The sequence below is a fragment of the Lysinibacillus sp. RU7 genome, assembly GCF_057837305.1.
This window is the reverse complement of the sequence record NZ_JBYQFK010000019.1, coordinates 1-81,789: the sequence shown is the minus strand read 5'-3', so window position 1 is coordinate 81,789 and position 81,789 is coordinate 1. Positions and strand designations below refer to the sequence as shown.

82 protein-coding genes, 5 tRNA genes, 2 rRNA genes and 2 pseudogenes are annotated in these 81,789 nt (G+C 36.5%); 25 read left to right on the top strand and 66 right to left on the bottom strand.

All coding sequences use genetic code 11. The features are described 5' to 3' along the window. The 8 genes from AC3II9_RS14510 to AC3II9_RS14475 all read right to left on the bottom strand — a co-directional run. A 16S ribosomal RNA gene (locus AC3II9_RS14510) occupies window positions 1-171 on the bottom strand; the annotation flags it as partial. Window positions 172-985: 814 nt separating this feature from the next. Then, complete coding sequence (locus tag AC3II9_RS14505) at window positions 986-1,720, bottom strand: hypothetical protein (RefSeq protein WP_489156530.1); 735 nt, start codon at window positions 1,718-1,720, stop codon at window positions 986-988. Continuing rightward, window positions 1,713-2,417 (bottom strand): hypothetical protein, encoded by a 705-nt coding sequence (locus AC3II9_RS14500; protein ID WP_489156529.1) that lies wholly within the window; start codon window positions 2,415-2,417, stop codon window positions 1,713-1,715. Before AC3II9_RS14500 ends, AC3II9_RS14505 begins: the two co-directional genes overlap by 8 nt. A 198-nt stretch (window positions 2,418-2,615) precedes the next feature. Next, window positions 2,616-3,413 carry a phosphonoacetaldehyde hydrolase gene (gene phnX, locus AC3II9_RS14495; protein WP_489156528.1) on the bottom strand — a complete coding sequence of 266 codons (798 nt, stop codon included), beginning with the start codon at window positions 3,411-3,413 and terminating at the stop codon, window positions 2,616-2,618. Then, window positions 3,410-4,504, bottom strand: coding sequence for a 2-aminoethylphosphonate--pyruvate transaminase (gene phnW / locus AC3II9_RS14490; RefSeq protein WP_489156526.1), 1,095 nt, complete (start codon window positions 4,502-4,504; stop codon window positions 3,410-3,412). Before phnW ends, phnX begins: the two co-directional genes overlap by 4 nt. 1 nt (window position 4,505) lies before the next feature. After that, window positions 4,506-5,507, bottom strand: coding sequence for an extracellular solute-binding protein (locus tag AC3II9_RS14485; protein ID WP_489156525.1), 1,002 nt, complete (start codon window positions 5,505-5,507; stop codon window positions 4,506-4,508). Beyond that, a complete protein-coding gene (locus tag AC3II9_RS14480) occupies window positions 5,437-7,128 on the bottom strand; it encodes an ABC transporter permease subunit (RefSeq protein WP_489156523.1) in 1,692 nt (563 codons plus the stop codon). The genes AC3II9_RS14485 and AC3II9_RS14480 overlap by 71 nt, the downstream gene beginning before the upstream one ends. Then, window positions 7,121-7,873 carry an ABC transporter ATP-binding protein gene (locus tag AC3II9_RS14475; protein WP_489156522.1) on the bottom strand — a complete coding sequence of 251 codons (753 nt, stop codon included), beginning with the start codon at window positions 7,871-7,873 and terminating at the stop codon, window positions 7,121-7,123. The genes AC3II9_RS14480 and AC3II9_RS14475 overlap by 8 nt, the downstream gene beginning before the upstream one ends. A gap of 155 nt (window positions 7,874-8,028) precedes the next feature. Here AC3II9_RS14475 and AC3II9_RS14470 point away from each other — a divergent pair, with 155 nt between their 5' ends. The 4 genes from AC3II9_RS14470 (at window position 8,029) to AC3II9_RS14455 (ending at window position 11,316) form a co-directional block, all read left to right on the top strand. Then, window positions 8,029-8,790 (top strand): DeoR/GlpR family DNA-binding transcription regulator, encoded by a 762-nt coding sequence (locus tag AC3II9_RS14470; RefSeq protein ID WP_489156521.1) that lies wholly within the window; start codon window positions 8,029-8,031, stop codon window positions 8,788-8,790. Between the two features lie 172 nt (window positions 8,791-8,962). Further along, on the top strand, window positions 8,963-10,120 hold the full coding sequence (gene bioF / locus AC3II9_RS14465) for an 8-amino-7-oxononanoate synthase (protein WP_489156519.1): 1,158 nt from the start codon (window positions 8,963-8,965) through the stop codon (window positions 10,118-10,120). Continuing rightward, window positions 10,113-10,598 (top strand): hypothetical protein, encoded by a 486-nt coding sequence (locus AC3II9_RS14460; protein WP_489156517.1) that lies wholly within the window; start codon window positions 10,113-10,115, stop codon window positions 10,596-10,598. Before bioF ends, AC3II9_RS14460 begins: the two co-directional genes overlap by 8 nt. Continuing rightward, complete coding sequence (locus tag AC3II9_RS14455) at window positions 10,591-11,316, top strand: 6-carboxyhexanoate--CoA ligase (RefSeq protein ID WP_489156516.1); 726 nt, start codon at window positions 10,591-10,593, stop codon at window positions 11,314-11,316. The genes AC3II9_RS14460 and AC3II9_RS14455 overlap by 8 nt, the downstream gene beginning before the upstream one ends. Window positions 11,317-11,422: 106 nt before the next feature. Here AC3II9_RS14455 and AC3II9_RS14450 read toward each other — a convergent pair whose 3' ends face one another. The 4 genes from AC3II9_RS14450 to AC3II9_RS14435 all read right to left on the bottom strand — a co-directional run bounded on the left by AC3II9_RS14450 (window position 11,423) and on the right by AC3II9_RS14435 (window position 15,296). Beyond that, entirely contained in the window at window positions 11,423-12,802 is a 1,380-nt protein-coding gene (locus AC3II9_RS14450; protein ID WP_489156514.1) for a sensor histidine kinase, read from the bottom strand. Further along, window positions 12,799-13,479: a response regulator transcription factor gene (locus tag AC3II9_RS14445; protein WP_489156512.1), complete on the bottom strand. Its 681-nt coding sequence runs from the start codon at window positions 13,477-13,479 to the stop codon at window positions 12,799-12,801. Before AC3II9_RS14445 ends, AC3II9_RS14450 begins: the two co-directional genes overlap by 4 nt. Window positions 13,480-13,567: 88 nt before the next feature. Next, on the bottom strand, window positions 13,568-14,260 hold the full coding sequence (locus AC3II9_RS14440) for an ABC transporter ATP-binding protein (protein ID WP_489156510.1): 693 nt from the start codon (window positions 14,258-14,260) through the stop codon (window positions 13,568-13,570). 1 nt (window position 14,261) lies between these two features. Continuing rightward, window positions 14,262-15,296 (bottom strand): ABC transporter permease, encoded by a 1,035-nt coding sequence (locus AC3II9_RS14435; protein ID WP_489156508.1) that lies wholly within the window; start codon window positions 15,294-15,296, stop codon window positions 14,262-14,264. A gap of 194 nt (window positions 15,297-15,490) precedes the next feature. On the opposite strand from AC3II9_RS14435, the gene AC3II9_RS14430 reads away from it, so the two are divergent. Continuing rightward, window positions 15,491-16,669 (top strand): FtsW/RodA/SpoVE family cell cycle protein, encoded by a 1,179-nt coding sequence (locus AC3II9_RS14430; RefSeq protein WP_489156536.1) that lies wholly within the window; start codon window positions 15,491-15,493, stop codon window positions 16,667-16,669. Between the two features lie 81 nt (window positions 16,670-16,750). Here AC3II9_RS14430 and AC3II9_RS14425 read toward each other — a convergent pair whose 3' ends face one another. After that, the gene (locus AC3II9_RS14425; RefSeq protein ID WP_489156534.1) at window positions 16,751-17,218 is read right to left on the bottom strand and encodes an AraC family transcriptional regulator; all 468 of its coding nucleotides are present in this window, start codon (window positions 17,216-17,218) and stop codon (window positions 16,751-16,753) included. An 818-nt stretch (window positions 17,219-18,036) separates the two neighbouring features. Between AC3II9_RS14425 and AC3II9_RS14420 the strand changes: the two genes are divergently transcribed. The 3 genes from AC3II9_RS14420 (at window position 18,037) to AC3II9_RS14410 (ending at window position 19,608) form a co-directional block, all read left to right on the top strand. Beyond that, on the top strand, window positions 18,037-18,516 hold the full coding sequence (locus AC3II9_RS14420) for a DUF2975 domain-containing protein (RefSeq protein ID WP_489156507.1): 480 nt from the start codon (window positions 18,037-18,039) through the stop codon (window positions 18,514-18,516). A gap of 10 nt (window positions 18,517-18,526) precedes the next feature. Further along, window positions 18,527-18,748, top strand: coding sequence for a helix-turn-helix domain-containing protein (locus tag AC3II9_RS14415; RefSeq protein WP_489156505.1), 222 nt, complete (start codon window positions 18,527-18,529; stop codon window positions 18,746-18,748). A gap of 89 nt (window positions 18,749-18,837) precedes the next feature. Beyond that, complete coding sequence (locus AC3II9_RS14410; RefSeq protein WP_489156503.1) at window positions 18,838-19,608, top strand: DUF817 domain-containing protein; 771 nt, start codon at window positions 18,838-18,840, stop codon at window positions 19,606-19,608. 339 nt (window positions 19,609-19,947) lie between these two features. Here AC3II9_RS14410 and AC3II9_RS14405 read toward each other — a convergent pair whose 3' ends face one another. From AC3II9_RS14405 to AC3II9_RS14375, 7 genes are all read right to left on the bottom strand, one after another. Continuing rightward, on the bottom strand, window positions 19,948-20,241 hold the full coding sequence (locus tag AC3II9_RS14405) for a hypothetical protein (protein WP_489156501.1): 294 nt from the start codon (window positions 20,239-20,241) through the stop codon (window positions 19,948-19,950). 26 nt (window positions 20,242-20,267) lie between these two features. Then, window positions 20,268-20,462 (bottom strand): hypothetical protein, encoded by a 195-nt coding sequence (locus AC3II9_RS14400; RefSeq protein ID WP_489156499.1) that lies wholly within the window; start codon window positions 20,460-20,462, stop codon window positions 20,268-20,270. A 70-nt stretch (window positions 20,463-20,532) separates the two neighbouring features. Then, the gene (locus AC3II9_RS14395) at window positions 20,533-21,156 is read right to left on the bottom strand and encodes a hypothetical protein (protein ID WP_489156497.1); all 624 of its coding nucleotides are present in this window, start codon (window positions 21,154-21,156) and stop codon (window positions 20,533-20,535) included. A gap of 73 nt (window positions 21,157-21,229) precedes the next feature. After that, a complete protein-coding gene (locus tag AC3II9_RS14390) occupies window positions 21,230-21,496 on the bottom strand; it encodes a CPCC family cysteine-rich protein (protein ID WP_489156495.1) in 267 nt (88 codons plus the stop codon). A gap of 31 nt (window positions 21,497-21,527) precedes the next feature. After that, complete coding sequence (locus tag AC3II9_RS14385) at window positions 21,528-22,097, bottom strand: SF0329 family protein (protein ID WP_489156493.1); 570 nt, start codon at window positions 22,095-22,097, stop codon at window positions 21,528-21,530. Between the two features lie 133 nt (window positions 22,098-22,230). Continuing rightward, window positions 22,231-23,859, bottom strand: a complete 1,629-nt coding sequence (locus AC3II9_RS14380) for a hypothetical protein (RefSeq protein ID WP_489156491.1) — start codon at window positions 23,857-23,859, stop codon at window positions 22,231-22,233. Continuing rightward, entirely contained in the window at window positions 23,859-24,644 is a 786-nt protein-coding gene (locus tag AC3II9_RS14375; protein ID WP_489156489.1) for an ABC transporter ATP-binding protein, read from the bottom strand. The genes AC3II9_RS14380 and AC3II9_RS14375 overlap by 1 nt, the downstream gene beginning before the upstream one ends. A 185-nt stretch (window positions 24,645-24,829) precedes the next feature. Between AC3II9_RS14375 and AC3II9_RS14370 the strand changes: the two genes are divergently transcribed. The 8 genes from AC3II9_RS14370 (at window position 24,830) to AC3II9_RS14335 (ending at window position 31,805) form a co-directional block, all read left to right on the top strand. After that, complete coding sequence (locus AC3II9_RS14370; RefSeq protein WP_489156487.1) at window positions 24,830-25,366, top strand: sigma-70 family RNA polymerase sigma factor; 537 nt, start codon at window positions 24,830-24,832, stop codon at window positions 25,364-25,366. Beyond that, window positions 25,347-26,312: a DUF4179 domain-containing protein gene (locus AC3II9_RS14365; protein ID WP_489156485.1), complete on the top strand. Its 966-nt coding sequence runs from the start codon at window positions 25,347-25,349 to the stop codon at window positions 26,310-26,312. The genes AC3II9_RS14370 and AC3II9_RS14365 overlap by 20 nt, the downstream gene beginning before the upstream one ends. Before the next feature lie 416 nt (window positions 26,313-26,728). Then, window positions 26,729-27,436, top strand: a complete 708-nt coding sequence (locus tag AC3II9_RS14360) for a response regulator transcription factor (protein ID WP_489156483.1) — start codon at window positions 26,729-26,731, stop codon at window positions 27,434-27,436. 1 nt (window position 27,437) lies between these two features. Beyond that, the gene (locus AC3II9_RS14355) at window positions 27,438-28,373 is read left to right on the top strand and encodes a sensor histidine kinase (protein WP_489156481.1); all 936 of its coding nucleotides are present in this window, start codon (window positions 27,438-27,440) and stop codon (window positions 28,371-28,373) included. 94 nt (window positions 28,374-28,467) lie between these two features. After that, the gene (locus tag AC3II9_RS14350; protein WP_489156479.1) at window positions 28,468-29,391 is read left to right on the top strand and encodes an ABC transporter ATP-binding protein; all 924 of its coding nucleotides are present in this window, start codon (window positions 28,468-28,470) and stop codon (window positions 29,389-29,391) included. Window positions 29,392-29,443: 52 nt separating this feature from the next. After that, on the top strand, window positions 29,444-30,082 hold the full coding sequence (locus AC3II9_RS14345; RefSeq protein WP_489156533.1) for an ABC transporter permease: 639 nt from the start codon (window positions 29,444-29,446) through the stop codon (window positions 30,080-30,082). A 45-nt stretch (window positions 30,083-30,127) separates the two neighbouring features. Next, a complete protein-coding gene (locus AC3II9_RS14340; protein ID WP_489156477.1) occupies window positions 30,128-31,021 on the top strand; it encodes a DUF4097 family beta strand repeat-containing protein in 894 nt (297 codons plus the stop codon). A gap of 139 nt (window positions 31,022-31,160) precedes the next feature. Then, on the top strand, window positions 31,161-31,805 hold the full coding sequence (locus AC3II9_RS14335) for a CPBP family intramembrane glutamic endopeptidase (protein WP_489156475.1): 645 nt from the start codon (window positions 31,161-31,163) through the stop codon (window positions 31,803-31,805). Between the two features lie 170 nt (window positions 31,806-31,975). Here AC3II9_RS14335 and pdxR read toward each other — a convergent pair whose 3' ends face one another. Next, window positions 31,976-33,379: a MocR-like pyridoxine biosynthesis transcription factor PdxR gene (pdxR, locus tag AC3II9_RS14330; RefSeq protein ID WP_489156474.1), complete on the bottom strand. Its 1,404-nt coding sequence runs from the start codon at window positions 33,377-33,379 to the stop codon at window positions 31,976-31,978. 117 nt (window positions 33,380-33,496) lie between these two features. Between pdxR and AC3II9_RS14325 the strand changes: the two genes are divergently transcribed. Next, complete coding sequence (locus AC3II9_RS14325; RefSeq protein WP_489156472.1) at window positions 33,497-34,456, top strand: proline dehydrogenase family protein; 960 nt, start codon at window positions 33,497-33,499, stop codon at window positions 34,454-34,456. A 154-nt stretch (window positions 34,457-34,610) separates the two neighbouring features. Here the strand turns inward: AC3II9_RS14325 and AC3II9_RS14320 are convergent, their stop codons facing one another. Continuing rightward, entirely contained in the window at window positions 34,611-35,393 is a 783-nt protein-coding gene (locus tag AC3II9_RS14320) for a TSUP family transporter (protein ID WP_489156469.1), read from the bottom strand. 105 nt (window positions 35,394-35,498) lie between these two features. Here AC3II9_RS14320 and AC3II9_RS14315 point away from each other — a divergent pair, with 105 nt between their 5' ends. Continuing rightward, window positions 35,499-36,284, top strand: a complete 786-nt coding sequence (locus AC3II9_RS14315) for a TrmB family transcriptional regulator (protein WP_489156467.1) — start codon at window positions 35,499-35,501, stop codon at window positions 36,282-36,284. Between the two features lie 179 nt (window positions 36,285-36,463). Here the strand turns inward: AC3II9_RS14315 and AC3II9_RS14310 are convergent, their stop codons facing one another. The 4 genes from AC3II9_RS14310 to AC3II9_RS14295 form a co-directional block, all read right to left on the bottom strand. Further along, window positions 36,464-36,790 (bottom strand): YnfA family protein, encoded by a 327-nt coding sequence (locus AC3II9_RS14310; RefSeq protein WP_489156465.1) that lies wholly within the window; start codon window positions 36,788-36,790, stop codon window positions 36,464-36,466. A gap of 178 nt (window positions 36,791-36,968) precedes the next feature. Next, the gene (locus AC3II9_RS14305) at window positions 36,969-37,937 is read right to left on the bottom strand and encodes an acyltransferase family protein (RefSeq protein WP_489156463.1); all 969 of its coding nucleotides are present in this window, start codon (window positions 37,935-37,937) and stop codon (window positions 36,969-36,971) included. Window positions 37,938-38,362: 425 nt separating this feature from the next. Then, on the bottom strand, window positions 38,363-39,631 hold the full coding sequence (locus AC3II9_RS14300) for an MFS transporter (RefSeq protein ID WP_489156461.1): 1,269 nt from the start codon (window positions 39,629-39,631) through the stop codon (window positions 38,363-38,365). Between the two features lie 90 nt (window positions 39,632-39,721). Further along, window positions 39,722-40,477 (bottom strand): SDR family NAD(P)-dependent oxidoreductase, encoded by a 756-nt coding sequence (locus AC3II9_RS14295; protein ID WP_489156459.1) that lies wholly within the window; start codon window positions 40,475-40,477, stop codon window positions 39,722-39,724. Between the two features lie 293 nt (window positions 40,478-40,770). On the opposite strand from AC3II9_RS14295, the gene AC3II9_RS14290 reads away from it, so the two are divergent. Beyond that, on the top strand, window positions 40,771-41,091 hold the full coding sequence (locus AC3II9_RS14290) for a winged helix-turn-helix transcriptional regulator (protein WP_489156457.1): 321 nt from the start codon (window positions 40,771-40,773) through the stop codon (window positions 41,089-41,091). 332 nt (window positions 41,092-41,423) lie between these two features. On the opposite strand, the gene AC3II9_RS14285 is transcribed toward AC3II9_RS14290, so the two are convergent. After that, a complete protein-coding gene (locus tag AC3II9_RS14285) occupies window positions 41,424-42,272 on the bottom strand; it encodes a pyridoxamine kinase (RefSeq protein WP_489156455.1) in 849 nt (282 codons plus the stop codon). A gap of 212 nt (window positions 42,273-42,484) precedes the next feature. On the opposite strand from AC3II9_RS14285, the gene AC3II9_RS14280 reads away from it, so the two are divergent. Beyond that, window positions 42,485-43,033, top strand: coding sequence for an ECF transporter S component (locus tag AC3II9_RS14280; protein ID WP_489156453.1), 549 nt, complete (start codon window positions 42,485-42,487; stop codon window positions 43,031-43,033). Window positions 43,034-43,082: 49 nt separating this feature from the next. On the opposite strand, the gene AC3II9_RS14275 is transcribed toward AC3II9_RS14280, so the two are convergent. From AC3II9_RS14275 to AC3II9_RS14265, 3 genes and pseudogenes are all read right to left on the bottom strand, one after another. Further along, window positions 43,083-43,622 (bottom strand): PadR family transcriptional regulator, encoded by a 540-nt coding sequence (locus tag AC3II9_RS14275; RefSeq protein ID WP_489156451.1) that lies wholly within the window; start codon window positions 43,620-43,622, stop codon window positions 43,083-43,085. 66 nt (window positions 43,623-43,688) lie between these two features. Continuing rightward, the gene (locus tag AC3II9_RS14270) at window positions 43,689-44,849 is read right to left on the bottom strand and encodes a YhgE/Pip domain-containing protein (protein WP_489156450.1); all 1,161 of its coding nucleotides are present in this window, start codon (window positions 44,847-44,849) and stop codon (window positions 43,689-43,691) included. Window positions 44,850-45,073: 224 nt separating this feature from the next. After that, window positions 45,074-45,271, bottom strand: a pseudogene (locus tag AC3II9_RS14265) (iron chaperone); the annotation flags it as partial. 553 nt (window positions 45,272-45,824) lie between these two features. Here AC3II9_RS14265 and AC3II9_RS14260 point away from each other — a divergent pair. Beyond that, entirely contained in the window at window positions 45,825-46,049 is a 225-nt protein-coding gene (locus AC3II9_RS14260) for a DUF3923 family protein (RefSeq protein WP_489156448.1), read from the top strand. 182 nt (window positions 46,050-46,231) lie between these two features. Here the strand turns inward: AC3II9_RS14260 and AC3II9_RS14255 are convergent, their stop codons facing one another. The 18 genes and pseudogenes from AC3II9_RS14255 to AC3II9_RS14170 all read right to left on the bottom strand — a co-directional run bounded on the left by AC3II9_RS14255 (window position 46,232) and on the right by AC3II9_RS14170 (window position 60,349). Further along, the gene (locus tag AC3II9_RS14255) at window positions 46,232-46,783 is read right to left on the bottom strand and encodes a hypothetical protein (protein ID WP_489156447.1); all 552 of its coding nucleotides are present in this window, start codon (window positions 46,781-46,783) and stop codon (window positions 46,232-46,234) included. A 98-nt stretch (window positions 46,784-46,881) separates the two neighbouring features. After that, window positions 46,882-47,517: a hypothetical protein gene (locus tag AC3II9_RS14250; protein ID WP_489156445.1), complete on the bottom strand. Its 636-nt coding sequence runs from the start codon at window positions 47,515-47,517 to the stop codon at window positions 46,882-46,884. 59 nt (window positions 47,518-47,576) lie between these two features. Next, window positions 47,577-48,317 carry a hypothetical protein gene (locus AC3II9_RS14245; protein WP_489156443.1) on the bottom strand — a complete coding sequence of 247 codons (741 nt, stop codon included), beginning with the start codon at window positions 48,315-48,317 and terminating at the stop codon, window positions 47,577-47,579. Next, window positions 48,317-48,808: an RNA polymerase sigma factor gene (locus tag AC3II9_RS14240; protein ID WP_489156441.1), complete on the bottom strand. Its 492-nt coding sequence runs from the start codon at window positions 48,806-48,808 to the stop codon at window positions 48,317-48,319. The genes AC3II9_RS14245 and AC3II9_RS14240 overlap by 1 nt, the downstream gene beginning before the upstream one ends. Before the next feature lie 472 nt (window positions 48,809-49,280). Next, entirely contained in the window at window positions 49,281-49,679 is a 399-nt protein-coding gene (locus AC3II9_RS14235; protein ID WP_489156439.1) for a RidA family protein, read from the bottom strand. Window positions 49,680-50,132: 453 nt separating this feature from the next. Next, a complete protein-coding gene (locus tag AC3II9_RS14230) occupies window positions 50,133-50,600 on the bottom strand; it encodes a CPBP family intramembrane glutamic endopeptidase (RefSeq protein WP_489156438.1) in 468 nt (155 codons plus the stop codon). A 323-nt stretch (window positions 50,601-50,923) separates the two neighbouring features. Then, complete coding sequence (locus AC3II9_RS14225) at window positions 50,924-51,682, bottom strand: ABC transporter permease (RefSeq protein ID WP_489156437.1); 759 nt, start codon at window positions 51,680-51,682, stop codon at window positions 50,924-50,926. Beyond that, window positions 51,679-52,398 (bottom strand): ABC transporter permease, encoded by a 720-nt coding sequence (locus tag AC3II9_RS14220; RefSeq protein WP_489156436.1) that lies wholly within the window; start codon window positions 52,396-52,398, stop codon window positions 51,679-51,681. The genes AC3II9_RS14225 and AC3II9_RS14220 overlap by 4 nt, the downstream gene beginning before the upstream one ends. 26 nt (window positions 52,399-52,424) lie before the next feature. Further along, window positions 52,425-53,147, bottom strand: coding sequence for an ABC transporter ATP-binding protein (locus AC3II9_RS14215; RefSeq protein ID WP_489156435.1), 723 nt, complete (start codon window positions 53,145-53,147; stop codon window positions 52,425-52,427). Window positions 53,148-53,230: 83 nt separating this feature from the next. After that, a complete protein-coding gene (locus AC3II9_RS14210) occupies window positions 53,231-54,241 on the bottom strand; it encodes a sensor histidine kinase (protein ID WP_489156433.1) in 1,011 nt (336 codons plus the stop codon). Then, entirely contained in the window at window positions 54,238-54,915 is a 678-nt protein-coding gene (locus AC3II9_RS14205) for a response regulator transcription factor (protein ID WP_489156431.1), read from the bottom strand. Before AC3II9_RS14205 ends, AC3II9_RS14210 begins: the two co-directional genes overlap by 4 nt. A 150-nt stretch (window positions 54,916-55,065) precedes the next feature. Next, window positions 55,066-55,209: a hypothetical protein gene (locus AC3II9_RS14200; protein ID WP_489156429.1), complete on the bottom strand. Its 144-nt coding sequence runs from the start codon at window positions 55,207-55,209 to the stop codon at window positions 55,066-55,068. 136 nt (window positions 55,210-55,345) lie between these two features. Then, window positions 55,346-55,693 (bottom strand): annotated as a pseudogene (locus AC3II9_RS14195) (PDDEXK family nuclease); the annotation flags it as partial. A 288-nt stretch (window positions 55,694-55,981) separates the two neighbouring features. After that, window positions 55,982-56,806 (bottom strand): Shedu anti-phage system protein SduA domain-containing protein, encoded by an 825-nt coding sequence (locus AC3II9_RS14190; protein WP_489156427.1) that lies wholly within the window; start codon window positions 56,804-56,806, stop codon window positions 55,982-55,984. 27 nt (window positions 56,807-56,833) lie between these two features. Then, the gene (locus AC3II9_RS14185) at window positions 56,834-57,088 is read right to left on the bottom strand and encodes a hypothetical protein (protein ID WP_489156426.1); all 255 of its coding nucleotides are present in this window, start codon (window positions 57,086-57,088) and stop codon (window positions 56,834-56,836) included. 150 nt (window positions 57,089-57,238) lie between these two features. Next, window positions 57,239-57,910 carry a phospholipase D-like domain-containing protein gene (locus tag AC3II9_RS14180; protein WP_489156424.1) on the bottom strand — a complete coding sequence of 224 codons (672 nt, stop codon included), beginning with the start codon at window positions 57,908-57,910 and terminating at the stop codon, window positions 57,239-57,241. 38 nt (window positions 57,911-57,948) lie between these two features. Then, window positions 57,949-59,571: an RES family NAD+ phosphorylase gene (locus AC3II9_RS14175; RefSeq protein WP_489156423.1), complete on the bottom strand. Its 1,623-nt coding sequence runs from the start codon at window positions 59,569-59,571 to the stop codon at window positions 57,949-57,951. An 88-nt stretch (window positions 59,572-59,659) separates the two neighbouring features. Beyond that, window positions 59,660-60,349 (bottom strand): DGQHR domain-containing protein, encoded by a 690-nt coding sequence (locus tag AC3II9_RS14170; RefSeq protein WP_489156532.1) that lies wholly within the window; start codon window positions 60,347-60,349, stop codon window positions 59,660-59,662. A gap of 437 nt (window positions 60,350-60,786) precedes the next feature. Between AC3II9_RS14170 and AC3II9_RS14165 the strand changes: the two genes are divergently transcribed. The 3 genes from AC3II9_RS14165 to AC3II9_RS14155 all read left to right on the top strand — a co-directional run bounded on the left by AC3II9_RS14165 (window position 60,787) and on the right by AC3II9_RS14155 (window position 63,209). Further along, on the top strand, window positions 60,787-61,107 hold the full coding sequence (locus tag AC3II9_RS14165; RefSeq protein ID WP_489156421.1) for a helix-turn-helix domain-containing protein: 321 nt from the start codon (window positions 60,787-60,789) through the stop codon (window positions 61,105-61,107). A 128-nt stretch (window positions 61,108-61,235) separates the two neighbouring features. Next, window positions 61,236-62,162 carry an ATP-binding protein gene (locus AC3II9_RS14160; protein ID WP_489156419.1) on the top strand — a complete coding sequence of 309 codons (927 nt, stop codon included), beginning with the start codon at window positions 61,236-61,238 and terminating at the stop codon, window positions 62,160-62,162. Between the two features lie 195 nt (window positions 62,163-62,357). After that, complete coding sequence (locus AC3II9_RS14155) at window positions 62,358-63,209, top strand: hypothetical protein (RefSeq protein ID WP_489156418.1); 852 nt, start codon at window positions 62,358-62,360, stop codon at window positions 63,207-63,209. 183 nt (window positions 63,210-63,392) lie between these two features. Here the strand turns inward: AC3II9_RS14155 and glmS are convergent, their stop codons facing one another. The 17 genes from glmS to AC3II9_RS14070 all read right to left on the bottom strand — a co-directional run bounded on the left by glmS (window position 63,393) and on the right by AC3II9_RS14070 (window position 78,957). Continuing rightward, the gene (gene glmS / locus AC3II9_RS14150; RefSeq protein WP_489156416.1) at window positions 63,393-65,192 is read right to left on the bottom strand and encodes a glutamine--fructose-6-phosphate transaminase (isomerizing); all 1,800 of its coding nucleotides are present in this window, start codon (window positions 65,190-65,192) and stop codon (window positions 63,393-63,395) included. 852 nt (window positions 65,193-66,044) lie between these two features. Beyond that, the gene (gene glmM, locus AC3II9_RS14145; RefSeq protein WP_489156414.1) at window positions 66,045-67,397 is read right to left on the bottom strand and encodes a phosphoglucosamine mutase; all 1,353 of its coding nucleotides are present in this window, start codon (window positions 67,395-67,397) and stop codon (window positions 66,045-66,047) included. Window positions 67,398-67,486: 89 nt separating this feature from the next. Then, window positions 67,487-68,494 (bottom strand): CdaR family protein, encoded by a 1,008-nt coding sequence (locus AC3II9_RS14140; protein WP_489156413.1) that lies wholly within the window; start codon window positions 68,492-68,494, stop codon window positions 67,487-67,489. Beyond that, the gene (gene cdaA / locus AC3II9_RS14135) at window positions 68,487-69,329 is read right to left on the bottom strand and encodes a diadenylate cyclase CdaA (RefSeq protein ID WP_489156411.1); all 843 of its coding nucleotides are present in this window, start codon (window positions 69,327-69,329) and stop codon (window positions 68,487-68,489) included. The genes AC3II9_RS14140 and cdaA overlap by 8 nt, the downstream gene beginning before the upstream one ends. Window positions 69,330-69,508: 179 nt before the next feature. Next, window positions 69,509-70,150, bottom strand: a complete 642-nt coding sequence (locus AC3II9_RS14130) for a zf-HC2 domain-containing protein (RefSeq protein WP_489156409.1) — start codon at window positions 70,148-70,150, stop codon at window positions 69,509-69,511. Between the two features lie 12 nt (window positions 70,151-70,162). Further along, complete coding sequence (sigW, locus tag AC3II9_RS14125; protein ID WP_489156408.1) at window positions 70,163-70,726, bottom strand: RNA polymerase sigma factor SigW; 564 nt, start codon at window positions 70,724-70,726, stop codon at window positions 70,163-70,165. Window positions 70,727-71,009: 283 nt separating this feature from the next. Next, window positions 71,010-71,084: transfer RNA gene (locus AC3II9_RS14120), tRNA-Gln, on the bottom strand. A 16-nt stretch (window positions 71,085-71,100) separates the two neighbouring features. Beyond that, a tRNA-Tyr gene (locus AC3II9_RS14115) sits at window positions 71,101-71,184 on the bottom strand. A gap of 15 nt (window positions 71,185-71,199) precedes the next feature. Then, a tRNA-Val gene (locus AC3II9_RS14110) sits at window positions 71,200-71,275 on the bottom strand. 36 nt (window positions 71,276-71,311) lie between these two features. Beyond that, a tRNA-Glu gene (locus AC3II9_RS14105) sits at window positions 71,312-71,386 on the bottom strand. A gap of 312 nt (window positions 71,387-71,698) precedes the next feature. Continuing rightward, window positions 71,699-72,490 (bottom strand): ABC transporter ATP-binding protein, encoded by a 792-nt coding sequence (locus AC3II9_RS14100; protein WP_391376551.1) that lies wholly within the window; start codon window positions 72,488-72,490, stop codon window positions 71,699-71,701. 36 nt (window positions 72,491-72,526) lie between these two features. Then, window positions 72,527-73,774: an ABC transporter substrate-binding protein gene (locus AC3II9_RS14095; protein ID WP_489156406.1), complete on the bottom strand. Its 1,248-nt coding sequence runs from the start codon at window positions 73,772-73,774 to the stop codon at window positions 72,527-72,529. A gap of 60 nt (window positions 73,775-73,834) precedes the next feature. Then, window positions 73,835-74,896, bottom strand: a complete 1,062-nt coding sequence (locus AC3II9_RS14090) for a branched-chain amino acid ABC transporter permease (RefSeq protein WP_489156404.1) — start codon at window positions 74,894-74,896, stop codon at window positions 73,835-73,837. Window positions 74,897-74,900: 4 nt separating this feature from the next. Further along, the gene (locus AC3II9_RS14085) at window positions 74,901-75,788 is read right to left on the bottom strand and encodes a branched-chain amino acid ABC transporter permease (RefSeq protein WP_489156402.1); all 888 of its coding nucleotides are present in this window, start codon (window positions 75,786-75,788) and stop codon (window positions 74,901-74,903) included. After that, entirely contained in the window at window positions 75,788-77,686 is a 1,899-nt protein-coding gene (locus AC3II9_RS14080; protein WP_489156400.1) for an AMP-dependent synthetase/ligase, read from the bottom strand. The genes AC3II9_RS14085 and AC3II9_RS14080 overlap by 1 nt, the downstream gene beginning before the upstream one ends. Before the next feature lie 14 nt (window positions 77,687-77,700). Continuing rightward, entirely contained in the window at window positions 77,701-78,474 is a 774-nt protein-coding gene (locus AC3II9_RS14075; RefSeq protein ID WP_489156398.1) for an ABC transporter ATP-binding protein, read from the bottom strand. A gap of 408 nt (window positions 78,475-78,882) precedes the next feature. Further along, a tRNA-Asn gene (locus AC3II9_RS14070) sits at window positions 78,883-78,957 on the bottom strand. A 290-nt stretch (window positions 78,958-79,247) separates the two neighbouring features. On the opposite strand from AC3II9_RS14070, the gene mbcS reads away from it, so the two are divergent. Further along, window positions 79,248-80,837 (top strand): acyl-CoA synthetase MbcS, encoded by a 1,590-nt coding sequence (gene mbcS / locus AC3II9_RS14065; RefSeq protein ID WP_489156396.1) that lies wholly within the window; start codon window positions 79,248-79,250, stop codon window positions 80,835-80,837. A gap of 875 nt (window positions 80,838-81,712) precedes the next feature. Here mbcS and rrf read toward each other — a convergent pair. Further along, a 5S ribosomal RNA gene (gene rrf, locus AC3II9_RS14060) occupies window positions 81,713-81,789 on the bottom strand; the annotation flags it as partial.

Below are 81,789 nucleotides of genomic sequence, written 5' to 3'. Positions count from 1 at the left end.
CCCCGGTTTCCCGGAGTTATCCCAAACTACAGGGCAGGTTGCCCACGTGTTACTCACCCGTCCGCCGCTAACTTTCATCTGATGCAAGCATCAGATGAAAGTCCGCTCGACTTGCATGTATTAGGCACGCCGCCAGCGTTCGTCCTGAGCCAGGATCAAACTCTCCGTAAAAGAATTTGAGTAAGCTCAAATTTGCTGGCATCATGTTTGATGTCCAAAATTGTTCGTCTCTTAAAAGAGACTACTTATTGTTAACGTTTTGCTTGTTCAGTTTTCAAAGTTCATTTCGTTAAGTTGTTTTGTTATCTCTTAACGACTTGTCTTATATTACAGGCTTATTGATAAAAGGTCAATACTTTTTTATAAAAAAATATCCGTTGCGCTACACTTTTTAAAAGCTTCCTATATTATATAGAAAAACTTTTTTACCTACTCATTAAATAACCTGTTTAAAAAACAGCTAATTATTTTTTAATTTGGTGAAAATGTTGGAGATCATACACTAACAACATTCACCGTCGCAAAAATGATTATGTAAATCGTTTAATATTTTTATAAGGTTTCTCTCACCCCAAAGATTTGATTGTACCTTCATCATATTAATAGCAGGCGCTTTGGGCAATGGCTCAGATGAACATCCACTATTTATAGACTTCCCCCGGACAAATTTACTTTTTAAAGTATATAACATCCGGGATCCTGTTTACACAATCCTCATAATCGATTGTTCATTGTTGATCTATTTGTTTAATTAATTGCGGAAGTTACTCTATCGTTTCAATTATAAAGCGCACACCAACTGCTTCAAAACCCCTGCCTGTAAGCTTGGTCTTTTCATATTTTCAAAAATCCCTTGTGCTTACTAATTGTAAAAACATCATTGTTTTTCGAATTCTTGCATTGCACTTCTCCTTATACTCAATGTTTATAATGAGTACTTATGTGAATGCATCATTATTTTAACCACAAGCCTTTCCATACACCATCACGGCTTTTCTAGCTGCTCTTCATCAATATTCATTACATAATCGACATGAAAATCTGCCCCTTCCAACCAATAAGATTGACTACCTGCCCCCTTTTCTAAATAGGCTTCCTGCCCCTGTGCATCTACTGTCTGCATCCCAAAATAATACGATGACGGTGTTCCTAATATAGATGAAAATAAAGAATCTTGCTGAATAGGGGTCATCGCTGAAATAATACTCAGCCAATTTTCTGGGATGGGCTGCACCCCGTATAGATTTTCTGTTAAGTCGATATTCATTTGCAGCTGTATACGCGGTGTGTAGAATTGATTATTGTCTCCAGAAATAGAGTAGTAGCGATCCTGTAAAAAAAGAATATTCATTTGTGTCACCTCTTCTTGTGAGGCAAAATGCCATACAAAATAATAGCTGGTCGGATCATTCGCACGTAACTTCCATATCTTTAATGACTCATTCCATTCATAGCCGACTAGCTTCCAACCCGAAAGCTTAAAAGCCCAGTAACTCATCCCACTTCGACCGTCCTCTGTTGTAAACGGGACAAAACGATAAGACGTTTCTGCTTCTAAAACGTCTAATACCTTTACCGTACTATTAATACCTTGTTCATTGAGTGCCTCAACAATCTCTTCAGTAGTTAAAAAAGGTGTTGGTTCACGGTAATAAACAGTTACAGTGCCTAATCCTATTATGACCATAACGGCTAATACGATTATCCATTTCTTATTCATCCTCATCGCCCTCCTGTAAAATGGAGTGCCCGGAACGGAAATAATATTGTGTTTTTGTTGTAGTTACAAGTATCCCCTTCCCGTCTCGTTCAATATAAATACTGGCTGCTATATCACTGCCCCATTTTGGTTCATGACCGATGACCAAATACGGGAATCGCTCTTCTACTTTTGTCCGGTCATCGTATGCATACGTTGCGTTGTACCATTCATCTACAAAAAATGCGGCTGATTCAAAGCCCGTTAATGCTTGCTGTAGATGATCGATCACATGACGTTGCTGTTTCGCAGAGGGGTGAAGATTTTCAATTTCAATATCACTTCTTGCTCCTATATAAGTCGATACATCCTCTGGCGGATAAATCCAGTGATGACTAGGCATCACAACAACCGACATTGCTAAAAATAAATAATTACTGAAAAACCCTAACCAAGCAAACTTTCGATATTTATCCCAAGACCCTTCACGCTTACGTAACAAAGCAAACAACCCCCATACGCCTAAAGGCAAAATGGCAATTTTTATAGCCGTATCTTGAAACGGAAATGTGAGGCTAAATGAGAATAAGCCTACTAGTATAGCTAAAATCAACTTCCAAATCGTTAGAGATACTTGCTGTTTTTTTACTAGTTTTGAGGCGATAAATATAATTATCCCCCAACATAAAATCGTACTAGTTAACGCTAAAATATTCATACAGCACCTACCTCCATCACAGTTTATATGATTATACAAAAATTGGATACCATTAGATAGATACTAAGGGTTTAAGAGAATAGCACCTTTTTCTTATAGAGATTCATTTTGAAGACAATAAAAAAGATGATGTGATATTTTAATTCACATCATCTCTATAAACACACTTTATTTGACTGTAGCCGTTTCCTATATGCCCTAAGCCATGCTTAATTGTTGCTCGATTTCTTCAATCAATTGCGGAAGTTGCTCCATTGTTTCAATTGTAAAATGTGCGCCAACTGCTTCAAATTTTTGACGTGTTGAGTGGATCACATGCTGTTTTTGTTCTTCATCTAACGCTTCAAACTCTTGCTGCGAAAGCCCCATTTCCGAACTACCAACGATCACACCTACCGCCCAAATGCCTGCATGTAGCGCTTCTCTTATATCCGAAGTTGTGTCGCCCACTTTCACAATTTTTCGCACGTCCTGTAAACCTAGTCTTTTCATATTTTCAAAAATCATATAAGGATAAGGGCGTCCAAAACCACCCACATCATCCGGTGTGACAACGGTATGTGGCTCGTATCCTTTTGCTTTTGCATTTGGCACCACCACATCCATCATGCCGCGCGTATAGCCTGTTGTCGAACCAATCTTTACACCAGACGCCTTTAATGCGTTCACTGTATTCAAAACGTTCGGAATCGGATCTGTATAAGTGGCTAACGACACCATTAATTGCTCTTCAAACTGTTCATACAATGTCGCCACATCGTCTTCATTGGATGCACGTCCATATTGATTTTGCCAAGCTGTTTGGATACGTGGCATTTGTAGCATCGTACGGATATGATCAATTTTTAGCATGCCCATCGGTTCACGCGCTTCCTGCAATGTCACCTCAACACCTGCATTTTTGAAAATATCAAGAAATACATTTACCGGTGCAAAACAGCCAAAGTCTACCGCTGTCCCTGCCCAATCTAAAATAACGCCTTCAATTTTTATCATTTTGTTGTCACCGCCATATAGTTTTCAATTAACGTACAAAGTTTTTCAATATCTTCTCTGTAAATTTCACCAATATTTCCAATACGGAACGTGTCTATGTCTGTTAACTTTCCTGGATATAGGACAAACCCTTGTGCTTTCATCTCTTCATAAAAGTGATGGAACTGGAATTGCGCATTTGGATATAAGAACGCTGTAATGATCGGCGATTGTTTATCGCTTTCAATATAACTGTCAAAACCTACTTTTCCTAATCGCTCACGCAGTAATTGGTTGTTTTCTGCATAGCGTTTAAATCGTGCTTGCACGCCACCTTCTGTTTTTAGTTCTTCAATCGCTTGTAAAAAGGCTGCCACTACATGTGTCGGGGATGTATAGCGCCACTTCCCGTCTACATCCATCACTTTCCATTGGTCATATAAATCTAACGAAAGGCTACGTGCTACACCTTCACACTTTTGTAATGATGCTTTTTTGGCAATGACAAAGCCAAACCCAGGAACACCTTGAATACATTTATTCGCACTACTAATTAAATAATCAATGGATAATTCCCCTACTTGAATTGGTACACCGCCAAAACTACTCATCGCATCCACAATGAATGTTTTCCCGTAACGTGTCGCTAATGCACTTACTTGCTCAATTGGATTTAAAATTCCTGTCGTCGTTTCACAATGAACAATAGCAATATGTGTAATCGATGCATCATTCATTAAATAGTCTTCTACTTTTTGCATATCTGGATATTCATTATAAGGTGTGGCATAAGTCACATGTGATAAACCGATTCTTTGCGCCATTTGTGCAAGTCGTTCACCATACGCACCATTAGTCATAATTAATACTTTATCTGTCGCACGAATCGTCGAAGTTAACACCGATTCAACAACAAAGCTACCACTTCCTTGCATTAAAACAGTTGTGTAGTCTTCTTCCTTTACGCCCGCAATCGTTAGTAATTCGTGGCGGATTGTTTGTGTTAACTGCTTGTATTCGTCATCCCACGTACAGCGATCTTCTAGCATTTGCTGGCGTACCGTCTCCGATGTTGTGAGTGGTCCTGGTGTCAATAATTTATAACGGTTCATGTTAGTTACCTCCTAGAGTTTGTGCGTTTTTAAAGAATGTTTCATGTTCTTTCAATAAATCGACTGTTAATGTGGATTCCCATTGTTTTAAATAAGCAGGCGTATCTTGTGCACTCACCGTCTCTCCCTCATAAAGTGCTACAGGGTATTGTTTGATGAGTTCTGTACGTGCCTCTTTCGCAATAAGCTCTGCCATTTCTTTTGCTTTCTTTTCTTCTTCCTCTACTTCTTGATCGATAACAGCAATCGATTCGACAAGCGCGAAGTTTCCTTCTGTTGGATCAATATATTCGATTGGTAGCCCTTGTTCATTTGCATCTACGGCTTGTGCACGCAGACCAAACCCAACTGCTACTTCGCCTGTTTGTACTTTTTTAATTGGACCAGAACCTGAACTTTCTAGATGCGGCCCCACATTTTTAATTAAATCAGCAAATACTTGCTTCCCTTCTTCTTCCCCGTACTCGCCAATAATCGCTTGTACTAATAACCAGCCTGTTGAAGAGTCTAAAATATTAGGAATCGCAATGAGGTCTTTATATTGCGGATCTGTTAAATCTTTAATGGATGTCGGCATCGCTAGTCCTTTGTCTGCAATCACTTGTGTGTTCACAAAAATCGATCCGACGTTGCCTAATACAGGTAGTTGATAGCTTGAAACTGTATCAAGTGTGCTTGCTTCAGCTGATAAATCTATAAACATATTGTGTTCTGCTTGTGCGCTATCGATATAATAAGAGGCCATTGTTACGATGTCGGCTTCAATGCTTGTACCTTCCGCCAACATTTTTCCTCCTAACTCTGATGTACCAAAGGATTGAATCACATATTGATTCTCATAACCATTGCTATCTAAAACATTTTCCATAATTTCAATTGCTTCATCGTCTGCATTCGAATAAATAATAACTTGATTGTCTGTTGTTGATTGATTATCGCCACATGCGGCCAATAATAGAGCTAAGCTTCCAGATGCGAATAGGCCTAGTACTTTGCTGTTCATTTGTTAGTAAACTCCTTTTTTTCATCGAATTTAAAATATTACAAAATGTCATCACGACAATATTCGTAAATAAAATTAAGAGTGAAAGAATAAAAATTTCATTGAATTTCGAAAAATGCTGTAGTTCTTTAATTTTCGTTGACATTAAAATCGTGTTCGTACTAACTAAGAAAATGACCCCACTGACTGTGACCATAGCGTTAATAAAGTAATACGAAAATACATTGATAATGGTCTTCCGAATATTCGGGACAATGACACGGACAACCGTTTTAAGCCAAGAATCTTTTAATAAGGCACCTGTGACTTCCCAAGTAGGATCCATTTTCTCGAGCGCATTTTTCATCATCAAATACGGTGTTGTAAAGAAATGAACGATATTACATACAATTAGGATGAGAAATGTCCCTTTCAATGAACTATCATTGAATAAAAGTAAATAAGACAAACCTAAAACCATGCCTGGCACCGTATTCGTGATAATCGAAATCCAATTGAGCGATCGTCTGCTCTTGACGTTTGTTCTGACACTAATGACTCCTGCGACGAATGCAATCAGAACCCCTATCGCTGCACTACCCATTGCCACAATGACGGAATTTTTATACACCGCTGTAACATCTTTCATCGCCAGTGCTTTTTCTAAATGTTCAAGCGTAAAGCTCATATTGTATGGATATACAGATACAAACGGTACGATGAACATGGTAGAAAAGATAATGACAATCGCAATGGCAACGAGCGAACTACTGAAGCCAAAACAGATGTTTTTGATTTTATTTGAAATCGGTGCTTGATTGGATGCTGATTGATACGACACATTGTATTTATCAATCCGCGTCAGCATAATGCCGCCAATAATAGCCGGGAATAACATCAGCACTGCAATGACAGCCCCTTGTGAAAAGTTTGGAATGGAACCGAGCATCGTTTGATAAAGTGTCGTCGCAATGACCTCATACGTTCCCCCTACCGAAGCGGGAATGCCGTAATCTGTGAAACTCAAGATGAATGATAGAATAAAAGCCCCACCAATCGTGCCAATTAATGGTCGCAACACCGTGTGGTAAAACCGACGCATCGGCTGGTCATTCATTAAAATGGAGACAAGCATAAATCGTTGATCGACATACTCCATCCCATTTGCAATGAGTAAAAAGGCAGCTGGCAATGTATACAACACATACCCAATAACTAATCCATTAAACCCGTAAATGGAAAACAAAGGTTCACCTAATAACCGTGTGATGACGCCTTGATTGCCAAAAACATAGATGAGGACAAATCCATACGTAATCGTAGGCAATAACATCGGTAGCGTAATGATAAAACGCAGACCTTTTTTAAACGTCGCGTGAATCGTTGTAAAATATAATGTGTAAGCCACAATAAACGCGAGTGTAGTTGTAACCACTGCACTTACAAGCGACACAGTTACGCTATTCCCAATCGAAGTAATAACGGACGATTGGAACACTTCTTTATAATGCTGTAGTGTAAATACACCATTTTCACTGAACGACAGCCACAACATATAGGCGAGCGGCACGATGAGAAATACCGCAAAAATTACAAGTAACGGCACATAAAATAAACGCATGGTCTGTGTTGTTTTAAGCATATTGTTCACCAAATAAGCGATAAATGTTTTGGCGCTTTATGTGCAGTTGCTTCAAAATAAAATTTTCCACAAATGCATTCGCCGGTTGATTCATGATTTCGGCAGGCTTCCCAAATTGTGCGACATGACCGTCATTAATAATAAGCACCTTGTCCGATAAAGTAAGTGCTTCCTCTGGATCATGCGTGACAATAATGGTTGTTAACCCAAAATCGCGTGCGATCGATTGAATACGCTCTTTAATCGATTCTTTAATGACGCCATCTAGTGCACTTAATGGCTCGTCTAGCAATAGAATTTTAGGCTTCATGACAAGTGTCCGCGCGATGGAAACACGCTGCTTTTGTCCACCCGATAATTGGCTAATGCGTTTATTTAAATGCGGCTCCAACTCTAAGAAATCGATATATTCTTGAATGTCTTGTTTTGACACTTGCTTTTGTTGATTTTTCAGTCCATAGATGATATTTTCATACGCAGTTAAATGCGGAAATAATGCAAAATCTTGAAAGACGATATTAAATCCACGGTTTTTCATTGGCACATGGCTAATGTCTTCATTGTTATACATAATTTGACCACCTGTTTGCTCCGTTAACCCAAGAATGATGTTTAGTAATGTTGTTTTCCCACACCCACTCGGACCAAGTAGTGATAAAATTTCGCCATTTGCAACTTCAAAATTTATATTTCCTAATACCGTTTTTTCCCCATAACTTTTACTTATATTTTTTAACTGTAACAAAATTTTCACCTCACATTTGTTACTGTTAGTATAGAAAAGCTTTGTAAATCTCGTATGTATGTATTGTAAATGATTATTAATTGTTGATGACTTCATGACAAAGTTTTGGTCAACTCTTGTATAATATGGTTATATTTCTAGAAAGGTTGATGACCATGTATCCAATCGAAAGACAACAAAAAATGATTGAATTGCTTGAAGACAAGGGGATGATGAAGCTTTCTGCCTTGAGTAAAGTATTACAAGTATCCATGGAGACGGTTCGACGAGATGTGCAAACATTGGTGGAGCAAGGTGAGGTTACAAAGTTTTACGGAGGCATTAAATTAGTAAAGCATGATAAGGCAGAATCACTCTTAGCAACAAGGCTAAGAGAAAATCTTTCTGAAAAAGAGAGAATTGCACAGCGTTGTGCTAGTTTTATTGAGGAAGGCGATTCTATTTTTTTAGATAGTGGGACAACTACATTTCATATTGCTAAATATATTAAACATTACAAACAGCTAACCGTTATTACCAACTCTCTACCCATTGTGCTTGAGTTAATAAACAGTGAACTGAACGTCATTATTATTGGCGGGAAATTGCGTCAATCCGAAAACTCCATTACAGCCTATGAGTTCTTGTTTAATTTTGAACGGTTAAATATTTCGAAAGCATTCATTTGCACAAGTGGCATTTCAGTAGAAAAAGGGCTGTCTGACTTTAATGTAGAAGAAGTCCAAACGAGAAGACAAATTATTCATCTTGCAAAAAAAGTGTTTGTAGCCGCCGACCATTCTAAATTCGAAAAAGATGTCACCGTACAAATATGTGATGTAAAGGAAATTGACTATATCGTAACAGACCATACACTGGATGTAGCTTACGCCAAAAAATATGAAAAACAAGGCGTACAAATTATTACAACTGTCTAATGGCTATTAAAGCGCAGTCCCCCAGTAAACGGGGTGATTGCGCTTTTCTTTATGTTCCATAATCCAACATTTAAAGTAATCCTCCTTGCTTTCATAGAAACAGTATATTTTACAAAAAATTTGTGTTAACCTTTATTTTAAGTTAGTTAACACAAATGAGAGGTGAATGTTTATGGAGTATAGGGAACGTTTAGCTACACTCGAAGCTAATCACTTATTACGCAATCTACTACCAGTCGATGCAACTGTAGAGCGGCCGTATATTAAAATGCACAATGAGACGCTATTATCATTTAACGCGAATGATTATCTTGGGTTTTCGACGCATCCTGCGATGATTGAAGCAGCTACTAAAGCAACGCAGCTTTGGGGTACAGGATCAACCGGCTCCCGTTTCACATCCGGTAATTTTTTATTACATACCGCACTTGAAAAACAAATTGCGACCTTTAAACAAACGGAAGCCGCCTTACTTTTTAACAGTGGCTATGACGCCAATTTAGCCGTTCCAACAACGATTGTACAAAAAGACGATGTCATTTTATCGGATGCACTTAATCATGCCAGCATTATTGATGGGATTCGTTTGAGCAAGCGTAACTATCTCGTCTATCGTCATCGTGATATTGAACATTTGCGTACATTACTAGCCAGTTTACCTACTACCCAGCGTAAGTTTATTTTCACAGATAGTGTTTTTTCGATGGATGGCACACTTGCACCGCTCGAAGCGATTGTAGGACTCAAAAAACAATTCAACAATGTCATTATCGTCGTCGATGATGCACATGCAACAGGCATACTCGGAGAAGACGGACGTGGGGCAGCGAATCATTTTGCCCTTGAACAGGATATCGACATTACGATTGGTACGTTATCAAAAGCATGCGGGGCTTCTGGGGGCTTCATTTCAACCAATCAAGTATTTGCAGACTATATCCGTAACTTTGCACGCTCGCTCATTTATACAACGGCTCTACCGCCAAGTGTTATAGCCTCCGCTTCCACAGCTCTTACACTAATGCAGGAGGAGCCTTGGCATCAACAACTTGTAATGGATTTAACAAAACAACTTGCAGACGGTCTACATTCTAAAAAAATACAGTTTGTTGGTGGCGAAGTACCGATTTTCGGGGTTTCATGTGGAACAAGTGAAAGAGCTTTAGCACTGCAAACTCATTTGCATAAAGCAGGCATTTTCGCCTCCGCTATTCGCCCTCCTACTGTACCTGAAGGAGAAGCACGAGTGCGTATTACATTGAGCGCTAAACATACTAGCGATCATATTTCATTGTTACTACAAGCGCTAGGAGGTTTTTATCATGAATAGTAATGCACGTCTTATTACAGAAATTGCTCTACTTGCAACTATTATTTCGATAACAGGTATGATTAAAATTCCACTCGGGTTTCCAGGAACAGAATTTCAATTTTCTGCGCCTGTTGCTGTCGTCATCATGTCCGTTTTCGGCTTTAAAAAATACTTTACGGCAGGCGTGATTTCCAGCACTATTTTATTTTTACTTGGCATGCATAATATTATTAATGTGGCAGTTGCTCTGATTTTCCGTTTAGTCGTTGGCGCAATTATTGCTGGCTTTGGGCGCAATATTATTGCCATTTCAATTTCGGGGCCGATTGCTGTACTTACCTCTCGTTTTATTTTAAGTAAAGTACTGGGCGTACCCTATATAACGCTTATCCTAGGGAGTCTCCCAGGCATCGTTATTACACTCCTGATTAGCTATCCGATGTATAAAGTAGTACTGAAGACGTTAGAGGGCAGAAAGGTTGTTGCAGTTGAATAATTGGTACAGTGTACGTATGCGTGCCTCGCTACACGATAAGCATATCTCTGGTGGAGAAACACTCGTGCCTGCTACACACATTCATGAAGTCGTACATTATTTACAGCAAAAAGCTTTTTCACATAGCCGTGGTGTGCCAACGAATTGCCATATTACAATCGAAGCCATTACCGAACCACTTATACCGATTGCCATGCTAAAAGTAAATGAAGCACACTGCCATACACCGCTGCATGCGCTAACGGATTTCATTACATCACATGGAATTAGTGAAGTGGCGTTACAGCAAGCGATTCAATTACTCCATGCTAACACTAATTTACGCGGGGCAGCACTGCTACACGCTACTACTGGCGAACGGCTCGATGTACTAGCAGAACGCGGTGTACGCGTGACGCGCATAGCCTATGATGCCCCATTCCTTGAGAAATGGCGCAATCAGTTTCCACAATATGCTAACGCACGTATTGAGGAAGCACTACTCCTTGCATCAGCTGTTGCAAGTTGTGATGGGATTATTGGGGAGCTTTGTATTTCTGACGATCCTACCTATACAACGGGCTATTTCGGTAGTGCCACTTCAGGCTATACACGCATTCACCATATGAAAAAACAAGGGGAAGAATGTGGTGGGCGAGTCTTTTTTGTAAAAGAGGATACGGATGTTGAGGAGGCTATTACCTATCTACAGCAAAAACCTCTGCTTGTTTGCCGATAAGATATAAAGTGTCCTCCTACTACTCACTACAATAAAAAATACGCATCAGCCGCTAAAAAGCGACGATGCGTATTCTCATAATGCTTACTGGGAACGTAATCCCTCTCTAATGAACAGGTAATTCCACACGAATGGTCGTACCTTCATTTTCTTTACTGTCTACGTGTATTTTCCCTTCATGTAACTTAACGATTGTTGACACAATGGAAAGACCTAATCCGGTGCCTTCGATAGTTCGTGTACGCGCAGTATCCGCTCGGTAAAAGCGCTCGAATATCCTATCTATTTCTGTCGTACTTAAACCAATCCCTGTATCTTCAAAGGTTACGATGATGGACTCTGCATGTTGCTCAACCGTTATATCAATCGTACCATCCGGTTGATTGTACTTAATCGCGTTTGTTAATAAATTATCCCAAACCGTATTCAATAAGGAGGGATCTCCGTTAATATCGAGGTCAGGTAAGTTGTAACTCAGCATAATGCCCTTTTCCCCTATCACCCATTGATAATTTTGCACTAATTCTTTTAGTTGCTTCCCTACATTAAAGCGCTTCTTTTTCATAATCTCTTCATTGCGATCAAATGAGGCAAGTAATAATAACTGTTTCGTTAACGTAGATAACCTTTTAATTTCACTAGTGATAATGGCAATGTATTGCTTTCTTTCTGTATGACTGAGCGATTCATTTTCCAATAAAGTTGTATAACCCTTTATATTGGATAACGGTGATTGAATATCATGGGAAATGTTCGAGATAAATTCCTTTCGCGTATCTTCTACCCGCTCTAATTTTTTCGCCATTTGTAAAAAGCTGCGTGAAAGCTCCCCTAGTTCATCTTGCCGACTATCATCCAGTTGAATATCGAAATGACCATTCGCAAGAGATGTTGTAGCAGTTGTTAACTTGGAAATTGGTTTCACTAAAAACTTTGTACTAATAATGACGAAAATAATACTTAATAAAATCGTTAGTCCAAGTAACGCTGCAAAAAGCAAATGCATTTCATTAAACAGGAGCTTTAAATTCGGTCTTAAAAATAAAGCATACTCCTGTCCGTTATGGGTTAATGGCACACCAATCGTATTATTTAATTCATTTGCAAAAAAACCGGTGACAAATGTTTCACGTGGAAAATAAAGAATGCCATGATAAACATTTCCATTCAGTACGTATTCTTGTGCTGAGCTCGCCAACTGTTCATTTCTAAATGGCGCGCCGAAAAATGATGCTTCTCCCGTCTGATCAACTAAATACATTTGATAGCCGATCGAAGCGATGTTTTCTAAATACTCCTGTAAATCAAGCGTCGGATGTTCGTCCGTATATGTGGCGATCGATTCTGCAATGACCGTTGTTTTATGGTCATTGTAAGGTTTTAATTTTTGCTGATAATATATGTTCGATAAAAAAAAGGCGAGCATGCCACTAAAAAGCATAATCCCAATCGTCATGAGCACAAACTTCGTATAGAGGGACTTCATGCTTGTTTTGCCTCCAATGCATAGCCAACCCCGCGCACCGTCTTAATTTGGAAATCGTCCGTCCATTTAGAAAAACGCTCTCTTAATCGTTTGATATGCACGTCTACCGTACGTTCATCGCCTTCATAATCGAGTCCCCAAATGTGTTCAATCAGTTGATCCCTCGAAAACACTTGTGAAGGGTTGGCCATTAACCAAAACAACAGTTCAAACTCCTTTAAAGGGAGCAATATTGTTCGCTCTCCGATTTTCACTTCATAGCTTTTTTTATTGATCTTTGTTTCACCTATACGAATAATCGACTCATCTGCCTGTTGGTCATATCTTCGTAGTAAGGCTTTAATACGAAAGCTCAGTTCTTTCGGTTCAAAAGGCTTCACTAAGTAATCATCGGTACCCGCCAAAAACCCTTGCTCCTTATCTTCAATTTGATTTTTAGCGGTCAGCAAAATGATTGGGATATGAAAGAGCTTACGAATTTCCTTTGTTAATGTAAAACCGTCCATAAAAGGCATCATCACATCGACTACTGCTAAATCACAATGCTCTTTATGAAGGACTTTTAAAGCCTCTACTCCATCCTTTGCCTCTAATACGTTATAGCCTTGTTCCGATAGGTAAATCCGAACTAGCTGTAACACATGGATATCATCATCTACAATTAAAATTGTTGTCATCACCATTTCTCCTATACTTTCACTTTCACGATATATGAAAAATAGCCCAGCCTAAGCGGAGCTATTTTAAACAGTATACTATCAAATATTAACCTAAAGCTTCATTTTGTATAATGAGACCGTCGCTCATTTTGATGATTCGGTCTGCAAAAGGTAACATTTCTTCATCATGTGTGACCATTAATGTCGTAATATTTAGTGTTTTTGTTAATTCTCGAATTAACTCCATCACATCTTTGGATCTTTTCGAATCTAAACTCGCCGTTGGTTCATCTGCAAAAAGCACTTTTGGCTTATGAATAATGGCACGAGCAATCGCTACTCGCTGCTTTTCCCCACCAGATAATGAAGATGGATAAGCCTGTTTTCGATGTTCCATACCAACTAATTTTAAAATGGCATCGATTTCTTTCTTTTGTTCCTGTTTCGTTTGTTTGGACTCAGAAACATCGAGCATCAGCTGAAGCTGCTCTTCAACCGTCAAGAATGGTACAAGATGGGCAAATTGAAACACAAAGCCGAATTGACTTGCTCGTATTTGTCGCACTTGCTCTTGATTCATCCCATTTAAATTAGTTCCTTCGAATAGGATTTTCCCATCCGTTGCAGGCTGTAATCCCGCAGCAATTGTTAGCAGTGTACTTTTTCCAGAACCTGAAGCCCCTACTAATGCTGTAATTTCCCCTTGGTGTAATGTCAGGTTCACACCTTTTAAGATGTTTTCCTCCACTTCACCATTACTAAACGTTTTTTTTACTTCATCCATTGTAAAGAATGCCATATTACACCTCTCCTTGCTGAATCGCTTGTAGTGGTTGGATTTTTTTAATCTGCCATCCTGAGATAGTTGCACCGACAAACCCGATCATTAAAAAGACGAGTGATAACAGGAGCGTTGTTTCCAGCGGTAAACTAAAAGGCATTCCTTTCGGCGCAATGACATGGAATCCTTGACTAAGCCCTACAGAAATAGTAAGGGCAATCGCCGTAATACAAAGCATCTGTGTCCACATCATTTTAAATAATGTACTTGTTTTAACACCAATCGCTTTCAAAATGCCATATAAGCCCAGCTTCTGTACATTCATCATATAGAAGAAGATGGCAAACAGCATTCCACTAATCACGACTAGGAACCAAACGATCATATTCAATGAAAGCTGTTCTGCATTGTAACTTGGAATCGTATTCAGGAACTCCTTATTTGAAAATAGTTGCAAGCCACTGACTTCCTGTACTTGCTCATTGCCTGGTACAAAAATTAATTGCATCTCTTCGACTCTGTACATTTCTTTGTAGTTTTCTATATTAATAAAAGCAACCGGTGCATGACTAAATTTCTTTTCATCTACAAAGCCTTTCACGACCAATTCACCATTCAATTGGGTATTCGTTAAAATATCCCCAACCTGTATGCCCGCCTCTTCAAGTGAGCGATCCAGAATCACTTCACCAGGTTGAACATCCTCAAACAAATCAGATGGTGTGGCAGTAAAAAACGCTACACTTTGCTGCTTATTATGTTGATCATTTAAAAAGCCCATTTGAATTGATAGCGCGGTTGCATCTGGATGATCCTTTAACACTTCCTCCTGCACATTACGATCGATTTTCGATAAATTATAAGATTTGTCTGCCTCTGCACTCATATAAAACTGCCCATTCGGTAAATCCTTTATTAATGCTGCATTGTCTTGCGATAAACCATTCGCCAAACCCGATATCATAAATGTTAATAAGCTAATTAAAAAAACAATCGAACCAAAAATCAAAAACTTGCTTTTATTTTTCTTCATTTCTTTCAAAGCAAGATTCATCTCTATTCCTCCCATCACATTCTTTCTACACTTAGAATAACTAGCGTATATGAACAGAAGATGAACAAAGCTTTACATTTTAAAGCTCAATCTCTATTCTCCCTTACTTTTATTTCATCATTCAGTAGAACTTTATTATGTATAATGCGTTTACATTGGTGAATGGTAATTTTGTTAAAAAATGGGGTGTAGAGATGAATAGTGAAAAGCTCAAACAATTTGATTGGAAACTGGCCTTTATATTAATGGCCTTTTTATGCGTTAGTATACTGGCCATTTCATCTGCTCAGACGTCAAGCTATGTCAACAGTAATTTTGCACTGAAGCAAATTGTTTATTACGGGATTGGCGCTTGTATTATTGGGTTTATTATGTTTTTTGATATAGCGCAATATAAGAAAATCGTATGGTATTTATATGGTGTTGGGGTACTTTTACTCGTAGTGTTAATTTTCATGCCCGAAGGAACAGGACAAATCGGGGAAATCGTGAACGGCGCCAAAAGCTGGTATCATACGCCAATTGGCAATATACAGCCGTCTGAATTCATGAAGACCTTTTATATACTTGCCTGTGCGAAACTCATTAGCGCACACAATGAAAAAGAGATCGTCAAAACTTTAAAGACCGATTTTGCGTTACTTGCCAAAATACTCGCAACTCTTATCGTGCCATTAGCCCTTGTTTTCGATCAACCAGACCTTGGTTCTTCACTTGTATTTTTAGCCATTACGTTAGCACTCATTATCGTCGCAGGGATTTCCTGGTCTATTATTGTACCAACATTAGCTGTCGGTGGTGGCATTGCGGTGTTACTACTATGGATGGCCGTGTATATGCCCCACTTCTTACAAGACAAGCTGGGCTTTCGAGGCTATCATTCTGAGCGAATTTATTCTTGGCTAGATCCGCACTCTTATGCAGCCAATGAAGGATTCCAACTCATTTCTTCTTTAAATGCAATCGGCTCAGGAGAAATTATAGGGAAGGGCTATCAAGACCGCGAAGTGTATGTCGTCGAAAATCATACCGATTTTATATTTACAGTCATTGGAGAAGAGTGGGGATTTGTAGGTGCGAGTTTAGTAATTTGCTTATACTTTTTACTCATTTATCATTTAATACAAACTGCTTATATGGTAAAAGATCCGTTTAGTACATATATTTGTGCAGGTATCATCGCTATGATTACATTCCATGTGCTTGAAAACATCGGCATGACCATTCAATTGCTACCGATTACCGGCATTCCGCTACCGTTTATTAGCTATGGTGGTAGCTCGCTCATGGGCAATGCACTCGCCTTAGGGCTCGTCTTTAGCATGAGGTTTCATCATAAGCAGTATATGTTTACGACAGATGAGGAACATTGACGCATATTTGGAGATAAAAGGCGAGGCCCTACAAACCGTTGTAGAGGCTCGCTCTATACATAGTACTGAAGATACGCTAGTTTAAACGCTTTTTATAGGCACAAACAAATCCACCTTTAACTTCCCTTCTGGGGCCTCCAATAGGTTGTTTCTACTAAACTCAAGATTATAATCTCCGTCATACTTACTTTCTGGCAACCATTGTTCAAACATATATTTATAAGCTAAATTTAATTTTTCAGGCGTATCATAAAATGGATACAAGGCATACAGCCCGCCACCTAACCTTTTGAATTGCATATCGATATGCTTCTCTTTATCAAAATCTTTCGGAATAGTCACGCAGGCATCATGGCGACAATGATTACTTTCAACTACATCAGGATTGTCTAACGATATGCCGATAAATGCGTGTTGAGGTGGAAAGAGTGCATACTCATTGGCCCAGTGTATTAACTTTTGCCAATGATCTTGCGGTTCAAAATAACTGCCCGTTCTTCGGATAAACGCTACTACCTGTTCCGGTAATTCCTTTACGACAACATTCATTTCATCATCTTCTAAAATAGAAATGGTTCTCTTATTAGTACATTTTGCTATCAATTAATCAAATCCCTGCTTAGCCTTGATGCATAATTATTTTAAATAACTCGTAATGAACAAAATTTCATCCTAAAAACACCAATTAGATAGTAAGAGGTATTAAAAGAAAGTAGTATCATAGCCTCCGCGCTTTGCCACAGCCTACACAGGAGCTAAAACAGGCGCGGCCTGTTTGGATCTCCTGTTCCGGCTCCTATGGCTATGGCGCGCTACGGCAAAAGTCAATGCTTCTCAATGTGCTAGAAAAATAGTTCTCTTATCTAAAAGAAATCATTTTGTCTCTATTTGCAATTATAATTACCCAGTCTCTACCGTCATGCATGAGAATCTTTCTTTATTTTTCGCCAAGTGTGTTGATTAACAAAATACTCCTTTTATAGAAGCATGTTTTTTAGCAAAACATGATCAAAAATGACTTGCCAGTTGATTGAAGCGGAATCGGCGAGACTCCTACGGGAATCGCATGAGCTGAAGACCCCGCAGGAGCGAGGTACGAGCGACGAGGAGGCTGAAGCCATGCCCGTGGAAAGCGAGCCGACTGGAGCGGAAATCAACGGTTAACACAATGGTAATATATGTTTCAGGATTTGCTCATTCTAAGTAAATAAATGTTTTTATATCATTATATTTTTTGTAATCCATAACTTTTTACCTTATTTTAATATTTAACAATAAAAATATCATTAAAATAAATAAAAATTTATTGTAAAACGATAAATTATTTGTTAAATTCAAATTGACATTAACTAAGTGAGGTGTTTTTTATGAAACGAGAAACATTCTTTTTAAAGATCGCTGTGTTTCTTATGGGCATTCCTATTCTGGCGTTGTGTATATTTGTGGTACCTAAGATAGGGGACTTTGCAGCAGAATTGTATCCACATATTGCTTATATCAAATATCTCGTTTTAATCGATTTGTATGCAACGGCGATTCCTTTTTACTTTGCTCTGTATCAAACATTTAAGCTTTTAAGCTATATTGACAAAAATAAAGCTTTCTCAGAAATATCTGTAAAAGCTTTAAAGAGTATAAAATATTGTGCAATTACCATTAGTATGTTGTATGTGGTGGGCATGCCACTTTTCTATCTCATGGCGGAGATGGATGATGCCCCAGGTATTATTGTCATCGGGATGGCCTTTATTTTTGCATCAATGGTTATCGCCATCTTTGCTGCCGTTCTTCAAAAGCTTTTACAAGATGCCATCGATATAAAATCAGAAAATGATTTAACAATCTGAGGTGAAAACAATGGCAATTATAATTAATATTGATGTGATGCTAGCTAAAAGGAAAATGAGCGTAACAGAACTTTCGGAGAGGGTTGGAATAACAATGGCTAACCTTTCTATATTGAAAAATGGCAAGGCAAAAGCAATTAGGCTTTCAACTTTAGAGGCAATTTGTAAAGCTTTGGATTGTCAACCTGGAGATATTTTAGAATACCGAATTACTGAAAACACGCAAGATTAATAAAGTAAAAACAATTAATACTTAAAGGAAAAGAATAATTTATTTTTCTATTATTCCAATGAATCAACTTCGCCAAGGAGGCGCAAATCATGAGATCACTAAAACAACTCGTTCGTTTTGGGTGGGAGCAGGCTTTATCATGTTTGTTTCCAGTCGTTATTTTTGCCTCCTTGGCTATTACACAAATCATCACCCTTCCCTTCCTACCGCGGTATGATTGGTTACTCATCATCTGCCTCTTGATGCAATGGTGGATGGTGCGTTCTGGGCTTGAAACACAGGATGAACTAAAGGTTATCACATTGTTCCACCTTATCGGACTTGCTCTTGAAATTTTTAAAGTACATATGGGCTCTTGGTCTTATCCTGAGGAAGGTTATTTCAAAATTTCAGGAGTACCTTTGTATAGTGGATTCATGTACGCAAGTGTAGCGAGTTATCTTTGCCAAGCATGGAGGAGGTTAAAGGTGGAACTCGTTAAGTGGCCACCTTTTTGGGTAGTGATACCTCTTGCAGCTGCAATTTATTTGAATTTTTTCACTCATCATTATTGGATTGATGTTCGTTGGTGGTTATCTGGCCTTGTCATTATCGTCTTTTGGCAATCGTGGGTCACATATGAAGTTGATGGAACTCGTTATCGTATGCCACTCGCATTTTCTTTTGTGCTCATTGGATTTTTCATATGGATAGCCGAAAATATCGCAACATTCTTTGGCGCTTGGGAATATCCAAACCAAACCGATGCATGGAGTTTGGTTCATCTAGGAAAGGTGAGTTCCTGGCTTTTATTAGTCATTGTGAGCTTTCTTATAGTAGCGACATTAAAGCAAGCTAAAGGAAAAATTCCACTAGGATAGATGCTATAGATTGAATCCAACTTTCAAAAAAGTATTTGCGCTAGCCGCATGAGCCCCCGCAAGAAGAGCTCATTCTTCACGCTCATGCGGTGTTATAGACGCAAAAACAAACGTTACTATATTATGTAAATAATAAATCCGATTTTTATAGTAAAATCCTTCGTAGAATATGAATCTCACCTTTATAATATCTATAGGTAACAGCCAGTAATTTCACCCAGATTAATTCCGTTAGCGGATCGTAAACCCGCCACTTTCAACGGACCATTCAAAATGATATCTATCACTGCTTTTGCTAATTTCCCTGGTGCTTACTTCATATTTTGCTTCAACCAACGTTCACTTCGGGATTAGCATCCAATGTGAATCTTGTAACGTTATTTGCTTTTCTTCTTTTGTTATAGTCATGGAATAACGAATGTACGTTTCGGTTTCCTCATCTACTATAATTTCCGCGCTTTCAATCATCGCTTTTAGTTCTAAAATTTTAATTGTATGTTCTTTATTCCCTTTATACTTATTTAATAGTTGCTCTACATTTTGAAGTATTATCGCTCGATCATGTGCTGTCGCTTTGCGTATAATTTTTCTTTCCTGTAATAATAGCTCTTCAATTTCTTTTCTACTTAGCATCTTTATCCCCCTTTCTATGCACTACTCTAACGCTTCAAACTCCGCTTTATATCGAAGAAAACGATTGTACCGCATATGCATACACCTAACCCCATTAAACCTGTCAAAAACCAATTATCTCCCCAATTCACAATGAAACTATATAAACAACCTAATGCAACCAGTATCGCTGCATATTTTGCCCGCCACTGCTCTAGCTTTGACTGCTTGCTATTGCTCATAATGACCACTCCATATCTACTTATTTGTCCTGCATTACCGCGCATTAGGATGGCCACATCTTCCTAAATCTCATTCTATTTCTCGCTTCATTCGTTCGAACATATGTATATTTGAATAATATTGAATACCTTTAGATTCATTAATCGACTGCTCCATATTACGCTCAAATGTCACACGATCTCCTCGAGCAAAGGCTAATTGTGCATTTAAACCCGACTGCATCCAAGGCGTTTGTACTGTATAAATGTTCATTTCTGTCTCATCATTTTCCAATGCCGCAACTAGCGCAAGTGTGTATTGTCCGATTTCCGTTTGTGCAACAGGGGCGATTAGACGACGTGCTGCATCAAAATCCTTTAAGAACACTGCGCGATTCGCACCATATATCGCCTGTAATTTTTGATTGTTGTATTTTTCTAACACACGATCGAGTGCTGCAGTAATTTGTGCATCTGAACCCTCGCGCAATTGATACAAATAGTTAAACATCGGATTATTTCGTTGCTGATCAATATACTTCGTAATGCCCTTTAAATTTTGTGATCGATAAAGTATATACAGCATCCACGGTATTTCAAGTGACGCTATTAAAGCAAACACTACAAGTGCCGCCCATATTGGCCAGCCTAACGCCGAAAAGCCAATCCCTAATATAAGTGCAAGCGGAATCATCCACAGCAATTTTTTTAACACGCTGATCCCTCCGATATTATTCTTTTGATATGCCTAGCCTACTATAAAAGAAGGAGAGGACTTTAAAAACTCCTTACATGACCATCTTCCAATCAGGGGCCTTCACATCAAGATTATTCACTTTTCTGACAGAAGGAATACTCGCTTCGTCACAAGCACCAAATTGTATGTAATTTTGTTGAGCTTGCTTTAATGATGGCACATTTGCCCCTCCTTCAACATCAGGATGATGAAATTGCACATTATCATCTTCCCAATAACATATTTCACAAATTTCAAATGTACCAGGTGGCTTTTCCGTCAATGTTTTATAACCACAGCAAGGACAAGTATACTTCATCACAATTCCTCTCTTTCATTTTCAGTCCATTTCAAACCTTTGTCCAACTCAAAAACACATTCTCTATTCCTTCAACAGCACATCGTATGTTATAAAATTTCATTACTAAAGGATGTGTGTCCTCCGTAAAATGCAATTTCTTTAATGTTCGTTTTCCTAGCCTTTTATCAAACATCGAAAATGCACGGATGATGATATTTTCTGATTTTAATGCTTCTTCGATAGACAAATGACTATAATTCATCAATGGGGCATACAGATGATAGCTTTCAAAAATGCTTTGCCTCATCAGGATTTCTTCTGCATGGTCTGAGGCCCCTACTAAAGCTTCTCGTTCCTTAGATTGGAACATGACTTCCCAATTTTGGTTATACGGAATCCCACTTAAATTGGCTTCTGCTTTCATCTGTTCATATAAGTGCCCATGCTTTACGGCAAATGTAAGATCCGAGGCACTCAGGATTTCTTTTTTATCAAATGTAATCCATACTCTACCCGGGCTATCCTGGATACGATAAACCGTTGCATGTAGCTGGATACGTTTTTTTAACTTCTCACATAAAAAGCCTTCCAGTATGGCTTTCGTTTTACTCCACTTCACAGTCATCACCCTTTGTTTACGTCTTCAGTTTTAGAAAAAATAGCGCTAAAATGGTGTGAAACTCAAAATCACACCATTCTATAGTTCATTAAAACCTATACTTCTTAACACCCAAAAATCATTGCCTCCTATGTCACTTCCCTCGTTTCAATAAGAACTTCCAAGCACCGACATTTATAACGATCAGTACGACTAAGTAAATGACCGCGCCATAGCTAAACTTTGATGCCATGAAGTAATGAATCCCTGCTAAAATGGCTATCGGAATAAGCAGCAAGAATGTTTTCCACCCTTGGGCATCGCCAATTTCATTGTAAGGCTTGGCAAAAGGAATGTTGCTCCCAAGTCCGATATAACAAATGACCGTGTACAAACAGCTAGCTACTAAAACAACCAATAAATCTGAAAGGATCCTTGTTCCATAAATAAAGCAAAAGACTATGCTTAACACGACATATATTGGTATATACAACTTCATCAAAAACGCTTTTAAGCTACCTTTTTTTAACTCCGTATAGTTCTCAATTGGGAACGCTTTATAGATCCAAGCAGCTTTATATGTGGCCGAATGACCAAGCATAAGCACAGCAGTCGGAATAATGAACATACTAAAATAAATCGTTAAATAACTCGTGCTGACCGCATAATCCACATTTTCTGCTCTCATCACATTAAACATAAAAACGAACGGAATAACGAAAGAAAATCCTAAAGATGGATAGACTTTCAGCTTAAATTCACGCTCTTGTTTCAGCATAAGAGAAGAAAAACGATAAAAAGCTCTTTCCTCATTTGTTTGGCAAATAACTCTTAATAACGACTCCTTTAGGCGATTGTGCTTTGCCTTTTTCGACTTGCTTGTATTTAATAATTTTTGCAGATTGCGTTCAAAGGTCGGAATTAGCTTAATATATAGCCCAATCGATACGATGGGCATAACGATTGAGAAAATGCTGAATACGATTGTAAATACAGACCGATCTCCATTTAGCAGTAACTCATACGGTGCAGCAAACCACATCGGAATAAGAAAAACACTCCACCAATGAAACTCCATAACGATATCTAAATTAACAAGTTCAAAGGACCTGACGAGGAATTGATAGCCGATCATCAGTACTAATGACAAGGCAATTTGTACATAATTAATAATATCCTTTAGCCTTTCCCCATCAAAAAATCGTAAAATCACCATATATAAGATGGCCGTAAGAACGACGATAAAAATATTGATTAACACAAGTTCAAACACCGTTAAGATAAAGAACAGAATGCCTTGTTGAAACAAGCTGACGATAAGAGGAATCCCCGTTACAGCAATCGTTAAATACGTTAAATAGATGAGGATATGCATGGATTTCGCTGCGTTCACCGTTTTTGCGGCGATAGGCTTAGTGGACAGAATACTTCTATCTCGTACGTCCAATAGGACAGAAGAGAAATCCGCAATCATGGATGTCATAATCATAAAAATAATGATGGCATACGTAATACTCATCTGAAAAAGAAAATTGTCGTCAAAAGCCATAAACGGAATCAGAACAAGACCGATCAAAGCATAAATCCATAAAGATTTAATATAACCGTACTTTCTCTCTTCGTTTTTTTTCGTTGCCGTTTGGCTAAATAAAGTAGGCACCCTGCGCTCGTCCATTGTCAGCTTAATGTGGAGGATTTGCCTCATGACCTCATAATCGATCCCCATTTTACTAAAAAGAAATCGCATGTTATCCAGCAGTTTTAATGTTTTAAAATCTCTCATCATGACACCTCTTGTACAACGGAAACAAATTGTTCACCAATTTCCTTATAGTTGTCGAAGCCCGTCAACTGATTAAAGATGCCCTCCAATGTTCCTGTAGCATTATCTGCCTGTAGCTCAGCAAATGTGCCGTCCGCAGCGACTTTTCCGTCATTCAATAAAATAATGCGGCTACTAATTTTTTCAACAACATCCATGAGGTGAGACGAATAAAAGATCGTCTTGCCTTGCGCAGCCAATTGAGACAAAATTTCTTTGAAAATCATGACACTATTTGCATCTAATCCATTAATCGGTTCATCTAAAAACAAAATATCTGGATTATGCATAAGACTAGATATAATTAACAGCTTTTGCCGCATCCCTTTCGAATAAGAAGAAATCCGTGAATGATACGCTTCACCAACACCAAATAACGTCATTAACGTTTCGGATTTAGTCGTAGCCACTTCTAAATCTAGCCCATACAGTTGGCCGATAAAGGTTAAATATTCATAACCCGTTAAATTATCATACACATCCGCTATTTCTGGTACATAGCCAATTCTTCGTTTGTATTCAATCTGACCTTGCTGGATATTCTCTCCGAACAGCTTAATTTCGCCTCCATAATCACCTTCCATCCCTAAAATGATTTTGATTGTTGTACTTTTTCCTGCACCGTTCGGACCAATGTAGCCAATAATTTCGCCTCTTGAAACATGCAAGTCAATCCCTTTTAATATTTCTTTATTGTCATAGCTCTTTGTCAAATTCGTAATCGTCAAAATTTCTTGTTCCTGCATTATGTAGCCCCCCTTCTGTCTTTCTTCATATACGAGCGAACAACCAAATAGTTCCAAAACAAATCTACAAATAATGTTCGGGATAACTATATTTAGAAGAATCCCTGCCTTTTTTGATATACTTACATAATCTTGAAACTTTTTAAAGGTTCTATTGCCTCTAATAGGTGAAAGGAGGTTGCAATATGACCGATTCAACTCAACTTGTTTATGCAGCCATTGCTGGAGATGAACAGGCATTTGAACAAATCATCATGCATGAAAGTGAAAAACTCTATAAAATGGCTTACCTACATATGCAAAACAAAGAAGATGCATTAGACGTAGTGCAAGAAGCAACATTTCAAGCATTTTTGTCCATCAAACAATTAAAGGAGCCCTCTTTTTTTAGTACGTGGCTTGTAAAAATACTGATTCATACTGCCTACAAAATGCTAGAAAAACAAAAACGGACTGTACAATTACCAGATGAAACGATTCAATTCATTTTAGAATCTAATCAGTCAGAGGAAGCAGCTATTGATTTGTCCGCAGCTTTGAGTAATTTAAATGCAGATTATCGCAACTGTATCACATTATATTATTTTTACGATTTACCGATTAAAACCATTTCGAATGTGCTTGGCAAACCACCTTCTACAATCAAAACACACTTACGGCGAGCAAAAATACAATTGAAAAGTGTATTAGAGGAGGAATACTATGCGAAACGATTTATTTGAAGAGATTGAAGTGCCAAAAGCGGAAGTACAGCACGCCATTCAACAGGGGATTTCGAAAGGTAAAAAAATACAAAAGCTTCGTAAAAACAAAACAATTAGCAAACGTATTTCGATTTTCAGTTCTGTAGCTGCCGCTGCATTGCTAGCATCCGGCCTAGTCATTGCACCCATCGGCAATGTATTAGCAGAGGTCCCCTTTATCGGAGATTACTATCAAAAGTTTCAGTTATCGATTGGCGAGGAACTGGCTTCAGAGCAGTTATTAACAGAGGTTAATGAGTCTGTGACAAACAATGGTGTAACGATGGCTATTACTTCCGCTTTCTACGATGGCTATTTTTTAGGGATTACATTTAAAGCTACCGGTGCAAATTTATCCGATGAGATTAGTGGCGGCAAAGGACCGGAGTCTGGGTATACCTATGACTTGTTTACACAAAACGATGACACGGATGGATTCGGAGGAACAAATGCCCGATTAGTCAAAGAGGGTGATGCCTACATTGGGGCAATTATTTTTCATAATGATCGAGAATTGAACAATCTTACGACTTTACCTATTACGTTTACCTATATAGCAGGAGTGTTTGGAGAATGGACCTTTAATGTTCCGATTGAAACATTACCTTCAAAAACACAATCCTTGCAACAAATATCCTCATCCGAAGACCAAGATTATATCGTTCAATTTACAGATGCAGTTATTAATAAGACAAGTCTAATTGTCCATTTTGATATTCAAAAACAAGCGGGACTTGAAGGAGAGCGCTTCCTATTTAGAGGGAAAATTAAAACCAAGAATGGCTACGCCTCTTTAAGAAGGGAAGATGACAATTCAATTATTCTCGAAAAAGGCATAGATACAGAAACCATTATCCTTGAACCTTACTTTAAAATCGGGAAGAAAGAAATCGACTTAACACCGATTGAAATTCAATTGAAATAAGATGCTTTTGCAAGTACTAAATAGACAAAACTATATTTACGTTAAGCCCCTACCCCTTTTTATACTATTGAAATAAAATAACCCATTCTTATCCTAAGTTCCCCCTAATCAATTAGTGGAGACGAAGAAATCTCCACTAATTTACATTTCGTTTTATTGTATTTGAATTTCCATAAAAATAGTAAAGAGGAAATGAATACAGGTATAATAACATTCGCTAAAACCTCTAATAGTACATGGATTCCGAGCCCAGTAAATAACTGCCGCAATGTTTATGCACCGATAAATAATTTCAGAAATAGACTGTCCCTAATTTTTACGATTTCTTTTGATACATAAAAGACATGAGTATAATGTAAAATAGCTGTTAAACTTCAATTAAATTACTTAATCAAGGTGTAAAGGGCGGGATATATTTGAATAAACGAATCTTAATCGTAGAAGATGATCATGATATAAGCACTATGATTCATGAAACTTTAGAGAAAAACGGATTTACGGTAACAGCTGTTTTTGATGGAGAGGCAGCACTAAAAATAGTAAATACACAAAACTTCGATTTGATCTTACTAGATCTTATGCTTCCTAAATTAGATGGCATAGAATGTTTAAAATTAATTAGAACTAAAAGTACGATTCCTATCCTAATCATGTCTGCCAAAGGAGAGGATGTAGATAAAGCTTTAGGACTTGGGTTTGGTGCAGATGATTATATATCCAAACCCTTTTCGATGATTGAATTAATCGCGAGAATTAAAGCCCTTATTAGAAGAACAACGGATTATATGTTACCAACCAATCAACAGGAGATTAGACAAAATGATTGTCTTGAAATTGGGGATTTAATCATTGATATAAATAGCTTTTCTGTGAAAAAACATAATGTCGATGTAAAACTCACCTCAAAAGAATTTCATATTTTAAAGCTATTTATCAGTAGGCCAAATCAAGTTTTTACAAAGTCTATGCTATATAACCTCGTATGGCAAGAGGAATATTATAAAGATGAAAATGTCATCAATGTACATATTCGACGTCTTCGAGAAAAAATCGAAGATGACCCTTCCCATCCCAAATATATAAAAACTTTATGGGGAATTGGTTATAAGCTGGGGGAATTTTAATATGACTTATTTAGCTCTTATTTTATTTATTTTCTCTCTAGGACTGAATGTATATTTCTTTCACCAGCGTAAAGTACATATAAAAGAGATTTACTATATCGAAAAGAAGCTTCAAGAAACGATTAATAATAACACGCATGAAAATTTATTATTGTACACAAATCATCAGCACATCCAAAAATTATTACTGCAAATAAACCGCCTTGTAGAACATAATCAAAAAACGGTGGCTAATTTTCATAAAATAGAAAGATCCATGCGAAAGATGTTATCTAATATTTCTCACGATCTTAGAACACCTCTTACTGTTGTGCTTGGTTATATCGAAATGCTAGTACATGAAGAACACATTACTGAAGAAAAAAGAAAATCCTTACTACATACGGTTCATTTAAAAACAGTAGAAGTCTTAGATTTAATTAAACGCTTTTTTGAACTAGTTAAGCTTGAATCTGAAGATAGTAAACTTGAAATTTCAAAAGTAAATGTGAGTGAACTATGTCGAAAAATCATTCTAGATTATTATGAGATTTTAACAAAGAAAGAATTTGAAGTATCAATTGAAATACCCGAAGGACATATGTTTGTTTTAGGAAACGAAGACGCTATCCAGCGTATAGTCCATAACTTAATTTCAAATTCAATCCAGTATGGAGCAGACGGGAAAACAATTGGGTTCAAGCTTACTTATCGAAACGACTATGTATACATAGAAGTATCGGACAATGGAAAAGGAATTACAGAAATAGACCGGGATCGTGTCTTTGAACGACTATACACAATGGAGGATTCTAGGAACAAGCTTTATCAAGGAAGTGGGCTAGGTTTAACTATTACGAAAAGATTAGTTGAACAATTAGGAGGAAATATATTTTTAGATAGTACCCCCTACCAAAAAACTACATTTACTGTTGAATTAAAGCGTGTTTCTTTTTAATCCATACTGTGGCTTAAGATTTTTGTAAGAAATGGGTAATAAAAAAGAAACATCCTATCAATAGAATAGAAAGAGTAGAAGGGAGGCGCGGCATATGACTTATATTATTCAAACAAATAATCTCACAAAAATTTACCAAGGGAACGCCGTCGTATCAAATGTAAATATGCATGTAAAAAAGGGTGAAATTTATGGATTATTAGGCCCGAACGGTTCCGGTAAAACGACGATTATGCGCATGATTATGAATTTATTGAAACCATCAAGCGGAGAAATTCTCGTCCTTGGTGAAAAAGTAACATCGACATCTTACGAAATGCTAAAAAGTATGGGTAGCGTTATTGAATATCCTGTTTTTTATGACAAATTAACGGCAAGAGAGAATTTACAGCTTCATTGTGAATATATGGGTTACTACAACACAGATGCGATCAATTCTGTTTTAAGTATGGTGCAACTAAAAAATTTTGAAGGAAAAGCCGTAAAAGATTTTTCTTTAGGGATGAAGCAACGCCTAGGTGTTGCAAGAGCTATTATAACGAAACCAGAAATTCTCATTTTAGATGAACCAATAAATGGACTAGATCCTCTAGGAATTAAAGAATTTAGAAATCTTTTCCAAATGTTAAGTAAAGATTATGGCATGACATTGTTACTATCTAGCCATATTCTTGGCGAAATAGAGCAGATTGCCGATACTATTGCGGTGATCAAAGGTGGGCAGCTTATTGAAGAAGTATTAATGGACGATATTCGTCTTCAAAATACAGAGTATATCGAATTGAAAACGGATGATGTAAAGAAAGCAGCCTATGAAATACATGATAAATTAAACATTTCTAACTTTAAGGTACTTGATGATACAACTATTCGTATATATGACCTAAACACACCACAAGGAGAAATATCGAAGACACTTGTATTAAATAATATTTTAGTTGAATCTATAAATAAAAAAGATCACACCTTAGAAGATTACTTTTTCAAGATAATCAATGGAGGTAGAATAAATGTTTAAACTTATAAAACTTGAGATAAAAAAATATAAACTGTTCAATTATTGGAAAGGCGTGCTTTTGGCGAATATCGGATTCATTGCCTGCCTACTTATGATTTATACTTTGGAAAAGTTAGACGAGAACGTCCCTTTTGAGGATTTTGAAATGGTCACACTTATCATGAGTTCTACAATACGTGCAACATTCGTTATTTTCGCATCTGTACTTATTGTTAAGTTAGTAATCGATGAATATAGAAATAAATCGATTAATATCATGTTCACCTATCCAATTAAACGTAAACAAATCATGCTGTCTAAGTTAACTATTATTGTCACTTTCACCTTCCTAACCGTTATGTTGTCTACAGTGTTTATGAATGGGCTTGTCTATGTACTCGATTTATTTTTCGACCTTATACCAGGCGAAATCAAAATAGAAGCACTTACTAAAAGTATCGTAACTGCATTCTTTCATGCTCTTGCTACTGCTGGACTGAGCCTTATTCCTTTATTATTTGGAATGCCTCGAAAATCGGCACCAGCTACAATTGTTTCTTCTATTTTCCTCGTCTCCCTAACTAGTTCTACAAGCGACAATTTTACTCTGTTTTCCATTATCGCAGTTCCTATTTCCCTTGGGTTGTTTGGTTTACTAATAGGGTATTTATCCATTAGAAATATAGAGGAAATAGATGTAACGGTACCCTAGTAATAACTCTTTAAAGGGATTAGTTGAAGAAAAGGGGAACAAGAGATGAAAAAAGGAATAGTAGGGCTGTTACTCATAGCTTTTTTAGTAGTTCTCATCGGCTTTTTGTTTAAAAAGGAGTACTTCACATTAGTGCCCCTACAGGAAGAGAAAATAATTGAACTCGATGATATAAAAATAATTAGCTTTCAAACAAACGCTACTGACATTGAAATTACTTCAGGTTCCTCCAATCACATATTAGTGAAATTAGAAGGGAAAATCGCTCAGTCATTTAAACATAAATACCATATAAATATTGAAGAGCTTAATAACCAATTAAAAATATCATTCTTGCCAAATGCCGATAGTTTAGGCATTAAATTTGGAGGTGAAAAGGACTTAACCTTACAAATTACATTACCTGAAAGAACTTATGAAGAGTTGTTAGTACAAACTACTTCTGGGGATATTAATACTGAAAATATAACCGCTAAAAATATTGAAATCATATCTGATTCTGGAGATCAAATCGTCAAAAACTTGAATACCACAGCGGTTAGTTCCATGATGTCTACTAGTGGTTCAATCAAAATTGAACATGGCGCAATGGGAAACTTCTTGATTGAGTCTATTAGTGGAGATGTAGAGATGCAGGAATTAATCTCTCAGAGAGGACAAGCTAAAACAAGCTCTGGAGACATAACTGTGGGAATGAAAAAAATCTTAAATGAATTAGATATTGTGACGACGAGCGGAGATGTTGAAGCTACTTTTGAGGAAAAACCAAAATCACTCAAAGTAGACTTCAAAGGGGATTCTGGAAAACCAAGTATTCAATTGGAGGATATAATCTCTAAAGATATAGGAGAAAATCATGCCATTGGCGTAATTGGCGAAGGTGATAAGACCTTAACCGTTACAACTACTTCTGGGGACTTCACATTAAAACAAAAATGAAGTTTGTTCTTAATCAATGTAACCAAGGATAAACTACTATTACTGATAGTTTAAAACCCAAATTAATTAGAACTAATTCAACTAAATATAGTACAAAAAGATAAGTTTAAAGACTTATAGGAAAGAGGGGGAAATAAATTTGGCTAAAAATAAAATTATATGCTTGGTTGCAATAGTAGTCATGGCTATTGTTTCTTTTTCTAATTTTTTTGGGGTTAATATTGCTGGTTTATCTGTTATTGTTGGTATTGCATTTTTCTTTATCAATAGATTTTCGAAAAGAAATGTTACTTCTGATGATAGTTTAAATGTAAAAGCTATCGGTACTAATTTAAAAGACAAATCAATTTGGTTTTGGATTTTTTCACCAACTATTATGAACGTTATCTGTTTTACTTTAGCAACACTGTTCTTGCCTGAATTCATAGAACACATTTATAACAGAACAGAATTTGTGATTTCGCTTGATAAAATATTATTACTTGTTCTTCAACTTGCCATTTTTGCAATAGGTGAAGAAATTGCATGGCGGGGTTTTTTCCAAAAACAATTAAGCGGGTTATTACCAATAATTCCAACTTTAATTTTGACTTCGATTATATTCTCATTTGGTCATTTCGCAGCCGGAAATATTGCTGTAGTCAGTTATGATATTTTCTTCATCTTCATAAATAGTGTTCTATACGGTGTTGTATTTTACAAAACAAACAATGCTTGGATAAGTGCTATTTCACATTTTATTGCTAATCTGTCCGGTGCTATCGTCATTATATTATTTTTTTAGATAGATTAATTTCGAAACTAACGTTTGGTTTAATAATAAAGGGGACTTCACCATCGTGTGATTCTTTCTATATTTGCATTAAAATTAATAATATTATTCAACCTAGCTTACAAATAAAAAGGCTAATTTTTTTCCTACCTTTAGGAGTTAATCAGCCTTTCTTTTCGTCGTTAACATCTATAGATTGCGTTATACAGCCTAGTGACACCCTCTTTTATTTCCTCATTATTTAAATGCCCATAGCCTAAAATAATTCGATTAGGATGGTTTCCTTTTTCAATTGTATGATCTTCTACCGGATATACTTTCACACCCGCCCGTTCGATTTGTTTCAGTGCTTGAATTGAAAAATGGAAGTCTGGCACTTCAAGAATAAGGTGTAACCCCGTCGAATAACCGAAAATAGTAATCTTGTTCGAAAATGTAGCTTTAATACAATCAATCAGAAAATCTCTGCGCTTTTTATAAATTTTTTTCATCTTTGTAATATGTCGTTCTAAATAGCCTTCCTCAATAAACCGAGTAAGGACAAGCTGATCGACAGAAGGGGTATGTAAATCTGAAAACCATTTTAGCCTTCTACATTTTTCAACAAGATGCAAAGGAAGAATTAAATACCCTATTCTAAGAGCTGGTGATAAGATTTTACTAAATGAACCAACATATAATACACGATCCGGCTCTAGTCCCTGCAGTGAACTGACGGGTGAACCTTCATATCGAAACTCACTGTCATAGTCATCCTCCACCACATAACAATTTATTTGTCTGGAGTACTCAATTAATTGAATGCGTCTTTGAATCGGTAACGTTCCACCTAAAGGGAACTGATGGGAAGGCGTCACAAAAACAAACTTTGGGTTTGTATGTACTGGCAACAAAGATGTCTTCATCCCATATTCATCCACAGGAATGGGGTAAAGAGCTGAACCTGTAGTTCTAAAAATCGTTTGAATGTCATCCGTGATGGGGTCTTCCATGACGACTGTATCATCAGGAGATAAGAGCAATTTAGAAACAAGCATTAATGCTTGCGTTGCCCCAGACGTAATGACAATCTGTTCTGGGTGACAATTCACTCCTCTTGTTTTCAATAAATAACGTGATAAAGCCTTTCTTAATTCTGGACGTCCTTCAGGAATATCATAGCCGAACATCGCATTTGATGTATCATTCCATACGGCATAAGACAATTTCGCCCATGTCTTACGCGGAAATAAATCTAATGCTGGAATCCCTGAACGAAAGTTGATGATGTGATCATCTTCGTTTGTATCGTCCTCCAAATTGAAAGCGTGAAATAAAGGCGGCTTTTTAGGTGGCTCTAAAAAAGTTCCTTCTCCTACAAATGTCCCTGAACCCGTTCGGGAAGTTAAAAAGCCTTCCGCCATTAGTTGATCATAAGCTTCTAATATGACATTTCTAGACACTTTTAACTCACCAGATAGTTCACGTGTTGAGGGTAATTTTTCTCCAGCTTGTAATTCCCCCTTTAAAATTCGTTCTCGTATTTGTTGATAGACTTGTCGAATTAACGGTATATCTAAAGATCGATCAATAGGTATCCACAGCATCTGTACATTTCCCCTCCACTAAAATTGGCACTATCAAAAAATGAAATAAATGGTACTAATATAGACCAGTTTATCATGATAAAGTGAACTCAAATAGGAAAAGGGAGATGTATAATAATGATGAATCCAGAAATTCAATTCACCCAAGCACTGAAATCCGTTGCACGAAATGAACAGATTAAATCCCACATTCAACAATCGAAGGAGCTCTATCCGCTATTATTAAAAGCCGCACAAAGATTTGTCACTGGCGAAAAGAGAAAAGATGGGATCGTCATAGCAAAAGAACTGATTTCAAATGGCTATTCTGTTTCATTGGAATATATAGGGGAAAATACGACGAATTTAGAAGAATGCCAACAAGCAAAACAGGAATTTTTAAATCTGATTGAAGAAATGGGCACTATGTCTATGCAGCAAACGGTTTCACTAGATCTTTCGCATATCGGGCTATCTGTGAACCCAGATACAGCCTATCTTCATTTACTGGAGATAGCTAAAAAAGCACAAGAATACGGCATAACCGTTATGATTAGTATGGAGGAATCATCGAAAACAAACGATATTCTGACTATCTATAAAAAAACAACAGAGCAGTACCCTAATGTGGGAATCACTATACAAGTACATTTATTTCGCTCAAACGATGATCTTCAAGAACTGATTCACTATCCTGGGAAAATACGACTTGTCAAAGGCGCTTATCAAGAACCTTCTACTATTGCGATGGCTAGATCAACAGATTTAAATGATCGTTACCTCCAATTTGTAGAACAATTACTCGATGCGAATCATCCAATATCCATCGCCACACATGATGAGACACTTATTCAAGAAATAGAACATCGTCAATACTTCAAACAGCCACAGGTAGAAATAGAAATGCTCTACGGGATACGTCCCGATTTGTTAAAAGAGTTAAAAAATAAAGGATACAACAGCAAAGTATATTTAACTTACGGAACAGAGTGGTACTTGTATTTATGTCACCGTATAGCTGAATATCCAGAAAACCTCTATCTTGCAATAACAGATATCATCCAACCTTCTTCGACAGACATAAGTAAATTCTATTGAAAGCACATCTAACTACTACTGTGACCATCATCTTGTTATTGTCTAAATGAAACATATTTTTATGCCTACTAGAGACTCCCTATCATAAAAGGGGCGCCCCAACCGTAACTTTGGGACGCCCTCTTCTACTTCTTTATCAATTAAATAAACATACTTATTTCGAAATATACGTTTGAACATAGTCATAAGCATTTTTAATAAGCATCGTCACTGTAACGGTAATAAATAATAATCGGACATAATTACTTCCTTTTTTGATAGCAAACTGTGAGCCACAAATGGAGCCGACTAATTGTGCAATCCCCATTGGAATACCATATGCAAAATTGACTTGTCCTAAAATGATAAACATTATAAGCGCTGCAATATTACTACCGAAATTCAGAAATTTTGCATTCCCCGCTGCTGTTAAAAAGTTAAAGCCCATCATTAAAAAAGCGAAAATTAAAAAGGAACCTGTCCCCGGTCCTAAAAACCCATCATAAAAGCCAATCACAGTAATAACACCGATAAACAAAATCCATTTTCCTCGTGACAACTGCACTTGTTCTTTTTGTTGGGTCCAATCTTTTTTTAAGATTGTGTAAACAGCCACACCCGCTAACATGATGAGCATTAACGGTTTTAATACATCTGGATTTAGTAGATGTACAATCCAGGCACCTATCATTGAGCCAATAAATACAAATGGGAAAAATTTAATAACTGATTTTAAATCCAGCTTCCCCGAGCGATAAAACATAATCGTACTTGTCAATGAGCCGACTGTTCCCGCTAATTTGTTCGTCGCCACAGCCGTAGCTGGTGGTAATCCTGTAAACATTAATGCCGGTAAGGAAATTAAGCCTCCTCCTCCAACGACCGAATCAATAAAAGCAGCTAAAAAACCAAATACAATTAAAATTATTAAAATCGTAGGATCTAATTCAAAAAACATTCTTTATCCTCTTCTCATTAGTTACTACCGAAATAGTAACTAATGAGTGCTTGCTTGTAAATAGTTTTGTTTCCGTTAATATTAAAAAGAGACGAGGTGTTTTTTATGAATGCATTAATCAATCAATTAAAAAGTATTGGCTTTAATGAATATGAATCAAAATGTTATATTTCGCTTGTAAAATTAGGGGCTACAACCGCCTATCAAGTGAGTAAAAATTCAGGTATTCCTCGCGCACGCATTTATGATGTTCTCGACAACTTAGTACAAAGAGGAATTGCTTTAAAAGAAGAATTGCCTAATAGTACAACCTATTCCCCTTTACCTGTAGATGTATTTCTAAAAAAAACGTCGATGGAATGGGAAAATACGTTCAACACATTAAGGAAAGGGCTAAAAACTTTAGAAAATAACGAAGTGAAGTTAGATAATCGTGTGATTACGTTGAAGGAGCGGGAAACGATTATCAGCTATTGCAAAGAATTAATTAGTAAAGCCCAAAAGAAAATTGTCCTTTCGATGTGGGATGATATGTACGAGTTATTAGAAGAAGCGTTACAAGCCGTGGATGAACAGATTATCATTCAAGGGATCACATTACATGTACAAAATCCAGTGAAACAACTGGATATTCACCGGATTACCCCTTTTACAGAGGCCCATACGAGCGCCCATTGGTTTATTTTATCAATTGATTCAGAAGAAATGATTTATGGTCCATCATTAGAAGACCGAGCGATTGCCTTTTATACGGATGACCCCGTTCATATTTATTTATTGGAAGATTATATATGGCATGATGTGTTAGTGAATCGTCTTATTCGACGATATGATGAAGACTTAGAAGGATGGATTACGAAAGAAAGAAAGCGTTTCTTTATGCAGGAATAAGAATTTAGGTGCTATTTATGACTATCCGATGTTGCACTGAGGTCCATTTCAATTTTCGCAAAACATTTGCGCCAGCTGCACTTTTCATATGAGCACCGTCAGCATATCGGCGGTGTTCTAGGCTAGTGTTCTCAATACAGCTTTACCAAAAGCATCTAGCCCGAACAATCACTGCTTCTTTATGATCGTGGTGCTAATAGCATGACTGCTACACCGACTAAGCATATCCCTGCACCTAGCCAATCATATAAATCTGGTGTTTTTTTATCAATGCCCCATCCCCACAGGACAGAAAGCACAATAAATACGCCTCCATAGGCCGCATAAACTCTACCGAACGATGGAAATGATTGAAATGTAGCCACTACACCGTATAAAGCTAAGGCGATTCCTCCAAATACACCCCAATAAAACGGTTTGCCTTCTCTTAACCATAACCAGATTAAATAACCGCCACCTATTTCTGCTATGCCTGCAAGTACAAACAAAACAATCGCATAAATCATGTCAAACTAACTCCTTTACACTCTTTCATTCATGTTTATTGTAACCTATCTCATATTGAACAAGCTTGCTCTGTTAGCAAAAGAAGCACCACTATGTTTGAACACCTGCTGAAAGAAGTTAAAAATATACTAAAGAAAGGAGATGTCTTCTCAGACGTCCCCTTCCCTCACATAACTATTATTTTTTATTCACCGTAATTAATGGCGCAGTTACTCTCCACACCCAATTACTCGATAGGACATATACAATGAGAAAGGCTATGGCAAACAAAGCCATATAATTCCCTGTATCTTCTATCCATACATAAATGTCTGTTTCTTTAAATGCTCTAATGATAAATAAATGTAATAAGTAAACCCCTAACGTTTTACCGCCAATATTTGTATAAAACTGATTTTCCGTAGGGACGAGCGATAAGAAAATATATGTGCTTACTATCATTAACACATATATAAATAATCTACTTAAGACACTTGATTCCAACAGCCCATAGCTAATGTCTTCATATGGTACTCTTCCAAAAAACCATTCTTTCCACCGCACATCTCCGTATAGATAAACAAATACAATCAGTGTACCAGCTAACATACTGGCAACCCGTACATTCCATTTATTTTTCATCTTTACAAAGTTTTCACGATTTAAGTAATAGCCCATTAAAAAGAAGGGGAAGAAGAAAAATGTTCTCGATAGTGATAGCCACTCGTTTACTTCACTCACATAACCTACTAATAATGATACAATTATCGATACTACAATCATCCCTTTATGACTACTAAATACCCATAGCATCATTTTCCACATAATCATGCTCACTAAAAACCATAACGCATAGCGTGGCTCAAAAAACTCAAATTGTACATGATCCCCAAAAACGTTCCTATAGTAAAGGGTATATAAAATTTGGAATATAACATAAGGTAACACTAGCGTTTTACCTAGTTTCTTTATATCATCTAGACTTTTAATCTTTCGAGAAAAGTGACCCGCTATTAAAATGAAAGCTGGCATATGAAATAAATAGATGACTAAATACAAAGTATCTACATATTGGTTTTCATTTAAATAGCCCGACATTAAATGCCCTAATACAACTAAATAAATTAATATAGCTTTTGCGTTATCAAAATATGCTGTTCTTTTCATGATGTTTTCCTTTCAGCCATACATTCTACCATAAATTCGCGAGATTCCATGCGCCAATTATTTCCTAACTAAAAAGAAAAAGATTTCATTTTTCTCTAGTATGGAGGATCGTAGAATTGAAAAATAATCCCCCATCATTTCACGTAAAATAAGTTCATTTTAATGTTCCAGCCTAATAACGATTGACTTTAAAAATTAGCCTAAATTCACTGTAGGATTTTGACTGGATAGGAGGCTAGCTTTTGCTCGTGCCGGTGGATTTTGACCGGATACAGCGACGATATACACGCTATAAATGGCCACAGTTTTAAGATACTTGTATAAATAATCAAGAAAAAATCACCCCAATGCTAAGCATGATAGCAATGGGATGATTTTAATGAAACTTATACTAACTTATCTATTTATTGTGCACGAAAGTGTAATTACTTCCACATGCCTGCTTTTTCTAATTTCTTTTTACCTTTAAATGCTACTACTACTAATAGTGCATTTAAAACTAACATGAAGGCAAGTGCATATAGCACAAATGTATAGCTACCTGTGAATTGATAAATAAATCCGTATCCAGGTAACGCAATAATACCTGCAACTGCTAAACCAATCGCTGCAGTAGAGTAAATTTGACTGTAATCTTTTTTACCAAATAAAGCAGTTGTTAAAAGTGGACCTAGTGTACCTAGTGATGCTACAACAAACCCAAAAATACCAATAGCGACAGTAAATAATGTTGGGTTTTCAGGAACTGTTAGGAAAATACCAACCGGCACTAAACCTAATAGCATGCCGAATACGGCTGTATTTTTTGCACCAATTTTATCACTTAATACACCAAACGATAAAGCACCGATTAATACACCGATCTGCATTGCACCTAGTGCGCTACCAGCAAATTTAATATCATAGCCAACGCCCATTGCGAACGGCGCAATATGTTGACTGAAGCTCGCAATCGATGTGATGATGAAGAAGAACGATAATAATGCGTAAAATGCGCTCGATTTTTTTGCGACTGCCGCTGCTACACCAGTTAATGTTTCTTGTTGTGCCGTAGCATTTTCGTTCGTATTCACTTCATCCATACCTAATGGTTGTAATCCTTTTTGTTGGGGAGCCATTCGAATGACTAATAATACGATTGGAATGATCACCGCTGCTACACCTAAACCTAAAGCAATATACGTAAATCTCCAGCCTTGCGTAGCAATTAAGTTCCCCGCAAACGGTTGAATAATGGCACCAAATACACCACCGATTGCTACCATGATCCCGATTGCTAAACCATTATGCTTCTTAAACCAGTTATTGATTAATACAGGGCCTGCCATTTGTGTAATAAAAATCGAACCAATTGCCATTGGAATCGAGAATAAATACCAGCCCCACACAGAGCTCATAAAGCCGAACATGGCGAACGAACCAGCCATTAATACAATCGAAACGATTAAAATTAATCGTATATCATATTTCGCCATTAACTTACCTGCAATCGGTAAGAAAATCATTGTAACAATAGAGGCAATACTAAAGTATAGAGTTAAGCTCCCCATACCAATACCTAAATCTTCCGTAACAGGTGTTAGGAATAATCCACCTGCAGTCGAAATACCATTTTTACCTACACCGACCATAATTGATACAGCAATTAATAACCACCAAGCGTAGTGGATTTTTTTCTTTTGTTGTTGAGTCATGATGTAATCCTTATCTTCTAATTTTTTTATGACCATGTCGTCTAAACGACACGGCATGATTTATATGATTGAAACGCAAAGCACTCATTATTAACGTAGTTTAATAGAGCCACCGTCTACCATAATTGTTTGACCTGTAATATAAGCAGAATCTTCACTTGCTAGGAATACAGCCACACGTCCGATATCTTCCTCAATTTCCCCTAATCTTCTTAGTGGAATTTTCGCTAACATACCTTGGTAGTATTCTGGGTTTTCTTCTGCCCATTGCACCATACCTGGTGATTTGGCAATTGGAGAAATGATGTTTACATTGATTCCAAATGGACCAAATTCATTTGCTGCTACACGCGTAATAGCACGAATTGCTTCTTTTGCAGCTGCATACGAACCTTGATTTACATCTCCGTTAATGCCCGCGCCAGATGCAAAATTAATAATATTTCCTTTTGTTTCTTTTAAATATGGAAGTGCCGCTTGCATTAAGTAGAATGTTGGATAGAATCCCGTATTAAACGATAAATCGAAATCGGCTTTTGTTGTTTCTGCAATAGAGCCCATTCTTGATGCATGTGCATTATTTACTAAAATATCAATCTTGCCAAATTTCTCAGCAACTTCTTTGACAATATCCCCTAATTTTTCATGCTCTGCAAGATTTGCTTGCATAAACATCGATTCAGGTTGGTATTGTTGTAATTCCTTAATTGTCTCGTTTCCAAGCTCTGCATTTAAGTCAACAATGACAACTGTTGCGCCTTCTTTCACGAAAGCAGTAGCCATCCCTTTACCAATACCACCTGCACCACCAGTGATGATTGCTACTTTCCCATTCAACTTTTTCATACTATTTTCTCCTTCACCAATACATATTTAACAACGATTATAGGCTGTAAAAATACTTGTCCTAAACCTTAATTTTATGTTGACATTATTAGGCTAACACCATAAATAGATTTATAATAACCAGGTAACTTTGCGTAACCAATAATAACTTTATAAATAGAGTGTGTCAATAATATGAACAAATTTATTTTAGTAGCTTTGAATTTACAAAATATAATGATAATATTAAAATAGTTTATTGTTATAAATAGTTAACAAAAACCTATTAATTGTATATTAAGAAGGTGTTACGATTGAACGAACTACATCAAGAGGAAGTAGTTTGCAACAAAATTGAAGTGGCTTATCAAATTATAGAAAAAAAATGGGTATGTTTAATTATCAATTCATTGATGGATATGCCAAAAAGGTTCAGTGAAATAAATTCTGTCATTCCTGACTTAAGCAAGCGAATGTTAACAGAGCGGCTGAAAGAACTCGAAGATTATGGGATTGTTATACGTAATGTTATATCTGACCGCCCGATTCGTTCTGAATATTCTTTAACTACTAAAGGACACGATTTAGGAACTGCGCTTCAAGCCGTGGAATATTGGGCTGAAAAATGGGTGTAATTTGTGGCATAAACGATAGGTAATACATTCTTCACAGATGGATTTCTCTTCATTCAAAAGACTTCTTCAAACTAATTTTTTATTGCATTTTTATTTCTTTTACCGTAATTTCCGATGATTCATTTTGTTATTTTCTCCGCGAAAACGACTAATCTCGCTCGAATTATCGGAATATTCTTTTTTTACGTTATTTTGATAAGTATTTGCTAACAACCTACATAGTAAGTGGATGAACGAGGTAAGTACCCTAGTTAAGCATAGGACAATTGTTAAATAAAAAAATAATCCCACGGAAAATTTTTTCCGTGGGATTTTATATAGATTACTTAGTTTTACAATAACATACGCAAATATTTTTCGAAGTTAATGCCTGCTTCTCTAGGACTTTGCTCCAAGGACGTGTCATGAATAGCGGCTGTCAGAAAAGTCTCTGCTAGCTGCAAACAGTCCACAAGGTCCTGCCCGCGCATCATGCTGCCCATAATGACGGATGCAAATAAGTCACCTGTGCCCGAATAGCTTTCTCCATTAAACTCCCGCTTACTATAAAAGGTTCTGTCTCCGTCCACATACATATTGCCAATAGACTGCTTCGTTGCATCGTTTGACGGTGGGTTGACACCTGTAATAATGACATGTGCCCCCGTATTGTGTTGCAATATCCGTCCAGCTTCTTCTACTGCTTGAATATAGTCCATTTCTTTTGAATAGCTATGTAATTTCTCATAGGATAATCCCGTTAATAAACAACACTCTGTAATATTGGGTGTAATGACATCTGCACGCTTCACAAGCTCTTTCATACGTTCCAGCAATTCACCCGTAAACAGTTTATACACCTCACCCATATCCCCCATGACCGGATCCACAAGTAAAGTCGTTTCTTTTGTATGAAATTGATTTAAAAACTGAAAAATATGGTCGATTTGCTCCTTACCCGTCACAAAGCCCGTATGAATGCCGTCAAAGTGGGCATTTAGTTTACTCCATTCCTCTACGAAATGGCTCATTTTAGATGTTAAATCTTCACAAAAAAAACTTGGATAACCCGTTTGTGCCGTTAATATCGCAGTTGGCAACGGACATGCTTGCACGCCCATCACCGAAAGAACTGGAAGCGCAGCTGTCAATGAGCACTTACCAAAAGATGACATATCCTGTATTACAGCGACTTTTTTCATAATATCCTCCATCCAATCGATCCAACTTACACTTTATCCATCGTACCATAAATCGAAACCGTGGAAAATCCTCGTGTCTCCAGAAGTCCTTCCGAGTGCTACGCTAACAGCCCCCAAACTGACCACATCTTTTTTTCTTAAATTGGCACTTTTATAGACATCAGTCTTTTGCTAAAGTTGTCGGTATATTCTAAATAGCAAGGAAGATAGATATGCAAAATACACAAACTTATTCGAAACCGCGTCAGAAAACGTTTGATTTAGTCATTACAGCGATGTTAGCTACACTTGTATTCGTGTCGACAGTTTATTTAAATATTAAGCTACCCATTTTATCAAAAGGTGGTTTAGTACATTTAGGCACAGCAATGCTTTTTATTGCCTCTATTTTATTTGGTCCGAAAAAAGGTGCTTTAGCTGGTGCAATTGGCATGGGATTATTTGATATCGTCGGAGGTTGGATGATCTGGGCACCGATTACGATTGTAGCGCGTGCTTTACAAGGCTTCATCGTTGGTAAAATTGCTTGGTCAAAAGGACACAAAGGTGACAATATCGCATTAAATGTGCTCGCAATGATCGTGTCCATTCCTGTGATGATTGCCGTTTATTACATCGGTGAAGGCATTCTATACAATAACTGGGTTGCCCCATTAGCTTCAATTCCTGGTGACCTTACACAAAACGTATTAGGCATTATCATTGCCATTCCTGTTTGTATCATATTGAAAAAAACACCTTATTTTAAAAAGAATTTTTAATCATAGTTAAAAAGAAAAGGCTATTTACAATGTGCAAATAGCCTTTTCCCTATATTTCCTCTTTTCGAATATGCTCAATCAATCGCTCGAAATACTGGATAGAGCTATCAATTCGATAATGGGCATAATCGCTCACAAAGTCTGCTAATACTTCTTGCCCTGGTTCCACAAAATGTTTCCCCTCAAATTGAGCCATCCTCTCCCAAGTTGTTTTGATGCCGTCTACCTTTTTTTCTAATATCCGAATGACTTTATCGCGGTCGACATATTTCATATTGGCTAAACCAATAATCATATCACCAATGGAATTGGCATTTTCAAATAGTTTATATATCTTCTTCGGTAAAGCTTCTCGACCTTTTTCAGTAATGGCAAATACTTGTTTGTCTGGTCGGTGTTCTTCTTTAATCACTTCTTTTGTCTCAATGAACCCTTGCTTCGCTAACGATTCAAAATGGTAGTATAACTTACTTTCCGTCAAACCATTGATTGTATCAAGAGGCTGTAATTCTGCGATTTGTTTTTTCAATTTATAAGGATAATTATCTTCTTCCATCAGCTTTGTTAAAATGAAAATTTGAATTGCCATTGTTTCAGCTCCTTAGGCAAATAATAGTTCTATTCTATCAAAACTACGTATTTACTTCAGCCGAAATTACACTTTTGCCAATTCTGTTGTATGTGCTACTTCCAGTGGCTTATGGAAAATCCACACAATCACACCGTTAATAAGCATCGCTACTACACCAACAATTGCTAACCCGACTATATAAGGACTAGCACTTGTACTACCAAAAATACTTGCAAAGTAAGCTTGCACAGAATAATACATCGGCGTAATATGACTTGCCCATTCATACGGCGCATACATCATCTCACGGGGAATCGTTGCACCATTCGCAAGCGTTTGCACTAATAAAATCGGGATATTGAGTAGCATCCCTGCCTCTCCCATTAAAAATACGACGATCGCTGTGAAGTTAAAGCATACCCAATAATTCAGGATTTGTTGTCCCCAAATTGGGAAGAATACATCGCCGCTTAAATCATTGATACCAAATGCGATTCCTGCTGAAGCTATACCAGCAATCACCCCAACAAAAATTGCCGTTAACTGTACATAAATAAATAAACGTGTTTTCGTCGCTTTTCCGCGATTTGCTTTAAATGCACCTACTAATTGCATCGCTGCAATCATCGCCCCTACATATAAAGACATCGTTAAGAACATTGGTAACATATTGTTGTGCATCCCGTCTGGCATATCATTGATTGTCACAACATTGCCTACATAGCTGTTTTCAATCAGCTCCGTCATTTCTTTTGCTTGCGCTTCAGGTACATTCAAGTTCATTAAAATACCTTGTGCTGTTTGCTGCGAGAATTGTGTACTTAATTGCGCATTAATTTGGGCAATCACTTGTGTCATCGAAGAGGATACGACTGTGGCACCTGCTTCATTCAGCGTAAAGTCAATACTTGATGATACATCACGATTTTGTAAATCAGCTGAAAACGTTTCTGGAATATGAATCACTAACGCTAATTCGTTATCTTCTAGCTCTTCTAACGCAGCTTTATTCGAAAGATCTGTCTTTATTTCTTCAAATGGCAGTTGTTCTTCTAAGCTCTCTACAATTTGCGCCCCGACTTCCCCTGCATCATCATTAATAATAGCAATCGGTAACTGATCGATATTCCCAGGGATAGCTGTGTACCCTGGCAAAAAGATACCTAACATACAGACTGTATAAAAAACCCCCATAAATAAAGCAGCCGTGGCACCTTTACTCTTCAAAAACTCTGTAAATCTCATTTATTTAACCCCTTCTAAGTAGTTTGTATTTTAATTTAAATAGTTTAATTAAAGTACTTTGATTTTAACATGTTAGATATTCTATTAGATTAACTTTTTAATTGCAAATCAAAGAGTTAACAAGACCTATTTTCTTTTTATTTTTTGTCCAAATTATGAAATGAGGGAGGGGGACTCATAAAATAACGCCATACCTCACTTTAGGAGATACGACGTTATTAGACTTATATACGATTGGAAAGGATAGTGAAACAGTCTGCCTTAGCAAAAATATTAAACTCAGTCATTATCTTAAGTAAGGAGAAACCAACCGTAATATCCCACTTCATCCGTACCAGCTGCTTCGTTTGATCATAACCAGCTTGCACAATTTCATCAGAAAAATGATCAATCCCTGCCTTTTCAGGGACAACCGCCAAATGTTATTCGCTCCTACATAAAATAATAAAGTAGCAAACAAATCACCCAACTTGTTTGCATTTCGGCTAAAAAATGAACGTTTTCATTCAAAATAAGGCACTCTACTAACTATTGTTCTGATAAAAAAGAGAGAAATTTACTAAAGAGAGGGCTTATGTGGAGGGCAAAAAAAGAGCCTTTTGGAACTAAAAACGAAAATAATCGAGCTTTTTTAGAAAAATACATCTTCATCTAAAGTGGTTGATACATGCCTTTATGACGTGGCCATCCATAAAAAACAATAAAAACAAATGATAACTTACGATTTTTTTATAAAAAAACCAGATGTTCCCTTTAAAAAATGACCAAACCGCCATTAATCGATTTTGAGATACAACTTAACTGAGGATAAGTGCCATTTAGGTAAATAGATGCAATTTAACACTTATTTAAAATTAAGTTGTATATCGATTTCGCTATTTGACACTATGCGCTGTTTTAAAATACCAATATTTTGAAACCATTCAAACACCTTATCGTAAATATATTTAATGATACTTTAAGGGAGGTGGAATCATGATGAAATTATGGTGGGCAACAAGTTTGTTATGGTTAGTATTGTTTGGTGCTGCGGCAATGTTTATTGCTATGAGGAAGGTAGACGGTGCTGGATTAGAGCAAACCCCTGAATTAAGGTTAGTTGCATTTATAGTATTAGGCGTGGCTTTTGTTTTTATTTTATTATGCCAATTAGTATTTCTCTATTTTGCTAGAAAAAGAAAATCGGTTTCAACTCATTAAAATAAAATGCCCTCCAGTCATTAGAAACAGTCTAACAATTGGAGGATTATTTTTTTCAAAAGTTACTGTTAATTCATAATAACGTTTGATTAAAACGTTAACTTAATAAGGAACGGAACTTACAAATTCGGTTTAATATATTCTCCTGTTGCAGCATTAAAGCCCGCAGCTTTCATTTCTATCTAGTCACTATTCCAGCCTATCACTAGTATGAGGCTCATATTTCTCTCTGTGTCTTTTATAAGCCTAAAATTATAACCTTTCGCCCAGTCTTTCCCGGGATAAATACCACCTATTTTCAGTGCTTTTTCTAGTAATTCTGGTGAATCATACGTAATATCTTCCATTTGTATAAACTCTTTTTTGGGGTAAGGAGAAGAACCATTCCTCGTTAAATCACTTGTATGGTCTATTTCCCCCTCATGAATGGTTACTAAAAAAGCCTTATTAGTATCTGGTACGCCAAATAAAATGTTCCAATATTTTCTTTTGCCGTTGCTGCCAATGGACTTCCCCGGCGGATCTAAATCTATATTTATTGCCTGCAACAATTGAGCCTTTTCATTCCATTTCAATGCAGACGGATATGCTAATTCAATCGCTTGCTTTATAGATAATTCTTGTTCATCAACCTCAAAAGTCTCTTCAGTGGATTGTGATGCATGAGCAGATATTTTCTCAATATCACCAACTCCAATTAACAAAAGCAAGATAATAACAACTATTTTTTTCATTTCCTGGCTCCCTTTTTAGGGGTATTGTTTCCAACCCTTATTCACTTATTCAGCGTCGCTAGTTGGAGAAAAGACATGAGCCGTCTAAACCAAACAGCTCAATAATCAATAGAATTTGCTAGCTGAACAAGTATTTCGGGTGTTACTTTATCAGACACATCTCTATCAATACTAAACACATATTGCCAATCATCTCTTTCGAAGACTAACAAATTAAAACCAATTCTCGGGTTTTCAATATACGTTGCATCATTTCCATTTTCCAGCTTCAAGACATTTGATATATACTTTTCAAATGTGATTTTATACCGAATCGGCCGTACATCAATTTTAAAATGGTTTTGAGGTAATTGCTCACTTATCATTTTTACTTCAAAATAATCGTTCATATCGCCATCTATATTATTGAACCTTCCGAGATGATGGGTAAAACTGATTGGTGGGACTCTAAGCGGTAGCTTAAGTTCTCGTTTAAAATGTTGCTCAACATCTTTTAATGCGGATTCTATTGTTTTGTATCCTATTTCAGGAAGAAATTCCTCTAAAGGTTGAGGAGAATTGCTTGAATTTGCATATGCTGTTTCATTATTGGTTCCAACAAGTAAGACACTTAATAATAACAATGTAAGAGGAATACTTTTGGTCAATTCCATCGCTCCTATATCATATTTACGTATATTTTCGTCAAATACATTAAAACTATCCTTGAGAAAACAAGCTTCAATAAAGATCAAGTAAAAAACTCAATCCATTTACAACGGATTGAGTTCAGTGTTTGAAATACCCTCATAATTTATTTAAGCGCTAATGAAATAGAATTTGCTTCTTGCGTTACAACAATATTTTGTTGTTCAGAGCTTCCATCTGTATATTTTACAATTGCGTTGATTATAACGTCATCCTCTACTACCCAATCATCATGAGGAAGTCCAAGTGTATATTCATATTTATCCTGTTCATGATACTTAACTGTGTAGGTATTCCCGATTTCCTTTATACCTTGATATATATCTGAATCTGGCTCACCAGAAATAATAAATATCTTTTCTGATAATAACCAATCCATATCTTCTTTCTCTTTAGCTGTAAGTGTAACCTCTTCTACAAACATCCCTTTGTTTATGGTATAAGTGATTGAGTCGATCTCTTTTCCAGTTAGCTTTAGCAAAACATTTGTAAAAATTAAATTAAGTCCGGCTCCCCCTACACCTTTTGTTCCTTCTTCAGTTGATAATTCAAAAGTAGCTTTTTCTGATGAAAGATTTGTATTAAGCTGATGATTATCATTACTGTCTGCATATGCTGTGATTGTAAAATTTGCACCTTTTGGGTCTCCATTCATATTGAAAAATGGAATGCTTATCATTATTGCTAATAACATTCCAAATGCACATGCTACAGAAATCCACTTTTTTAAATTTAATTGTCCCGATTTTTCCTTTTCTATAATACTGCAATTCTGTTTCACACGATTTTTCATCGTTTTTGACATTTCAATCGAATTAACAGCCTGCTTAACCTTATCAAAGTCCATCATTCATTCTCCTTTCGATATCTTTCTCGAATAAGCTCTCTTCCACGTTGTAATCGCTTTTTTACTGCTGACGTAGTAATGTTAAGTATTTTTGCTATTTCATCTACTTTATAGCCTTCTACATAATGAAGTAATAATACAATCTTATGTTTATTGGGCAATTTCATAAGATTATCGAGCAAACCATAGTTTTCTTCATCCTTACAATATAGTTGCAAATCATTGATATCCATATGCTTACGAATAATATTGTACCTTCTCATATTCTTGCAGCGATTAGCGGTAATAGTAATCAACCATGCTTTCTCATGTTCTACATCGTAAAAATTCGGGGATTTAGTTAAATATTTAATGAAAGTGTCTTGTACAGCATCCTCCGCATCATGCTCGTTGCATAGCATAACAAGACATAATCTAAATAGCATATTGCCATATGTATCAACAATTCTCTCTATATCTAGTTCAGTCGACCAAACTGATTGTTGCAACACCTATCAACTCCTTTCACTTATAACACACCTGAAGCGACCATTTGGTGAGTTTATATATAAAATAATTTTACGAAAGTGTCTTACACTAAGACTGATTCGTGCTTAGTTAACAAAAATGAACAGAACCCCGAATAGCAGACACTTAAAAAAGTGCCCTATTCAGGGTTCAGTTCAGAATAACTAAAGAGGCAATTTTCATCAATATTTTTTACAAAGCGACACTTTTGTTGGTTTGGAATAAAGTTTGATTAAAACGTGCTCTTCTCCATTATTTAATAACAAATAGAAAAACTCCATTTTGAAAAAAGATCGATTCTTTTCTTGTGAATCAGTATACATTTTTATGAAAAGTGTGATTATTTTCTACCCTCTTCCACAATCAAGCCTGATTGCTTAAAATAGGCTCATATTAAAAACCATGGAATCATCTGGTTTTAGATGCTCCATGGTTTTGATGAAGTGTGTTTGAACTTTATACTTTAGCTGCCCAAATTTCTATTTCAATTTTTATCTCAGGTAAGCCTAACTCAGCAATATATCCAATCGTCATTGCCGGATAATCATTACTAAATAATTGTTCCCACTCTGAATCTAAGAACTCCCAATCTATTTGCTCAGTAGCCCATATGTTCACTTTTATAATATTTTCAGCACTTAACCCTTCAGATTCCATCACTGTTTTTATATTGATAAACGTATTACTTACTTGTTCATTCATAGTTTGTGGAAATTGTCCATTTCGATCTACACCGATTTGGCCTGATGTCACATATAACTCTGCATTCCTTGGAATTTTTGTAATATGTGTGTAATTGCCAACTGGTGCAGGCATACTTGTTGGGTTTTTTCTTGTGATTTTTTCGTTTTCCATTTATTTACCTCGCTACTTAAAAGATTTTTCTGCAGTTTTGCCTAGAAAGTCAAATTTAGACACACTTCACCCTTGAAAAGACTTCTAGAAAAAAACAGCAGTGGAGTATCCATATCCGTAAGATAAAAACTTAAGTAATTTTTTCTTCATGGGTGAACACCCTTCTCTCTTAAAATGACAAGATTTTTGATAATTATCATTTTATAGGAAATATTTTCTTTATGCAATTTAAGTATTAATATAAGATTTATTCCGCTTCAGATGTTCTTCTTCTTTTGGACATAAAAACACCCCTTTAGACAAAAAAATCTAAAGGGGTAAAACGGTACAACTTTTTTATAAACAGTTAATCTTTTTTCAAAACGGTTAAACTTTATTTCAAACACACGATTTTCTGTAGATTTAAAATAAAATTTGATCATTTTCTAAAGTGTTGCTTCACAATTGCGCCCATTAGTAGAACAATGACACTAATAAATTATACAAAGAATGAATAATAATTACTGACCAAAGTGAGTTACTTTTCTTATATATAAATCCAAATAGAATACCCAATACAAAAACTGTTAATATGGAACCTAGAATATATGGGAATTCAAACAGACCTTTATAAAACCAAATAGGAAAATGAATCGATACAAAGAGTAAGGCTGTAATTATATTTGCTATCCAGAACTTATAAGAATCCATTAATTTTCTTAATAAAAAACCTCTAAAGACAATTTCCTCAGTAATTCCAACTAACAGAATTGTATTAAGCCACTCATTAAACCCTATTTGAAAATCAATATCATTTTTTAAAACAGTTAGATTAAAAATTAAATAGAATATGAAAACCAAAGACACCCAACCTACCCATTTTAATCCCTTTTTAAAGTTATGACGTAATCCTAAATAGGATAACGGAATACCTTTTTCCATAATTTAACTAAAAATATTACAGGAAAGACCCAAATGACTATTTTAATAATGGCTGATGTTATAGCTCTTGGAATAGAATCCATCATATCTAAATATTGGACTAACCATAATTCTCTGATGCACCACAGAACATGAAGTATTATGAAATATAACCAAATATCGCTTTTATTTGTTCTTAATAAGATCAGAAACTCCCCTTTCTTATGCAACAATCTGGCCCGTTAATTGAACAAGTAAATCAAAGTTTTCAAACAACTTCATTGTAAATGTTAAACAACTATATTTATAATTTCATTATTTTGTATAAATGGTGAAACCTAAACTTAGGCATCTCGTTTACGGTAAAATACAATAGCTACTGTAATAAAGATTAGTGTCCATAACATTGAAACACCTGTCCCTTGCATTGGTGTAAGGACATTTATTTCATCAGAGGAAGGCGGCATATACATATAATATCCTGCCGTATCCGGAAAATAATTTTTAATACTAGGTATGTAATCTCTCAATAATGGACTGACAATGAAATAATGACCAAGCAGTACCACTAAAGCAGGAGTGGTTCGTCTGAATAGAATACCTATAGCTGCACTGAGAAGGGTGGTTAATGTTAGATAGCCGGTTGCACCTACTAAAGTTTTTATCATAGCGTCTATTTCAATCACTAATGCTGTGTCTCTCATCATAATAAAAGCATATAGTACACCTGATGCAGCAATAATAAACGCCATAGGAATGGTTACAATTGCCAAAGCTAAATGCTTCGTGGATAGTTGAAACCCTCGCCAAGGGATCGTAGTTAAAGTAGTTCGAATCTGTCCACCCGTATACTCTGAACAAGTAGCTAAGATACCTAGAATAACGAACCCTGCTTGAAGATATCGCATAGAAGCAAGTCCTATTTCCAGTATACTTTGCGTTCCTGCTGCCCCTTGTAGACCAGCAGAAGTAAAAGCTGCTACTAAAACTAAATTTAGAATGAGTGTCCCCATAAGAGTGAGCCATACCAATGGTAATGTAACTATTTTTTCCAGTTCAGCACCAAGGATTAGTGTTATCTTTCTACTAGAAGAGACACTCATGATGCAACGTCCCTCCTAAGGAATACTATTGCTGCGACAATGAAAAGAACAGCTACCCAAGCAAACATTATTAAACCACCTGTGAATGGGGTGTGAAATCTGTCGTCAGTAAACATAAACATATTAAGGCCAGCTATATCTGGTAAGTAAAACCCTAATTTTGTAACCTTAGTAAGGAGGTAAGAGACTGTCACAACAGATGAATTTATCATGAGCACAGTAAGCGGGATAATGCCATTCTTAGTTAGAACCGTAATCCCAAATGCTAAAAGAGCAGTAAATATCCAGTAACAAACCGCGCCGATCAGTCTAGATGCTTCAAATGCAGGGGCGTATTCACCAAGAATAAGATTTGTTGCTGACACAGTTGTTAGAATAGCAACAATGGAAAGCAGTATGCTGATCACTGTCACTGCACTTGCTTTTGCCAGCAAAAAGTGGAAACGGGATGAAACAACGGTTAAACTCGTTGTAATCTGATTCCCTCCACCAGATTCACTGCTCTCTGTCAAATACTCACTGCTGACAGCAAGCACACCAAGAATAATGACACCTTGCACACCAAGACCTAAACCAATATAGCCAACTTCCGATAGACGTGTGCTAGCTCCAGCTATAATGTTCTCTTTTTGTGCTGTACTGTCCAAGGCAGCAATGACCGCTGGGGCAAATGCTCCAATAAGAAAGGCAAGCCAAATACCCGGCAGGGAGAACAATTTAGATAGTTCCGCGTTAAATACTCTCATACAACATCACCTGCATTTTCAGATGTCAGGGCAAAAAAGGCTTCCTCCAGCGTGGAATGATTACCTATTACTTCTTTCAATGTTCCATTTGCAACGATTTTTCCATGATTAATAATCACCACATCATCAACAGTCTCTTCAAGCTCTCCCATTAGATGACTGGATAGTAACACCGTGTTTCCAGACTCAGCGCGTTCACGTAAAAATGTCCGAATCCAACGAATTCCTTCTGGGTCGAGCCCGTTTACAGGTTCATCTAAAATCAATATTTTTGGATCACCAAGTAGTGCAGCTGCCATTCCAAGTCTTCTCCCCATGCCCAAGGAATAATGACCAATTCTTTTACCAGCTACATTCGTAAGACCTACTATTTCTAGAACTTCCTCGACACGTGAGCGAGATAATCCTGAGGCACGAGCAATCCAGCGCAAATGTGCACGTCCTGTTCGCATACGATGAGCTCCAAATCCATCAAGTGCGGCACCTACTGTTGCTAGAGGATTATGTAATTCTGCGAATGGCTTTCCATTAATTAGTGCACTCCCTGAGGTGGCACGATCTAATCCAAGCAGGATGCGAAGTGTAGAACTTTTACCTGCTCCATTGGGACCTAAAAAACCAGTTACTCTACCTGGTCTAGCTTTAAAACTGATACCTGATAAGATTTCTTGAGTTCCGCGATGTTTGACTAAGTTATTAATCGTAAGCAACCACAACACTCCCTTTCTGTTATGGTTCTAATTATAAAAAAGCAAAGTTAAATCTCGGTTATCTTGCTGTTTACTTCTGGGTTAACTTTAGGTTAAGCTCTACCAATAGCTACTCTTGTACCATTTTCATTTGATATAAAGTCAGCTTTCAACTTCATTTTTTTCAACATATAATTTGAAGCCGATAAACCAATACCCGCCCCACCCTCATAGGAAGAGTTATCCATACCTGGACCTCTGTCTGCAACAATGATCAGTTCTTTTTCTACATCAACCACAATGTTTGTATATTTACCCTCTGCCGCATGGCGAAGAATATTCTGAAATAAATTATCTAGAACTCGTGTCATCCATTTAGGATCTGCTTCCCAATAAAAAGTCTTCTCTGTTGGTAAATCAACATCTAACTGAATTTCTTTTTCTTCAAATGCAGGATACCACTCAGCGACAGATGCTCTTACTAATCGGACAATATCTGTTGAAGTAGGGTGAAAAGGGTGTTTCCCTGATGTAAGCACTGTATAGGAAAGTAAATCATCCATTAGATCTCCGACTCTTGTAATCGTATGGTTCATCTCTGCTAATGAGTCTTGCCCTTCAAAACTCATTGATTCTTTATTTAATCTGGTGATATGTCCTCTCAAAATGGTAAGTGGCGTTCGTAAGTCGTGAGATAAATTCGCAATGAGTCGATGGCGTAATAACTCCTCTTCATATTCTCGCTTGCGACTATCTTCAAGCTGCTGAATCATCCAATTAAAAGAACTTCCTAACTGGTCTATTTCATCCATACGATCCGTTTGAACAGATATTGGTTTTGGAAATGAATTATCATTAGCTGAAAATGACATGACTTCCTGTAAGCGGGTGAGACGTTTACGAAGTCTCAAGAAGAACAGCCAAGATATTACAACAAATGCGACAATAATAAAACCAAACAAAAGTACGGTAAAGTAAAACAGATTTAACGTATTCAGATTTTCTTCCTTGGTACCAGAAAAATCACCAACCGGAACGATGGTAGAAAGCAGAATTAGAGGTAAAAAGATAAATAGAAAATGTCCAATTAGAAAACGGCGAAATAAGGATCTATTCTGTTTCATAGTTTCACCCGATAGCCTATTCCCTTCAACGTTTCAATAATCTCCGGGGAATTTGGATATCGCTCCAATTTTTGACGAAGTCGACTGATATGCACCATTAATGTTTTATCACCAGGTATGTAAATTTCGTTCCAAATCGCTTCATAAATTTGTTCTTTTGGTAACACTTGATTAGGGTGACTTAAAAAATACATTAAAATTTGATGTTGTTTCCCTGTCAATATTATTTCTTCTCCTGTGTGCTTGTCACATACCATTTTAGATTTTGGATCTACTTCAATATGATTTCCTAATACAATTCGTTTGAAATCTATACCACCGTTTCGACGGATCAATACTTCTAATCTAGCTACTAATTCATCCGTATGGAATGGTTTCGTTAAATAGTCATCAGCAAATTGTAAACCATCGACCTTATCATGTATTGATGTTCTAGCAGATAACAGTAATATTGGAACAGCAGGAGCTACCTTTTTTAATCGTTTTCCCACAGTAAATCCGTCTAAACCGGGTAACATGATATCCAGGATAACTATTTCATGCTGCTTTACTTCTTTTTCGGCTCCTTCGCCAGAAAGCAGCCACTGAACTGAAAATCCTCGATGTTCCAATTCTCCTTTTACCCAACTGCCTATATCCTCATTATCTTCAATATATAACACGCTTCTTTTCAAGTAACATACACCTCTCTAAATTTCAAAACTTTTTATATAATTTTAATTTTATCAGAAACTCCTCCTCTTCTTCCTCAATATTCCTGAACATTAATGATTAATTTCCAAAAAAAGTTAGGTCCTTATTAAATCCTTTCTATTAGTTATATATCAGATATATTTATCTTTCTTGAAGTAAAGCACCAGCAGTGGAAGAATGTGCCCTGTGATTGGTGTCCCTAGTGGAGATGACATGTCTTCCTCTTCCTTCTCAATCTTTTGTGTTTGCTCCATATTCATTTTTCCGTCTTCCAAGACACTAGCCTACCCTCCCTCTGTGGCGAGTCTATTTGGATATCTGAACAAGAATGGCTTCCTTTACTGTTTTAATTATTCTTATCGTCAGATGAATAAGTTTTTAGTGCTGGTTCTTTGCTCTCATCGACGGGTGCAAAAAATCCGTTGTCATCACAACTGGCTCATGTGTTTTTGGATCTATAGGATATTTAATACCTAACTCATCTGTAATGACAATTGTTTCTTCCAACGGTAGTAAAGGTATTTACTCTTGAATATCAATAACAAAATCAGAACATTTAGTTAGATAGAAGTGGTTTCATTCCAAATCTGATAAAAATTCATGTTGTCTATTAGTTTTAATGCCTCTTAAACGCGTGGACCGACCTTGTGAAGATACATCTTGAATGTTTAACCAAGGTTTATACTCTGAACCGATAACAGAATCTCGACCTTCTTTAACCCATTTTTCGACTTTAGATGTTCTTGCTCGTTTAGACATAAAAAACACCCCTTTAGACAAATAATCTAAAGGGGCATTTCATCGCATTTTTTTACAACCGTCGCGAATTTATTTTAAACATCGTATCTTTTTTATAAACATCGCAACTTTATTTAAAACCGACATATAATGTTGGTTTGGAATAAAGATTGATTAAAAGCGGGCTGCAAACGTTGATTTTATAAATAGAAGAAACCTACACATTTTGAAAAAAGATTGATCAAAATGTGTAGGTTTAGTTTTGAGTAGATTTAGCTTTTATAAAAAAGATTGATTAAAACTTTCAATTTAGAATGTATTTTTACCAACTAAATTTTGCGTTAAGTCAATCAGGTTATCATAATGTAATAATTTTATTCTAGCGCTCTTCTCTTCGTACCTCCTTATAGAATAGGAGTAGTCTGGATTAGTTTCATAATGCTCTCTTCTTCCCGCTACCACTATATAATGTCTTCGACTACTATCATTATTTATAAACTCACTTGGCAAATTAGTATCCTTTTTTTTAGCTTCTAGAAATTTTGGTTGTAAACTCGAAAATTGTTGTTCTAAAAAACGTTCCCAACTCTTAACTTGATTAATACCATTCTGATAATATTGACTTAATTCAGTACCCTTATTTTTAAAAGGATCATTTGAAGGACTTTCTAACTCGATAAATACAAATTCATAACCACCAGATCCCTTACCAACTAAAAGGTAATCTGTTCTATACTGAGTATTTAAAGAAAACTCTTTAAATAAATATGCTTCATGATGTCCGAAATTGTAATATGTAAATAATGAAGCAATAATTAAGTAGTTTTCATGATCATTAATAAAATTTAAAATAGCTTGTTCATTCGGATTAGTATCTAATAAATTTTCAAAATCAGCTGCCAATATGCGTATTCTATCATGTTGTTTCAATTCGACAATATCTAAATAATTATTAGGGAATAAATGTTTGTTATGTCTAACTGATTTAGGATACTCATGAAATTTATTAATTCTTACACCCTTTAACATACCAGTTGCTGTAGGATGAAGTAGTTCAGAATCTCTAATTTTTTCATATTCTAATAAATCTTCGCTACTCACCTGTAAATAATCAATCCCCTTATACAACTTCATTTGCAACAACCTTCCTAAATTTATATTTCAACCTCGGTCCCTGATGAAAGCCTCATTATAAAGCAAAGTTCTTGAAATCATATCTTCTCTTATTTCATAGATTCTATCCAAAACGTTCTGAATTTGTTCCTCAATACTATCAAATAAACCAACCAAAACATTAGTTAAATACTCTAGATGGTGAAATTCATCTTCTTTAAATTCTCTAACTCGACTTAACGCTTCCTCAAGTTGTTCATCTATGTTATCACCAGTATCATTTTCATGAAATTTATTCCACATCATCGATTCTTCTTTAAATCTAGAGAATTTACTTAACCCCTCTAGTTCTGAAATGAATCGATGAATCGATATATTTAATTGATTCATATGTGACTGGATTATTTCTTTATTTAATTCTGCTTGATATCTATCTATAATTTCATTAATTAATTATCCGAAATTTTCAAATAGTTCTTCGAAATTTCTCCATTTATTTTTATCAAAGTATGCTTGATGTATGTCTAATATTTCTTGTTCAGAAACAGGATATCCATCACCATATACAGTAAAGATTTGCTGCCTTATCCCTTTAATTGAATCATTTAAAAGAGATGATAATTCTTCCATTCTCACATTATATTCAGATGTAGAATAGAGAACAGAGTTTTTTTTTAACTCCCCAAAAATTTCTGAATCTATTTTTTGTACTTGTTCTGATTCACGAACCAGAACGCCTAATTCATAATTATTTCGACTAGCGTCCGAAAAATTTTGAGATCCTATGTAAGCAATTTTATTAGTCATTATAAGTTTAGCGTGATTAGAAAAGTTAAAATATACATTCAAATTCCCAAAACGTTCTCTCTCTAGCAGCCTTAAAATATAGTTTATTTTTCTGTGATAATCTCCTTCTGGAACATTTAATATTAACGTTACAGGCGTTGATACATCAATTTCTCTTAAACCATGAATTAAATAACTGTGACTAATAAAAGAATTTATATTAAATGTTGCTATATTTATATAGTCAGACTCTGCAAAAGTATCTAACACCTCTTGATAACCATTTTCTTGATAGGATAGTATTACTTCTCCCATTATGTTTGAGATAATTTTTTTCATTGATTGCACCTTCAATTCACAATTTATCATTCTAATAGTTAAAAGGGGAATTTATCCCAATCTATAATTGATGGCGAACTATCTCCAAAAAACGATTTTTCTTTTTCTTTATCTATAAAATCTAACTGCTTAGACTGTTGATCTTCCCAGAAGGGTAAATTCCTTTTGATCGTAATATTTATAAAATGAAATCCCTGCTGGACTAGGATAATATATCCTGTTCCTTTTGAAGGATATTCTTTTATAAATCCTTCAATTTCCATCTCCAAATTAATATTCTCTACATTATATGTTAGTTTTAAATATTCCTCTAATTCCTTTATATATCCTAAGGCTTCTGTAAATTTTGCGAATATTTTACTACTTGAGCCGGTCTTTAAACTAAATTCTTTTAAATGTTCAATTTCTTTATATTCATTAAGAAGTTTCAAAGACGTTTCTTGATATATTTGATTTTCAGTAACATTATCAAGTAATAACCATTCATTAAAGTATGGTAACTCTAAATCTCTGTATTCAAAATAATCAAAATCATAATATTCTCGAGAAAACTTTGGATTAGGACCACAAAACAAAACATAATTAAAAGTACCTTTTACTAAACTACTTTCAAATTTAATTCCATCAAATTCTAATTTTCTAATGAATTCTGCTAATACTTGTGTTGCAATATATTCTATATCTTTTTCCTCGTTACTTATGGGTCTACTTATTTCTTCAGTAAAATCTAATATGAAATCTTCTAGCCAATTATCATTATGAGAATATTCTTCATCAAAAATGCTTAGTTTAGGTACTATAACTTTCTTTGATAAATCTAATACACGTAGCTCATGTTTAGTCCTAAATTCCCCCAAAATTATTTTATCTTCATGTTCCGCTCTTATTTCTTGAAGTGTTGTCTGGACGTTATCTGCCAAATAAATGTATGAAATTCCTGATGGACTCATTCTATTATTTGCAGCGTATTTAGCCGGCGCTGGACCTAATTCTTTATACCAATTAATATTTTCAGATTCAGTAAATGTTTTTTCAATTTTCCTGGCTCTAAATAACTTTTGATTCTTATCAATAGTTTCACTCTTCAACTCAAAAATTCCTCTTAAACTATTTAATAGATTCATTCTAGAAGAATGTTCATTACCTAAATCAAAATACCTATTATAATATTTACAGGTATGCTTAAATTTTTTCCATGCATGAAACTCTTCTGTTGCTTCACTTTTGTATAAATCGTTAATTGTAACAAATGAAGGACTATAGATATCCTCTAATGGATCATCTGCTCCATCCGCTTTATCCCATTCATCAGGTCCACTCTCCCTAATTAAGTGTTCTAACAACTCGGCTGCACTATCTGAATCATGTAATTCTGAAAAAATCATTTCTGTCCGATATAAAATGTCAAAAACAGATTCTCCAGCTTCTTCTCCTGTACCACCAATGTACTTGCGCTCCTCTGAATCCCACATTGCTCCTGAAAATCCTTCAACATGCTCATATGCTCTACTAAATCCTTTTCTTATAAACATGCCTAATTCTTCTGCTTCACAAATATCAATATTTTCGTTTTCACAAAAATCACAGTCACCTATTTCACCAATACTCTTAATAAACTCTTGAATTTCTATTTCATCAAAACATTTGCAACAACAATTCATAATATCCTCCGCTCTTACACCTTTTTGTAATATTTTACCACAAAAAAACTAAAGAGTGAGAACTGTCTTCAACAATCCTCACTTCCCTTTAATTTATACAATTTTTAATATCCATAGCTAAAATTTTTGTTCCTGCCACCCCCTTAACAAATTTCAACTCTCCACTAGCAGACCAATCAATCTCTCCTAAATTCAACAATTTATTTGCAATCTTCACTGAGTCTGGCTGCTGCGATTTCACTAAATAATTTTCATTAATCAACTCATTTCCTACAATAGCTAACGCATTTAAACACGTAATATGAGTTAATCGATAATTTTTATAATCTTCCCATTCATCAGGTAGTAGCTCCTTGATTAAATTAAAATAAAACATTGTAATATTTAAAATCTTTTCTTTTGATAGCTTAGCTAAATCAGATTTTTTAGTTAGTAAATTAACAATTTGATAGAGATTTTGTAATGTAATGTGCTTATCTTTAGTGCGCTTTCCGATTAATGTTCCTTTACTAAAGAATGGACTTTCTGGTTTTAAAATAAGATTTGTAGCTACCCAACTCAAGTCATTATTATTTCGATTTAAATATCGGCTTAATGATGTACCAATCCCCTTAGCTTTAGTATTAATTACATCGAAAAGTTTAATTTCCTCGTCTTCATCTAAATAATGAAATGCTAAGAACGGTACGCTTAACGTGCTACCTGTCTGATTTATATACTCCTTAATTCCACCTAATCGATGTTGCCCATCCATTAGCGTAGCTTTTTTGCGACAAATTAAACGACCATAGTTTGGACGTTAGCGATCATATGCTTGAAACTCCCAATTACCCGCTGCGTTTAAAAGGATAGGAGTGTATAAAGAATCTTCACCTTGTGATAAATAATCAGCAAAATCTGTACAACACTTTTTGTTAATAGGGCGCTGATAACCTTTTCCTGATAGATCGTTAAATAATTTTGAATATGAAAAATTCATTGCAACCTACGAAGAAACTGAACCTTGATAAGTAACTCTACCTCTCATTTTTGATTGCACTATACTTTCAAGCACTATATTTGTACTTAAATGATTACTCAATTAATATTTCACTCCTTAAAATTGAACTTGGAAGTACACAATAGTACTTATAATTGCTAAATTCAATTAAAATGTACTTTTATGATTCTTCAGGAGTTTTTGCACCTCACATAGTCTTAGCGTGAGGTGATTGTATGGAGCAGTTAGTTAACATTGTAGGGGCAAATATTAAAGAAATTCGTAAAAGAAAAAAATTGACGCAAGAAGAACTAGCAGAAAAGTGTGGTTTACAAACCTCTTATTTAGCTGGAGTAGAGCGTGGAGATAGAAACATCACACTACAAACATTAGAAAAAATTACAGTCGGTTTGGAAATTAACGCAAAAGATCTTTTCGAATTAAATTCGCCTATGAAGCAATTACCTATTGAAACTGAGCAACTAAAATTAAAACACGATGAAGAAATTCAATTAATAATTGATTTAGCAAATAGAATTTTTGAAACCTATAAATGACTAAAAAATCCAAAGTATCATTCAAGAGCACTCTGGATTTTTTAAATATAATTATCAAATACATATCATGGAATATATTGGTTGGAGATAATATTATTAATATAAGTTATTTAAAAGGAGGTATTAATTTGACAACACCTAATAGTCTAGAGATTCAACTAACAAATGATTATATAAGAAAGCTTTCCAAGACATCTCCAATTAAAGCACTGTCAGAATTGATATGGAATGCTGTAGATGCTGATGCAACTCAGGTAAATTTAACTCTTATACCAAATGAAAATGATCAGATAGAAAGAATCATTTTAAAAGATAACGGTCACGGTTTAAATTATAATTTTGTAAATCGTGATTTCGGACAACTTGGCGATTCACACAAAGTTAAAACTAAATTTAGCCCTAAGGGCAGGATTTATCACGGGAAAGAGGGGCAAGGACGCTTTGCTGCATTTGTATTGGGTGAACGTGTACAATGGCAAAGCTCCTATTTAAAAGAGGTTAATAAGATTTTTAATTTCACCTTAGAGGGCCGTAAAACCTCTCTGAAATCTTTGTATATCTCTCCGGAAACACTCTCTAATCAAGCCACTTGTGGTGTTACAGTAACTATAGAAAATTTAATCTATGATGCTATAGATGATTTTAGTGATGTTAGTACTCTTATTGACAGTTTAACTGAACTATTTAGCCCATATCTTATCGCTAACCCTGAAATTACGATTTTGGTGAATGGTATAAAGTTGACTCCTAAACAATTTATTAAAGACCAATTTACTCATAATATAAATTTAGTTAAAGATAATGGCACATCATTATCTGCAAAAATTGATTTTATAGTTTGGAATAAAGGTTCCTATAAAAATTTATATTGTAGTGGATTAGATTTCAAAACGATTATAGAAAATAAAACTAAAGTAAACTTACGTCAATTTTCTCATTCTGCGTATTTAACAAGTAGTGTTTTTGACGAAATTCGCAATAACAACTTAATAGATACCTATGAATTAGATAAAGACTATATTTTATTAATGCATGAGGTTACTAATTTTTTTTAAAACATAACAAGAGAAAGATTAGCTGATGAGGCCTCAATTGAAATCGAAAAAATAAAACAATCTAAAATCTACCCTTATAAAGGTACTCCTAAAACTGAAGTTGAAAAAGCTGAAAGACAAGTATTTGACATCTGTGCATACAAAATTAACGAATACCTTCCTAATTTCAATTCAATGACGGAGTCTTCTAAAAAGGTGACGTACAGACTTTTAAAAGAAGCATTAGAACAAAATCCTACGAATTTAAATAAAATATTAACTGAAGTATTAAATTTACCTCTTGAACAACAAAATGAATTAGCTGAGCTACTAGAAAGAACTTCTTTAACATCTATAATTAATACAACTAGTTTAATTTCAAATCGTTTAAAATTTTTAAATGGTCTCGAAGAAATCCTTTATAGCACAGACTATCACAAAATATTAAAGGAACGCAGCCAACTACATAAAATCCTTTTAAATGAATTATGGATTTTCGGAGACCAATACCAATATGGTTGTGACGATATAAGTTTAAAAAATGTTTTAAAAGAGCATTTGAAACAGTTAGAAAGAGAAGACATCGCTGCTGAAATTGATTTTAAGTCTTTAAAAGATTTGAATGATATTCCTGATATAGGTCTGTATAGACAATTTGTTCACGGCTCAAAAGATTGCTTTGAAAATCTATTCATAGAACTTAAACGTCCATCTTGTGTAATAGGAAGAAAAGAAATTAATCAGATAGAATCTTATGCTTTTGCAGTTGAAGATAATATGTATTTTGATAAAACTAAAACGAAGTGGAAATTTATATTACTAGGCAACAAACTTGATGATTATGCTACAAAACGCATGGATCAAAAAGGAAGATCTTATGGTTTAATTTATGAAACAGATACTATTGAAGTCTGGGTTTATCTATGGAGTCAAATTATTCAAGAAGTTAAGGGCCGACACAAATATCTGCAGGAACAGTTGGAATTACAAGTGCAAAGTAACGAAGAAGGTCTAAATTATTTAAAAGAAAAATACAACGACCTTTTACCAAATATCGACATCCCCTAATCTTTATATGTATTTTAATTAAAACAGATAGAAAAAAGACTCATCAATTCTTCTTATAAACTTTAGATGTCCTTGTTCTTTTAGACATAAAAAACACTCCTTTAGATTATAGTAATCCAAAGGAGTGTTAAAACAGTATAACTTTATTTAAAAGCTACAATTTTTCACAAAACTACCCTAGTACTACTCAACCGTCACCGACTTGGCTAAATTCCTCGGTTTATCAACGTCACAGCGACGGTGTAGGGCGGCATAGTAGCTGATAAGCTGTAATGGGACCACCGATACTAATGGCGTTAATAACGAGTGAACACGAGGGATGATGAGCGTGTCGCCTTCTTCCTCCATGCCTTCCATCGCGATAATGCATGCATTGGCGCCACGTGCTACCACTTCTTTCACATTCCCACGAATGTTGAGTGCGACTGGCTCTTGTGTGACAAGGGCAAAGACTGGCGTACCTTCCTCGATGAGCGCAATGGTACCGTGCTTAAGCTCACCGCCCGCAAAACCTTCTGCTTGAATATATGAAATTTCTTTTAGCTTTAATGCGCCTTCTAAGCTGACACAGAAGTCCACGTTACGACCGATGAAGAAGGCGTTGCGTGCGATTTTTAAATAATCTTCTGCGATTTCTTCCATTACGTCTTTTGAATCAACAATGGACTGAATACCGTTTGCGGTAATCGCAAGTTCTTGCTTTAAGTCAAAGTCAATCACTTTGCCGCGCGCTTTCCCTGTGACATAAGCAGCGATCGCCAGCACCGCAATTTGTGCGACATATGCTTTCGTAGAAGCAACGGCAATCTCAGGACCTGCATGTAATAGCAGTGTATAGTCTGCTTCACGAGAAAGCGTTGAACCTGGTACATTCGTTACTGTTAATGTTGGATGACCAAGCTCTGTAATTTTCACAAGTACTTGGCGACTATCCGCTGTTTCACCCGATTGTGAAATGAAGATGAACAACGGCTTCTCCGAAAGAAGCGGCATGTTATAGCCAAACTCACTTGAAATGTGCACTTCTACTGGGATGCCCGCCATTTTCTCAAAGTACTCTTTTCCAACAAGCCCTGCATGGTAGCTTGTGCCTGCTGCAATAATATAAATGCGGTCTGCTGCTTGTAATGCCGTTAAAATGTCTGCATCAATCGCTAGTTCCCCGTCTTGTTCGTATGCTTGGATAATTTTACGCACGACGCCTGGCTGCTCATCCATTTCCTTTAACATATAGTGCGGGTATGTGCCCTTTTCAATGTCGCTTGCATCTAACTCTGCCTTGAACGGCTTACGCTCTACTTTGCGACCGTCTAGCGTTGAAATTTCAACACTTTCCTTTTTCACGATGACTACTTCTTTATCGTGCAACTCGATGAATAAGTCTGTCACTTGTAGCATCGCCATCGCATCTGAAGCAACAACATTAAAGCTATCACCAACGCCGACTAATAAAGGTGATTTATTTTTTGCCACGTAAATTGTGCCTGTATCCTCGTTATCCAGTAGCGCTAATGCATAGGAACCGTGTACAAGGCTTAATGTTTTTCGAAATGCCTCTACCGTCGATAATCCTTCTTTTGAAAATAAATCAATTAACTGCACAATGACTTCTGTATCTGTATCTGATTGCAGCTGAATGCCTTTTAAATACGCTTTTTTTAGTAAATGATAGTTTTCAATGACCCCGTTGTGTACAAGTGTAAAACGCCCTGACACAGATTGGTGCGGGTGTGCATTTAATTTATTCGGTACACCATGTGTTGCCCAGCGTGTATGACCAATTCCGATATGTGCCATCACATCATCGTTCACTGCATTACGAAGATCGGCAATTCGGCCCTTTTCCTTGAAAATTGTGACACCATCTTCATTGTGAACAGCAATACCGGCTGAATCATACCCACGATACTCTAATTTCTCTAACCCTTTTAGTAAAATTTCCTTTGCATCTAATAATCCGTTATATCCTACAATTCCACACATAAAATAAATCCTCCGTTCGCTACAACGGCACGTATTTAGCAACAACAAAATAAGCCTTTTCTCTCTACTCCCATACATCCATTACATTTATAATGCACAAACGTCGAACAGAAAAATCAAAAATCCGAAACTTTCTATAGAAAAAGACAATGCGAAACTAAACTACGCGTAAGCCCATTTTGAAAAGCCTCCATATGGCTTTTCGATTATGCAGATGACCTATCCGCTAAAACATCGTTCTGACTAACGATTGTATTACGAGCGCTGTAGCTTGTTTTTATTATTTTTTATGTGTGCCGATTCGTTCTTCTGTGCAGCAAATTGCTTTGCTGTTTTAAAACGAATATAACAACCGGGCACGTGCGATCGGGAGGCATCCGCCGAATTTTCGATAAACCTCCACCTCGTCAACTAAGGATTGCTTTGCCGTCCGATTTCCTTAGCTCAGGCGCTATCATTGTTTTCCTTTGTACTTCTATTGCGCGTATGCCATCCTCCTTTAATCGCGCATGCTTACAAATGTCCTGATATTGGAATTTAATAACAATCATTTTGCAAGCATACTCATCATACATAAAACGAGTACATTCGTCAAATCATCGCCAAAAATAAATGCGCTAGTATATGACATACTAGCGTAATATCATTGCAACTTTCTTATATCTACAGGGAGTTTATACATATAGCAAATGCTCTATATGTTTATTACTTCTGTTACTGATTATGCTTAATATATGCTATACTGCTTGACGAGTTGCCTTAGCATGTATAGTTATGGACCTAGACATGGCTCATTTCTTCTCATAAGAGAAAAACCGCCCTTCTACAGAAAAGGCGGTTCTATTGGATCATCTATTCAGCTAAGCCCATTTCAGCTTTTACAACAGTTGCAATACGGTTTACATATTCCTCACAAGCAGCAACAGTAGCTGCTTCTACCATGACACGTACAAGTGGCTCTGTACCAGAAGGTCGCACTAGTACACGTCCATTGCCTGCCATCTCCGCTTCCACTTCTGCAATGACCGCAGCGATACGGTCATTTTGTGTTACGGCATGCTTGTCCGTCACACGTACATTAACAAGCTTTTGCGGGAAAATCGTCATCTCGCTTGCAAGCTCTGATAAACGCTTACCTGTTACTTTCATAATATTCACTAATTGAATCCCTGTTAGTAAACCGTCACCTGTTGTATTGAAATCTAAAAATACAATATGACCGGATTGCTCACCGCCAAGATTATAGTCGTTTGCACGCATTTCCTCGACTACATAACGGTCGCCAACAGCTGTCTGTACACTTTTCATCTCGTTTGCTTCTAATGCTTTATAGAAGCCCATATTACTCATTACAGTCGATACAACGGTGCCCTTTTTTAGGCGCCCTTTCGCATGCAAGTATTTACCGATAATGAACATAATTTGATCGCCATCAACGATTTGACCTCTTTCATCTACGGCGATTAAACGGTCCCCATCACCATCAAACGCAAGACCAACATCTGCCCCACGCTCTAATACAAAACCAGCGAGCTTTTCTGGATGCGTTGAACCAACACCATCATTAATGTTTAAGCCGTCTGGTGAAGCACCCATTGTTGAAATATCTGCTTCTAAATCAGCAAATAAGTGTGTAGCAAGCTGACTTGTTGCCCCATGTGCACAATCTAGTGCGACATGAATGCCTAGAAATTCCTCATCTACTGTTTGTTTTAAATAGGAAATATATTTTTGTCCACCTTCAAAATAATCCGTTACTGAACCGATATCGCCACCTGTTGGGCGTGGTAATGTATCTTCTTCTGCATCAAGTAAGCTTTCAATTTCTGCTTCTTGAGCATCTGTTAATTTAAAGCCATCTGGACCAAAAAACTTAATACCGTTATCTTGTACTGGATTATGTGATGCTGAAATCATGACACCTGCTTGTGCATTCATCACACGTGTCAGGTAGGCAACACCTGGTGTACTAATGACGCCTAAGCGCATAACTTCTGCCCCAATTGACAAAAGACCTGCAACTAATGCGCCCTCTAACATTTCACCAGAAATACGTGTATCTCGTCCAATTAAAACTTTCGGGCGTTCTTTTGCATCTTTCGTTAATACGTATCCTCCAACACGTCCAAGTTTGAATGCAAACTCCGGCGTCAATTCACTATTAGCGACTCCACGGACGCCATCTGTTCCGAAATATTTACCCATTTTATTCTCTCCTTCAATACTAGACATCCCTGTTATTATGGCTATGACCATCTTTATAGGAATTTTCCGTTTGGCAAATGCATGGCCAATTACTCAGTACTATCCTCTGCTTGCTGACCTGTCCCACCCTCTGTCGACTCGTCAGCAGCCTCTACTAATTCTTTTTTAATAGCCGCATGGATGATAACGGCACTTTCTTCCGCCGTCACCTTTTCAGGTACTTTTATTTTCCCTTCATACGATCCGGACTCTTCTAAGTCTGACACGTCAAATTCTACGACTAATTCCTTTAACTCGTCAATAACTGCTTTTTTCCCATACACTTTCAATTTCACTGGCTCAACCGAAAGCTTCTCTATGGAAATACCGTCTTTCAATTGCCCTATTTGTTTAATTTTAATCGGTACATCACGACTATATTCTTCAATTTCTACTTTGACCTTCACTTTTTCCGGTTGAACAGCAACATCAAGACGATTCAACTCAGCGTTTAATACTTTTACATTCGCTTCTTGCTGGAAGGAATTTTTAATCCCTTGCTCACCCGTGACGGTTGCCTTCACATAACTAATATTTTCAATAGCACTTTTAGCACCAGTAACAACGACTGTCGTTGGGTCAACAGTCATACCCTTTAAGTCGTAGTCTTCTGCAATGAGGCGTTTATTCATTTCTGGTTCTACTCGGAATTCACGTGTTACACGCTCTTCTATCGAAATATTTAGTGCGACTGGATCAATGGAAACGTTTAATTTTTCTGAGAAACCTTCATTTTGAATGGTTACATGATGTTCACCAATCGTCAGTGAATTTAAATCAACGAATACAACATAATCTTGCGTAATTTTTGTTTGTAATATCAGCTTTGAATTTCCACTAATTGTGACATTTACTGTTTCTGGTACCCCTGTAACGATTAAGTCCTCATCATCATAATACACTTCAAGCGGGACATTATATAAAACATCGACTTCATCCGCAGGTAATGCTTCACGTCCTGCCGTCTCCAGTTCTGATTTGACATATAAGAATAAGGCTAGCGATAACACTAGAGCAACAATTCGCAGTGCCCAAACACTGTTAAACACTCTATCCATTCTTCTTACCTCCCCAATTCCACTTAGAGGCTAAGTTTAAGTTGGACTCTTGTTCAGACCCAAACCATAGTTTAGGTAACTTTACCGTAAACTCATCAATCGTTAAATTACGGTCAATTTTACCGTCGAATGCAATACTAATCGCACCTGTCTCTTCTGATACAATAATGACAATGGCATCCGTTACCTCACTTAACCCAAGAGCTGCGCGGTGACGTGTCCCAAGTTCTTTGGAGATAAAGGCACTTTCTGACAAAGGTAAATAACAAGCAGCCGCTGTAATTTTATCCTTTTGCATAATGACTGCCCCATCATGGAGCGGTGTATTTGGAATGAAGATATTAATGAGTAATTCGGACGACATATCCGCATTCATTTTGATACCTGTTTCAATATACTCTGTTAAACCTGTTTCTTTTTCAATGGAGATCAGTGCACCAATACGACGCTTCGCCATATAGCTCACAGATTTCTTCATTGCTTCAATTAGGCGTGTTTGTTCTTCATCTTGCTGATTTGTCGTGCGTTGAAATAACTTCCCTCGTCCAATTTGCTCAAGTGCACGACGAATTTCCGGCTGAAAGATAATGATAATCGCTAGGAAACCCCAATCAATAATCTCTTCTAGTAGCCAATCCAAGGTATTAAGCCCAAAGATTTCAGTCGCAATTTTTGCGATGATAATGACAAAGATCCCTTTTAATAATTGAACGGCTTTCGTTCCTTTAATGAGGGTTAACGTTTTATAAATCACGTACCAAACAAGCAGTACGTCCAAAAAGCTAAAAACAACATTTACAGGTGTCAAATCTGTAAATTGTTCGATTATTTGCATGTGGCATCCCCCACTTTTCTAGCTAATACATATACAATTTAAAGTATATCATATTTGTGTAATGATTGACTTTTTAGAGAGCAAAAAGTCTACCCAATCGAGTAGACTTCTTCATTTTCTATAGAACGTCATTTTTTGTTAAATGGTTCCCTGTAGTACAAGAAAAAAGCCAAGAATAATCATTCTTGGCTCTCATTATGACTATTTTCAGATTCAAAAAGTGAAATAAAGCTATTAAATATTTGCTTCACCTCATACCAAAGCCACTCAAATACTTCATCGACCTCTTGAATTTGGCCTGTTACGACTGCTGTAGATGCCATGTAATCGCCATTAATGACCGTTACATTGCCATCTACTTCTCCTTCAATCACAATAGTCCCGTTTTTCACGACGATATCGCCTTTTACAACCTCTCCAGCAGGTACAATCACCGTTTCTCCTTCCACAATTAAGTTCGGTTGTTTCGTCACAGAGAATTGGTTATCGTTTGAATAACTACCTAATAATGTTGCACTCATCAATAAAAAAAACACGGCTGCCGCTACAATAATCGGATGTTTGCGTAACCATCTCTGAATGCCTACTGTATTTTTTCTTTTTGGTAAGCGACTCATTACATCTTCCTCAAATCTAGGAGGCGCCGTAATGTGGGTAGCGCTCTTAATGAACGCAATCGTGTCACTGAGCTCGTGCATATGTTGTTGACATTCTTCACACATTTGCAAATGCTTCTTTAGCTGCTGTTCATGCTCACGGCTAATATCCCCGTCTAAGTACTCGTGCATATATTCTACATAATGTTTTGAACACGTACTCATGCGAATCTCCTCCTATAAATTGTTTAGCTGTTTTCGTAGTGCTTCACGACCACGGTGAATTCGGGTTTTTACGGTTCCAAGTGGCATATCAAGAATTTCACTAATCTCTTGAAGAGATAATTCTTCTATATATTTCAGCACTATAACTGAACGATATTTATCGGGTAATCGACTAATTTCATACTGAATACGTTCTTGCAATTCCATTTGGGCAACGACATCTTCCGGTAATTGTTCATCTGCTGCAATTTGCGAGTACATATCGAGCCCATCTGTTCCTGCTACCTCTGCATCTAAATAATAATCCGGTTTCTTTTTCCGAATACGATCAATACACAGATTCGTTGCAATACGGTATAACCAAGTCGAAAATTTTCTTTTTTGATCATAAGAATGTAAATTAATATAAGCACGTACAAACGCTTCTTGTGCGATATCTTCTGCCTCTTGTTTATTACCGAGCATCCGGTAACATATTTGATACAATTTGTGCTGATAGAGGTTCACAATGTCTGCATATGCGTTTTGATCACCTTTAAGCACTTGCTTTATTCTTTTATTCACCAACGCATCCATTGTCTACCCTCTCCACCTTCTGTTATATGATTTACGTTCCACGTCCAATAAGGTTTCACTTTTATTATAACAAAATGTTTTTTGATAAAATGGCTCAAAAACAAATTGTATTCATCTAATTTATTGTAAAGTTTTCTACTTTCGTATTTCAAGTTACTATCGTATTAGAAAAAAATCCTTTACTCATGTGGAGTAAAGGATTGAATCGTTTTATTAAATAATACATAAGGTATGAAGGATATCAATCTTCTTGCCTGCTACTATTTACAGGACAAATAAAAAATGGCTGGGGTACTAGGATTCGAACCTAGGCATGACGGAATCAAAATCCGTTGCCTTACCGCTTGGCTATACCCCAATCATTTTATAGAAGATGGTGGAGGGGGACGGATTCGAACCGCCGAACCCGAAGGAGCGGATTTACAGTCCGCCGCGTTTAGCCACTTCGCTACCCCTCCAGCATATAACACTTATGGTGGAGGATGACGGGCTCGAACCGCCGACCCCCTGCTTGTAAGGCAGGTGCTCTCCCAGCTGAGCTAATCCTCCATGTTCAGGTAAAGTGTTATACATTATGTTATTAAGTGGTGACCCGTACGGGATTCGAACCCGTGTTACCGCCGTGAAAGGGCGGTGTCTTAACCACTTGACCAACGGGCCCATTTGCTAATTGCTTCTGAATAAGACAAGACCTATATTATCATCGTTTTTTATACTTCGCAAGTATTTTTTATAACTATTTTAAAATTAAATAGCCAAGTACCAAACCTTTCGTTGCCCTCTCCTCTTCTTTATCATATATGTACAATCATTTCGTTAGGAGTTTCTACATATATTAAGTAATCATTTTTATAAAAAATACAATAAGAGAGATAAGGAAGCTTCTCACCACTCCCCATATCCCTCTAAATTTGCTCTATGAATAGAGAGGCCTGTCTATGTGGGTAGCCTCCCTAATCATAAAAAGCGTATTTACCACACTACACGTTGGCGCCGTCTATAAGACTTTGCTTCCTTATAGTTTTTCTCTTCTTCTTTCCCGATGCCTAAATAATGCTCACTAATCTCTGTATTGGATAATAAGCTAGCTGCATCTCCCTGCATCACTACTCGACCATTTTCCATAATATAGCCGTAATGTGCAATGGATAAGGCAACATTTGCATTTTGCTCTACGACTAGTATAGACATCCCTTCTTCTTCATTAATCTTTTTAATGTTTTGGAAGATTTCTTTTACGAGTAATGGCGCAATTCCCAATGAAGGCTCATCTAGCAATAGTAGCTTCGGCTTAGCCATCAATCCCCGACCAATGGCCAACATTTGCTGTTCACCACCAGACAAAAATCCAGCTTTTCGAGATTGTAACATTTTCAATTTTGGGAAATAGCCATATATTTTTTCAATATCTGCTTTGATGTTAGAACGGTCTTTACGCGTATACGCACCTGCCATTAAATTTTCTTCAACCGTTAAGTCTTTAAAAATACGTCGACCTTCCATACTTAAGAAAATCCCTTGTTTAACAAGCGCATCCGCTGTCACTCCGTTGATCTTATTTCCTTGGAACTCAATTGTTCCATCTGTAATTTGACCGCCTTCTCCAGCAAGTAGACCTGAAATTGCTTTCAATGTAGTCGACTTACCGGCTCCGTTACTACCAAGTAAAGCGACGATTTTCCCTTCTGGTACATGGAGTGACATCCCTTTTAAAGCCAAAATAATTTTTTGATAAACTACTTCTAAATTATTTACTTGGAGCATGTAAGCCACCCTTCCATCGATTACAATTTAAACACATTAGTCTCTGTAGCTGAAGTAGTCTTCTAACTGCTCCCACTTACCATTTTTCACAACACCTAAACGTACTTTTTCAGTACCAGCATGGTTGTCCGCGCTAAATGTTAAATTTGCACCTAAACCACCTAAATCTAAATCTTGTAAAGACTCTAAACCTTCGCGAATTTGAGCACCTGTTAAATCACCATCAGGATACTTTTCAGCAGCAGCTTGAATACCAGCTACCATAACCTTTGCTGCACTCCAACCTTGAACGAACTTTTGGTTAATATCTTCGATTGTTTTGCCTTTTGACTCTAAGTATTTTTTAATATCTGCCATTCCCTCAACATCTTCATATGGGAAAGCATGTCCTAAAATACCTTTGTATCCTTCTGCCACATCAGCACCTACAATATCAATTACACCTTCGCCCGTTGCCCAGTTTAAGCCAAAGAATTGTGTATCAATGCCTAATGTTTTAGCGTCACGTAAAATTGTAGCTGTAGCATTCCAAGTTTGTTGAATAATTGCGTAGTCTGGATTTTTCTTTTCCATATTTAATAATTGAGATTGAGCTTCTGTCGCTTTCACGTCAATTACTTGCTCATCCACAATTTCAACACCAATTTCTTTACCATACGCTTTAATATCTTCAACTGGTGAGCGACCAAATGCTGTATCGTTGTATAGTAACGCTACTGTTGGATTGTCACCTTCATGGTTTTCTTTAATCCATTTTAAAATAGCGCGCCCTTGATCAGAATAAGAAGCTGCAATTAAAAAGTTATACGGGCTTTCTTCTAAATCTTTTAAGTTTTCTGAATATGAAGCAGAGAAGTATGGTAATTCATCTGTTGCCACTTGTTGACGTAATGCCTCTGTATCACCAGTTCCCCATCCAAGTACAGCTGATACATTCTCTTTGTCACGGAATTCTTGATAAATTTTTTGTGCTTCTGGAATTTGGTAAGCATAATCCTTACCTACTAATTTTAAGTTTAATCCTTCAACTAATTTATTTTCTGTAATATACTCGAAATACGCTTTTTCCCCTTCAGCGTATGGCGTTCCTACATCCCCAGTACCACCTGTAATATCATATAGCCCCCCAATGACAACCGTACGATTCCCATTGTCTCCATCTGAACCACTTGAGCTATCTACATCGCTGTCTGTCGATGCATCGTCTGACGAACATGCTGCTAAAACAAGCAACAATAGCGCCCCCATTAACATCCATAAATACTTACTGCCTCTTTTCTTCACAAAAATTCCCCCTTGTTGTAATAAATGTATTTATTTATTTAATCTTGAACAGCGGATAGCTTAATAAGAAAATGGCCATAATTTAAAGTACTTTTTAATATTTAGCCAAATATGTGCTAAGCCCCCTGGTTCAAAAATTAAAAACAGGATAATTGCTAAACCGAAAACAAATTCCTTAAATGCTGAGAAAAGCTGATACATTGACGGCATAATCGTCGATAAAACATCTACAGCCGAGCTTAAAAATACCGGTAAAAGCGTGATGAATACAGCACCCAAAATGGAGCCAAATACACTTCCTAGGCCACCAATTAAAATCATCGCTAAGTATTCAATTGAAATCGTTATACTATAATTTTCTGGACTTACAATCATTGTGTAATGCGCAAGTAACGCACCCGCAATACCTACGAAAAATGAACTAACGGCAAAAGCTAACACCTTATATTGAAATAAGTTAATCCCCATAATTTGTGCTGCAATATCACGGTCACGAATAGCTAAAAATGCTCGTCCTACTCGTGTTCTCAATAAATTTGTAGCATATAAAATCGTTAAGAGCAGTACAATAATAGATAAGTAGTAATAGGATGTATTTGTGTTGAATTTAAATGGACCGATTTCTGGACGGCTTAGTACCATTCCCGCTGTACCACCAGTTACACTATCCCAGCGACTAATAACAAATAAAATAATTACTTGTGCCGATAATGTAGCAATCGCTAAGTATAGCCCCTTTAAACGTAATGCTGGCAATCCGAAAATACCACCGATAATAGCCGTGATAAGACCTGCTAACGGTAGCGAAATCCAAAAGCTGAGTCCATAAGTCGACGTAATAATAGCCGAAGTATAACCACCTACCCCTAAAAAGGCACCTACACCAATCGAAATTTGTCCCGTAAATCCTGTTAAAATATTGAGACCAATCGCACCAATTGCTGCTATAGCACATAGCGTGAGTAATCCTACCCAATAATTCGATGCAAAGAACGGTACAAGCAGTACAATGCCTACAATGACTGTTATTTTCACCTTTTCGGCCATCGTTCCAAATAACTTCATATCATTCACATAAGATGTTTTGTAGTTTCCACTTTCTCGAACAAATAAATTCCTCACCCAATCACACCCTCTCTATGCCTTTACTACCAAATAGCCCATGTGGCTTTAACATTAAGATTAATAGGACGATGATGAATGGTACAACATCCTTCACACCACCACCTACTAGCGGATCTAAATAGCCACCTGCAATATTTTGTAGAATACCAATTAGGAAACCACCGACAATGGCACCTAGAACACTATCTAAACCACCTAGAATTACTACCGGCAATACAGTTAAACCAATTGCTGACATTGTTGGACTAACACCAGTGATGTTCCCTAGTAACACACCACCAATTGCTGCTACAATCGATGCAATCATCCATGTCATTGCATAGATAAATTTCACACTAATGCCCATAGAAGAAGCTGCCTCACGATCATCTGCTACTGCACGCATAGCAATTCCGATTTTTGAAAATTTGAAAAACATAGAAAAAGCAATGAGTAGTGCAATGACTACGATAAATGACCATAGATATACAGGTGTGATAATGACGCCACCCAATTTTAGTGGTGTCGATGGGAATACATTTGGTGGAAATACGCGTGTTGAATGTCCCCAAATCATATGCACTGCACCAGCTAACAAGCTCGATAAACCAATCGTCGCCATAATTACTGAAATGGTCGGTGCATTTTGTAGCGGCCTTACAACTAATCGCTCTACTACCAGCCCTAGTATTGCACTAAATAGTAGGGTTAAAAGTAGCGCAAAGATAAACGGTACATTGTAAACTGTCATGATGACTAAACAAACATATGGGCCGATAATAACAAATTCACCATTTGCTAAGTTCAGTGCTCCACTTGCTCTATAAATAAGAACAAATCCGAGCGCTACTAACCCATAAATACTCCCTACTACGATTCCGTTACTAAGCATCTGTAAAAAAAACGTCATCATGCCACCCCTTGCTTCAGCTTTAATTTAATAACACGAAGACTCACTTTTTCCTCTACTGATTCAGTGAGTGAATTAGCGATTGATACTTCCTGCGTATCCGAGTACATGCCATCAATTAACGCTTTATATTTCTGTTCAACAAAGTTTCTGCGGATTTTTAACGTACGTGTTAGCTCACCTTGATCTGCGGTAAATTGTTTGTGTAAAATGGAGAACTTTTTCACTCGATTTTGCTGTGGTAATTTACTCATTAACTGTTCTACTTGTTGTTCGATTAACTCAACAACTTTCGGATTTCTAGAGAGGTCTGAATATTCTGTATATACAATGCGGTTTTTATCTGCCCATCTACCGACGCTATTCATATCAATATTTAAAATAGCTGTCATATATGGTTTATCTTTACCGAAGCACACGGCTTCTTGAATATAAGGACTTGATTTTAACTCGTTTTCTACTAATCTTGGATAAATAACTTCACCAGCTGTATTCGTAATAATATCTTCTTTGCGATCTAAAATGTGAAGGTGTCCTTGCTCATCGAGATAACCGTTATCCCCTAAACATAACCAACCATCAATCACTTCTTTTTGATCTTCCTCATGCAAATATGCAGAGAAAATAGCATTATTTTTCATGTAAATCGCGCCGTCTTCGCCGATTTTCACTTCTGTATTCGGTATCGGTACACCAGAGCTACCCGCCTTAATTTGACGATCCGGCTGAACAAATGCAATCCCTGCAACCTCCGTACCACCATACGTCTGTTTTAAATTCACACCAATACTATGATAAAAATGGAATGCATCTGGTTGTAGTGCTGCCCCTGCGACATACGCTCTTCTCAGTCGCGCTAGTCCTAAATGATCACGGATAGCACTAAAAATAATGGTATCCCCTAAAAAGTACATCAATTTATCGATGCCTGATAATGTTTGATTATTTGCATCAGCCACCGCTTTTTTATCCCCATATTTCTTAAAGAGGTTATATACTTTTCTTTTAAACCAACTAGCACCTTCTATACGAATCTCGAAATTTGACATGAGCGATTGGTAAACACGAGGTGGTGCAAGTAATGTTTGTGGTCCAATCTCTCGTAAATCGACCATGACTGTATGTGGCTTTTCTGGGAAATTAACAGCAAACCCGATAAGTAACGGAACAACAGTACTCACGACTTTTTCATTAACCCATGACAATGGCAAGAATGAGAAGTAGTCGTCTTTTTTCTTCATGTCCTCCAGTTCACTTAAATTTTTTGCTGCGTTAATTAAGTTAAAGTGTGTCAGAACGGCCCCTTTAGGTCTCCCTGATGTTGCTGCGCTATATGCAATGACAGCTGGACTATGTGTATCAAGGTCGCTTGACTGTTCTTCATAAAAATTGGCGTTACTCTTTAACAAAGCTTCCCCTTTTTCTATTAAATCGTCTAAAAAAATGAGTTTATGATGCTTATAATGACGTAATCCTTGCTTATTGTAATAGATAATGTGCTCAACAAGCGGAATTTTAGCCTCTATTTCTAGTAATTTATCTACTTGTTCTTGGTCTTCAACAATGACAATTCTCGCTTTACAATCATTCAAATAAAATTCAACTTGATCGGATAAGGATTCTTGATAAATCCCTACTGAAATTCCCCCAAGTAACTGTGCAGACATTTGAGCGTATAGCCACTGTGGTCGATTTTCACCAATAATGGCTAGTGTTTCACCACTTTGAAATCCAAGCTCATACGATAGTGTAACTGCTAGCAATTCGACATTTTTCAAATAATCTTGCCACGTAATTTCATTCCATATACCTAAATGTTTTTGTCTGAGCGCAACTGCATTTGGCTCATTTTTTGCTCGTTCTGCTAACAACGTAGGTAATGTTTTATGAATGACCATTCAGTCTTTCCCCCTTAAATAACGGTTTCTTCACCGATATATGCTTTAATCACATCTGGATTTTGCTGTATTTCTTTTGGCGTTCCAAATCCAATTAGCTTTCCAAAATCCAATACGGCAATATGATCTGACAAACTCATTACGACCCCTAAGTCGTGCTCAATCAACACTACTGTCGTTCCCATCACCTCATGCATATCTAGTATGAACCGAGACATCATATCCTTTTCGGCATTATTCATACCTGCCATTGGCTCATCTAATAAAATTAGCTCTGGATTAAGTGCTAATGCTCGCCCAACTTCCACACGTTTTTGTAATCCGTACGATAGCGTACCTACTGGCGTATGGCGTATATCCTGCAATTCTAAAAACTCAATTACTTCCTCTACCTTTTGGCGATGTTGAATTTCCTCTTTGGAAGCTTTCCCTACATAAAAGCCTCCGTTAACAATCCCTGCATTCATCAGAGAGTGTCTGCCGAGCTTTAAATTATCAAGCACTGACATATGTGCAAATAAGGCAATGTTTTGGAAGGCACGTGCCATACCTAGTGTCGTTCGATTATACGGTTTCATATTGATAATCTCTTGCCCTTTGTACCGAATGGAGCCAGTTGTCGGCTGATATAATCCACTGATGCAATTTAACATACTCGTCTTCCCAGCTCCATTAGGACCAATAAGCGAAAATATTTCACCTTGGTTTATATGGTACGTGACGTTATCTAACGCTTTAACGCCACCAAATTGCAAAGAGACATTTTCAATCTCTAAAATAGGCTCCATTAAAACTCCCCCTTATTTGGTCGAAACCGAAACCATTTCAACTTACTATATTTTCCTGAATATTACTGTATCTAAAATAACTTTGTCAATCTATATTTTAAAAATAAATACATTTTTCGATTATTTTACAATATATTATTCTCGTTTTTTCGCTTTTTTTCTAAGTAATTCCCCTCCCGAATAATTCGAATAGAAGATATAACATACATTAAATTATCTTAAAATAATTATTATTACACATGTCTTTACATTCTATTTATGCAGGCAATAATTAGTATATGATAGTAATTAGAGAAATATTAATAAAATATGTAAATAAAAATGAAGTTTATTAGAAAGGGATCATCTATTTCATTATGTAGGAAATGAAGAAAGGCTTATGAAGAACTTAAAAAAAGGCAAAAAAAATGGCTCCGAAGGTAGGACTCGAACCTACGACCAACCGGTTAACAGCCGGTTGCTCTACCACTGAGCTACTTCGGAACGCTATTATTTAATTTGCTTTATCAAGCTTAAGTACATTAAAAATTATACAGCTGTTTTTCAAGTAAAGCAAGTATTTTCTGATTTCTTATTTTAATGTCTTCTGCCGTAAAAACATACACCATTAAACATTTCTAACAACAATATAATTCTAAATTATGTTTATATAATTCTACATTATACCATTTTTCTCTTGACCTTATTTTACTATGATGTGTACAATAAATATCAAGCTTTAATAAATTTAATATTCAGAAATATTTGATTGGAATGGACTAAGGAGGATTTTTATGACAGAGACAAATGTAAAAGTAAATTTACTTGCACCAGAACAATACAATATTACCGAAGAGCTGGAGAAGTATAAAAAAGATGAAAATCGTCAAGCCATTCGTTGGATTGATGCAACAGGTAATCAACGCATCATTTCATACAAACAACTGATCGAAAATATGAATCAATATGCTAATGCTTTAACATCGTTAAATATTGAACGTGGGGATCGCGTGTTAATTATCGTACCTCGATTACCTGAGGCTTATAATGTATATTTAGCCTGCTTAAAGGCTGGCATTGTACCGATTGCTTGTTCTGAAATGTTAAGAGCAAGTGATTTAGAGTATCGTATTGAACATGCTTCAGCAAAAGCAGTCATTGCTTATGATGCATTTACTACTGAAGTAAATAAAATCCAAGGTGCTAATCCTGTATTAAAATTAATTATTGGTGAAGAAGAAGAAGGTTGGACAAATTTAAATACACTAGCAGCACAGCAAAGTACAGAATTTGAAGCTGCTCCTACTTCAAGAGATGATATGGCATTCCTTTCTTATACATCGGGTACTACTGGCAAACCTAAAGGCGTTGTCCATTCTCACGGCTGGGGCTATGCCCATGTACGTACAGCTGCTTCTAATTGGTTAGGTGTCCATGAAGGAGATCTCGTTTGGGCAACGGCTGCTCCAGGTTGGCAAAAGTGGATTTGGAGCCCATTCCTATCAACAATTATGTTAGGAGCAACGGCTTTCGTTTATTACGGAGGGTTTGAAGCAGAGAAATACCTTCAACTCATTCAAGATGAAAAAATTCATGTGCTATGTTGTACACCAACTGAATACCGTATTATGGCGAAACTTGATAGCCTAAATGAGTATGATTTATCTTCCCTTCGAAGTGCTGTTTCCGCAGGTGAACCATTAAATCGCCCAGTCATCGATACATTTATGAAGTTATTTAACTTAAAAGTACGGGATGGTTATGGTCAAACAGAAAATACATTGTTAATCGGAACAATGCAAGATATGGAATTACGTCCTGGCTCAATGGGACGCCCAACACCAGGCAATAACGTAAAAATTATTAATGAAAACGGCGAAGTAGTCGCACCAGGAGAAGTAGGTGATATTGCTGTGCACAAGTCTTGTCCAGCTCTATTTAAAGAATACTATCGCGACCGCGAGCGCACGCAAGCTGCTTTTCGTGGTGACTGGTACATTACTGGGGACCAAGCAAGCTATGATGCAGAAGGCTACTTCTGGTTTGAAGGACGGGGCGATGACATTATCATTTCTTCCGGATACACGATTGGACCATTTGAAGTGGAAGATGCACTAAACAAGCATGAAGCGGTACAAGAATGTGCTGTTGTCGCTGCGCCAGACGAAATTCGTGGTAGCATCGTAAAAGCGTATATTGTTTTAAAGGACAGTTATCAGGGAGCCGATGAAGAGTCACTAATTAAGGAGCTTCAGGAGCATGTGAAAACGTTAACTGCACCTTATAAATATCCACGTAGTATTGAGTTCCTAACAGAATTACCAAAAACAACTTCCGGTAAAATTCGTCGTATCGAACTACGCCAAAAAACGGCTACTCTATAAAAATAAAAATCAACCTAACATTTTTGGATGTTAGGTTGATTTTTACATACTATATTTAGATTGGATAAAATACGATCTGATTCAGCTCATAAATCATTAGAAAGTAGTCCTTGTAGCTATTCCATTAATTGGTCTACCAGCACCTGCTATTGAAATATAAGAATCTACATTTCCTCCCTATGTAGCTAATATGCCGATTACTACCCCAGACTATAACACTCGAAAAATGCTCAGCTTCCTTCGTGTATTTCACTAATTGCTTCGCATCTTCTACGAATGACTCGAATATCACTTCTTCCTCCGATGGAATTAACCCTGCATTATATCCTACTCGACGTTTATTAAATCTAATGGAAAAAATCCCTTTTTTCCTTCTTTTGTCGTCGCACATGAATCTGAAATAATAAGAGCAACGGAACTAATCTACGTTTGTGTAACTACAATGAAGAGATTAAAGTACCCCTTCTACCGGTACTTCAATCTCTTCATATTCTGATATTTTCTTTAACAAGTATGAGGGAAATCAACACGCATTATATGTTTATAAATTTGCTCGTTATAAAATAGTAACTATAAAATAAAAAACCGGTACTAATAACTACTTCGTACCGACTAACATTATTCATAATGGTTCACCAATTTAAAAATTTTATTTTTAAAAAAGCGCCTGCTAATCCTGAACACGAGTGGGAAATCCCAACAAGTAGCGTGCTGGCCACACGTAGAAGAGAGTTAAATTGTTATGACAGGATAGCACTTTCGGCTAGACGTAATATGCCTTTTTCCAACAACGATTATCTACAATTCGACATTTTATTATTTTTTTAAACAATAAAAAAAAGCCACTACTAACTGAATTAGTAGCGACTTTTTGCGCCTAGCGATGTCCTACTCTCACAGGGGGAAGCCCCCAACTACCATCGGCGCTAAAGAGCTTAACTTCCGTGTTCGG

Excerpts from the sequence above, each read along its gene's own strand:
- AC3II9_RS14505 (WP_489156530.1), bottom strand. The coding sequence starts at position 1,720 with ATGAATAAGAAATGGATAATCGTATTAGCCGTTATGGTCATAATAGGA.
- phnX (WP_489156528.1), bottom strand. The coding sequence starts at position 3,413 with ATGATAAAAATTGAAGGCGTTATTTTAGATTGGGCAGGGACAGCGGTA.
- AC3II9_RS14450 (WP_489156514.1), bottom strand. The coding sequence starts at position 12,802 with ATGAAGTCCCTCTATACGAAGTTTGTGCTCATGACGATTGGGATTATG.
- AC3II9_RS14190 (WP_489156427.1), bottom strand. The coding sequence starts at position 56,806 with ATGAAGTTGTATAAGGGGATTGATTATTTACAGGTGAGTAGCGAAGAT.
- AC3II9_RS14305 (WP_489156463.1), bottom strand. The coding sequence starts at position 37,937 with ATGAAAAGAACAGCATATTTTGATAACGCAAAAGCTATATTAATTTAT.
- AC3II9_RS14470 (WP_489156521.1), top strand. The coding sequence starts at position 8,029 with ATGTATCCAATCGAAAGACAACAAAAAATGATTGAATTGCTTGAAGAC.
- AC3II9_RS14480 (WP_489156523.1), bottom strand. The coding sequence starts at position 7,128 with ATGCTTAAAACAACACAGACCATGCGTTTATTTTATGTGCCGTTACTT.
- AC3II9_RS14225 (WP_489156437.1), bottom strand. The coding sequence starts at position 51,682 with ATGAGTGTCTCTTCTAGTAGAAAGATAACACTAATCCTTGGTGCTGAA.
- AC3II9_RS14350 (WP_489156479.1), top strand. The coding sequence starts at position 28,468 with ATGACTTATATTATTCAAACAAATAATCTCACAAAAATTTACCAAGGG.
- AC3II9_RS14325 (WP_489156472.1), top strand. The coding sequence starts at position 33,497 with ATGATGAATCCAGAAATTCAATTCACCCAAGCACTGAAATCCGTTGCA.
- AC3II9_RS14500 (WP_489156529.1), bottom strand. The coding sequence starts at position 2,417 with ATGAATATTTTAGCGTTAACTAGTACGATTTTATGTTGGGGGATAATT.
- AC3II9_RS14375 (WP_489156489.1), bottom strand. The coding sequence starts at position 24,644 with ATGCAGGAACAAGAAATTTTGACGATTACGAATTTGACAAAGAGCTAT.
- glmM (WP_489156414.1), bottom strand. The coding sequence starts at position 67,397 with ATGGGTAAATATTTCGGAACAGATGGCGTCCGTGGAGTCGCTAATAGT.
- AC3II9_RS14390 (WP_489156495.1), bottom strand. The coding sequence starts at position 21,496 with ATGAAGTATACTTGTCCTTGCTGTGGTTATAAAACATTGACGGAAAAG.
- AC3II9_RS14140 (WP_489156413.1), bottom strand. The coding sequence starts at position 68,494 with ATGGATAGAGTGTTTAACAGTGTTTGGGCACTGCGAATTGTTGCTCTA.
- AC3II9_RS14310 (WP_489156465.1), bottom strand. The coding sequence starts at position 36,790 with ATGATTTATGCGATTGTTTTGTTTGTACTTGCAGGCATAGCAGAAATA.
- AC3II9_RS14380 (WP_489156491.1), bottom strand. The coding sequence starts at position 23,859 with ATGAGAGATTTTAAAACATTAAAACTGCTGGATAACATGCGATTTCTT.
- AC3II9_RS14400 (WP_489156499.1), bottom strand. The coding sequence starts at position 20,462 with ATGAGCAATAGCAAGCAGTCAAAGCTAGAGCAGTGGCGGGCAAAATAT.
- AC3II9_RS14425 (WP_489156534.1), bottom strand. The coding sequence starts at position 17,218 with ATGAATGTTGTCGTAAAGGAATTACCGGAACAGGTAGTAGCGTTTATC.
- AC3II9_RS14440 (WP_489156510.1), bottom strand. The coding sequence starts at position 14,260 with ATGGCATTCTTTACAATGGATGAAGTAAAAAAAACGTTTAGTAATGGT.
- sigW (WP_489156408.1), bottom strand. The coding sequence starts at position 70,726 with ATGGATGCGTTGGTGAATAAAAGAATAAAGCAAGTGCTTAAAGGTGAT.
- pdxR (WP_489156474.1), bottom strand. The coding sequence starts at position 33,379 with ATGCTGTGGATACCTATTGATCGATCTTTAGATATACCGTTAATTCGA.
- AC3II9_RS14420 (WP_489156507.1), top strand. The coding sequence starts at position 18,037 with ATGAAACGAGAAACATTCTTTTTAAAGATCGCTGTGTTTCTTATGGGC.
- AC3II9_RS14255 (WP_489156447.1), bottom strand. The coding sequence starts at position 46,783 with ATGAAAAAAATAGTTGTTATTATCTTGCTTTTGTTAATTGGAGTTGGT.
- AC3II9_RS14075 (WP_489156398.1), bottom strand. The coding sequence starts at position 78,474 with ATGGAGCCTATTTTAGAGATTGAAAATGTCTCTTTGCAATTTGGTGGC.
- AC3II9_RS14210 (WP_489156433.1), bottom strand. The coding sequence starts at position 54,241 with ATGAAACAGAATAGATCCTTATTTCGCCGTTTTCTAATTGGACATTTT.
- AC3II9_RS14185 (WP_489156426.1), bottom strand. The coding sequence starts at position 57,088 with ATGTGGAATAAATTTCATGAAAATGATACTGGTGATAACATAGATGAA.
- AC3II9_RS14430 (WP_489156536.1), top strand. The coding sequence starts at position 15,491 with ATGAATAGTGAAAAGCTCAAACAATTTGATTGGAAACTGGCCTTTATA.
- AC3II9_RS14235 (WP_489156439.1), bottom strand. The coding sequence starts at position 49,679 with ATGGAAAACGAAAAAATCACAAGAAAAAACCCAACAAGTATGCCTGCA.
- AC3II9_RS14280 (WP_489156453.1), top strand. The coding sequence starts at position 42,485 with ATGCAAAATACACAAACTTATTCGAAACCGCGTCAGAAAACGTTTGAT.
- AC3II9_RS14260 (WP_489156448.1), top strand. The coding sequence starts at position 45,825 with ATGATGAAATTATGGTGGGCAACAAGTTTGTTATGGTTAGTATTGTTT.
- AC3II9_RS14100 (WP_391376551.1), bottom strand. The coding sequence starts at position 72,490 with ATGCTCCAAGTAAATAATTTAGAAGTAGTTTATCAAAAAATTATTTTG.
- AC3II9_RS14435 (WP_489156508.1), bottom strand. The coding sequence starts at position 15,296 with ATGAATCTTGCTTTGAAAGAAATGAAGAAAAATAAAAGCAAGTTTTTG.
- AC3II9_RS14405 (WP_489156501.1), bottom strand. The coding sequence starts at position 20,241 with ATGCTAAGTAGAAAAGAAATTGAAGAGCTATTATTACAGGAAAGAAAA.
- AC3II9_RS14230 (WP_489156438.1), bottom strand. The coding sequence starts at position 50,600 with ATGGAAAAAGGTATTCCGTTATCCTATTTAGGATTACGTCATAACTTT.
- AC3II9_RS14270 (WP_489156450.1), bottom strand. The coding sequence starts at position 44,849 with ATGAGATTTACAGAGTTTTTGAAGAGTAAAGGTGCCACGGCTGCTTTA.
- AC3II9_RS14370 (WP_489156487.1), top strand. The coding sequence starts at position 24,830 with ATGACCGATTCAACTCAACTTGTTTATGCAGCCATTGCTGGAGATGAA.
- AC3II9_RS14130 (WP_489156409.1), bottom strand. The coding sequence starts at position 70,150 with ATGAGTACGTGTTCAAAACATTATGTAGAATATATGCACGAGTACTTA.
- AC3II9_RS14085 (WP_489156402.1), bottom strand. The coding sequence starts at position 75,788 with ATGACGTTTTTTTTACAGATGCTTAGTAACGGAATCGTAGTAGGGAGT.
- AC3II9_RS14460 (WP_489156517.1), top strand. The coding sequence starts at position 10,113 with ATGAATAGTAATGCACGTCTTATTACAGAAATTGCTCTACTTGCAACT.
- AC3II9_RS14315 (WP_489156467.1), top strand. The coding sequence starts at position 35,499 with ATGAATGCATTAATCAATCAATTAAAAAGTATTGGCTTTAATGAATAT.
- glmS (WP_489156416.1), bottom strand. The coding sequence starts at position 65,192 with ATGTGTGGAATTGTAGGATATAACGGATTATTAGATGCAAAGGAAATT.
- AC3II9_RS14300 (WP_489156461.1), bottom strand. The coding sequence starts at position 39,631 with ATGACTCAACAACAAAAGAAAAAAATCCACTACGCTTGGTGGTTATTA.
- AC3II9_RS14340 (WP_489156477.1), top strand. The coding sequence starts at position 30,128 with ATGAAAAAAGGAATAGTAGGGCTGTTACTCATAGCTTTTTTAGTAGTT.
- AC3II9_RS14410 (WP_489156503.1), top strand. The coding sequence starts at position 18,838 with ATGAGATCACTAAAACAACTCGTTCGTTTTGGGTGGGAGCAGGCTTTA.
- cdaA (WP_489156411.1), bottom strand. The coding sequence starts at position 69,329 with ATGCAAATAATCGAACAATTTACAGATTTGACACCTGTAAATGTTGTT.
- AC3II9_RS14285 (WP_489156455.1), bottom strand. The coding sequence starts at position 42,272 with ATGAAAAAAGTCGCTGTAATACAGGATATGTCATCTTTTGGTAAGTGC.
- AC3II9_RS14175 (WP_489156423.1), bottom strand. The coding sequence starts at position 59,571 with ATGAATTGTTGTTGCAAATGTTTTGATGAAATAGAAATTCAAGAGTTT.
- AC3II9_RS14485 (WP_489156525.1), bottom strand. The coding sequence starts at position 5,507 with ATGAACAGCAAAGTACTAGGCCTATTCGCATCTGGAAGCTTAGCTCTA.
- AC3II9_RS14445 (WP_489156512.1), bottom strand. The coding sequence starts at position 13,479 with ATGACAACAATTTTAATTGTAGATGATGATATCCATGTGTTACAGCTA.
- bioF (WP_489156519.1), top strand. The coding sequence starts at position 8,963 with ATGGAGTATAGGGAACGTTTAGCTACACTCGAAGCTAATCACTTATTA.
- AC3II9_RS14320 (WP_489156469.1), bottom strand. The coding sequence starts at position 35,393 with ATGTTTTTTGAATTAGATCCTACGATTTTAATAATTTTAATTGTATTT.
- AC3II9_RS14245 (WP_489156443.1), bottom strand. The coding sequence starts at position 48,317 with ATGGACTTTGATAAGGTTAAGCAGGCTGTTAATTCGATTGAAATGTCA.
- AC3II9_RS14080 (WP_489156400.1), bottom strand. The coding sequence starts at position 77,686 with ATGGTCATTCATAAAACATTACCTACGTTGTTAGCAGAACGAGCAAAA.
- AC3II9_RS14355 (WP_489156481.1), top strand. The coding sequence starts at position 27,438 with ATGACTTATTTAGCTCTTATTTTATTTATTTTCTCTCTAGGACTGAAT.
- mbcS (WP_489156396.1), top strand. The coding sequence starts at position 79,248 with ATGACAGAGACAAATGTAAAAGTAAATTTACTTGCACCAGAACAATAC.
- AC3II9_RS14295 (WP_489156459.1), bottom strand. The coding sequence starts at position 40,477 with ATGAAAAAGTTGAATGGGAAAGTAGCAATCATCACTGGTGGTGCAGGT.
- AC3II9_RS14365 (WP_489156485.1), top strand. The coding sequence starts at position 25,347 with ATGCGAAACGATTTATTTGAAGAGATTGAAGTGCCAAAAGCGGAAGTA.
- phnW (WP_489156526.1), bottom strand. The coding sequence starts at position 4,504 with ATGAACCGTTATAAATTATTGACACCAGGACCACTCACAACATCGGAG.
- AC3II9_RS14415 (WP_489156505.1), top strand. The coding sequence starts at position 18,527 with ATGGCAATTATAATTAATATTGATGTGATGCTAGCTAAAAGGAAAATG.
- AC3II9_RS14275 (WP_489156451.1), bottom strand. The coding sequence starts at position 43,622 with ATGGCAATTCAAATTTTCATTTTAACAAAGCTGATGGAAGAAGATAAT.
- AC3II9_RS14180 (WP_489156424.1), bottom strand. The coding sequence starts at position 57,910 with ATGAAAAAAATTATCTCAAACATAATGGGAGAAGTAATACTATCCTAT.
- AC3II9_RS14165 (WP_489156421.1), top strand. The coding sequence starts at position 60,787 with ATGGAGCAGTTAGTTAACATTGTAGGGGCAAATATTAAAGAAATTCGT.